This is a genomic window from Bradyrhizobium sp. Ai1a-2 (assembly GCF_000426245.1).
Classification (GTDB): Bacteria; Pseudomonadota; Alphaproteobacteria; order Rhizobiales; family Xanthobacteraceae; genus Bradyrhizobium.
In genome coordinates this window covers 1-115,343 of sequence record NZ_AUEZ01000014.1, presented here as the reverse complement: position 1 = coordinate 115,343, position 115,343 = coordinate 1, and the positions used below count along the sequence as shown (strand labels likewise).

General features: G+C 62.8%; 79 protein-coding genes and 2 riboswitches (1 of these 81 running past the window's edge). Of the genes, 52 read left to right on the top strand and 27 right to left on the bottom strand.

Annotated elements, in window-relative coordinates; translation table 11 throughout:
* From urtB to K288_RS45365, 11 genes are all read left to right on the top strand, one after another.
* On the top strand, positions 1-605 hold the 3' portion of the coding sequence (urtB, locus tag K288_RS0112540) for an urea ABC transporter permease subunit UrtB (protein WP_027579862.1). Its footprint begins 265 nt before the window's first position; only the last 605 of its 870 coding nucleotides appear in the window; its start codon lies beyond the left edge, outside the window; it ends in the stop codon at positions 603-605.
* Between the two features lie 17 nt (positions 606-622).
* Positions 623-1,762: an urea ABC transporter permease subunit UrtC gene (gene urtC, locus K288_RS0112535; protein WP_043159717.1), complete on the top strand. Its 1,140-nt coding sequence runs from the start codon at positions 623-625 to the stop codon at positions 1,760-1,762.
* A complete protein-coding gene (gene urtD / locus K288_RS0112530; RefSeq protein WP_027579860.1) occupies positions 1,759-2,511 on the top strand; it encodes an urea ABC transporter ATP-binding protein UrtD in 753 nt (250 codons plus the stop codon). Before urtC ends, urtD begins: the two co-directional genes overlap by 4 nt.
* Positions 2,504-3,196, top strand: a complete 693-nt coding sequence (gene urtE, locus K288_RS0112525; RefSeq protein ID WP_027579859.1) for an urea ABC transporter ATP-binding subunit UrtE — start codon at positions 2,504-2,506, stop codon at positions 3,194-3,196. Before urtD ends, urtE begins: the two co-directional genes overlap by 8 nt.
* A 39-nt stretch (positions 3,197-3,235) precedes the next feature.
* Positions 3,236-4,273 (top strand): aliphatic amidase, encoded by a 1,038-nt coding sequence (locus K288_RS0112520; protein ID WP_027579858.1) that lies wholly within the window; start codon positions 3,236-3,238, stop codon positions 4,271-4,273.
* 134 nt (positions 4,274-4,407) lie between these two features.
* Positions 4,408-5,205: a CbbQ/NirQ/NorQ/GpvN family protein gene (locus K288_RS0112515; RefSeq protein ID WP_201449674.1), complete on the top strand. Its 798-nt coding sequence runs from the start codon at positions 4,408-4,410 to the stop codon at positions 5,203-5,205.
* Positions 5,206-5,384: 179 nt separating this feature from the next.
* Complete coding sequence (locus K288_RS45375; RefSeq protein WP_160168966.1) at positions 5,385-7,517, top strand: VWA domain-containing protein; 2,133 nt, start codon at positions 5,385-5,387, stop codon at positions 7,515-7,517.
* Positions 7,518-8,048: 531 nt separating this feature from the next.
* Positions 8,049-8,630, top strand: a complete 582-nt coding sequence (locus tag K288_RS49545) for a secretin and TonB N-terminal domain-containing protein (RefSeq protein WP_051334505.1) — start codon at positions 8,049-8,051, stop codon at positions 8,628-8,630.
* Positions 8,627-9,139, top strand: a complete 513-nt coding sequence (locus tag K288_RS0112500) for a sigma-70 family RNA polymerase sigma factor (protein WP_027579856.1) — start codon at positions 8,627-8,629, stop codon at positions 9,137-9,139. Before K288_RS49545 ends, K288_RS0112500 begins: the two co-directional genes overlap by 4 nt.
* Before the next feature lie 100 nt (positions 9,140-9,239).
* Complete coding sequence (locus K288_RS0112495; RefSeq protein WP_051334504.1) at positions 9,240-10,241, top strand: FecR domain-containing protein; 1,002 nt, start codon at positions 9,240-9,242, stop codon at positions 10,239-10,241.
* A gap of 161 nt (positions 10,242-10,402) precedes the next feature.
* Positions 10,403-22,519: a filamentous haemagglutinin family protein gene (locus K288_RS45365; protein WP_152535493.1), complete on the top strand. Its 12,117-nt coding sequence runs from the start codon at positions 10,403-10,405 to the stop codon at positions 22,517-22,519.
* Positions 22,520-22,949: 430 nt separating this feature from the next.
* Here K288_RS45365 and K288_RS0112480 read toward each other — a convergent pair whose 3' ends face one another.
* Positions 22,950-23,411: a GNAT family N-acetyltransferase gene (locus tag K288_RS0112480; protein ID WP_152535492.1), complete on the bottom strand. Its 462-nt coding sequence runs from the start codon at positions 23,409-23,411 to the stop codon at positions 22,950-22,952.
* A 51-nt stretch (positions 23,412-23,462) separates the two neighbouring features.
* Positions 23,463-24,293 (bottom strand): rRNA adenine N-6-methyltransferase family protein, encoded by an 831-nt coding sequence (locus K288_RS0112475; RefSeq protein ID WP_027579852.1) that lies wholly within the window; start codon positions 24,291-24,293, stop codon positions 23,463-23,465.
* Between the two features lie 168 nt (positions 24,294-24,461).
* Here K288_RS0112475 and K288_RS0112470 point away from each other — a divergent pair, with 168 nt between their 5' ends.
* A complete protein-coding gene (locus K288_RS0112470; protein ID WP_027579851.1) occupies positions 24,462-26,102 on the top strand; it encodes a Na+/H+ antiporter in 1,641 nt (546 codons plus the stop codon).
* 71 nt (positions 26,103-26,173) lie between these two features.
* Here the strand turns inward: K288_RS0112470 and K288_RS0112465 are convergent, their stop codons facing one another.
* From K288_RS0112465 to K288_RS0112455, 3 genes are all read right to left on the bottom strand, one after another.
* Positions 26,174-31,003, bottom strand: coding sequence for an NAD-glutamate dehydrogenase (locus K288_RS0112465; protein ID WP_027579850.1), 4,830 nt, complete (start codon positions 31,001-31,003; stop codon positions 26,174-26,176).
* Between the two features lie 1,042 nt (positions 31,004-32,045).
* The gene (locus K288_RS45360) at positions 32,046-33,641 is read right to left on the bottom strand and encodes a hypothetical protein (protein WP_051334501.1); all 1,596 of its coding nucleotides are present in this window, start codon (positions 33,639-33,641) and stop codon (positions 32,046-32,048) included.
* Positions 33,642-33,797: 156 nt separating this feature from the next.
* On the bottom strand, positions 33,798-34,943 hold the full coding sequence (locus K288_RS0112455; protein ID WP_051334511.1) for a glycosyltransferase family 4 protein: 1,146 nt from the start codon (positions 34,941-34,943) through the stop codon (positions 33,798-33,800).
* 342 nt (positions 34,944-35,285) lie between these two features.
* On the opposite strand from K288_RS0112455, the gene K288_RS0112450 reads away from it, so the two are divergent.
* The gene (locus K288_RS0112450; protein WP_027579848.1) at positions 35,286-37,400 is read left to right on the top strand and encodes an exopolysaccharide transport family protein; all 2,115 of its coding nucleotides are present in this window, start codon (positions 35,286-35,288) and stop codon (positions 37,398-37,400) included.
* A 7-nt stretch (positions 37,401-37,407) separates the two neighbouring features.
* On the opposite strand, the gene K288_RS0112445 is transcribed toward K288_RS0112450, so the two are convergent.
* A complete protein-coding gene (locus tag K288_RS0112445) occupies positions 37,408-38,754 on the bottom strand; it encodes a polysaccharide biosynthesis C-terminal domain-containing protein (protein ID WP_027579847.1) in 1,347 nt (448 codons plus the stop codon).
* A 523-nt stretch (positions 38,755-39,277) separates the two neighbouring features.
* Here K288_RS0112445 and K288_RS0112440 point away from each other — a divergent pair.
* Positions 39,278-40,498 (top strand): NAD(P)/FAD-dependent oxidoreductase, encoded by a 1,221-nt coding sequence (locus K288_RS0112440; protein ID WP_027579846.1) that lies wholly within the window; start codon positions 39,278-39,280, stop codon positions 40,496-40,498.
* A gap of 13 nt (positions 40,499-40,511) precedes the next feature.
* Here the strand turns inward: K288_RS0112440 and K288_RS0112435 are convergent, their stop codons facing one another.
* Positions 40,512-41,636, bottom strand: a complete 1,125-nt coding sequence (locus K288_RS0112435; RefSeq protein ID WP_027579845.1) for a GNAT family N-acetyltransferase — start codon at positions 41,634-41,636, stop codon at positions 40,512-40,514.
* Positions 41,637-42,162: 526 nt separating this feature from the next.
* Here K288_RS0112435 and K288_RS45355 point away from each other — a divergent pair.
* Genes K288_RS45355 through K288_RS0112420 form a run of 3 tightly spaced genes read left to right on the top strand, consistent with a single transcriptional unit; the run spans position 42,163 to position 45,365 of the window.
* Complete coding sequence (locus tag K288_RS45355) at positions 42,163-43,005, top strand: WecB/TagA/CpsF family glycosyltransferase (protein ID WP_051334510.1); 843 nt, start codon at positions 42,163-42,165, stop codon at positions 43,003-43,005.
* A gap of 27 nt (positions 43,006-43,032) precedes the next feature.
* Positions 43,033-44,343 (top strand): O-antigen ligase family protein, encoded by a 1,311-nt coding sequence (locus K288_RS0112425; protein ID WP_027579844.1) that lies wholly within the window; start codon positions 43,033-43,035, stop codon positions 44,341-44,343.
* Positions 44,340-45,365, top strand: coding sequence for a cellulase family glycosylhydrolase (locus K288_RS0112420; RefSeq protein WP_027579843.1), 1,026 nt, complete (start codon positions 44,340-44,342; stop codon positions 45,363-45,365). The genes K288_RS0112425 and K288_RS0112420 overlap by 4 nt, the downstream gene beginning before the upstream one ends.
* A gap of 23 nt (positions 45,366-45,388) precedes the next feature.
* Here the strand turns inward: K288_RS0112420 and K288_RS0112415 are convergent, their stop codons facing one another.
* The 3 genes from K288_RS0112415 to K288_RS0112405 are packed head-to-tail and all read right to left on the bottom strand — an operon-like array spanning position 45,389 to position 48,362.
* Entirely contained in the window at positions 45,389-46,402 is a 1,014-nt protein-coding gene (locus K288_RS0112415) for an NADPH:quinone oxidoreductase family protein (protein WP_027579842.1), read from the bottom strand.
* 3 nt (positions 46,403-46,405) lie between these two features.
* On the bottom strand, positions 46,406-47,179 hold the full coding sequence (locus K288_RS0112410; protein WP_027579841.1) for a crotonase/enoyl-CoA hydratase family protein: 774 nt from the start codon (positions 47,177-47,179) through the stop codon (positions 46,406-46,408).
* Positions 47,180-47,198: 19 nt separating this feature from the next.
* Positions 47,199-48,362, bottom strand: a complete 1,164-nt coding sequence (locus K288_RS0112405; protein WP_051334500.1) for an ABC transporter substrate-binding protein — start codon at positions 48,360-48,362, stop codon at positions 47,199-47,201.
* A gap of 260 nt (positions 48,363-48,622) precedes the next feature.
* Here K288_RS0112405 and K288_RS0112400 point away from each other — a divergent pair, with 260 nt between their 5' ends.
* A complete protein-coding gene (locus K288_RS0112400; RefSeq protein WP_084799575.1) occupies positions 48,623-49,291 on the top strand; it encodes a TetR/AcrR family transcriptional regulator in 669 nt (222 codons plus the stop codon).
* On the top strand, positions 49,288-50,343 hold the full coding sequence (locus K288_RS0112395; protein WP_027579838.1) for a hypothetical protein: 1,056 nt from the start codon (positions 49,288-49,290) through the stop codon (positions 50,341-50,343). The genes K288_RS0112400 and K288_RS0112395 overlap by 4 nt, the downstream gene beginning before the upstream one ends.
* Positions 50,344-50,381: 38 nt before the next feature.
* Here the strand turns inward: K288_RS0112395 and K288_RS0112390 are convergent, their stop codons facing one another.
* Genes K288_RS0112390 through cobT form a run of 5 tightly spaced genes read right to left on the bottom strand, consistent with a single transcriptional unit; the run spans position 50,382 to position 53,461 of the window.
* On the bottom strand, positions 50,382-51,089 hold the full coding sequence (locus tag K288_RS0112390) for a CbtA family protein (RefSeq protein WP_027579837.1): 708 nt from the start codon (positions 51,087-51,089) through the stop codon (positions 50,382-50,384).
* A gap of 6 nt (positions 51,090-51,095) precedes the next feature.
* Entirely contained in the window at positions 51,096-51,278 is a 183-nt protein-coding gene (locus K288_RS0112385) for a CbtB domain-containing protein (RefSeq protein ID WP_027579836.1), read from the bottom strand.
* Positions 51,279-51,303: 25 nt separating this feature from the next.
* Positions 51,304-51,603, bottom strand: a complete 300-nt coding sequence (locus K288_RS0112380) for a hypothetical protein (protein ID WP_027579835.1) — start codon at positions 51,601-51,603, stop codon at positions 51,304-51,306.
* Positions 51,604-51,625: 22 nt separating this feature from the next.
* On the bottom strand, positions 51,626-52,405 hold the full coding sequence (gene cobS / locus K288_RS0112375; protein WP_027579834.1) for an adenosylcobinamide-GDP ribazoletransferase: 780 nt from the start codon (positions 52,403-52,405) through the stop codon (positions 51,626-51,628).
* Entirely contained in the window at positions 52,406-53,461 is a 1,056-nt protein-coding gene (cobT, locus tag K288_RS0112370; protein WP_027579833.1) for a nicotinate-nucleotide--dimethylbenzimidazole phosphoribosyltransferase, read from the bottom strand.
* A gap of 76 nt (positions 53,462-53,537) precedes the next feature.
* Positions 53,538-53,719: riboswitch (cobalamin riboswitch) on the top strand.
* A 124-nt stretch (positions 53,720-53,843) separates the two neighbouring features.
* On the opposite strand from cobT, the gene K288_RS45350 reads away from it, so the two are divergent.
* The 6 genes from K288_RS45350 to K288_RS0112340 are packed head-to-tail and all read left to right on the top strand — an operon-like array spanning position 53,844 to position 61,682.
* Complete coding sequence (locus K288_RS45350; RefSeq protein ID WP_084799574.1) at positions 53,844-54,293, top strand: DUF1636 domain-containing protein; 450 nt, start codon at positions 53,844-53,846, stop codon at positions 54,291-54,293.
* Entirely contained in the window at positions 54,290-54,814 is a 525-nt protein-coding gene (gene cobU, locus K288_RS0112360) for a bifunctional adenosylcobinamide kinase/adenosylcobinamide-phosphate guanylyltransferase (RefSeq protein ID WP_027579832.1), read from the top strand. Before K288_RS45350 ends, cobU begins: the two co-directional genes overlap by 4 nt.
* A 13-nt stretch (positions 54,815-54,827) precedes the next feature.
* A complete protein-coding gene (gene cobW / locus K288_RS0112355) occupies positions 54,828-55,841 on the top strand; it encodes a cobalamin biosynthesis protein CobW (protein WP_027579831.1) in 1,014 nt (337 codons plus the stop codon).
* Between the two features lie 17 nt (positions 55,842-55,858).
* Positions 55,859-59,569, top strand: a complete 3,711-nt coding sequence (cobN, locus tag K288_RS0112350; protein ID WP_027579830.1) for a cobaltochelatase subunit CobN — start codon at positions 55,859-55,861, stop codon at positions 59,567-59,569.
* On the top strand, positions 59,569-60,195 hold the full coding sequence (gene cobO, locus K288_RS0112345; protein ID WP_027579829.1) for a cob(I)yrinic acid a,c-diamide adenosyltransferase: 627 nt from the start codon (positions 59,569-59,571) through the stop codon (positions 60,193-60,195). The genes cobN and cobO overlap by 1 nt, the downstream gene beginning before the upstream one ends.
* The gene (locus K288_RS0112340; protein ID WP_027579828.1) at positions 60,195-61,682 is read left to right on the top strand and encodes a cobyric acid synthase; all 1,488 of its coding nucleotides are present in this window, start codon (positions 60,195-60,197) and stop codon (positions 61,680-61,682) included. Before cobO ends, K288_RS0112340 begins: the two co-directional genes overlap by 1 nt.
* Here the strand turns inward: K288_RS0112340 and cbiB are convergent.
* Entirely contained in the window at positions 61,655-62,626 is a 972-nt protein-coding gene (gene cbiB / locus K288_RS0112335; RefSeq protein ID WP_027579827.1) for an adenosylcobinamide-phosphate synthase CbiB, read from the bottom strand. The two genes, K288_RS0112340 and cbiB, sit on opposite strands and share 28 nt — an antisense overlap.
* Position 62,627: 1 nt before the next feature.
* A complete protein-coding gene (locus tag K288_RS0112330; RefSeq protein ID WP_084799573.1) occupies positions 62,628-63,509 on the bottom strand; it encodes an ABC transporter substrate-binding protein in 882 nt (293 codons plus the stop codon).
* Between the two features lie 9 nt (positions 63,510-63,518).
* Here K288_RS0112330 and cobD point away from each other — a divergent pair, with 9 nt between their 5' ends.
* Positions 63,519-64,508, top strand: a complete 990-nt coding sequence (cobD, locus tag K288_RS0112325; RefSeq protein ID WP_027579825.1) for a threonine-phosphate decarboxylase CobD — start codon at positions 63,519-63,521, stop codon at positions 64,506-64,508.
* Between the two features lie 28 nt (positions 64,509-64,536).
* Here the strand turns inward: cobD and K288_RS45345 are convergent, their stop codons facing one another.
* Entirely contained in the window at positions 64,537-66,540 is a 2,004-nt protein-coding gene (locus K288_RS45345; protein ID WP_256378825.1) for a TonB-dependent receptor, read from the bottom strand.
* A gap of 92 nt (positions 66,541-66,632) precedes the next feature.
* Positions 66,633-66,831: riboswitch (cobalamin riboswitch) on the bottom strand.
* Positions 66,832-67,150: 319 nt separating this feature from the next.
* On the opposite strand from K288_RS45345, the gene K288_RS0112315 reads away from it, so the two are divergent.
* Positions 67,151-67,675 carry a hypothetical protein gene (locus tag K288_RS0112315; RefSeq protein WP_027579824.1) on the top strand — a complete coding sequence of 175 codons (525 nt, stop codon included), beginning with the start codon at positions 67,151-67,153 and terminating at the stop codon, positions 67,673-67,675.
* 61 nt (positions 67,676-67,736) lie between these two features.
* On the opposite strand, the gene K288_RS0112310 is transcribed toward K288_RS0112315, so the two are convergent.
* Positions 67,737-68,741, bottom strand: a complete 1,005-nt coding sequence (locus K288_RS0112310; protein ID WP_084799571.1) for a helix-turn-helix domain-containing protein — start codon at positions 68,739-68,741, stop codon at positions 67,737-67,739.
* A gap of 399 nt (positions 68,742-69,140) precedes the next feature.
* On the opposite strand from K288_RS0112310, the gene K288_RS0112300 reads away from it, so the two are divergent.
* The 6 genes from K288_RS0112300 to K288_RS0112275 all read left to right on the top strand — a co-directional run bounded on the left by K288_RS0112300 (position 69,141) and on the right by K288_RS0112275 (position 77,962).
* Positions 69,141-70,658, top strand: coding sequence for a 4-hydroxyphenylacetate 3-hydroxylase N-terminal domain-containing protein (locus tag K288_RS0112300; RefSeq protein ID WP_051334507.1), 1,518 nt, complete (start codon positions 69,141-69,143; stop codon positions 70,656-70,658).
* Between the two features lie 45 nt (positions 70,659-70,703).
* Complete coding sequence (locus K288_RS45340; protein WP_051334498.1) at positions 70,704-71,519, top strand: hypothetical protein; 816 nt, start codon at positions 70,704-70,706, stop codon at positions 71,517-71,519.
* Between the two features lie 12 nt (positions 71,520-71,531).
* Positions 71,532-72,056, top strand: coding sequence for a flavin reductase family protein (locus K288_RS0112290; protein ID WP_084799569.1), 525 nt, complete (start codon positions 71,532-71,534; stop codon positions 72,054-72,056).
* A 225-nt stretch (positions 72,057-72,281) separates the two neighbouring features.
* Positions 72,282-73,349: a transporter substrate-binding domain-containing protein gene (locus K288_RS0112285; protein WP_043159711.1), complete on the top strand. Its 1,068-nt coding sequence runs from the start codon at positions 72,282-72,284 to the stop codon at positions 73,347-73,349.
* A 182-nt stretch (positions 73,350-73,531) separates the two neighbouring features.
* Complete coding sequence (locus K288_RS45335; RefSeq protein WP_051334496.1) at positions 73,532-74,302, top strand: Crp/Fnr family transcriptional regulator; 771 nt, start codon at positions 73,532-73,534, stop codon at positions 74,300-74,302.
* Between the two features lie 144 nt (positions 74,303-74,446).
* Entirely contained in the window at positions 74,447-77,962 is a 3,516-nt protein-coding gene (locus tag K288_RS0112275) for an autotransporter domain-containing protein (protein WP_027579819.1), read from the top strand.
* A 21-nt stretch (positions 77,963-77,983) separates the two neighbouring features.
* Here the strand turns inward: K288_RS0112275 and K288_RS0112270 are convergent, their stop codons facing one another.
* A complete protein-coding gene (locus tag K288_RS0112270) occupies positions 77,984-79,501 on the bottom strand; it encodes a DASS family sodium-coupled anion symporter (protein ID WP_027579818.1) in 1,518 nt (505 codons plus the stop codon).
* A 187-nt stretch (positions 79,502-79,688) separates the two neighbouring features.
* Between K288_RS0112270 and K288_RS0112265 the strand changes: the two genes are divergently transcribed.
* The gene (locus K288_RS0112265) at positions 79,689-80,300 is read left to right on the top strand and encodes a Spy/CpxP family protein refolding chaperone (RefSeq protein WP_027579817.1); all 612 of its coding nucleotides are present in this window, start codon (positions 79,689-79,691) and stop codon (positions 80,298-80,300) included.
* Positions 80,301-80,335: 35 nt separating this feature from the next.
* Here K288_RS0112265 and K288_RS0112260 read toward each other — a convergent pair whose 3' ends face one another.
* Complete coding sequence (locus K288_RS0112260; protein WP_027579816.1) at positions 80,336-81,139, bottom strand: methyltransferase domain-containing protein; 804 nt, start codon at positions 81,137-81,139, stop codon at positions 80,336-80,338.
* Positions 81,136-84,630: an AAA family ATPase gene (locus K288_RS0112255; RefSeq protein ID WP_027579815.1), complete on the bottom strand. Its 3,495-nt coding sequence runs from the start codon at positions 84,628-84,630 to the stop codon at positions 81,136-81,138. Before K288_RS0112255 ends, K288_RS0112260 begins: the two co-directional genes overlap by 4 nt.
* 143 nt (positions 84,631-84,773) lie before the next feature.
* On the opposite strand from K288_RS0112255, the gene K288_RS0112250 reads away from it, so the two are divergent.
* From K288_RS0112250 to K288_RS45330, 3 genes are all read left to right on the top strand, one after another.
* Positions 84,774-91,247, top strand: coding sequence for a non-ribosomal peptide synthetase (locus K288_RS0112250; RefSeq protein ID WP_027579814.1), 6,474 nt, complete (start codon positions 84,774-84,776; stop codon positions 91,245-91,247).
* A 125-nt stretch (positions 91,248-91,372) separates the two neighbouring features.
* The gene (locus K288_RS0112245; protein ID WP_027579813.1) at positions 91,373-91,561 is read left to right on the top strand and encodes a hypothetical protein; all 189 of its coding nucleotides are present in this window, start codon (positions 91,373-91,375) and stop codon (positions 91,559-91,561) included.
* Between the two features lie 191 nt (positions 91,562-91,752).
* Positions 91,753-92,787, top strand: coding sequence for an LLM class flavin-dependent oxidoreductase (locus tag K288_RS45330; RefSeq protein WP_051334495.1), 1,035 nt, complete (start codon positions 91,753-91,755; stop codon positions 92,785-92,787).
* Positions 92,788-92,907: 120 nt separating this feature from the next.
* Here K288_RS45330 and K288_RS0112235 read toward each other — a convergent pair whose 3' ends face one another.
* Entirely contained in the window at positions 92,908-93,135 is a 228-nt protein-coding gene (locus tag K288_RS0112235) for a hypothetical protein (protein ID WP_027579812.1), read from the bottom strand.
* 411 nt (positions 93,136-93,546) lie between these two features.
* Between K288_RS0112235 and K288_RS53605 the strand changes: the two genes are divergently transcribed.
* Together K288_RS53605 and K288_RS0112220 are read left to right on the top strand one after the other, a co-directional pair.
* On the top strand, positions 93,547-93,717 hold the full coding sequence (locus K288_RS53605; RefSeq protein ID WP_160168965.1) for a hypothetical protein: 171 nt from the start codon (positions 93,547-93,549) through the stop codon (positions 93,715-93,717).
* Positions 93,718-93,734: 17 nt separating this feature from the next.
* Positions 93,735-95,960: a patatin-like phospholipase family protein gene (locus K288_RS0112220; protein ID WP_027579810.1), complete on the top strand. Its 2,226-nt coding sequence runs from the start codon at positions 93,735-93,737 to the stop codon at positions 95,958-95,960.
* Positions 95,961-96,055: 95 nt separating this feature from the next.
* On the opposite strand, the gene K288_RS0112215 is transcribed toward K288_RS0112220, so the two are convergent.
* Together K288_RS0112215 and K288_RS45325 are read right to left on the bottom strand one after the other, a co-directional pair.
* On the bottom strand, positions 96,056-97,531 hold the full coding sequence (locus K288_RS0112215) for a GH1 family beta-glucosidase (protein ID WP_027579809.1): 1,476 nt from the start codon (positions 97,529-97,531) through the stop codon (positions 96,056-96,058).
* Positions 97,521-98,540 carry a glycoside hydrolase family 16 protein gene (locus K288_RS45325; RefSeq protein WP_051334494.1) on the bottom strand — a complete coding sequence of 340 codons (1,020 nt, stop codon included), beginning with the start codon at positions 98,538-98,540 and terminating at the stop codon, positions 97,521-97,523. The genes K288_RS0112215 and K288_RS45325 overlap by 11 nt, the downstream gene beginning before the upstream one ends.
* 211 nt (positions 98,541-98,751) lie before the next feature.
* Here K288_RS45325 and K288_RS0112205 point away from each other — a divergent pair, with 211 nt between their 5' ends.
* Genes K288_RS0112205 through K288_RS0112190 form a run of 4 tightly spaced genes read left to right on the top strand, consistent with a single transcriptional unit; the run spans position 98,752 to position 102,538 of the window.
* Entirely contained in the window at positions 98,752-99,015 is a 264-nt protein-coding gene (locus tag K288_RS0112205) for an EAL domain-containing protein (protein WP_027579808.1), read from the top strand.
* Between the two features lie 36 nt (positions 99,016-99,051).
* Positions 99,052-100,695 (top strand): phosphoglucomutase (alpha-D-glucose-1,6-bisphosphate-dependent), encoded by a 1,644-nt coding sequence (pgm, locus tag K288_RS0112200; RefSeq protein WP_027579807.1) that lies wholly within the window; start codon positions 99,052-99,054, stop codon positions 100,693-100,695.
* 18 nt (positions 100,696-100,713) lie between these two features.
* Positions 100,714-101,670 carry an NAD(P)-dependent oxidoreductase gene (locus K288_RS0112195; protein ID WP_027579806.1) on the top strand — a complete coding sequence of 319 codons (957 nt, stop codon included), beginning with the start codon at positions 100,714-100,716 and terminating at the stop codon, positions 101,668-101,670.
* Complete coding sequence (locus K288_RS0112190; RefSeq protein WP_027579805.1) at positions 101,663-102,538, top strand: dihydrodipicolinate synthase family protein; 876 nt, start codon at positions 101,663-101,665, stop codon at positions 102,536-102,538. The genes K288_RS0112195 and K288_RS0112190 overlap by 8 nt, the downstream gene beginning before the upstream one ends.
* 657 nt (positions 102,539-103,195) lie before the next feature.
* Here K288_RS0112190 and ftsH read toward each other — a convergent pair.
* Positions 103,196-105,037 (bottom strand): ATP-dependent zinc metalloprotease FtsH, encoded by a 1,842-nt coding sequence (gene ftsH, locus K288_RS0112185; protein WP_027579804.1) that lies wholly within the window; start codon positions 105,035-105,037, stop codon positions 103,196-103,198.
* A gap of 225 nt (positions 105,038-105,262) precedes the next feature.
* Here ftsH and K288_RS50505 point away from each other — a divergent pair, with 225 nt between their 5' ends.
* The 8 genes from K288_RS50505 (at position 105,263) to K288_RS54085 (ending at position 113,508) form a co-directional block, all read left to right on the top strand.
* Positions 105,263-105,400, top strand: a complete 138-nt coding sequence (locus K288_RS50505; protein ID WP_343207790.1) for a hypothetical protein — start codon at positions 105,263-105,265, stop codon at positions 105,398-105,400.
* A 206-nt stretch (positions 105,401-105,606) separates the two neighbouring features.
* Positions 105,607-107,934, top strand: a complete 2,328-nt coding sequence (locus K288_RS0112175; protein ID WP_027579803.1) for a xanthine dehydrogenase family protein molybdopterin-binding subunit — start codon at positions 105,607-105,609, stop codon at positions 107,932-107,934.
* Between the two features lie 249 nt (positions 107,935-108,183).
* Complete coding sequence (locus K288_RS0112170) at positions 108,184-108,792, top strand: LemA family protein (protein WP_027579802.1); 609 nt, start codon at positions 108,184-108,186, stop codon at positions 108,790-108,792.
* A gap of 21 nt (positions 108,793-108,813) precedes the next feature.
* A complete protein-coding gene (locus tag K288_RS0112165; RefSeq protein ID WP_027579801.1) occupies positions 108,814-109,716 on the top strand; it encodes a YgcG family protein in 903 nt (300 codons plus the stop codon).
* A gap of 1 nt (position 109,717) precedes the next feature.
* On the top strand, positions 109,718-110,215 hold the full coding sequence (locus tag K288_RS0112160) for a TPM domain-containing protein (RefSeq protein ID WP_027579800.1): 498 nt from the start codon (positions 109,718-109,720) through the stop codon (positions 110,213-110,215).
* A 231-nt stretch (positions 110,216-110,446) separates the two neighbouring features.
* A complete protein-coding gene (locus K288_RS0112155; protein ID WP_043159707.1) occupies positions 110,447-111,499 on the top strand; it encodes a hypothetical protein in 1,053 nt (350 codons plus the stop codon).
* Between the two features lie 189 nt (positions 111,500-111,688).
* On the top strand, positions 111,689-113,254 hold the full coding sequence (locus K288_RS0112150; RefSeq protein WP_027579798.1) for a hypothetical protein: 1,566 nt from the start codon (positions 111,689-111,691) through the stop codon (positions 113,252-113,254).
* Between the two features lie 92 nt (positions 113,255-113,346).
* Complete coding sequence (locus K288_RS54085) at positions 113,347-113,508, top strand: hypothetical protein (protein ID WP_201449670.1); 162 nt, start codon at positions 113,347-113,349, stop codon at positions 113,506-113,508.
* Positions 113,509-113,510: 2 nt separating this feature from the next.
* On the opposite strand, the gene K288_RS0112140 is transcribed toward K288_RS54085, so the two are convergent.
* Complete coding sequence (locus tag K288_RS0112140; RefSeq protein WP_027579797.1) at positions 113,511-114,155, bottom strand: glutathione S-transferase family protein; 645 nt, start codon at positions 114,153-114,155, stop codon at positions 113,511-113,513.
* A 114-nt stretch (positions 114,156-114,269) separates the two neighbouring features.
* Here K288_RS0112140 and K288_RS0112135 point away from each other — a divergent pair, with 114 nt between their 5' ends.
* Positions 114,270-114,866, top strand: a complete 597-nt coding sequence (locus K288_RS0112135; RefSeq protein WP_027579796.1) for a TetR/AcrR family transcriptional regulator — start codon at positions 114,270-114,272, stop codon at positions 114,864-114,866.
* Positions 114,867-115,343 lie beyond the last annotated feature (477 nt).

Below are 115,343 nucleotides of genomic sequence, written 5' to 3'. Positions count from 1 at the left end.
ATCGTCCGCTGGACACCATCCTCGCGACCTGGGGCGTCGGCATCATGCTGCAGCAGGCGGTCCGCCTGATGGTCGGGAGCGAACTCCGCTACGTGCAGTTACCGCCGTCGCTGTCCGGTAGCATGGATGTGTTCGGGCTATCGGTGTCATCCTATCGCGTGTTCCTGTTTGTCGTGGCGATCGCCCTGTCCGTGGCGACTTGGCTCCTGATGAACCGCACCACGGTCGGTATGAAGCTGCGCGCCATCATGCAGGACCGCTCAGTCTCCGCGTCATTCGGCATCAACGCCAAACGCGTGTATGGCCTGACTTTTGCCTATGGCGCCGGACTCGCCGGGCTTGCCGGTGCGCTGGTGTCGCCGCTCAAGAGCGTGTCGCCCGACATGGGCACAGGCTACGTGATCGACGCGTTCATGGTGGTGGTGTTAGGCGGCGTGCAAAGTCTCGCCGGCACGGTCGCGAGTGCGTTCATTCTCGGTGAGCTCTCCGGTGCCATCGCATTCCTGCAAAACGACACGGTAGCCAAGGCGCTGGTGCTGCTAGCCATCGTCGTGCTGATCCGCTTCCGCCCTGAAGGGCTATTCACAACGCGCGTGCGCGCCTGAGACCAGATCGCCGATCCATGTCATCGAAGACGTCAACCCAAACCGCACTGCCGCGCCTCGGAGCGCAACTCGCTCCAATCCTGATCGTCTGCGCCATCTTGTTCGCGCTGCCGCTGATCCTCAACAACGACTTCCTGCTCAACAAGGTCGCTCGCTATCTCGTGCTCGGCATCCTCACGGTGTCGCTCGCGCTGTCGTGGGGCTTCGGCGGCATCCTCAACCTCGGCCAAGCCATGAGTTTCGGTATCGGCTCCTACGCGATGGCGATGGCGCTCAAGCTGAAAACCGTCCCTGTGCACACCGGTTCGGGCGGACTCCCCGACTTCATGGTGTGGAACAACGTGGCGCGGCTGCCATGGTTCTGGGAGCCGTTCAAGTCACTCGGCTTTGCGCTCGCCGCCGGCATCATCGTGCCGGCACTGGTGGCCGCGGCGCTCGGCTGGTTCATCTTTCGCAGCCGCGTCACAGGCGTCTATGTCTCGATCATTACGCTTGCGACCATGGTCGTGCTGAACCTCGTGATCATCGACCAGCAGAGCTATACGGGCGGATTTAACGGCATCACCGATCTCGCGCAGCTCGAAATCTTCGGCATCGCCTTCGACGCTTATGGCCGCGCGACCTTCTATCTCGTAGCGAGCTGCGTAGCTCTGAGCTTGTTGGTCGCCTTCGCCTTCACCCGCAGTCGCGCCGGACTGGTCGTGCAGGCGATCCGCGATCATGAAAGCCGGGTGCGCTACTTCGGCTACGACGTCGCAACTTATCAGATCTTCGTCTTCGCGCTGTCGGCGGCAATCGCCGGACTTGCCGGCATGCTCTACACGATCGTCATGGAGTTTGCGTCGCCGACGTTTCTCGGCGTGCAACTCTCGTTGTCTGTGGTGGTGTGGTGTGCGGTCGGAGGTCGTCAAAGCCTCGTCGGCGCGTTTCTCGGTGCGGTTCTGGTTGCAGGTGTGCAGGGCGCGCTCTCCGAGTCCGCCGCCTTCCTGGAAACATGGACACTGGTGATGGGCGCGCTCTTCGTGCTGGTCGTGCTGTTCCTGCCGAAGGGACTTGCCGGTCTCGCTCAGGGCGCATGGCGCTGGATCGTGCAGCGTCGTCAATTGTCGCACGAGATTGCTCAGAGCGTGGGCCAGACCAAGGAGGGCAGCGCATGACCACTCATCTCGACCTGCGCGACGTCTCCGTCTCCTTCAACGGCTTCAGGGCGCTCAATGGGCTCAATATGAGCGTCCGTAAGGGCGAACTGCGCTGCCTGATCGGTCCAAACGGGGCCGGCAAGACCACAGCGCTCGACATTATCTGCGGCAAGGTCAAGCCTAGTGCGGGGACAGTGACTTTCGATGGCACCGCGCTGCAAGATCTGGAAGAGCATGAAATCGCGCGTGCTGGCGTCGGCCGCAAGTTCCAGGTGCCGAGCGTATTCCGCGATCTGACCGTGGCGGAGAACCTGGAGGTAGCGAGGGCGCGCCACCCCGGCGTGTGGGCCAATTTGCGCTGGGATATCGGCGGGGCCGGACGGGCGGACATCGAGCGTCTTGCCGCATTGGTCGGTCTCGCCGAACAGCTCGAACGGCCAGCGGCCTACCTCTCTCACGGACAGAGCCAATGGCTCGAGATCGGCATGCTGGTCGCTCAGGATGCCGAACTTATCCTGATGGATGAGCCGACTGCCGGCATGACTGTCCAGGAAACGCGCAAAACAGCCGACCTGTTCGCGCGATTGAAGGGCAAGCATACCCTTGTTGTCGTGGAACATGACATGAGCTTCGTCAAGGCCATCGGCGACATCATCTCGGTGATGCACATGGGGCAGTTGCTGGCGGAAGGGACCGCCGCCGAAGTGGAAGCGCATCCGGAAGTCCGTCGCGCCTATCTCGGATCTGGAGGCATCAGCAATGCTTGAGCTGACAGATATCGACGCGTTCTACGGCAACAGCCGTGCACTGCAGAATGTCAACCTCACCGTTGGTGCCGGCGAGTTCCTTTCCATTCTCGGTCGTAATGGCGTCGGCAAGACCACGCTGATGCGCAGTATCCTCGGTCTGATGGACCGAGTGACGGGGCGGCTAACACTCGACGGCACCGATATCTCGAAGCTGCGCACCTACCAGCGCGCAAAAGCCGGGATCGCCTATGTACCGCAAGGCAGGGGCATTCTGCCGCGCTTTACGGTACGGGAGAATCTAACGCTCGGTACGTTTGCGGCAAGGGACCCGAACGGCATCGAAGACTGGGTGATCGAGCTGTTTCCGGTGCTCAAGGAGTTCTTCAACCGGCACGGCGGAAATTTATCAGGTGGTCAGCAGCAGCAGCTCGCCATTGCCCGTGCCCTGCTGGCCCAACCGAAGCTCATCCTGCTGGACGAGCCCACGGAGGGAATCCAGCCCAACATTGTCGAGCAGATCGAAGCGGTGATCGTGCGGCTCAACCGCGAGCGCGGCATCACCGTGATCCTCGTCGAACAGAACGTCGCCTTTGCGCGACGCGCCTCTGATCGATTTGCGTTTCTGGAGAAGGGAAGAGTGGTTGCCAAGGGCGCAATCGGCGAGCTGTCGGATGAGCTCATCCAAAGGCATATGGCGGTCTAACGGAACGATACGTCGTTAACTTGAAAGGGAGTCGGAAACATGTTGCATGGAGACATATCGAGCAGCAAGGACACGGTTGGCGTCGCCGTGGTCAACTACAAGATGCCGCGTTTGCACACCAAGGCAGAAGTCCTCGACAACGCGCGCAACATCGCAAAGATGCTCGAGGGCATGAAGCTCGGTTTGCCGGGAATGGATCTGGTGATCTTTCCCGAATACTCCACGCACGGCATCATGTACGACTCCAAGGAGATGTACGAGACGGCATCGAGCGTGCCAGGCGAGGAGACGAAGATTTTTGCTGATGCCTGCCGAAAGGCGAAAGTCTGGGGCGTGTTCTCGCTGACCGGAGAACGCCACGAGGAGCACCCGAACAAGGCGCCCTACAACACGCTGATCCTGATGAACGACAAGGGCGAAATCGTCCAGAAGTACCGGAAGATAATGCCCTGGGTGCCGATCGAGGGCTGGTACCCCGGAGACTGCACCTACGTGTCGGAAGGACCGAAGGGCCTCAAGATCAGCTTGATCATCTGCGACGACGGCAACTATCCTGAAATCTGGCGGGACTGCGCCATGCGAGGCGCCGAACTGATCATTCGTTGCCAGGGCTACATGTATCCCGCGAAGGAGCAGCAGATCCAGATCTCGAAGTCGATGGCATGGGCGAACAATTGCTATGTGGCGGTTGCCAACGCGTCGGGCTTCGACGGTGTCTACTCGTATTTCGGGCATTCCGCGATCATCGGCTTTGATGGTCGGACGCTCGGCGAGTGCGGGACCGAGGAGAACGGCATCCAATATGCCCAGCTATCGGTGTCGCTGATCCGCGACGCACGGCGCAACATGCAGTCGCAAAACCATCTCTTCAAGCTGATGCATCGTGGTTACACCGGTCTCATCAACTCCGGGGACGGTGATCGCGGCCATGCCGTCTGTCCCTACACTTTCTACAAGAACTGGATCACTGACCCGGAGGGCACACGCGAGATGGTGGAGGCCATGACGCGACCCGTCGTAGGCACGGAGGAATGTCCGATCGAAGGCATCCCGAACAAGAAAGTCGCGCATCGCTAGACGGTGCGACTGGTCTCTCGCCGGCGCGTCGATCGAACGCGCCGGCATCCCTGGCGCCTCGATCTGTTGCAGGATAAGTCCGGCGCCGCGGCCACAGGCACATTCAAAGAGGCGTGGAATTGTCAGACGTCCCATTGCTGCTTGATCAATACCGCATCCGAGACGAACCATATTATCGGGCTTTGAACGACGAAATCAGGCTATTCACGGCGGCCTATGCCAGCCGAATGCCGGTCATGCTGAAAGGGCCGACAGGGTGCGGGAAGACCCGCTTCATCGAATACATGGCCTGGCGGCTGGGCCGGCCGCTCATCACGGTAGCCTGTCACGAGGACATGACTGCGGCGGACCTGGTCGGACGGTGGCTGCTCGATGCCGAGGGGACCGTGTGGAACGACGGCCCGCTGACCACCGCCGTCCGGCATGGCGCGATCTGTTATCTCGACGAGATCGTTGAGGCGCGCCAGGACACGACCGTCGTGATTCACCCGTTGACCGACGATCGCCGAGTCCTGCCGCTGGAGAAGAGAGCGGAGTTGATCCATGCGCATTCCGATTTCCAACTGGTGATCTCCTACAATCCCGGCTACCAGAGCGCGATCAAGGATCTCAAGGAGTCCACAAAGCAGCGCTTCGCGGCACTGGATTTTGGCTACCCGGAGCATCGGGTGGAGGTGGACGTCGTCTCGAGAGAGGCAGGCATCGATCCGAGGATCGCCGATCTCCTCGTGAAGGTCGGCTCGCATAGCCGCAACCTGAAAGGTCAGGGGCTGGACGAGGGTGCGTCAACCCGCATGCTTGTCAACGCCGGCCGGCTGATTGGATGCGGCATCGACTTGAAGGAAGCTTGCGAGACCACGATCGTAGTTCCGCTGACCGACGACCTCGACACAAGGAATACCCTGCGGGACGTGATCCTGGCCTGTGCCTAGGTTGGATGAAGGTAGTTGAGGTCGTGGACACCAGCCCGCTCGATCACTTTCGGTCAGAACGCCGACTTACAGAGCGGCTACGCGGACATGACACCGTTCGCGGGGCCGTTGAGGCTGCGCAGAAGTCACTGGAGGAGCGGCGGGATCCGATCGGGCCAGTGTCGGCTTGGAACGACATCGTGCGTGAGCTGTTCGAGGCCAATCTCGGCGAAGCCGTTGTCCTCAGCTTCTTGCGCCTGTCGGGGCAATGGCCCGCTCAACGGTCGATCGAGGACGTAATCGCGATTGGCCAGGGGGTAAGGGATATCGGTCGGGTCAGCGGAAGCCGGGTTGCGCACGCGTTACTCGCAGAATTGCCGAAGGTTCTCGAGAGGGGCGCCACGACCGATGAACTGACGGCCGTCTTTGATGCCCTTGAGCAGTTGGCTGATGACGGACCTGAATCCATTGCCCTTGTTGTGAGTCGGCTGGAACAGCTTCTGCTGTATGCAACCGCGGAGGAGTTTTCCGTTTGGGTCTCGGGCGGACTACGCGCTGCAGGTGGCAACGCGGCGCGTCGACGAGCCTTCTTTGGCCTCGACGATGCGCTCTCGACGCGCCTGCTGTATGGCGGGAGCGCATCGGGGGACGACTTCACGTGCCTGGAGAAGCGGCTCGGCGCAACCATGCTCGCGCTCTGGAACAAAAAGCCGAGGCTGCGCAAGCTTGCGGCGGCAGCGATGCCCGCGGTGCCACGGCGGGCATCGCTCGCTGGCGGCATGCTGGGATTGCCTGCGACCTATCCCGGTTTCGCGGGTGAGCGCGCGGAGGACATCTATCTTGCCGCTTCGGCACATGCAGGCGCCCATCTGGCGCATTCGAGCGTGAGGTTTCCCGTAGGGCGACTGAAGCCGCTCCAGATTGCATTGACATCGCTCATGGAAGATGCCCGGGTCGAGGCGCTGGCGCTGCGCGATATGCCCGGCTTGCGCAGGCTTTGGCTGCCGTTTCACACGGCGGCGCCATCTCCGCAGGCAACGGCCGCAGGCCTGATGGTGCGCCTGGCGCGGGCTTTGATCGATCCTGATTATGCGGATCCCGATGCGTGGATTGGGAAGGGGTGCACCCTGTTCGAGGCGGCGGCCGATCGCTGGGGCGATCCAGCGATCAGTCGTGAGATTGGTGGACTATTGGGTAATGACTTGGGACAGATGCGGCTGCAGTTCAATGCCAAGAGCTACGTTGTCGAACCCGCCTATCGTGACGACAATCTGGCGCTATGGGATTTTGGCGAACAGCCAGACGGCCAAGTCGAAGAAATAGAGCATCCGGTCGATTCCGTCCGCATCGAACGCCGCCACGATGCCGGGGGCGACAGATCGGATGAAACGGCGCCGCCCGAGGAATCCCTGCGCGCGCGAGCCAGCGCCATCGCTATGCTCGACGGGCTCCCCGTCGCGACCTATCCGGAATGGGACTACGTCGCTCGCATCGAGCGTCCGGACTGGACGACGATCCTGGAGGCCGATGCGGCGATTTCATCGATGACCGACGAGCTGCAATTTGACGAGGATGCGACACGTCGTGTCACGACGGTCACGCGTGATGCATCGATAGGCCGGCAACAGAGATACAAGGGTCAGCGCGACGGCGATACCCTGGATATCGATGCGGCCATTGCTCTGATGACTGAGCGGCGTGCGGGACGTGTTATCGAGCCTCGGATCTATCTGCGGGATGCGCCGGGGCCGCGCGACCTTGCCATCCTTCTTCTACTGGATCTCTCCCAATCCACTGCCGACCATGATTCCTTCGGTCGAACGGTTCTTGACGTCGAACGGAAGGCGGCCGCCATTATCACGACAGCAGTGGAAGCCGCCGATGATGCCATCGCCGTGCACGGCTTCAACTCCGACGGGCGCGAGCGGGTGCGATATCTCCGCATAAAGAGTTTTGAAGAAAAAATGGACGCAATTGTGCGTTCGCGACTTGCCGGTCTGAAAAGCAGCCATTCGACCCGATTGGGAGCTGCGCTCCGGCACGCAGGCAGCTATCTTTCGCAACAGCGAGCATTCCGCAAGGTTCTCTTGGTGCTGACCGATGGCGAGCCGTCCGACGTCGACGTGCCAGAAGCCCAATATCTTGCAGAGGATGCACGGCGCGCGATGCATCAACTCCGGCGACACGGGGTTGACATCTTTGGTTTCGGTGTCGGTCACGGCCCGTTTGTTCAACTCGATCGAATATTCGGAGAGCGGCGCGTACTACGCGTGGCCCGCATCGATGTGCTGCCGCGGCGTGTGGTGCAGCTCTATGCGGAATTGAAAAAGTAGGTAGGTGCTGAAAGTGAGTGCATGCAAATCCGCGTGTGGTCCAACTGGACTTTGCTGCATCTCCGCGAGCGCGATTGCGATCGAACCGACTGGAATGGCGCGTCCGCCTTGTCAGCTCGGCATGTGCGAGCTGACCGCCGTTCCGTAGCAGTCCAGCAGGACAAACTTGCGGTTACGCTTCTAAGATGCGTTTGGCGACACCGATGCGCACGCTTTTCCAGAAATAATTGGTTGAGTCCCCTGGTACTCCAGGAAATGGTCGGCCCGACACAAAGGTGTCAATTATGCACCTTACGATTGGCTGCTGCGTAATTGTCAGAACGGCTTGCTTGGGCAGGGACTTCTCGGTTGTTGAGTACGGATTTCTTGTGCTGCCTTCCTCTCGGGACAGGCGCTCGATCATCGACTCGACCCTTTCGTTTCCTGCATGGCGTACTGCGCTTCGTTCTTGCGATCGCCGCATGTGCGATAACTGACCGAGCGATAGCCGACCAGGTGCGAGCTGCGGCAACGCGGGCAGACGGACCCCTGGTGTTTGATCTGGCGCCTCAGCCCCTGGCTGCAGCTCTCAATCGCTATGGCGACCTCACCGGCCGCGAAGTGCTCTACAACACCGCGCTCGTGCAGGGCCTTGTCTCGGCGCCGGCACAGGGCGTGTTGACGCCGGAAACGGCGCTTTGGCGTCTGCTGGATGGGACAGGCCTTTCGGCGCAGTTCATGCCAGACGGGTCTTTCGTCTTGAACCCCAAATCGGCGAACCAGCAACTGCCTGTTCAAGCGGCGTCGGGGCCGGTGCAAGACTACTACTATGGACGCATCCAGGCGAGCCTCAGGCGCGCGTTGTGTGCGAACGTCAACGGATATCATGGCCAGTACCGGGTCGCGGCTTTGTTCTGGATCGGCTCTTCAGGCAGGGTTGCGCGATACGAGCGGCTCGGCACGGCCGGCAACTCCGATCTCGATCGGGTCATTGATCAAACGTTGCGGGACCTGCAGATCGGGGCCCCGCCGCCCGACGGATTCCAACAACCCGTCCTGACAATGGTGGTGCCCAAGTCTCTGGGCGTAACAATGGATTGCGATCGCACGCGCGCCGTCGAGGCCAAGCCATGAGCGAGACGACGCTCGGCGCGCTCCGCCAATTGCTGGTGGACCGCTACGACGAGATCAAGGCTAAGTTGGCGCAGCGTGTCGGCTCGACGGATCTGGCTGCCGACGCGTTGCAGGATACCTGGTTGCGGCTGACGTTGGCCGAAACGCTCGGCCCGGTACGCAGTCTTGAAAGCTATCTCTTTCGCACCGTCTTCAATATGGCGCAGGAGCGCCGCCGGTCGGAGCGTCGGCTGCTGTCGGCCGTTGAGATCCAAAAATTGCTGTTCCTGATCGATGAGGCGCCAGATCCGGCCCAGGCCGCCGAAGCGCGTTCGGAGCTGGAGGCGCTGGAAACGATCCTCTCGGAGCTGCCTCCCCGGCGACGCCTTATCTTGCTGATGGCCCGCATGGATGGAATGCCACGACAGGAAATAGCCGACCGTCTCGCAATATCGCTGCGGCTGGTGTCCAAGGAATTGAACCTCGCGCACGAATACTGCGTGCTGCGGCGCAGCCAGATGAAGGACTAGCTGTGCGCATTCGAGCCGCGAAAATCATCTTGAGGGTAAGGCGCATTGAGAATGACCGCGCCTCGGCGAATCCTTCGCTAAGGATGTATGCGAGGGCATCATGAGTGACGCAAGCCATCGTCAGGCAGATCGTTCTGTGATCGAGCCTGAGCTCGTACGGCGCGAAGCTGTGGCCTGGGTGCAGCGGCTGCTGTCCGGCGAGGCGACGTCGGACGATGCCGAAGAACTGAAGCGCTGGCGCGCGCGTAGCCCGGCGCATGCTGCGGCATTGGCGGAAGCGAGCCGGGTGTGGGGTGCCATCGGCACGGTCGGTGGGCGGTTCTATCACCGCGAGGACATCGCGGCCGTTCTGAAAGGTCAGTCGCGCCGCACCATGGCGCGCCGGGCGGTCCTGAGTGGCGCGATTGCCGCGGCGGCGGCGTCCTATGTCGTGATCCGTCCTCCCCTTGGAATGTGGCCGTCGTGGGCCGAATTGGAGGGAGATTACCGCACCTCGCGCGGCGAGCAGCGTCAGATCACATTGCCTGGTCAAGTCTCGGTCAAGCTTAATACGCAGACAAGCATAGCCCTGGGTGGGGCGGCCGCGTTGGACCGCGTGGAATTGATCAGCGGCGAGGCTGCGTTCGCGACGCCGCCGGGTGCAAATCGAACGCTTGTGGTGCAGGCGGCCCGTGTCACCGCGACGGCGAACAACGCGAGGTTCGATGTGCGGCACCTTGCGGAGGTATCCCTGGTCCGCGTTACCTGTCTCGAAGGCGAGGTGCGGATCGAGCGGAATGACGAGACGAGGAAACTTAGACGTGGACAGCAGGTGCGTTGCAACTCGGAGGGTTTCGGAACGACAGTTACGGTCGATCCGGACGTCGAAGCGGCCTGGCAAAGTGGAATCGTGGTCTTCCAGGCAACTCCGCTCGAGAAAGTCGTCGAGGAGATCAATCGCTATCGACCAGGCAGGATCGTTCTGATCAATCCGGCTTTGGCGCAAAAGCCGGTCAGCGGACGCTTCCGGATGGATCAGCTCGACGACATCCTGCCCCGGCTGAAGCAGGCCTTTGATGCACGTGTGCGTCTCCTGCCTGGTGGAATCGCACTGTTGAGCTGACGCATATCGGCGGCACTTCACTACCGACGATTTTCTATTCGCGTGCCGTGCGCATTTCGTCTCGAGCTTTCATCTTGGGGTAGGGCTTCCGCGATCTCGGTGGCTGGCCCGGCGATCGGCTTTCCACTGGTCGCGGTCGTTCTGCCCAAAGGAGTCTTGCTGTGCCCGTGCGCAAATTCGGAAATCGCCGCGTCACCCTGTCGCCACGTCGCGATCGCACCGGCCTTCTCGCGGGCGCCAGCGCCCTTGCGCTGGCGCTTGCCTCCCCGGGCGCTTACGCGCGATCGTTGGGTAGCGCGGCGCCGACGCCGTCAGCGGCGGCGATGGCGGCGGCGCAATCGGCTCAACAGGAAGCCGCCCGCGCCGCAAGCCAGTCCTCGGATGCGCTCAAGCGGGCGACGCTTGCGATCCAGGCGCAGCAGGCCAGCCAGCAGGTGGCCCGTGATGCCGCGCGCGCCACGGCTAATGCGTCTTCGATCCCGAACGGCCTGGGCGTGGGTGGACTGCAGAGGGCGCCCGGCGCCGTTCCGGGATCCGATCTGTGGCAGGGGGCCGAGCTGCCGACCCAGTTCGCAGACGGCGATCGGGTCAGGGTCAATATCGGGCAGACCCGGCAGAAGGCGATCCTCACCTGGGACACCTTCAATGTCGGGAGCCGCACCGATCTTAGCTTCGACCAGCGAGGCAACCGCGACTGGGTGGCGCTCAACCGCGTGCTCGGCACCGATGCGAGGCCGAGCCAGATCCTCGGCACTCTCAAGGCCGACGGCCAAGTCTATGTCATCAACCAGAACGGCATCATCTTCGGCGGCGGCAGCCAGATCAATGTCGGCGCGCTGATTGCTTCCACCGCCAAGATCAGCAACGACCAGTTCCTGAGCGGCATCTATTCGGCCCAGACCGGCTCGACCTGGACCCCAAGCTTCACCGATGCGGCCGCGCTGCTCGGCAACGGCACCGGTGGCGGTGTCGTCAAGGTCGAGGCCGGGGCGCAGATCCAGACCCATGCACCGGCCTCCGTCACCGCAGGCGGCGGCTTTGTGCTCTTGATGGGCGGCCAGGTCGTCAATGCCGGCGCGATCGCGACGTCCAACGGCCAGACCCAACTCGCGGCGGGTGATGACTTCGTGCTGCGGCCGGGCTACGGCACCGACCAGAACATCGCCTCGACCACCCGCGGCAATGAGATCGCGCCGGTGTTGCGCAGCGGCAGCCTTGCCGGACTGGTGCGCAATGACGGCATGGTGTTCAGCGCGCAGGGCGACATCACGCTGGCCGGCCGCACGGTCGAGCAGAACGGCATCCTGGTCGCCTCGACCTCGGTCAACACCCGCGGCACCATCCATCTGCTCAACTCGGCGACCGACACGCTGGGCAGCGTCACGCTCGGCGCCGGCAGCCTCACCACCGTCATCCCCGAGCTCGAGAGCGAGGAGACTGCACTCGACAGCCAGCGCGGCGCGCTGATCGCAGCCTCTGCGACCGCGAACCAGCAGCGCAGCCAACAGGCGAGCGGCGCCTTCAACAATCTGTCGCTGCTTGCGGATCGCCTCGACCAGTCGCGGATCGAGATTGTCACCGGCGGCACTGTGGTCTTCAAGGGCGGTACGTCGCAAGGTTCGCTGACCATCGCGCAGGGCGGCCAGGTGGCGGTCTCCGCCGGCGGGCGCATCTTCACCGAGAACGGCGCCACCATCGACGTCTCCGGCGTCCGCAACGTGTCGCTGGCGATGGCGGCCAACAACATCATGATCAATATCCAAGGCAACGAGCTGCGCGACTCGCCGCAGAACCGCGACAGCAATGCCTTGAAGAACGCCGACGTCTGGATCGACATCTGCGACCTGATCTACGTGCCGTCGGGCACCGGCGGCTACGAGGGCGACCGCTACTACACGCCGGGCGGCCTGCTCGAGGTTGGCGGCTATCTCGCCAACACCGCGCACAGGATCGGCGAATGGAGCGCGGTCGGCGGCACCATCACGCTGTCGGCGCCGGAGGTGATCGCGCAGAAGGGCTCGGTGTTCGACATCTCCGGCGGCTCGGTCCATTACGAGGCCGGCTACATCCGCACCACCAACTTCCTCGGGCCGGACGGCCGGCTCTACAACATCAACGATGCCCGCGCCGACATGACCTTCTACGGCCTCGGCCAGGGCTTCATCCGCGAGCACGAGCGCTGGAACGTCACCGAGGTCTGGACCAGCCCGTTCGGCAAGGGCCGCGAGAGCGTGCGCTGGGAGGAGGGCTACACCGTCGGCCGCGACGCCGGCAGGCTGATCCTGTCGACGCCGACCGCGATCTTCGAGGGCGACATCCTGGCCGATGTCGTCAAGGGCGAGCGGCAGTCGACCTCGCGGCCGGATGGCATCACCGATGGCTACAAGGCAGCGCAGAACGTGGTGGCGCAGGCCGGCACGCTCGCGCTCGGGCAGTACAATGCGCTCGGTCTGACCAACGCTTACATCACCGACGTGAAGATCGGCGATGTGGCCTCCGTCACCGACGGCATGAATGCCACCGACGCCCTCGCGTCCGATCGCAGCAACACGGCCTATCTCGATGCCGGGTTGCTCAATGACGCCCATCTCGGCGGTCTCAATATTGCCACCAAGGACAAGGTCAGCGTGGATGCGCCGGTCAAGCTTGCCGATGGCGGCAACATGTTCCTGGTCGCTCCGACTGTCGACATCAATGCCGACATCACCGCCCACAGCGGTCGCGTGACCGTCACCAATATCCTGCAGCGGGATGTTGTCGGTTCAACCCCGATTTTCCTAGCGCCGCCGAGTGGACTGCCTCAGTTCACACTTGCGGCCGGCGCGACTATCGATGTCAGCGGCGTGTGGACCAACGGCGTTCTCGCTTCGGATGATCTCTCCCGCCTGGCCTATCTCGATGGCGGCGATGTGACCCTGAAGTCCAGTTACGGTGTGACCATCGAAGGCGGCAGCACCATCGACGTGTCGTCCGGCGCGGCCATCATGCAGAACGGCAAGGCCCGCGGCGGCAAGGGCGGCAACGTCGCGCTGTTCGCTTACGACGAACTCGGCATCCCGAGCATCGGCGGCAGACTGGTTCTCGATGGCGACATTCGCGGCTATGGCGTGAACGGCGGCGGCACACTGGCCATCGATGGCGCATCGATCGTGATCGGCGCGAGCGAGACGCCGCACGACGCGACCGATCTGCTGCTGACACCGGACCTGTTCCGCAAGGGCTTCTCAAAGTACGACATCAACGGGCACGAGAAGCTCGCCGTCGCCGACGGCACGGCGATCGACGTCGAGGTGCCGGTGTATCGCTTCAACAGCGCGAGCTTTGCGGTCCCGACCGGTGCCGATCCCGCGGCCGCCTTCGAACTCTGGACGCCGCCGCAATATCAGGAAGACCCGCTGCACGGCGTGCTGACCCAGCGCGCCGGCGCGGACCTCGTGCTGGAATCAAGCAATAATTTCCAGGGCGGGCAGATCGCCATCGGCCAGGGTGCGGCGATCACGGTCGATCCGGGCCGCACCATCACGGTGCAGAGCGCGGGCCAGGTCACCGTTGACGGCACGCTGCGTGCGCCGGGCGGCACCGTCGAGGTGCTGCAGGTGAACGGCGCGGCCCTGGGGAATGCCTCGGCCGACCCGACGCCGGGGCAGCGCTCGGTCTGGATCGGCGACCATGCGGTGATCGATGTCGCGGCGCGGGCGGTCACGGCACTCGACACCAACGGCCGCACCTACGGCGTGGTGCCGGACGGCGGCACGATCACGATCGGCGACCGGACCAGGCGCGAGGACGGTACCGTCTCGGGGGCGGGGGCCAGGATCGCGCAGGCGGCGGAAGCCTTCGTCGTGGTGCGCCCGGGCGCCGTGCTCGATGCCTCGGGCACCAGCGCGGTTATCGACTTCGCGGCGGGATTGAAGGCCGACAGCCAGCCTGTGACCGTCGCCAGCAATGGCGGCACCATCGCGCTCAATTCGTTCAACGGGCTTTATCTCGACGGCACGATGCGCGCCTTTGCGGGCGGCGCCGGGGCGTCGGGCGGCACGCTGGTCCTGACGCTCGAGACGCCGCGCTATGTGACCCCGTTCGGCGCCCCTCCGACTCCGGACGACGTCCGCTATGTCCGCGAGCTGGTCATCGGCCAGGACTATCAAGCGAGCGGCTCGGACGGCCCGCTGCGGATCGGCACCGGCCGCATCAGCGTCGCGCAGATCAAGGCCGGCGGCTTTGATACGTTCTCAGCGTATGGCGATGTCGTTCGCTTCGACGGCAACGTCAATCTCTCGGTCGGCCGCGAGATCGAGCTCTATCAGGCCGTGTTCGCCAGCGATGGATCGGCGATGCAGGTGCGGCTCGCGGCGCCGCATGTCGCATTCCGTGCAGTCGCAGACTCACCGATCACTTCCGCGATCTATCCGAAGGCGGGCAGCGGGGTTCTAGCCGGCGTAGTACCGACGACGAGTGCCAAGCTGGTCGTCGACGCCGATCTGATCGATCTCGAAGCTCTGGGCCTCAGCGGCGTAGCGAACGCTTTACAACTGCTCAGTGGCACGCGGCCATTCTCCTTTGCCGGCTTCGACACCGCCACCTTTAACAGTCGGGGCGACATCCGGCTGGTGGCTGGCGTCAACGGAAGCCGTGTGCTGGAGTTCAATGCCGCGCAGATCTATCCTGCGACCGGCACCAACGTGACGATCTCGGCGACCGATCTCGTCCGGTTTGGCCGGACGACGACAGAGATACCCGATCTGCCATATTCCGTATTCGGCAAGCTTACCGTTTATGGCCAGACGATCGAGCAGGGCGGCATTCTGCGCGCACCACTCGGTACGATCACCCTCGGTTCGGCGACGCAGACGTTCACCACGCCACCGCTGCCGATCACCGAGACGGTCAAATTGTTGCCGGGCAGCATCACGTCGGCCAGCGCCAACGGGCTGGTGCTTCCGTATGGCGGCACCGTTGACGGCATCACCTATTCCTACAATGGCGCGGCGGTCAGCGTGCCAACCGATTCGATATTCGGGACCATCGGTACCGGCGTGACGCTTGCGGGCAAGTCCTTCAGCGTCGCCCAAGGTGCGCTGATTGATCTCTCCGGTGGTGGCGAGCTACGCGGGGCGGGATTCATCTCAGGACGCGGCGGTTCGGTCGACGTCCTGGCGACAGCGCTGGCTAACGCAAATCCCGCCTATAGCTACAGTGCCAAGGGCAATCAGGTCTATGCCATCGTGCCGGGTGTGCACTCGGGTTATGCGCCGATCGACGCAGGCAGCGGATCTGTGCCGGGTGTCGGACGGCAGATCACTATTCCGGCAGGCGTTCCCGGTCTTCCTGCCGGAACGTATACGCTGATGCCGGCGAGCTACGCGCTGCTGCCGGGGGCCTATCGCGTCGAGATCGGCAATACGACGACACGTCCTTATGGCACCGTTGCCACAGGTAACGGCTCCTGGCTCATCAATGGCTATCAGGGCGTCGCCAACACCAGCATAAGGGACGCGCTGCCGACGCGGATGATCGTGACGCCTGGCGACACCGTGCGCACTCACTCGCAATATAACGAGACCGGCTATGCCGACTTCCTGGTTGCCAATGCAGCCCGCCTCGGAGCAGTGCGTCCAATCCTGCCGGTCGACGGCAAGACGCTCTACCTCGACTTTGCGGATCAGCCATCGACGATGGCGCAGGCATTGACCTTCGACGGCAAGGCCTTGTTCATGCCGGCCGCGGGCGGCTATGGCGGCATTCTGCGCGTCGAAGGCGACTACTATGGTGGCGGACTCAACCTTGAGATCATTCCAGAGGGTGGTGCGCGTACCGCGGGCTTCGTTTCGATCGAGGCAGACGAGCTGAATGCGATTGGCGCCGCGCGGATGTCGCTCGGTAGCTACCAGGTCTTCGACAGCGGCCTGAACTATGTCCGGGTGAGCAGCAAGACCAACACGCTGACGGTGCGCGCGGGCGTGGTTTTGCAGGCGCCGGAGATATTCCTCGGCGCCGCCGCGGGCGGCGTCACCATTGAAGACGGTGCGAAGATCACCACGCTCGGCCAAGGCGGCACCACGCCGTTCTCGGCGGCCGACGGCTACACTTATAGCGTCGACGCAGCGGTCAATCTCCTGGCCCTGTCGAACGGTCTGCTCGACGTCCTCAGCACGAACGCCGGCAGCGGCAGCAATGCCGGGATCAAGGTGGGTAAGGCCGAACTCTACACGGAGGGCTCACTCGTCTTCGCGACGAGCAGCGCCGGCCGCCTCGCGCTTGACCGAGGCACCAGCTATGGCGCGAAGTACATGACGCTCTCGGTGCCGAGCATCAATGTCGGCGAGAACGCTGCGCTCGATGCGGCCATCGCCGCGGGCGTCTTGCCGGACGGCCTGATCCTCAACCAGCAGGTGCTGGCTTCGCTGCTGCAAGGCAATAGCGGGATCGGCGTACCCAAGGTCGAGACGTTGATCCTTTCTGCCGGCAACTCGATCAATTTCTTCGGTTCTGCCACCCTCGACACCATCGATCCAGCCACCGGCAAATCGAGCCTGGCTGAACTGGTCCTCAACACGCCTGCGATCTACGGCCTCGGCGATGCTGGCGACACCGCCCGCATCACCACCGGCACGCTGATCTGGAACGGCATCAGCAATGGCGTCGCGCGCAGCTCCAACAACGCTCCTGGAAGCAACCCGCCGCCGCCTGTTGTTCCCGGCGGCCCGGGCACCGGCAGCGGCGCGCTCGAGGTCCTCGCAGACCAGATCGTGTTCGGTTACCGCAAGTTCACCAAGCCAGATACGCAATTGACGCTCGACCATCTCGCGCTTGGCTTCTCCACGGTGAACCTGACCGCGAGCGAACGCGTCACCGCCAACAACAGGAACACCTTCTCCGTCTACAAGAGCGGGACCAGCGCCGACACGTACACAGGCGGCAATCTGAACCTGATCACGCCGCTGCTGACCGGCGAGGGCGCCTCGATCAACCGCATGACCGCGGGCGGTGCGCTCAGCTTGTCCGGAACCGGAGCGGCTGCGGCCAAGACCGACGTGACCGGTGCGGAAATCGGCCTCAAGGGCCAGACCGTCTCGATCGCCAGCACCATCGCGCTGCCGAGCGGCAAGCTGACGGTTGAAGCTGATGGCGACGTGACCCTGGCCGGCAACGCCGTGATCGACATGGCGGGGCGCGCGATCGCCATGGTGGACGTCAAGAAGTATAGCTGGGGCGGCGATGTGATCCTCACCAGCAACCATGGCGACGTCGTGCAGGCGGCGGGCTCGGTGATCGATCTCTCGGCCAGGAGCAACAACGGCGGCACGCTCAAGGTCACGGCGGTCGATGCGGACGCGGGCACCGTCACGCTCAATGGCGCGATCCTCGGCTCGGCGACCGGCCAGTACGATGCCGGCGGCACCATCGTCTCCTACCTCGGTGCCGAGATCGATGTCCGCGCCCAGACCATTGCCGATTTTGCAGGCCTCAACCGGCGCTTGACGGACGGCGAAGTGTTCGGCGCCCGCAGCTTCCAGATCAAGAAGGAAGGCACCCATCTCGTCGTCGGCGACGAGCTCAAGGCCAACAGCATCTCGGTCTCGGTCGATGGCGGCAGCCTCACCGTCAATGGCCGCGTCGATGCCGGCGGCGAGCAGGTCGGCAGCATCCGCCTGGCGGCCCGCGACGGGCTGACGCTCGGCGCGCGCGCGGCGCTCGACGCCCACGGCACGCAGCTGCGCGTCGACAGCTACGGCCAGCCGATCGATGCGGCGAACCGCGCCATCATCGAGCTGACGAGCGGCACCGGCGATCTCACGCTGTCGTCCGGCGCCACCATCGACGTGCGTTCGGCCGACGATATCATGCGCGGCACGATTGACCTCAACGCGCCGCGCCGCGGCGGCAACGACATCGGCATCAACGCCGGAGGTCCGCTCGCCATTCTCGGCGCCAAGAGTATCGCCGTGAACGGCATGCGCACCTATACCGACGCATCGGCCGGTACGCCCGATGCCGACGGCACGCCGACCCAGGTCATCAACCAGGCCTATCTCGACGGCGTCCATGCCCAGAGCACGGCCTTCATCGATGCAGCCATGGCAAACGGCAATCTCCTGGGCCGGCTCGCCGGGTTGAGAGCCTACGATACGGCTGACAACGCGGTGTTCCATTTGCGTCCGGGTGTCGTGATCGCCAGCGCTACGGCCGACGGCAATCTCGTAGTCGACGGCGACATCGATCTCTCGCGCTACCGCTACAACGGCCTCCATCCTGAGACTCAGCGGACCTCCGTCTACGGCTCGGGCGAAGTCGGAACGCTGACCATGCGCGCAGGCGGTGACCTGACCATCAAGGGCAGCATTACCGACGGGTTTGTCCCGCCGCCGGCCGTCACCGCCACGGAGAACAACGGCTGGCGTGTCACGGGCACGTTGATCTCGGACGCGATCGCTTATTCCGGGACGCTGGCAGGCAGCGCCTCGGGGACGACGACGACGATTCCTGCCGGCGCAACCAGAAACAACATCCTTAGCTTCGACATCACCGTGAGGCAGGGCGTAACATTACGCCGTGGCGTCCCAGTGCCGTTCGAGTTCGTGGCAAATGGGGCGATTCCGGTACCGGCATGGGCTGCAACAGGTTGGGTCGCGACGGCGAATATCTATCGACCCACGGGCGAGCTTCAGTTCCGCGCCGGCGAGACGGTCAACGTCCAGCTCGATGCGGGAACGCGATTTGCCGCCGGCACGGTTCTGCCGTCCGTCAATGCGGGGGCGCCAAATGGCACCGTGGCGATCCGCGCCACGCTGGTCCCCAAGGGCACGACGCTCAGCGTCTTCAGCGCCAACATTACACTCAACGCACCGGTCGTCCTGAGGCCCGGCGACGTGCTGCCGGCTGGCACTATCCTGGCTTCAGGTACGACGGTTCAGTTACGGCCGGCCGGCTCCGACGGAACGCAGGGCAAGATCTGGGCGATCGCGCCGATGCTCGCGGCCGGCTCGCAATCCTGGTCGATGCGGTTCACGAGCGGCGCCGACACCACGGCGGCCGACAGCCGAAGGCTGAATGTCGACGGCACCGGCGACATGGTGCTCAACGACCTGCATTACAGCAGTCCGAGCAGCAACGTGCTGGGCCTGAGTGTCCTCCGCACCGGCACCGGAGATCTCGATCTCAACGCCGGCGGCGATTTCAGGATGAACTCGCTGTTCGGCGTCTATACCGCCGGCACGCAGTCGAAAGATGTCGGCGCGAACGGCAGCGATCCGTTCAACCTGGTGCGCGGCTTCATGACAACATCGAGCCTTAGCGCAATACTCGGCACCAGCGTCCTCGGCTCAACATACGCGGCCTATGAAGGGCTCGTGCGGGGGCCATCCAGTATCTATCAGGCCTGGTATCCCGAGAACGGCGGCAACCTGACCCTTAACGTGGGAGGGAATGCCACGGGCCTCGCGAACGGTAGCTCCAACGAAGTCGGCAGTTGGCTCTGGCGCCAGGGCGGTGATATATCCGGCCAGTCCACCGCATGGTGGATCAACTTCGGCACCTACACCATCAACGGCATCAAGGGCTTTACCGGTCTCGGCACGCTGGGCGGCGGCAACGTCGACGTCAGCATCGGCGGCGATGCGGGTATCATGAGGACCTTTGGTGCAACGGGCACGAATGTTGCCAGCGAGGCGCTGAACATCGCTATTGGCAGCAGTGGCCGTGTCATGGGTGATGGTCTGCTGCAGACCGGCGGCGGCGACCTCAGGCTCCGTATCGGCGGTGCACTCAATCCGCTCGATCCCAATCTCAACATCAATCTGAGCGGCACCGTCTCCGGCTTTACCTACAAGACCGGTGTCATCGCCAATGTTCGCGGCACCATCGATATTGACGCTGGCTCCATCGGCCGCATCGATCTGGCCTACGGCTTTGTCAACGGCCTCACCGTCGATCCGCGCCCTGTCGACTCGCGGACGGCCGGCTATGGCGTTGCATTCGGCGGGCCGGCGCTGGTCCTGGGTGACGCGGCGACGTCGTTCTCCGCCCGTGGTGATCTCGTGCTGGGCCAGGCCGACAATGCGGGTCTCGCCGGAGCCCGCGGAATTGGAGCGGGGGCGCAGAACATGACGCCTTACACCATCACCAACGCCGGCGGGACGACGTTCTTTGCCGGTGGCGGCAATACCTGGTTCTCGCTGTGGACCGACCACACCGCCATTGATCTGTTCGCGGCCGGCGGCAATTTGACCCCCGTCACGGCAGTCTCTCCCGACTATCCCGGCACGCTGCGTGCCGCGGCGCCGGAGGGCAGCATCTATTACGGCTCGCCGCGCCTGGACGGTTCGGCGGTCAGGTCGCTCATCCTGGCGCCGTCATCGCGCGGCCAGCTCGAGATCCTCGCCGGCAATTCGATTTATGCGGGCGGCATGGTGATCGCCATGTCGGGCGCGGATCCGTCGGCGGTGCCGACACCGTTCCGGCCGGCCTTCTACGGGCTCACGACGATTTCTACTCAATCGAACAACAATCTTAGTCCTGACGGCGACGGCATCGGGAAGCTCTTTACATTCGGCGGCGACACGATCACCACCAATCTCCATGCCGGCGATGATGAGCCGCAGCGCTTCTATGCGGTCGAGGGCGATATCGTGGGGCTCCGCACTGGCGAGATCGTCGATTTTACGAGGGACGGTAAGCAAGCTTCTCCCAAGTCGGTCAACAAATTCTACATCGCCGCAAAGCCGGTGCGCATTATCGCCGGCCGCGACATCGTCGGTACGGGAGAATTCAATTCCGCAAGTGCCAATCGCTACAGTGCGACGACGCACGGCAATATCGTCTATCACGCCGACGCAGACGACGTGTCGGTCGTGCGGGCCGGACGCGACATCATCTACGCCAATTTCGATATCGCGGGTCCAGGCACGTTTGAGATGTCCGCCGGACGTAACATCTACCAGGCCGACAAGGGCTCGATCACCTCGATCGGACCGCTGGTGGCTGGCGACAATCGTCCCGGCGCCTCGATCCTGATGCAGGCTGGTGTCGGCGCGGCCGGGCCGGACTATGCGGCGCTCGCTGCGCGCTATCTCGATCCCGCCAATCTGGCAACGATCGGCGTGCCGCTTGCCGATCAGCCGGGCAAGGTGGCGAAGACCTACGAGGTCGAGCTCGCCGACTGGCTCAAGCAGCGCTATGCCTTCAGCGGCACTACCGCGGCAGCCCGCGCCTTCTTCGCCAAGCTTGCGCCCGAACAGCAGAATGTCTTCCTGCGGCAGATCTATTTCGCCGAGCTGAAAGCCGGCGGCCGCGAATACAATGATCCCGACAGCACGCGCTTCCAGTCCTATCTCCGTGGCCGCGAGGCCATTGCCACGCTGTTTCCGGACACGGGCGCCGAAGCTCGCGCCGGCGATATCATCATGTTCGGCGGCGCAGGGGTACGCAGCCTCGTCGGTGGCGACATCCAGATGTTCGCACCCAGTGGCCAGATCGTGGTCGGCGTCGAGGGGCAGGTGCCGCCGGGCTCGGCGGGTGTCATCACCCAGGGCTCCGGCAACATCCAGATGTACTCGCACGGCTCGATCCTGCTCGGCCTGTCGCGCATCATGACGACCTATGGTGGCGACATCCTGGCCTGGTCGGCCGAGGGCGACATCAACGCCGGCCGCGGCGCCAAGACCACGATCGTCTACACGCCGCCGCGCCGCGTCTATGATGATTACGGCAACGTCGTGCTGTCGCCGAATGTGCCATCTTCGGGCGCGGGCATTGCAACCCTCAATCCGATCCCGGCTATCCCAAGAGGCGACGTCGATCTGATCGCGCCGCTCGGCACCATCGATGCCGGGGAAGCCGGCATCCGTTCTTCGGGTGATGTCAACCTCGCGGCGCTGCAGATCGTCAACGCCGCCAACATCCAGGCGCAGGGCAATGTCACCGGCGTTCCCACCGTGCAGCCGCCGCCGGTCGCGGCCCTGTCCACCAGCAACAACCTGACGGCTGCGACGCAACAGGCTCAGCCAACCCCGCCCAGCACCAACGACCGGCCCTCGATCATCATGGTCGAGTTCCTGGGCTTCGGTGGCGGAGGAGGTCGCGACGACAGCCAGCCGCAGGACCAACAACAGAATGACAGGCGACGCGGAAATGGCGAGCGTACGGAAAATGAATCACGCTACGATCGCAGTGGCATGTTCCGCGTGCTTGGCAATGGCGAATTCACAAGCGAGCAGATGAAAGACTTAACCGAGGACGAGCGGAGCAAGTTGATCCACGCAGTTCAGAACCAGCATTGACGCGAATTGGCTGCCGGTAGCCGGAAGCCGCATCATCATCTCATCTCCATTGAGTGGGTGGCAACAGAGCCGGAGTGGCCGCCCTCCGTTCGATGCCTCCAATGATTGGATTGGGGCGTCGATTTCGATGGAATGCAGCTATCTCGCCTTGTGTCCTCAAGGGCGGCCCTGTTGCCGCCGCTTCGTGGTGAAACCCTTGACAAGGGCGGAAGCTGGATGGGCCGGTTCGGTGAAGCTGCTTGCTCCGATCGCCTGCTGGCTTTCGCCCTTGACAGGGGTGATTGGCCAACCGGGCAGCTTGCCGAGATAGCAGGATCCATTGCCAGCAATCTCGGCGCCAAGCAATGACCGGAAGCGCAATCGGAATATCTGAATGGCGCGCCATGACTTGGTGAAGCTCGCGATGCAGGTGCCCTCACGGATTGACGCCTCACCGCGGGATATCGAAGATCAGTCTCGGCAGCATCCTGCCTGGTATTGAACCCGACGGCGCTGTTCCGGCGTCGCGGGCTCCCAATCCGCGATAGAACGGCGCAGCATCGGGATCAGCCTCAATAATCATTCGTCGCGCGCCCATCTTCCGTGAGACGTTGGTTGCCCAAGCAAAAAGTGCCTTCCCTGTCCCTTTGCCGAGCATCTCGGGTTCGACGAACAGCTTGAGTAATTCAGCATCATCAGCACGGATTTTCACCTGCACGACACCGAGTAGCTTGCCATCATCTTCCGCGACCGCGACATGCGTCAGTTCAAGCTCCTGCGGACTTAATGACAACTCCAGGCGACAACCCTCCATAAATTTCGCGTCATAGCCCCACACGGCCTTGGATCTGAAACAGAGATCGGAGAGGCAGGGCAGTTCATCAACCTTCGGGCTTCGGATTATCAGTGCCAAGCACCCGCTCCTTGGATGAGGAAAGCAGCCGCGCTCCCTGAAGGGAGACCGTCATGTCGGCTCGGTCGTCGAGAGCCACCAGCCGTCGCCGGCAAACCAGCAAGTGTCGTCGGTTCGATCATCAAACCGCAATGATCGCACGCGATCCCAAGCTCCAGCGAAGGCGTCGATGAGACGCTCACAGTCCTGTGCATCGCCCTGCAATCCCGTACAGCCGACGAATCGAGCGCGCGACACGAACGTTGCGGGCCACCGGTCACCAGCCTGGGGCCGCGTCACGCGCAGCATACCGCCCAGCCCGAACTCCGGTGCCAGCGGAAACATCAGCCTGCCGCCGGGAAGCAGGGCATCGATCCACGCCCAGCTCGGAGCGGTTGCCGCTGCACAGACGTAGATGGCGTTGGCCTTGGGCAATTCGCGGCCTATTCCGGACCCAGTGTGCACCAACACTTGGCTGTTGTCCTTCAGATTCTGTCGCGCACGCGCAGCCAGATCCTCATCGATCTCGAAGGCGGTGACAGTGCCGGAAGCTCCAACGATCTCGGCAATGACTGCCGTGTAGTATCCCGTTCCAGCCCCCACCTGGATGACCCGATCGCCTCCTCTTAGATCCATTGTGTCCAGCCATGCGGCATGGGCGCTGGGCATTCCGATATTGATGCCACGATCGAGATCGAGCCCGATCAAGACGTCCTGGTAGATGAAGGCGAGATCGTCGTCGGGCGTACGGATGTAACCGTCGCCGCAACGGATCGACCACGGGCCTGCACCCGCGAACCGTTCGCGTAGGACGAGTGCAAATGCGCCAGCGATTCTTGGGCTGGCGTTTCCGGCAACAAACTTGGCGAAGAACTCGCGATATTTCGACGACCGATCGCTCATCAGGAAGTTCATCCAGAACCTGAGGGCCGAGATCGTGCGTTGTCATACCTGCAATTGGAACGCGCGTACAGACCTACGGGAAGGCGTGAGATCGATGGTGGATTGAATCGGGTGGCGTCGCTATGATGCCCGGCAAAATCCCTGGACACTACGCATGCGAGAGAGGGCGTGGAGACCATTACCGTTGCTTTGATTCTGCTGCTGGCTGTGGTCGTCAGCGGCGGAGTTTCCCGCGCGTCGCCGATATCTGTTCCCCTGCCGCTCGTTCAGATCGCCATCGGCGCGCTCATTGCTGCGGTGGCCGACCTCGGCGTCCAGTTGAAGCCGGAGATTTTCTTCCTGCTGTTCCTGCCTCCACTGCTGTTTCTGGACGGCTGGCGCATCCCCAAGGAGGGCCTGTTTCGCGACAAGGGGACGATCCTGGAACTGGCGTTCGGCCTCGTCGTGTTCACGGTTGTTGGTGTCGGATATTTCGTCAATTGGATCATTCCGGCGATGCCGCTCGCCATAGCTTTCGCGCTCGCCGCAGTCTTGTCTCCCACCGATCCGATCGCGGTCTCGGCGATTGCGGCGCGCATACCAATTCCCCGCCGGCTGATGCATATCCTCGAGGGGGAATCGTTGCTCAACGACGCATCGGGCCTGGTCTGCATGCGGTTCGCCGTTGCTGCAGCTCTGACCGGTTCGTTTTCGGCTTTCGCCGCGTTCGGAACGTTCCTTTGGCTTGCTACCGGTGGCATCGTCATCGGCGTCGTTGTGACATGGACCGTGACCGTCACGAAGAACTGGGTCTCGCGCCATATTGGCGAAGAGGCAGGTTCGCAGATCCTGATCAGTTTGTTGATTCCGTTCGGCGCCTATCTCCTGGCAGAATATGTGCATTGTTCCGGCATTCTTGCAGCCGTCGCCGCCGGGATCACCATGAGCTACGTCGAGCAGAGCGGCCGGGCATTGCCCGCGACCCGCATTCGTCGCAGTGCCGTCTGGGACCTGGTGCAGTTCACCGCGAACGGCGTGATCTTCGTCCTGCTTGGCGAACAGCTCCCGCAGCTCTTCGATGGTGCGGCGAGAGTGGTCCAAGAGACGGGGCATCATGCGCCAGTCTGGCTCCTGGTCTATGTGGTCGCGATCAATCTCGCTTTGGCAGCATTGCGGTTCGTCTGGGTCTGGACGTCACTGCGATTTACACTGTTTCGCGCGCATCTGAAGGGCGAGAAGCCATATGTTCCAAGCTGGCGTCTGATCGCGGCGACCTCAATTGCCGGTGTGCGCGGCGCCATCACGCTTGCAGGCGTACTGACACTTCCGTTGACGCTGAACGATGGTTCGCCGTTTCCGGCACGCGATCTCGCGATCTTTCTCGCCGGCGGCGTCATCATCGTATCCTTGATCGCCGCCAGCATAACGCTGCCGTTCTTGCTCAAGGATCTGGAGCTTCCACCCGAGCCATCGCATCAGGCCGAAGAAGATCGAGCGCGCATCGCCGCGGCGGAAGCCGCGATCCGCGCGATCGAGCAGGCCCAGCACGACATGGGTGAAGGGCAAATTGACGCCGATCTCTATACCGATGCCGGCGTCCGCATCATGGCGCTGTATCGGCAGCGTATCGACGGGCGTTCCAAGATCGGTCAGGAAGGCGAACTTGCGCGGAAAATCGACGACATCGAACGCCGCCTTCGCCTTGTCGGACTTCGCGCCGAGCGGGCCGAACTGTATCGCATCGCGCGCAGCCGGCAGCTCTCGGACGAGATCGCCCGCAGGCTGGTCAGGGAAGTCGATCTCCTGGAATCGCGCTTCCCGACAGCCTGAGAAATGCCGGAGCGAGGCGGCAGCCAGCGCCGATGATTCTCGGGTTAATCGAGGCAATCTTCTGAGCTCACTCAGCTCTTCACCATATCTCCCAGCATGTTTGCCGCCACTGTCAGCTTGGCGAGCGTCAGGCCGCTGGCTGCGATCTCCTCGACCGAGCGGCGGATTCGCGTTGCTTCGGGATGAGCAGCGAGCCAGTCGCCTGCGGCCTGCTGGCCGCATTGGCCGGTCGCCAGCATGTCGGCAGCCAGCCTTCTTTCGGCGGCGGCGATCTGGTCGACGGCGCGATCGATGGCGAGACGTTCGTAATTGTCGTTTGCCGTCACGCTGCGTGCGGCTGCGATGAGGCGATCGAGGCGGAAATTGGCCTCGGCGGCGAAGAAGGTTGTGGCGGCGTCGCCGATGGTCCGGCTGGTGCGCTCCGCGACGGTTACGATGTCCGGTGCCGAGACCAGGGCGTCGAGATCAGCGAGGTCGCCTGCGAGGTCGGCTGGGACGCCGGCATCGATCAGGTCCTGCCGCCGCTTGCTGCGCCCGGCCTGCACGTCCTCCGGCAGGGTCTTGTCGAGTCCGGCGGCGATTTCGCGGATGCTCGGGCCGAAGCGTGCGATGACCGAGTCCAGGCCTTGCTTGAAATCAACATTGCGCACGTACCAGAGCATACGTGAGAGCAGCAGATCTTGAATCGCTGCGTAGAGGCGAAGTTGCACTTGCCCGTCGATGCGGGCGTCCAACTCGTCGATAGCGTCATTCAGCCGCTTCAGTCCGTAGGACTCGTCCACCGCCACGAAGGCCATGACAATGGTCGACACGTCGGCATCCGTCTCGTCGATCAGCCGCACGATACACGTCGGGCCGCCGCGATTGACAACGGCATTGGCGAGATTGGTCGCGATAATCTCCCGCCGAAGGCGATGGTGCTCCACAGCAGCCGGGAATTTGTCCTGCACCTCGCGCGGGAAGTACTCGGACAGTTCGCGGGCGAGATATGGATCGTCCGGCACGCTGCTGTCCAGCAGATCGTCGTAAAGCGTCAGCTTGGCATAAGCGAGCAGCACGGCAAGCTCCGGCCGAGTGAGGGATTGGCCGCGCCGGGCGCGTTCGGCGATAGCCGCATCGTCGGGCAGGAATTCCACCGCGCGGCTAAGGAGGCCGCGCTGCTCGAGCGATTGCATCAGACGGGTGAGGAAGCCGGTCTCGGCCAGACCTCTGCGTTCGGCCAGCGAAAGCACCAGCGTCTGCAGATAATTGTTGCGCAACACCAGCGCGCCGACCTCGTCGGTCATCGCGGCAAGCAGCATGTTGCGGTCGTTCGGACTGAGGCGTCCCTCGCGTTCGGGGCGCGCCAGCGCAATCTTGATATTGACCTCGACGTCGGAGGTGTTGACCCCGGCGGAATTGTCGATGGCATCGGTGTTGAGCTTGACGCCTTTCTGCGCGGCCTCGATGCGGCCACGTTGCGTGACGCCGAGATTGGCCCCTTCGCCGATCACCCGCGCGCGGATATCAGCGCCGGTGACACGGATCGGATCGTTGGCGCGATCGCCGACCTGATCGTCGCTTTCTCCGGAGGCGCGGATATAGGTGCCGATGCCGCCAAACCAGAGAAGATCGACGCGTGCCTTGAGGATCGCCGTGATCACCTCGAAGGGCGTGGCCTGCGGCTTGTCGAGATCAAGCAAGGCCCGCACCTCCGGCGACAGCGGGATTGCCTTGAGCGACCGTGAGAATACCCCGCCGCCCGGCGAGATCAGCGACTTGTCGTAGTCCTGCCAACTCGACCGCGGCAGGTCGAACAGGCGTTGGCGCTCGGCGTGGCTGACGGACGGATCGGGCGAGGGGTCGATGAAAATATCGCGGTGATCGAAAGCCGCAACGAGCCTGGTTGCAGGCGAGAGCAGCATGCCATTGCCGAAGACATCCCCGGACATGTCGCCCACGCCGACAGCGGTGAAGGGCATGGTCTGGATATCAGTGCCGAATTCACGGAAATGACGCTTCACTGCTTCCCACGCGCCGCGCGCGGTGATGCCCATTTTCTTGTGATCATAGCCCTGGCTGCCGCCGGAGGCGAAAGCATCGCCGAGCCAATGTCCCTTCTCCGTCGAGATCGCGTTGGCGATGTCGGAAAAGGTCGCGGTGCCCTTGTCGGCGGCGACAACGAGATAGGGGTCGTCACCATCGTGCCGCACGGTTTCGTCGGGCGGCACGATCGCATCGCCGTCGATGTTGTCGGTGAGTTCAAGCAGCGAGCGAACGAAGATGCGGTAGGCTTCAGTGCCTTCTGCCATCCAGGCCTCGCGATTGGAAGGTGGTGGCAGACGTTTGGGCACGAAGCCACCCTTGGCGCCGACCGGCACGATGACGGCGTTCTTGACCTGCTGCGCCTTGACCAGGCCGAGGATCTCGGTGCGGAAATCCTGCGGCCGGTCGGACCAGCGCAGGCCGCCGCGCGCGACCTTGCCAAAGCGCAGATGAATACCTTCGACGCGCGGCGAATAGACGAAGATCTCGTAGAGCGGCCGAGGTGCGGGCAGATCCTCAATCTTGCGCGCGTCGAACTTGAAGGAGATCACCGGCCGCGGATACCCGTCCAAGCCGATTTGCCATAGATTGGTGCGGATGGCGGCCTGCACCAGATTGGTGAATCGGCGCAGAATGCGGTCTTCATCCAGTGACGCGACGGATTTGAGCTGCTCCTCGATCTCGGCAAGGAGGGCCGTCTCGCGTGCCGAGCGCTCGCCATCGGTGGCGGCAAGGCGCGGGTCAAAGCGAGCCTGGAACAGCGCGACGATGCTGGTGGTGATCGCGGTGTTCTTGCGCAGACTCTCCCACATGTAGTCCTGAGTGAACGGCGCGCGGATCTGATGCAGGTAGCGGGAGAGAGCGCGGATGGCCGAAACTTCGCGCCAGCCCAGGCCCGTGCGCAAGATAAGCGCATTGTATCCATCGGATTCGGCACGATCGGCCACCACCGCCATGATCGAGGCTTCCAGGCGACGGGCGAATTCTGCGGTGATGACGATCGGCTTGCCGTCACTGGCCTCGATCGTCATGTCGTGCAGCCAAACCGGCGTGGGTGCGGGCGTAGCGGTGGGCCTGATCTCATAGGTGCGCTCGTTGACGACGCGCAGGCCGTGATTCTCGATCACCGGCACCCGGTAGGAGAGCGACAGGGGGACGCCGAGCGAAAAGACCTTGAGGCCGAAGCGCGTCGGATCATCGCCGTCGATGCGGTGAACCGACAGCGCCACGGAACGAGCGGCAGTGAGCTTTTCGATGATGGCGATATCGGCAATCGCCTGTGAGGTGTCGAAGACCTCGGTGTAGCCGCCGGTAAAGGCTCGTGCGTAACGGTTGGCGATCAGGCGCGCGCGCATGCCGTCAACGGTGGTCGCAAGCGCAGCCTTCAGCTTGTCAGCCCATGTCGCGGCGATGGCGCTGATTCCGGCTTCAAGCGTGGCGCGCTCGATGACAGGCGTGTCGCCTTCAAAGCGCGCGATGATGTAGTGGACGCGGGCAAGCGCCCCCTCAGGGAAAGCTGCGTAGGAGGCTGCGAGTTGCCCCTTATAGGCCTTTTCCAGGAAGCCTGCGACGCGTGTACGCACGTCGGTGTCATATTTTTCACGCGGAATGAAGACCAGGATGGAGACGAAACGGTCGAATTTGTCGGCTCGTGCCAGCGCCCGCACGCGCGGGCGCTCATTGAGCATCAGGATTTCCATGACGAAATTGTAGAGGGTCTCGACGTCGACCTGGACGAGCTCGTCGCGCGGATATTCCTCAAGAATATGCAGGAGCGCCTTGCCCGAATGGCTGTCCGGTTCGAAGCCGGCGCGCTCGAGCACCTGCGCCACCTTGTGGCGGACATAGGGAATCTGCCGCACCGAGCGGGTATAAGCGGCCGAGGTGAACAGGCCGATGAGGCGCAATTCGCCCTCAAGCCGGCCGTCGGGGCTAAAGAGCTTGATGCCCACATAGTCCATCCGGACGCGGCGATGAACGCGGCTGCTCACATTGGCCTTGATGACGATGAGCAGGGTAGGCTCCCGCATGAACGCGCGGATCTCCGACGTCATCACCACCATTTCGGCGCCGCGGCGCAGCACCTTCACATCGGGATCGCGCAGGATGCCGAGGCCTTCACCGGTCGTGATGTCGTCCGATGCATCGCCGTCTGGCGCGAAGCGGTATTCGCGCAGGCCAAGAAAAGTGAAATTGTCGGCGCACAGCCATTGCAGGAACTGGGTGGCTTCGGCGACCTCGTCGATCGGCATCGGTGGCGGGTTGGAGCTGAAGGTCTTGATCGCCTGTTCCACGCGGGCGCGCATGGCGCGCCAGTCGGTGACGCAGGCTCGCACGTCGCTCAGCGTCTTGGCGAGGCCGTCAATCAGCTTCTGGCGGTCGGCCTCGGCGTCCAGGCGGGCGATGTGAAAGTGTATCAGGCTTTCGCGCTCGCCCTTTACGTCCTCCGGAATCGTTTCGCCGTAGAAATGCAGCAGCTTGCCCTGCTCGCTGCGCTCCACGGCAATGATCGGGTGGGCGACCAGCGTGACCTCGATGCCCTGCTCGGCGAGCTCCGCCATGGTGGAATCGAACAGGAACGGCATGTTGTCGTTGAGAACTTCGAGCACGGAAATCTCGCGTCCATCCGGCATCGTCGGATTGATGACGCGGATGTCGGCGCCACCGGCTGTCCGCCGCTGCACATGTTCCCAGGCTTGCTCTGCCAGGAAGGCCAGCGACGCTGCGTCGTACTTGGCGAGGTCCTCGATATTGCTGTGGCCAAACAGAAGCTCAGCAAACTCCCGGGGCGCCTTGCCCGGCTGCACGCTCCCACCGGCCTCGTGGATCAGGGTTGCTCGGGCCTTGTCGTCTCGCCACGCCATAATGTCCTCCACTTGCCGCGCCGGCTGACCGCAGTCACGATCGCCTGCCTGATTTCGGAGTGCATCTCTTCGAGCGCTGTCGTCTTGATCGCAGTTGATTGCGTAAGCGAAACTCTCGGTCCCGAAGCTTCGGTCGCTCCTGATATCCCATGTTATATCACCTTGGCGCGACCGAGGGGTGAGCTGTCGTCAGTGCACCGAAAGGCATTGCGGTGCAGCGCAAAACCGAAATCGGCCCATCGATGTTCGTGAGCAAGCTGGAAAACACAGGAATTTCAATTCCGTATGGGTTCACAGGCGAGGTTCTGAGTTAAATGTCAGCCAGCTCTCCGCTGTCATCGTCCGCGAAGGCGGACGATCCAGTATTCCAGCAGTGCTTGAACCGAGAAGTCGCCGGTTACTGGATGCCCCGCCTTCGCGGGGCATGACGGTGGAGTTGGGAGAGGACACGAGTCTGCATTCTCGCGGCATACTCCGCCCGAGCTTTGTTTTTTCTTCCACCCTCGCATTGAGCAGAGGGCGCAGGGAAAGCCGGGTGCTGGTTGCACCCGTGGGTCCCGTGCAACAAAAAGCACGGGGGTAGGACCACAGGTTCAACCGAAGCATTCCGGCTTTCCCTGCGCGATGGTTTTACGGCTTACTTCGTGCTCTCCCCGGTGACCGGGCTTTCTTGCCACCGTCACCTCAAGCGCGAACAAAGTTCGCGCGAAAGGCTTAGCGCCAGCGTCGGGGCGCCAGGACCACACGACTTCGCCGTCCGTGATGCGCGTGCTCGTCAATCACACCCATCGCGTCCACCGCATCTCACCGCAACGTTCGTGACGATCGCGAGCCGCCCCTCATTCGGGTGAGACGCGCGGAGTCATAGTGCTGATTTGCCCGTCGGCGATAGCGGAATATTTTTCGCTGCAAGTCTGGACAGACTTTCGGGTGATTTGCCCGTCGGGTTGATTTGTCGCACCCAAAGTAACCACATCGTCATTGCGGGTCGATGCGACGGCATCTCGTCTGGAATCTATTTCTTTGCTTCGGCACAATGGAGTCGGGCACGAAACTAATCAGCAGCCAGAACACTGTTGGGGGCGTTTCGCGATCCGGCCGGCTTCCGCGGAGCCGCGCCGCTTCCGGAGGATGCGGGAACGGTTGATACAGGTCCGTTCACGAAAGCGGCTGTCTTCGGCTGAAGACGCGATCCGTCGATGACCTCGAGCCGGCCGCAGCGATTCAGTGTATGCAACTTCCGGCCCGGCCAGGCAGGCCCTGGATTGAGAGAGTGCCGGACCACTTGTCTGAATGCGGTCGGCGACAGTTCAAGAACTTCGGCAAGACCGAGCGCTGCGCCATATCCGTTGGAGCAATCCTGGACTGGCCGCCACAGGCTTCCATTGATGGTCACAAAGTTGCCTGCCGGCCGCGTACTTGCGCGATCCATCAGGACCGGATTGCTCGCATGCGGCAACCAGGGTCCAAAGAGCTGCTCGGCATAAAAGATCGCCAATGTGTCGGAATAGCCTCCGGTACCGTCGCGCCAGGCTCCGAACAGATAGTACATGCCGTTGTGCCGCGTGATGGTCACGTCGGCCAGTTCAAGCCCGGAAAGCAGCGTGCAGTGACGCTCCCACTTGTCGGGAAACCGAATGCATTTGTAAACCGCGACGTCCCGATGCTCTGAGCTCTCCGGGATCATCCATAGTTCACCATTGTCCTCAATCAGGAATGGATAGGACAGATGCCATGGCTCTTCCAGCACGGGGACGACGTTTTCGACCGGACCGGTGCGGTCGAACTCGACGGCGGAAATGATACCCTTGCCAACCCTGTGATCGAGATCTTCGAAGAAGACGAATGTCCTTCCCTTCCATTTGACCGGAAAGGGGTCGGCGTAGAAGTGATCTCCGGGATCACCGAGCACTTTCCAGTCCGGCCCGGATAGATCTCCCGTTCTCCACACGTCGGCGCTTTCGCTATGGCGCCACCCGATGTGCCAATGAGGCGCATAACAGCAAAGGCGGTATATTTCCTTCGCGATCGACAACGCCAGGCCGCGCAGAACATAGGTGGTTGCCGGTTGCGGAGTGCTTTCGCCGGCCGATGAAGTCAGCTCCGGAACTATCCTTGGCGCTCCCGACAGAATCGCCGCAAGCATGGTCAGCGTTCGCGCCATGACTGTTTCGAGCGCACCGCTCAAGCCGGCTGCAATTTCTCCGGAAGGATGGCCGCGATCGAGGACCCTGCCGTCGAGTTCATTGACGATTTCGAGAACCGGCAGGTCGCCCGCCAGTATGGCTGATAGCGCGGCGTTTTCCCCTGGTACTCCATTAAACAGCGGACGGAGATATAGCTGGGCGGAGCAGTCCGGATCGCGTGCGGCGCGTGTGAAGTCGACGATCACGTCGGGCTCGCCGGCGGCGGCGTATCTTTGGGCCTGCGATCGTTCCGGGATGATTTTCAGTTTGTCGGCACCACCGCGTTGGCCCCTGCGCAATACCATCCGTTCAAGTTCGAACAGCGCTTCCAGGCCGGCAGGCCGAGGTTCCGCAGTCGCTGTCCATGCGATTTGAACCGGGACATCCCGGCCGTTGACTGACAGTGTCTCGCGGCACATCCAGTGCCGTGCATGCTCGCGTTCGCAGCGAAATTCGATAATCATGTCTGGCCTATCTACGGAGATCATGATCCGATTGGACCAAATCGGATCATGATCCCGTTTCCTTGTTTGAGCATGATCTCCGCACAAACGCTTTGCGTTTGTCGCGAGGGAAAACCGGTTTTCACTTTTCCGGATCATGCTCCAATGCGTGCTCGATCAAACAGCCTGGCTGAGAATTTGGACGTATTCCTCCACCATCGTGTCTACTGAATAGCGCGACCTCAGGCCTTTGGCGTTTTGCCGCAGCTCGTCGCTCAACGTTCTATTCGTTAAGATTGTGGAAACGGCGGCCGATAGCTTCGCGTCGTCCGAAGCATCGACGAAGAGCGCCGTAGGCTTTCCTTCGAAAGACAATACCTCGCGCAAAACGGGGAGATCATTCACGACGGAAGGAACACCTGCGTTCGCGGCTTCAACGGCGGCCAGGCCGAAGGTTTCAGCTTGCGTGGGGAACACGAACACGTCGAGGCAGGCGAGAAAGTCAGCCATCCGTCGCGGTGGAATCTCACCGATAAAATGCACCCGGTCGGACACCTTCAACTCATCTGCCAACAGCCTCAGCCGTGTTTCGTCGGCGCCTTGCCCGGCCAGCGCAAGATGCCAGGACGGTTCGCCGGCCAGGAGACGTATCGCCGCGTCGAGCCGCTTGTGAGGGTGCAGTCTTGCTGCACAACCGAGTAATGCGCGATCCGGCGGCAGCTTGAACTGTTGGCGCGCAATATCCTTCGGCAGATCGAGCGATTTGTTGTCGAAACCGTGTGGGACATGCTTCATGCGCGATCGATAGGGCGCGGGATACCGCGCATACTCGCGCTCCATCTCCTGCGAGTTCAGCGTGATGCATTGGTAGAAGCCAACGCTGCCCATGACGATGTCGGCGGCGCGGACCGGCCAGCTCATCGACATCGCGGATGAAACCTGGTTGGCAATCACCGGAGCGCGACTGACGAGGCGCGATACGCCTCCGCCGATCACATTGCCAAAATGCTGGAACGTGAGGACGACATCGGGCCTGATGGTTCTGACATGGCCACCGAGCGTCCACAGCATCCGCAGCAGCGCCAGCGGATTTCCTGGCCGGTCCTGCGCGCAATAAAACGTATTCGGCGGCTCGTCGAAGGAATCCGATTTGCGGAAGAAAAACAGATTGAAGACCTCATAGCCGCGCGCGGCGAGGCCAGCCCCGAGCAGCCTTGTGATCTCCTGCGCACCGGCGTTCTCCGCCTGGGTCTGCACCAGAACGACGCGTCGCCTTGGCTTTATGCTGTTTGATCGATCACGTGACGCTGCCGAAGGTCGTATCGGTGCCTCGCGCAATTCTGTGCTTGGCTGGTAACGGAACACGGATTCCTCACCCGTTAAGGGAGTGGGGAGTCTTCCCCCATTTTCGCCATCGTGCCTATCACGCGATGCTCGATCGTACACCGGCTAGCGCGCAATGGGGTTAATGTTGCGCACCGCATATCGTTCGATCACGCGTCGCCTACAAGGGAGATGTCGTTGCATCGCGCGGAGCGTAGAGCGCGTTCGTTAACCAATTGGTCACGGCGTTGCCGAGAAAGGGTAACCGCCGATTAACCATAGATATTTACGTTGGGGCAGGCCACTGAACAGTGTCTGCCAGTTGAATTCGAGTCAAAACCCATGATGTTCGGTAGCCGCGCAGGCCCGAGAAGTTCCGGTCTGACGGAGCCCACGGCAGCATCGTGGGACACTCGCGAGCGGCCGTCTGGCACCGCCTCTGCCGAACGCATTAAGGGATTGCTAACTGTTTCAGGCATGCTTTCCTTTCTGCGGGAAAACGGCCGACGCATTTTGATGCTCGCGCTGGCCATCTTCGCCATTGGTGTCGTCGCTCTGCTGGTGATTCCGGTTCGGTATGCGGCAACCGCGCTGGTCGTTGTCGATCCTCGAGAGCAGCGCGTGACCGCGGATCAGGACGTGCTGCCAGGTATCGGCCAGGATGCCGCCGCGCTTCAGAGCCTGGTTGAAATCGCCAAGTCCGATGGCTTCCTCCGGCCGCTTATCGAGCAGCTTAAGATTCAAGACGACGAGGACATCGCCGGCGGCCAAACCGACAGCACGCGTCTGCTCGAACGATTCCGCAACCGGCTCGATATTTCCCGCCGCGGGCTGACCTATGTTATCGCAATAAAGTTCACCTCGAACCGTCCGGAGCGGGCAGCTTACTACGCCAATGCGATCGCCGAGGCGTTCGTCGCCAACCAGGGCCGTGTCCGCACCGAGGCGACCGACGAAGCCGCCGACTGGCTCAGTAGCCGGCTCAAGACATTGAACGATCGGTTGAGGGCATCAGAGGACGCCGTTGCCGCGTTCAAGCTCGAGCACCGGATCGTCAATGCCGGCAAGGATGCGACGACCCAGCAATTGCGCGTCACCGATCTGACGCAGCAAGTTTCCGCCGCTCGCGCCCGCACCGAAGAAGCAAGAGCGCGCTACGAGCAGGCGCAGCGCGACCTCAAGGCGAATGTTGATGGCCCGGTCAGACAGGACCTGCTGAGTGCCCTGCGAGCGCAGCGGTCGGCGCTCAATGACCAGATCGCGCAGAAACGTGCGGTGTTCGGCGATCGTCATCCCGACCTCGTCATATCCTACAGCCAGTTGAACGATCTCAACAGGCAGATCGAGATCGAGCGGAAGAAGAACATCGAAACCGCGAAGTCTGAATATGAAGCGCAACGCGAGCAGCAGAAATCGCTGGAAGACCAGTTAAAGGCGGTGGAATCGCAGATACTGATCGACGGTCAGGCACTCGTCAGACTGCAGGAGCTGCAGCGCGACGCGGAGGCCAACAGGAATATCTACGAACAGTTTCTGTCGCGGTTCAAGACCACCAATGAGCAGCGCCTGCTGCAGAGTTCGCAAACCAAGATCGCTTCGCTTGCCATTCCGCCTCTTCGTCCGACCCGGCCGCCGCTCCCGTTGCTCCTCGCCGCACTCGCGATTGCCTCGATATTGATATCGACGGCGATAGTTGCCGTACCGAACATCAAGAGCGTTCTAGATAAGCCCGCTGTGAAGATTCGCCAGGCGAATTCAGTTTCGCTCCAGCCTGAATTGCCGGCCCAGCCCGAATCGCCGCCGAAACTGCCGGTCTGGGTCCGGATTCCCGACCTTCCGGCACAGGAACTCACCAGAAGCGTCTGGCAAAAGCCGATTGCGGCGACCGAACTTGATCTGGGTGCCTATCTGCGCCCGCTGATCGAGAAGATCGATAAGTTGCCGGGAGCTGGCGGGAAGGTAGCGCTCGTGATGTCGATCGCGAACGGCGCAGGAGGCAGCACCGTGGCGCGATCGCTGAATCGGTCCGCCGTGAACAAGGGGATGCTCAGCGTTCTGATCGAGCTGCAATCGGATCTCCTTGCTGTACAGCCCACCGCGGCCAGCCGGCAGGAGCGGGGCGTCACCAGGTCGGATCTTCGCTCGGTCAATGTGCTCCTGAGCGCCAGCGCGCAAACAGGCGCGCTTCCTGCCGACGACATTCGCAAAGAGTTCGACCTGATCGTCGTCGATGCGTCAACCGTTGCAGCCCACTCCGACGTGAGGACGCTCGCAGCCCATGCCGACCTGATCGTCGTGGTCGTTCGCGACGGAGCCGCCGTTCCGGCGGCAATTCAACGGGCGACGGCGGGCCTGTTGAGGTCCGATGCCGTGCCGACAGGACTCGTCGTCAATCGCGTATCCATCAGTTCCGTCATTGCGCAGTCTCAGCGCGAGACCTTGGGGCTGGCGAGCTGAACGGATTCTAGTCCTTCGTGTCTGCGACACGGACCGCATAAGGCCCTGCTTTCGAGGACAAGCGGCGAGAGAGCACAAGGATCGAAGGATCAACGCCGGTTCGGCGACGGCACAGCACGTTGAGGGCGATGGTGGCGACTGCCAGCGAAACAGTGGCCGAGATGGCGGCGCCGAGCACACCGAGCCAGGGAATTAGCACGAGGAATCCGATCAGCCGCAGCACGACGTTCGCGGCTATGACGGGAACATAGTCGCCCTCATGGCCGGTCACCTGCAGTATGGCCGCGGACGGACCGCCGGCCGCCTGAAAGGCCGTTCCGAGCGCGAGCACGATCAATACCCATTGCTGCGCCACGAAATGAGGTCCGAACAGGCCGAGAAGATGGGGCGCGCCGATCCAGACAAGGACGAGCCCGGCGATAACGCAAAGCGCGGTCACCTCCGCCATGAGTTGCAGCGTGTGGCCGAATTCCTGGTGATTTCTGCTGAAGTAGAGCGAGGGCAGGCGACGCGCGCCGAAACTGTAAAGTGCGGCCGAAAGCATGGCGAAGATGTTCGCCAGACGGGAGGCCGCAAAATAGACGCCGGCCGTGGCCGAATCCAGCATCCAGTAAATCAGGATCACATCGAAGTACTGATTGGCAGCTTCAAGAATGGAAGAGACCCAGAAGTGAAGCGCGCTCGATCTCCAGCGTGAGCTCTCCGAGCGCGCCGGCACATTGCGCAAATTCGGCAGAGCGCGTGCAATCGAAACGATTTGAACGACGAGCCCAATAGCCATGGCGATCGCCATCACGGTGAGCAGTTGTGCGGGATCGAGCCGCCCATGGCCGAACAACGTCGCGAGCAGAACCAGCACGACGGCGACCCGCCAGAAAAACTCCCGGTTGCCTTCCCCCATCAGAATGCTGATGAGCGATCGTGCGATCTGGCTGCCGAGCATCAGCCCCGCATTCACCGCCGTAAAGGCGGATACGGCCAGGATCAGCAGCCACCCGTCACCGCGCACGCTCGCGCCTGCCGCGATGGCAGCAATGACGATGAGCATCCCGATGGCGGAGATCTTCAGGCTCGATAGCAGTACACCTTTGGCGAGATCGGCCTGTTCTCGCACCTGATATTCATTCAAGAACCGAACCAGCAGCAGTTCCTGGCCGAAAAGCCCCACGACCGATGCGATCTGGGCGACAGAAAGCCACATCGCAAAAGCGCCAAATGCATCCGGCGACATGGTTCGCGCTGCCAGCGAAAAGAGCGCGAACGCAAGGCCGCCGCCGCCAACCTTGAGAAGGATGGTCCCGGCAACACCGCGCGTCACGTCGCGCCGTATCAATTGGAGAATGGTATCTATCATGCGAAGTACAGGGCATCTATCCTTTCAAGATGCTCGTAGCTGGCTCGCGGCCGAGCCTAGCACGCGCGCAAGCCGAGAGTGTTAATGTTCGGCTCCTGAGATTTCGTTCTGCTCGTAGGGCTAATGCTCCGGCTTGCGACGTCCAGCGATTCTGAGGCCTTGCCTCAATCTGGAACGCCGCTGTCCCGTCTGTCTCCAGACAGGGCAAACGATGATGTCCAGGAACGGCCGCTGCCGCGGCACGAAGATGTTGACGGAAGCCAAATCCGCGCAACCAGTGGGCGTCTGGGTAGAAATGGCTTCCAGGCCTGACGGTAAACAATGGTCCATCCTGCCGCTGAGCAATCGGGGAATAGATTTCACGATGTTTGTTGAGCAAAGCTCGTGCCGAGAGATTTTCTGATTTGGACCCAGCACGCCGGCGTTAACCGCGATCCTGAAAAGTAATCAAGCCGGCTCGGCGAAGTGGAGATCCGGCGAGAAAATTGCAGTTCGGCGGCCATCAATCGTCGGAGCCGACAACATGATGGTGAACAAGGTGACACAGCCGACCGCGGAAGAGGGATGTGAAGCCATCACCACAGACGTCGCGATTGTCGGCGGTGGGTTGGCGGGATCGCTCGCGGCGGCAGTGCTCGCCAGGGCGGGATACCGCGTCGTCCTGATCGACAAGCGCGCGGTCTATCCGGAAGAATTCCGCGTCGAAAAAATCGCCGGACGACAAGTCGATGTCTTTCGCAGGCTGGGTTTCATCCGCGAACTCGAGGCGGTCGCGTGTGCGTACGACCGGGTCCTCAATATCAGGGAAGGAAGGGTCGTCGACGTCAGCGCCGGCCAAACCTACGGCCTTCCCTATGCCGATCTCGTTGCCCTGGCACGAGGTCTGATGCCGGCTCATTCCGGCTTCATTGTCGATCAGGTCACCGCTGCGAGCTGCAGCGATGACGTTCAACATCTCGTTTTGGCCTCCGGAAAGCGCGTCACTGCACGTCTCGTTGTCCTGGCGACGGGGATGGCCGGGGCTCTTGGATACAGCCTCGGAATCACGCGACGCATTCTCGCCGAGCGTCATTCGGTTTCGTTCGGCTTCACGATTGCACGTCCCGACAATTCGCCGTTCGAATTCGAGGCGCTGACCTGTTATGGCGTACGGGCCGCCGACGGCGTCGATTATCTCAGCCTGTTTCCGGTGCGCGGCGGCATGCGGGCAAACCTGTTCATGTTTCGCGATCCGACGGATCCGATCATGCGCGAGCTCAGACGGGACACAAAATCAACGCTGCTTCGCCTTATGCCGGGATTGCAATCCTATCTCGGAGCTTTCAGCGTTATCGGTCCGGTGCAGAATTGGGTGATGGACCTGTCTGCTGCCGAAGGACATCTGCAGCCGGGCGTCGTGCTGATCGGCGACGCGTTTCAAACCAACTGTCCAGCAGCCGGCACCGGAGTGAGCCGTCTTCTGGTGGATGTCGAGCGTCTTTGCACGGAATATGTGCCACGCTGGCTCGAAACCAGCGGCATGGGCAAGGACAAGATATCTGAGTTCTATTCCGATCCGGAAAAGATTGCAGCCGACCAACACTCTCTGCAAATGGCGCGCTTTCGGCAGGCGCTGACGTCGAGCAGCGACATAAGATGGAATGTACGCCGCCGGGTACATTTTCTTCGACGCAATATCACCCATCGGGTCGACGGTATCAGGCCGGGATGGATCGCGCGCGTGCGTGGCGCGCTTCGTGCCTAGAGCATTTTCAAGGTCAGGTACGGGCCGGCAGCAGCTTGAATTCGGCCATCCTCTTGGCGGCCGATTTGATCCAGGGGGCCTGTCGTAACGCGAACAGAGCAAGCGAGCCGGCGACACTGCCCGCCTGGGTCACGCTCCACAACGGCGAGGGCTGGCCGCCGAACATCTTCTTGTACGGCTCGTCGCCAATGGTGAAGTCGAGGATTTGATCGCCGCGCTCGATACAATCCCTGGCGACTTGTTCGAACATCAGCGCGCCAATGGACTGGCTCTTGTATCCCGCGATGTCGAAGGCGCTCATGATGATGAGGAAGCTGCCGCGGTGGCACAATGCCAGCACTGCCGCAATCAGGTCTCCGTCCATTTTCATGGTGTAAAGCCTAACGAAGGCACCTAGTCCGTGGAGCGCCACCGAAGAATAGAAGTCGAAATATTCGGGACGTTGCAACAGGTCGCCGTCGCCATGGGCTCGAAACCGCGGGCCACGAAAGTTCTTCATCATTTCCATCGCGGCCATGATGGATGCACTGTCGTCGCAGCATGAAAAGCTCAACGCGCCCTTCTTCTGGAGCTGGCGCAGCTTCTTTGCGAGTTCCTTCTGATAGGAGCGGCTCAGTGCGCTCGCTCGCCATTGCTCGAACGGGGCGACAAGGACTGTCGCGTACGCGTTCATCTCCATGATGATGCGGCGAGGCGCTGCCAGGAGATTTTCGAGCGGCATTCTTCCATCACGAAGTTTGGACATCCGCAAGAGATCGAAGGGTTTGACGAGCCGCCGGAGCGTCAGGCAGGCCTCCTGGTCCTGGAGCAGCTCAGAAAACACCTCGGCCGTGCAGACAGGGGCCAGATAGTCGGACACACGGAGATCAGCGAATTCAACCGTCTGCATCGGTCCGCGCGGCACCCGCACCATGGGCAACACCATGGCCAGCCGTCCGGTTGCGCGACGGCGGATCGCGACGACCAGAGGCTTGGCTGCTGCAGCGGGCGCGAGCTTGCGATAGAGCGTGTCCAGCCACACCGGATGCTGGAAGGCCGTTGCGTCCGACCCATCAAACAGTTCGGCGTATTCTTGGGACAAAAAATCGAATGTGTCGTCGATGCAGACGTCGAACGTGTCGTTATTATTCTTGTTCATACGGGCGATGGATAAGCCGGACTTTTCACGGCGCCGGTTGAGCCGGAGCTGCGACCTTCTAGCACGGGCAGACCGGCGGAGACACCGGCAGAGTGCGGTCTGTATTAATGTATTGTGGTTGTTGCCCGGTGCCGGCGCTTTGCCAAGCGCTTGAGGATGACTGACCTTGCGCTCACAGCGCAGCGTGTAACACTTCGTTATGGTTAGCGCGCTCGCACGCGTCGTAGCAGACGGTTAACCAGTTCAGGCATCGTCGTATTGCTGCACGCGGTGCGCGCTGACGATGGACCGCGTATTGCAGTTGGCGTGGACAACAATAGGAAACTTCAACTGAAGTGCTTGAATCATGATGCAAGAGCAGATTTCCGGCCCGATTTCGATGTCACGGGACGAAGACGAACGCAGTTGGCGTGTCGGTTTCGGTCGGACTGTCTCAACCGTCCGGATTCGTGACACTTCGCGCGGAGGGCCGACACGGTCGTCAAAGGGCGCAACTTCACACCGTCAGCCGTCGGAAGCAGATGATCTGCGTGAACGTCGCGCGAACCTCATCGGAAGAGCTGCTACCGCCGAGATCCCCCGCGTCACCGTCGGAGGGCTCCGGCTCGCGGTGCTTGATCTCGAGCAGACCGCGGATTTCATGATCGAACAGGTTTCGCCAAAGCGCCGTGCGAACCGTCCGCTGTATCTGACCTCGGCCAATGGCGAGGTGGTGGCACGCTGCTCGACCGAGCCTTTGACGGACCGCCTGTTCCGCGCCGCCGACCTCATCAATGGCGACGGACAGCCGCTGGTCACGGTGTCGCGGATCAAGTCATCGCGGCCGCTGCCGGAGCGGGTCGCGACCACTGACCTGTTCCACGTCGTCGCGCGCAAGGCCGAGGCGGCCGGGCTTTCCTTCTACATGCTGGGCGCCGACGAGGCGGAGAATGCAGCCGCCGTCGCCAATGTCCGCCGAATGTATCCGAAGCTGAAGATCGTCGGCCATTCGCATGGCTATCTGCGCGGCGACGCGCTGCGCGCCAAGGTCGACGAGGTCAATGCGCTGGCGCCCGACTATCTCTGGGTTGCGCTCGGCGTGCCCCACGAGCAGGCCTTTGTCGAGGAGTTCACGCCGCGGCTCTCCAAAGTCGGTGTCATCAAGACCTCGGGCGGGCTGTTCAACTTCCTTTCCGGCAGCCGCCGCCGCGCGCCGCGATGGATGCAGAATGTGGGGCTTGAATGGGCCTGGCGGGTCTGGCTCGAGCCGCGCCGCCTGCTCTGGCGCTACCTGAGCACCAACCCGCGTGCGCTCTATCTGCTATTCAACAGGAGCCATTCCATGCCACGCAAGCGCGACCAACGCGCGACGGGCGGCGATAGCAAATAATTAACCGTGCTTCACGAAGCTCGTCCCATGACCGGAGCACAAATTCAGATGGATGCGAGCGCGCTCGACGGCGCGATCCGGCAAACGCGCGGTGTCGACATCGAGCGGGCCGCCAAGGCCATCATGAGTTGGTCCATCACCATCAACGTGGTGGCATCGATGGGGACCTTCAACACTGCGCTGCTGGCGGTGGAACAGACTTATCTGCAGCAGTTCGCGGCGCTGTCGATGTGGATTCTGCTGATTTATGCAAGCGCGTTCGTGCGCCCCAATCTGCGGCTGGGGGGCAATCCCGACCTGATCGCGATCGTCTCATTTTACGTCCTTGCCGCCATTTCGGTGCTTTGGACAAATCTGGGCGTTGCGGCCATCATGAAAAGCGCCGCTCTTGCAATAACAACCTTCGGCGCATTCTGCCTTATCACGCGACTTGACGTCGACGATATCGTCAAATCGATCACTCGGGGCTTCTTTGTACTGGTTGCGGCATCTGCTTTTTTCGCGGCGTTCGTGCCGGATATCGGAATTGACCGCAGTTGGATGCACAACGGTCAATGGCAAGGTGTCTATGAATCAAAGCAGACGCTCGGCTTCGTGGGCGCCTATCTCATGTTCTTTGCCTATTATCGAAAGATAACAGGGCAGAAATGGCTGCCCTTCCTCGTTACATTCCTGCTCGCTTCAACGTGCGTCCTCGCTTCGGGATCGCGAGGCGCCGGCGCCGTGGCGTTGGCGGCTTGCGGCTTGCTGTTCACCTCCCTGCGGTCGGTGAATTGCATGAAAGTCTTTGCGGTGTTGCCCTTTGTCATGTGCATCATGGCGGGCGTCTTGATCCTGTACTTTTACCTGACCGGATACGACGCCATCCATGTCCTTGATTGGAGGATCGACTTCACCGAGAGAACCTTCATCTGGCAGTACGCGATAAGCCACTTCGACGATGCGCCCTTGCTCGGTTTTGGAATAAACGGATTTTGGACGACCCAGTCAATTTACGACTATTTCGAGCAGAACCACGGTTGGGTGCTCGACAACTATCACAGCGGCTACCTCGCCATTCTCATGGAAACGGGATTTCTGGGTTACCTGCTTTTTGCCGCAAGCGTCTTCCTGTTTTCGAACAAGGTGCTCTATCTGATTTCAACTCGATCGATCGATCGGTTTCATTGTGCCCTGATCATAGGGTTTTCCGTCCTCAGTTTTCAGACCAATTTCACGGAGACGATATTTCTTCGTTCCACGATGTTTACGTCGGTGCTTTTGCTGGCGTTCTTCCTCGCAACTTGCCGGCCGGCGATGCCGGAAGATCACGGCTATCGCGAGCTGGCGCAGAAATGATCGCTTTACTTGCTCGTTGGCTGAAAGCGTTCAGACCGCCACTGCTGGCATTTGTTCTTGCTGTGTGGATCCTACCGGCTTACGGGTCCGAACAGATCGCGTCCCACGACGTGGCGGCGTTGGGACGCGGCATCAATATTCTGGGATATGACGGCATCTGGGAAGGCGCCGAGAATGCGCCATTCCGTTTGGAGAACCTGACTGCAATTCAACAGGCCGGCTTCTCGCACGTCAGAATCAATTTCTTCGGCTTCAAGCACATGGACTCGGATAGCATCCTTGATGAAGCTGTCTTGAAACGCCTCGATGCAGTTATCGAGGAGGTCCTGGCGAGGAAGCTCATTCCGATTCTTGATGAGCATGACACCGATTTCTGCCAGCGTTATATCGCGGGATGCGTCGAGAAGCTCAAATCGTTCTGGAAGCAGATCGCGTCGCGTTATGCAGGGAAATATCCCGAGCTCGTATTCGAAATCTTGAACGAGCCCGGGGGACATATGACCTCGGCCGAATGGAACTCACTGCTCAATGAATGTCTTGGCATCGTCCGGGTCACGAACCCGGAGCGAACCGTAATTGTCGCTGTTCTTAACACCGACGAGGCGCCCATTGACGAATTGGTTCTGCCGGCCGGCGACAGAAAACTCATTGTGACGTTTCACTATTACGCGCCGATCAGGTTTACGCATCAGGGTGCGCCATGGTCGCGAATATTTTCGACGATCGGGCCTCTCGATTGGGGTGCCCCTGAGGATGAGGCAAGAGTTGTCGCTGATTTCACCAGGATCAATCTCTGGTCACAGCGAGAAAAACGTCCGATCTATCTTGGCGAGTTCGGGGTTTATGAGCGCGCTCCAACGGGAAGCCGCCTGAGATACTTGTCGTCCGTGGCGAGGAACGCCGACCGATTTGGCTGGGCGTGGGCCTACTGGCAGTTCGATCACGATTTCGCTGCGTTCGATAGCGCCCGTCAGACCTGGAATTGGGACGTCTTGCGCGCCCTCATTCCGTCCGCACATTGAAGTCGGGTGCAGCGGTCGGTCTGTCATTCCCGATCTGTCGGCGCGAGAACGATCTTGCCGATGACTTCACGGCGCTCGACCCGTCGAAGGGCGTCTGCGAATTGTGGCAAGGGGAGCGTCCGATCGACAGGCGCGCGAAGCTTGCCTGCTTCGTGAAGTGCGAACAGTTCCTCGAACAGGGTTTTCACTTTCGCACGCAAGACTGCGTCCGCCTTCGACTTGCCCCACGCCATGTAGAAACCCCAATAAAGGCCGATCACGGTGAGGTTCTTGACCAGGATGATGTTTGCAGGGATTTGGGGAATGCGGCCGGATGCGAAGCCGATCGGCAGCAGGCGGCCGAGCGGAGCGATGCAGCGCAAGGAGTTGTCGAAGACGTCGCCACCGACCGGATCGAATACGACATCGGCGCCGCGGCCGTCGGTGATCTCGAGCACGGACTTGCGAAAATCGTCGCGCTTGTAATCGATCACGTGATGCGCGCCATAGTCCGCGGCCACAGCGGTCTTGCGTTCTCCGCCCGCGGTCGCGATCACGCGCGCGCCGAGCGCTCGGCCGATCTCGACGGCGGCGAGCCCGCTCGCGCCCGCAGCGCCATGGACCAGGAGGGTTTCCCCGGGCTTGAGATTTGCCCGCCATGCCAGGCCTGCAAAGGCAGTGGCGTAGATCGTCGGGAATAGCGTGGCGCCGGCGAAGCTCAGCGAGTCCGGAATCTTGAAGACGTTCGCGGCATCGACGATCGCCTCCTCGGCAAATCCTCCCGAAGGCAGTCCGGCGCAGACCCGATCGCCGATCCGCAGCGTCGTCGCGGCATCCGGCGCGATTTCGGTTACGGTGCCGGCGACTTCCGTTCCCGGAATGAACGGCAGCGATGGACGGTTTTGGTGCTGGCCTGCAATGAACAGAAGATTGGCGAAGCTTACTCCGGCGGCGCGCACCGAAATCCGAACTGTTCCGGCTTCGAGAGTAGGACTCGGAACATCTTCGAGGGATAAATCGTCGATGCCGCCGAATTGACGCCCGATCACCGCCCGCATGCGCTAGTCCTTCTCGATCGCGCCATGACGTCCCGCGCCGGACGCGAAACGCGTGGCACCACCGCGCGCCTCCTTCCGACGAGCCTCCACGGAGAGGCTCGTCTCCAGCGCGAGAGCTTCCTCCTCGGACAGATTCCACTGGCGGATCGCCGACATCCGGTCCGAGCGCATCGCGATCTGCGGGAAGGCCGCGATCTCGTGCGCGAGCGCGACGGCAGCGGGGAGGGCTTGTCCAGTCGGCACCAGCCGGTCGGCAAGCCCCATCGCGACTGCTTCGGCGCCCGATACCTTCTTCGCCGTCAGCAGCATATCGAGGGCGCGCCCGGCACCAATGAGGCGAGGCAGCCGTACGGTCGTGCCGTCGCTCATGGGAACGCCCCATCGCCGCGACAGCACGGCGAAGGTCGCACTTTCCTCGGCGACGCGCAGGTCGCATCGCAAGGCGATACCGAGCCCGCCGGCGCACGCATAACCCGCCACGGCAGCGATGACCGGCTTTCCGAGCAGGTCGTGACACGGACCGTCGGGATCACCCGCCCAAGGCTTATATTCGCGGCCGGCCGCGAGTTCCTTCAGGTCGGCGCCAGCGCAGAAGTGTCCTCCGGCGCCTGTCAGCACCGCGACCGCCTGATCGGAGGCGCTGTCGAACGCGCGCAGCGCCTTGGTCAACTCAGCCGCGGTCTCGTTGTCGATGGCATTGCGGACTTCCGGACGATTGATGGTGATGATCGTCACCGGGCCGTCGTTCTCGACCAGCAGCTTGCGGCTCTCCGTCATACCCGACGCGCTCCTCGCCTCAGTGGGTCAAGAGTGGACACTCGCTTTCGTCGACGGGGCGCCAGGCTTTCTCGCCCGGAATCGTCGCGACGATCTTCCAGTAGTCCCAGGGGCCCTTCGACTCCTCCGGCTTCTTGACCTCGGTCACGTAGAGATCGCGCAGCAAGCGGCCATCCGCGCGGATCTTCGCACCATGGGTGAACGCGTCCTCGACGGGCATCTCGCGCATCTTGGCGGCCACCTTGGTCCCATCGTCGGTTCCGGTCGCGGCGACCGCTTTCAGATAATGGACCACGGAGCTGTAGACGCCAGCCTGCACGATCGATGGCGGCCGGCCCATCTTGTCCCAGAAGCGCTTGGCGAAGGCGCGGCTGCCGTCGTCGAGGTCGTGATAGTAGGTCGTCGAGGAGACCAGACCCTGTCCGTTCTTCAGGCCCATGGCGTCGACGTCGTTGATGAACATCAGGAAGGTCACGACCTGCGTGTTGGGGCCGATCACATTGTATTCCTGCGCCTGCTTGATCGCGTTGCTGGTGTCGCTGCCGGCGGTGGCGAGCGCAAGCACCTTGGCTCCGGAGCCCTGCGCCTGAAGCAGGAACGAGGAGAAGTCGGGCGTGTCGAGCGGTGCACGGACGCCGCCGATGACCTTGCCTCCGCTGGCCACGACGCGCTTGGTCGCCTCGCTCTCCATCGACTTGCCGAACGCATAGTCAGCGGTGATGAAGAACCAGGTGTCACCGCCGCGCTTCAAGACCCCTTCCGGGGGAGCGGCGGCGAGCGCGTAGGTGTCGTACATCCAGTGAAAGCTGTAGGGCGAACAGGCCTTTCCGGTGATCTCGGCGGTCGCAGGACCTGACATCAGGATGATCTTCTTGCGCTCGCGCGAAACGTTCTGCATCGCGAGCGCCGCCGCCGACGATCCGCCATCGGCGATGACGTCGACGCCCTGCGCGTCATATTCCTGGCGCGCCAGATTGGCGGCGATATCGGGCTTGTTGGCGTGGTCGGCCGAGATGACCTCGATCGGCGCGCCGGCGACCTTGTCGCCGAAATCCTCGGCCGCGAGTTGCGCCGCGAGGATCGAGCCCTTTCCGCCCGCGTCGGCATAGATCCCGGTCATGTCGTTGAGGATGCCGATGCGCACGACATTGTCGGACACCTGTGCGACCGCGGAGGATGCCATCAGGCTGGCGAAAAGCCCGGCCACAATGGCACTCGTTGTTGCTCTTGCTTTCATTTTCTTACCTCCCTTTAGTCTGCGTCGATCACCGTTCCGTCTTCGACAGGCGGTCGATCACAATTTGCGATCAGCCATGTTCGATAAGGATCTCGCGCTGTCCGGCCCTGGGCGACGCGGGCGCGAATGCATGGGGCGCCGCGGTGTTATTCTTAGATACTGAGTAGTATGTTTTCAGCCTACCGAGTAGTATGTTTGGATGTCAAATGCGCGTGGCGCAGGAGGGGCATCTCTTGAGCAAACTTGGCAGGATAGAGACCGGCGAGGCGTTGGCCGATCGTAGGATCGACATTCTCGACGCTGCCGCGCGCGCTTTCATGCGCCAGGGCTTCGCTGCCACGTCGCTGGACCGGGTGAGCGACGAGATCGGCTCGACCAAAGGGGCGATCTATTATTATTACCGAAGCAAGTCCGAGTTGTTCTTCGCCGTGCACCGCCGCGGCATGGAACTGACACAGGCGGCGATCCGGCCATCTTTCGAGACGGCGGCTTCCGCGCGCGACCGCCTGCACGGCATGGCGGTTGCCCATACTGTCCTGGTCATCGATCACCTGCCTTATCTGCGCGTGATCGCGCAGGGGCTGGAACTGCATCTTCTGGAGCGCACGAACGAGAGCGAGAGGGCAGAGCTTGCCGACGTCGCTGCGCTGCGCGAGGCCAACGAGAACCTCTATATCCGGGTGATCAGGGATGGCGTAGCTTCGGGCCAATTCCGATCTGTCGACGCCAAGCTCGCCGCGAAGCCGCTGCTTGGCGCCCTGAACTGGACCTCGCGCTGGTACCAGCCACGTCCCGGCGAAACGCAAGCCGCCAAGAAACGCCTGGCGGAATCGATCGCGGATTTCGTGGTCGCTGGTTTGGAGAAGAAGAATTGAGCGAACGCGCGGAGAGCCGAGCCAAGGATGACGTGGCCGCCTATCGGGCCGTCGAACTGATCTACCATTCCTATCTGACGGGCCTCATCCTGATGCTGGCGTCCCGCGCCGGCACCGCGCGCGCGGCGGAGGTGGTGTTCCGCACCTTCCGGCGTCAGCAACTCGCTCGCTTCGTTCCCGGGTTGAAAAAGCTCGGGCTCGACAAGCTTCCGCACGCGGTGGCCTGCGCGCAGTACCATTATCTTTCGAACCAGGTCGGCGGCGTGAAGGTCGAGTATGTCTATGAGAGCGACCAGAAGGCCTGGGTACGATATCCGCCGCCGCGGTGGATCTGGTCGGGCACCGCGATTTGCGGCATCCCATCGGAGGTGTCGCGCGCGATGCTGCGAGGATGGCATGCCAATAACGGCGTCGTCCTCGGCAATCCGCGGCTGGGCTTCGTCTGCACAGGCCAGACGGTCGACGGACAGCCCGGGCTGGAGGGATACTACAAGGAGTGGGATCACGACCTCACCCCCGATGAGCGGCTGCAGTTCTCGCCCGGCGAGCAATGTCCGCCATTTCGTACTGATCTTGCGCCGCGGCTTCCGGAAAACACCTGGCCTGAAGAGCGCCTTCAGAAAGTCCTGCGCAACTACGCGATGGAATACATCACCTCGATCGTGCCCGAGACCATCGCTGTGCTCGGTCCCGAGGAGGGCGGTCACCTTGCCGGCGCTGCAGCGCGCCTGGTGGGGATGCATACTTTTGACGACGTCGCTTCGCTGCTCGGCGGTGTCGATCCCGGCGCTGAGGGCTTCGCCGGCGCGTTCGCTCGCATTGCCCGTGGGCAGGGCGATGACGCCGAGTTGCGTGTGCAGGGCGCGACCGCGACGGTACGGCAGACCTCATGGCGCCTGATGGCAGAACGCGGGCCGCTGTCCCCAGTGGTGTTCGACGCCTGGAATGAACTCTGGGTCGGTGCGGCGCTCGCGCACGATCGTTTTATGCGTGTCGACGTGGCGGAGCGCCGTGATCGCGGCGATCCATCCTGGTGCTGGCAATTCCGGTGAGGAGCGTCGCTGCGCCACGCTGCAGAACGACCGGCCGCCTAACTTCGTTGTCTTGATACTCTCTCGAACGCGAGGCTCGTTGCGACGCCGAGCAGACTCCAGAACAGAAGGCCGGTGAGCACGACGGTCACCACGAACTGGTGCGAGAGGGTGGCCGGCACTCCGGTATGGGACTCGGGCGCAACAGGCGCGCCGACAAGATGCGGCACGATAATGAGTATCAGCCCGAGGACCGCAGCCCATGGCTCCGAGCGCAGGATCAGGAGGTAGAGCGCTGATGCCGTCAGGGCCGCAGTTGCGATCCACCAGGTCTGCCGCGCGGTGAGGTCGGCGACAGGCAGACCCGGCAGTTCCGGAGGCAGGCCGAGACCGGGGGCCGCAACAAAAACGGCGAACCCGGCAAGGCCCCAAAACAGACCATCACGCCAATGGACCGGTCGTTGCCGAAGTGCGTAGATGCCGGTGAGCAGGAGGCCAAAGCCGATTGCGGTCAGGATGTTGGCGGCGACGGTCAGGGCGTTGCGCTGGAAGCCCTCTTCGGGCTCCCATTCCGCATCGTGATGGTGATCCGCTTCACCACCGCTGGAATGGGAGGCCTTGTGTTCCGCACTGGCCGCGGCTTTCTCGTAGACCTCGCTCTTCTGGATCAGCGGCACCGTTCCGAAGAACTGGACGACCGATATCAGCGCGCCAACGATCAGTCCGGCAAGTGATGCCGCAAACACGATCGATCTGAAGACGTGCATCTGTCGTTAGTGACAGGGGAAAGCGTTGGCGTGGCGCACATCGTGGGCGGCGTTATGGACGGCGCTGATATGCGAAAAGCCGACCATGCCGACGACGAACAGACCAAGGGCCATCGCCAGAACGGCCTGAACGACGACATTCGTTCCGGTTGCAACGGTTGTAAGATTGGCTGACTGCGTCTGCTGCATGATGATCCTCGTTCGGTCACTCATTCTAGCCCACGGTATCGCCCGATGCGACCGAATTTTTCAAGTGGCGGCGGACGTCGCGGCTGGTGAGATGAAAGTTCTCCGTGTCCCGGATGTCTTTGGCGGCCAGCTTGGCGCGGGCCGCGGCTTCGAACGAATCCCGGTGCATCAGGTAGAAGTCGATGCTCTGCTGCGGCGAAGGGCTGCGACCCAGCAGCGTCCGGAACGCGCGCCGGTGGATGACGCAGATGCCGCCATGTCCGGAGGGGCGGAACGCGAGCGAATCAATGTCGTTCCGCCAGATCGGTTCGCCTTCGTCAGACATCGAACCTCCCGTTGTTCGTCGCTCAGATCGCGGACCGGATGACGGCGGCGACACCGAGCAGGAAGCCGATCTCGAACACCTGCTCGATGGCCCCCAGCACATCGCCGGTATAGCCTCCGATCAACCGTCGCGACCATAATGCGATCACGACTGCGAGGACGATGCCGCAGCAGATGCCGACAAGGGCTTCGAACGGAAAACGCGTGGAGGTCGCCGCCAGCGGTGCCAGCGCGAGCAGCACCACGATCGCCGCAAAGGCGATTTCGCGCGCCCGGAGCGGAGAGGGCGCATAGGCGACCTTCATCGCCGACGTGTTGCCCGCGTATTTCATCCAGCCGACGACCGGCAGCACCACGGCTCGGCCGGCGGCTCCGCTCGCAATCAGCGCCGCTGCAGCAATCCATGTCGGCATCTCGGCGATCGCCGCCACGCGCAATGCAATCGCGAAAATCAGTGCGAGCGTGCCATAGGTCCCGATCCTGCTGTCCTTCATGATGGTGAGGCGCTGTTCGACGGTCCAGCCGCCGCCAAAGCCGTCAGCGGTATCGGCCAGCCCGTCCTCGTGGAAGCCGCTGGTGATGAGGATGCTTGCCAGCATCGCGATCAGCGCCGCGATCACGGGCCCCAATACGAGGGATGCGAGCAGTAGTGCCGCCGCCGAAACGAGACCAACGATCGCGCCGACCAGCGGGAAGAATTGTGCCGAGCGGACCAGCCACTCGGAATCGGTCGCATCGTTCGAAGCCCCGACAGGGATGATCGTGAGGAATCGGACCGCGTCGCGAAAACGATCCAGGCTCATCTAGATCCTTCCCTCCAGCACATCGCTTAAGTCGGCGACGTCGGTCAGCAGGCGGGATGCCGCCCGCACCAGCGGGACCGCCAGCAACGCGCCGGTGCCCTCGCCAAGTCTCATGTCGAGAGCAAGCAACGGCCGCGCCTGAAGCGCCGCCAGCACAATGTCGTGACCCTTTTCGGCCGATCGATGTGCGAAAACGCAATAGTCGCGCGTCGCCGGCGCCAGCCTGACGGCGACAAGGGCGGCGGCAGACGAAATGAAGCCGTCGATGACGACCGGACGGCGATGTGCCGCTGCGCCAAGCGCTGCGCCCGCCATCATCGCGATCTCGAGGCCGCCGAATTCTCTGAGCACCTCGAACGGCGCCGTTGCATCGCTGCGATTGGCTGCCTTGTGGATGGCAGCGCGCTTGCGCGCGATACCCGGTTCGTCCTGGCCGGCGCCGACGCCGATGCAATCGTCCAGCGGAGCGGGCGCCAGCCGATGCACCAGAAGTGCGGAAGAGGCCGTGTTGCCTATTCCCATCTCGCCGAGCGCGATGATGTCGGCGCCTGCCTCGATTTCGCTGGAAGCTATGGCAAAGCCGGCCGCGAGCGCCTTGTGCGCTTCCTGGGCCGACATGGCCGCCTCGCGCGCAGAATTCGCAGTGCCGGCCCGAATCTTGATGCTGAGGAGGTCGGGATGGGACGGCAGCTCGCTGGCGACGCCGGCATCCACGACGCGGATCCTGACGTCTGAGGCGGCCGCAAAAGCGTTGGCGCTGGCGCGACCTGCGAGATAGGTCCTCACCATCGCGGCCGTCACGGCGGACGGATATTGCGAAACGCCTTCTTCCGTCAGCCCGTGATCACCCGCGAACACGAGCAGAACGGCGTTCTGCAGGGCAGTGGCGGATGGATGGGCGATCACACCGAGCTGCACGGCCAGGTCTTCGATTCGTCCGAGCGAGCCCGGCGGCTTGGCTTTGCCGTCGATTCGCGCGCGCATCCTTGCGGCAAGCGTCGGATCGAGCGGAGTGATCGCCGGGATTTGCCAGTCGGATGGGATTTGGAAGGTCATGGGCTCCTCGTGCGCGCGCCCTAAGTGGCCGAAGGAAACGGGCAGGTCAACTGCAGTTGACCGCCGTCGCGGGGACCGTTAGCGTGGCGCCGATGGTCCTTCTTTCGGGAAGGTGAAAAAGGGAAGTCGGTGCAATGCCGACGCTGCCCCCGCAACTGTAAGCGGCGAGCCGAAGCCGAGGCCACTGGGATGACCGGGAAGGCGGCGAGAGGCGACGACCCGCGAGCCAGGAGACCTGCCATCGTGTATTGTGCTTTGGAGGTTCGTCGGGCGGGGTGCACTGGACGAAATGAGTTCGATGGTCGTTCCACCGTCGAACGCGATCCAACAAAGCTCGCGGCCGTCATGGCTTTGACGTCATGGCCCTGACTTGAGCATCGTGATGGATCGCAACGACGTCGATCAGCAACATCCTGATCCCTGCCCGGATGAATCTTTGCCGGCGACTGCGCCGGATGGTCCTGTCATCGTCAGCGTATGCGTCACCTGCAAGACGTCAGAGGGCGTCTTGGCCGGCCCCGCGATGTTCGACGCGATCCGGGACGCAACAGCCGAGCGCGATGCAGCCGTTCAGGTCCGGCGCGTGCAGTGCCTGAGTGTGTGCAAGCGGCCGACCACGGTCGCGGTTTCGAGTTCGGACGGTTACACCTTCCTGTTCGGCGACCTCCAGCCCGAGGGGGCCGAGGCCGTCGTCTCTTTCGTCGATTCCTATCGCAAGTCGACGTATGGCCTGGTGCCGTGGCGCGAGCGCGCCGAAATCCTGCGCAAGGGGATGGTGGCGCGGCTGCCGCCCGTTCGCTGGTCTCCCGAAGATGGTAGCGCCCCGAAATGAATTCCCTCTCGACCACGCTGGTGCTGGGAGGCGCGCGTTCGGGCAAATCCGCCTTCGCCGAGCGGATGATTGCCGAAAGCGGCCTTGCTCGCGTGTATCTGGCGACGGCGACTGCAGGCGATGGAGAGATGCAGGACAGGATTGCGCATCATCGCAGCCGGCGCGGCTCGGATTGGACGACCGTGGAGGAGCCGCTGGCGCTCATCGATGCCTTGACACAGGCATCGCGGCCCGGACGCGCGGTCCTGGTCGATTGCCTGACGCTCTGGCTCTCCAACCTGATGCTTGCCGGGCGCGATCCCGATGTCGAGGCGAAACGGCTTGCGCAATTCATTGGCGCCGCCGCAAATCCCGTTGTCCTGGTGTCGAACGAGGTCGGTCTCGGCATCGTGCCTGAAACCAGGCTCGGCCGCGATTTCCGTGATGCGCAGGGCCGTCTCAACCAAATGGTCGCCTCAACCGTTCCCAATGTCGTGTTCGTCGCGGCAGGTCTTCCGCTGTGGCTCAAACGTTCCTCTTAAGGAGTCCTGAAAAATGTCCCGTGTTCCAGTCACCGTGCTCACCGGTTTCCTCGGTGCCGGCAAGACCACGCTGCTGCGCTCGCTTCTGACGCAAGCCGACGGCCGCCGCATCGCCGTCATCGTCAACGAGTTCGGCGATGCCGGTTTCGATGGCGGCCTTGTCGAGGAATGCGCGGCCAAGGCCTGTGCGCCCGGTGACATCGTCGAACTGACCAATGGCTGCATCTGCTGCACTGTCGCCGACGATTTCATTCCGACCATGGACAAGCTGCTGACACGCGACGAGCCGCTGGATGCGATCGTGATCGAGACGTCCGGGCTGGCGCTGCCGCAGCCACTCTTGAAGGCGTTCGCGTGGCCCGCGGTCCGCACCCGCGCGACCGTCGACGGCGTCGTGACGGTCGTCGATGCGTTGGCGCTGTCCGAGGGACGCGTCGTGCTCGACGAACAGGCGGTCGCGGCTCAGCGTGCCGCGGACGAGGAGATCGATCACGACGACCCGATCGAAGAAGTGTTCGAGGATCAGCTCGCCTGTGCCGACCTCGTGGTCCTTTCCAAGAGCGATCTGGTGCCGTCAGACGTGCTTGCCGGGATCGAAGACCGGCTGGGCGCGCAATTGAGGCTAGGCGTCCGTGTCGTCCGCTCCCATGGTGCGCTTGCTCCCGATGTCCTGATCGGAATGAAGGCCGATGCCGAGAACGATCTCGCCGCGCGGGCCGGTCACCACGGCGAGGAGGAAGAACACGATCACGACGATTTCGACAGCATCGTCGTGACGCCCGCTGCGGCCGAGAGCGTCGAGGCGATGCGCGCAAGGGTCAGCGACGTCCTGAGTCTGGCAGGTGTGCTGCGCGTCAAGGGCCATGCAAGGATATCCGAAAAGCCTGCGCCGATCGTGGTGCAGGCCGTCGGCAGCCGTGTTGAACTGGCGTTCGCGCGGCCCGACGTCAGGCAGGCCGAGCATCTGGTCGTGATCGGCCTCAAAGGCTTCGACGCCGATGCGGCGCGCCGCGCGCTTGCGGGATAGCCTATCGAAAGGCGATCATGCACCTGAAACTCGACAGCGGCGGCAGCATCGACGACGGCGATGTCGCGCGCGACCTCGGGCAGGAAACCGCCGAGATCGTCATCCTGTCCGCTGCGGACAGTGATCTGGCGGCCTTCGGCGCCGCGCATGCGGCATTGCCTGCAGGCTTCCCAAGCGTCCGCCTGACCAATCTGCTGGCTCTTGGTCATCCCGCCTCGGTCGATCTCTATGTCGAACGCACGCTCAGCGAAGCAAAGATCGTCGTGCTTCGGATGCTCGGCGGCGAAAGCTACTGGCCGCACGGTGTCGAAAGCCTTCGGCGCGACGCGATCCAGCGCCGGAGGTTGTTCGCCTGCATTCCCGGAGAAACCGACTGGAACGCAGCATTGGCCGCGCGCGGTACGCTCGGCGCCGACGAGACGTTTGAGCTGTGGCGCTATTGCACCGAAGGTGGGGTCGACAACGCGCAATTGGCGCTTCGCTTCGCCGCGCACCTGATCGGTCACGGCAACAGGCCGCCGTCGGCGCGGCCAATGCCGGCCGCCGGCTTCTGGAGCGGAGGACCTGCCGCGGACAAGCGGCCCAACGCTGTCGTGATCTTCTACCGCGCCCTGGTCGCCGGCGGCGATACGGCCGCGATCGATGCACTCTGCTCCGCGCTGAGGGCGCGCGGGCTCAATGCAGTCGGACTTTATGTGACGAGCCTCAAGGATGAACGCTCGATCGCATTTCTCCGCACCGCGCTTGCCGCGCACCCGCCCGATATCATCGTGAACGCGACGGCCTTTGCGACGGCGACCGCGCGCGAAAACGCCGGGATATTGTCGGAGACCGATTGCCCGGTGCTGCAGGTCGCGCAAGCCGGCATTTCCCGCAAGAGTTGGGAAGGCTCGACCCGCGGTCTCAATCCGCGGGACCTTGCCATGCATGTGGTCCTGCCCGAGGTCGACGGGCGCATCTTCGCCAATGCCATCGCGTTCAAGGAATCCGGACAGCGCCTGGGCGCCTTCACGCCGACAGCTTTCCGGCCGGTCGAGGATCGCGTCGCGGCGACAACCGATCTCGCCGCGGCGTGGGTGCGGCTGCGCCGTACGCCTCCGAGCCAGCGACGGGTTGGCATTATCCTCGCCAACTATCCCAATCGCGACGGCCGTCTCGCCAACGGCGTGGGCTTGGATACGCCGCAAAGCCTGATCGGAATCCTCGGCGCGATGAGGAACGAAGGCTACGAGATTTCCGGCGCCCCTGATGATGCGGCCGTCATGATGCGGCTGTTGCAGGAAGGACCGACCAATGCCCTCGACGCCCGCGCCTTGCGGCGTGGCGGTGCGTCGTGGCCGCTTGCCGAGTACGAGGCGGCGTTTGGCGCGCTTCCCTCCAGCATCCAGCGCACGATCATCGGACGCTGGGGCGATCCGGCCCATGATCCGCACGTCACCAATGGTGCGTTCCGTTTCGGCCTGCATCGCTTCGGCAGCGTCGTTGTCGGCGTGCAGCCGGCGCGAGGCTACAATATCGATCCCAAGAGCACCTATCACGATCCGGACCTTGTTCCGCCCCATCACTATCTGGCGTTTTATCTTTGGCTGCGCCGCGCCTTCGACGTTCACGCGGTCATGCATCTCGGCAAGCACGGCAATCTGGAATGGCTGCCGGGCAAGAGCACCGGGCTTTCCGCCGAATGCCTGCCGGACGCGGTGCTCGGCCCGTTGCCGCATCTCTATCCATTCATCGTGAACGATCCCGGCGAAGGCATCCAGGCCAAGCGCCGGACCTCCGCGGTCATCGTCGATCATCTGACGCCGCCCGTGACCCGCGCCGGATTGCATGACGATCTGGCGCGGCTGGAATCGATGGTGGATGAATATTCAGTTGCGACCGACCTCGATCCGAAGCGCGCCGCTGTCATCGCAGAGGACATCCTTTCGACGGCCCGGGCCAGGCAGCTCGATGCCGATGTCAACCTGACGCGGGACATGCCGGTCGGCGAGGCGCTGCGCGCGCTTGATGCGCATTTGTGCGACATCAAGGAGATGCAGATCCGCGACGGCCTCCACGTCTTTGGCCGCGCGCCCGATCCAAGACAGTGTGCCGATCTGCTCGTGTCGATCGCGCGCGTGCCGCGATCGGACCGCAAGCCGGAAGACGCCTCGCTGCATCGCGCACTGGCGCTTGATCTCGGTCTTGCCGATTTCGACCCGCTGACCCGTGATCTCGCCGACACATTCACAGGGCCACGGCCCGCGGTCCTGGCTGGACTCGGCTCGGGCGTGTGGCGGACGACGGGAGACACCGTCGAGCGGATCGAACAATTGGCGTTGCGGCTGGTGTCGGGTGAGATGGAGTCCGACCCGTCATGGGTGCGCACCGCAGCCGTGCTGGACTGGATCGAGACGAGATTGCGGCCGGCCATCGACGCGAGCCCTCCGCAGGAGATGGCGGCATTGCTGCGCGGCCTCGACGGCCGTTTCGTGCGTCCCGGTCCGTCGGGAGCGCCGACGCGTGGCAGGCCCGACGTGCTGCCGACTGGCCGCAACTTCTTCGCCGTCGATGTGCGCGCGGTGCCGACTCCCTCGGCCTGGCGGATCGGGCAATTGGCGGCCGAACGGCTCGTCGAATCCTTCTGGCAGGAAACCGGCGAATGGCCACGAACGATCGCGCTGTCGGCCTGGGGGACCGCCAACATGCGCACCGGCGGCGATGATGTTGCGCAGGCGCTCGCCTTGATCGGGGTCCGGCCGACGTGGGAGGAGACCTCGGGGCGGGTGACCGGTTTTGCGATCACGCCCCTGTCTGAATTGAAGCGTCCACGCATCGATGTCACGTTTCGTGTCTCGGGCCTGTTTCGGGATGCGTTTCCGACCCAGATGGACATCATCGCGAGCGCGGTGGCGGCGGTCGCAGCGCTCGACGAGCCTGATGATGCGAATCCCATCGCCGCGAATGTCCGCCGACGACGGCAGGCACTGGAAGCAAGCGGCATCAGCCGCGACATCGCCGAGCGCCGTGCCAACAATCGCGTGTTCGGCTCGAAGCCGGGGGCCTATGGCGCGGGACTGCAAGCCTTGATCGACGAGGGCGGCTGGGACGATCGCGCCGATCTGGCTGACGTCTATCTGGATTGGGGCGGCTATTCCTATGGCGCAGGGGCCGAGGGCAGCGCTGCCCGCGACGATCTTGTCGCGCGGCTCGCCGATGTCGACCTGATCGCGCAGGCCCAGGACAACCGCGAACACGATATCCTGGATTCCGACGACTACTATCAGTTCATGGGCGGACTGGCGGCGACCGTGTCGACCTTGCGCGGGCAGGCGCCGCGCATTGCGCATATCGATACGTCGCGGCCCGAGATGCCGGCGGTGCGATCGCTGGCGCATGAGATATCCCGCGTGGTGCGGGGCCGCGCCGCCAACCCGAAATGGATCGCCGGCGTGATGCGGCACGGCTACAAGGGCGCGTTCGAGATGGCTGCGACCGTGGACTATCTGTTCGGTTTTGCCGCCTCGACCGATGCGGTCTCAAATCATCACTTCGATCAGTTGTTCGCGGCCTATCTCGAAGACGACCGGGTACGAGATTTCATCGAGCAGTCCAATCCCGCCGCGCTCCGCGAGATGGCCGCCCGGTTCGCGGAAGCCATCAGGCGCGGATTATGGACGCCGCGCTCCAACCGCGCCGTGGATCTGATTGCCGAAAGTTTGCACGAAGCCAAAAGAGAGATCGCATGATGAATCCATCTCACGAAGCCGACGACGAGAATGCCCGTCATCGCGAGAAGGCCCGGAAGCACAAGGCGGCGCGTGACAAGATCATGGCGACCAAGACCGGCGAGAAAGGTCTGCTGATCGTCCATACCGGCACCGGCAAGGGCAAGACGTCAGCCGCGCTCGGCATGGTGTTTCGGCATATCGGTCACGGCTATCCCGTCGCCGTCGTTCAATTCACGAAGTCGCCGAAGTGGGATACGGGAGAGGCGCGGGTGTTGGCGAGGTTTCCGGACCTCGTGACCTTGCACGTGATGGGGGAGGGGTTCACCTGGGAAACGCAGGATCGCGAGCGCGACATTGCGGCCGCCCGGAAAGGTTGGGAGGCCGCCAAGGAGCTGATCCGCGACGATCGCCATCGTATGGTCCTGCTGGATGAGCTCAACATCGTCCTCCGTTACGACTATCTTCCGATCGATGAAGTGCTCGCCTTTCTCCGTGACGAGAAGCCGGCCGACAAGCACGTCGTCATCACCGGCCGCAATGCGCATGCGTCGCTGATCGAGATGGCCGATCTGGTCACCGAGATGACGCTGGTCAAGCATCCGTTCCGTGCGGGTGTGAAGGCGCAGAAGGGAGTCGAATTCTGATGGCGCGGCCGACGCCGGCGCTGATGATCCAGGCCACTGGTTCCAATGCCGGGAAGTCGACGATTGTCGCGGGCCTGGCGCGGGCACTGGTCAGGCGCGGCCTCAAGGTCGCGCCGTTCAAGCCGCAGAACATGTCGAACAATGCCGCGGTGGCAGTCGATGGCGGCGAGATCGGCCGCGCGCAGGCGGTGCAGGCGCGCGCCGCGCGGATGCAGCCCAGCGTCCATATGAACCCCGTGCTCCTGAAGCCCGAGACCGACACCGGCGCGCAGGTGATCGTGCAGGGCCAGCGGCGCAGCACCCTTCGCGCGGCCGACTATCTCGGAAAGAAGGCGGCGCTGTTGCCTGCCGTGCTCGACAGTTTCGCGCATCTTGCCCGCGCCGCCGATATCGTGCTGGTCGAAGGTGCGGGCAGTCCGGCCGAGATCAATCTGCGGGCCGGCGATATCGCCAATATGGGCTTTGCCACGGCGGCCGATATTCCTGTCGTGCTGGTCGGCGATATCGACCGCGGCGGTGTCATCGCGAGCCTTGTGGGGACCCATCTCGTGCTGGAGACCGAGGAGCGCGCGCGCATTCGCGGCTTCCTGATCAACAAGTTCCGCGGCGACCCCAGGCTGTTCGATCAGGGACTCGAAGCCGTGACGCGCATGACCGGCTGGCCGTCGCTCGGCGTGGTGCCGTGGCTGCCTCAGGCCGCCTGGCTGCCTGCCGAGGACGCCATCGATCTCGATCGCGTGCAGGCATCGTCCGCCCGGAAGGTCATCGCCGTTCCCGTGCTTGCGCGCATCGCCAATTTCGACGATCTGGACCCGCTGGGCATGGAGCCTGGCGTGAGGCTGGTGTTCGTGCGGCCGGGCGAGCCGATCCCGGCTGACGCCGATGTCGTGATCCTGCCCGGCAGCAAATCGACGATCGGCGATCTCGCCTTCCTGCGCGCGCAGGGCTGGGATATCGACATCAAGGCGCATGCGAGGCGCGGCGGTCAGGTGCTCGGACTGTGCGGCGGCTACCAGATGCTCGGCAGGACGATCGCTGACCCCTATGGCATCGATGGCCCGGCCGGCACGGTCGAGGGGCTCGGGCTGCTCAATATCGCCACGACGATGGATGCCCATAAATCGACGACGCGCGTGCGGGGTATTCATTGCGCGACAGGCAGCCCGATCGAGGGTTATGAGATCCATCTCGGCCGCACCAGTGGTGCGGATTGCGGGCGCCCGGTGGTCCGGATTGCCGGCCGTCCCGACGGCGCCTGCTCAACCGATGGTCGGGTGCAGGGGACGTATCTGCACGGGCTGTTCGTCAATGACAGCTTCCGGAGGGCGTGGCTTGCCAATCTCGGCATCGCATCGTCTGTCGCTTATGAATCGCGGATCGAATCGGCGCTCGAGGCGCTGGCCGACCATCTGGAAGCGCATCTCGGCATCGACCGCATGCTCGAGATCGCAAGGAGCCGTCAAACCACCAACGCTAGCGCCGCATAGATCGCTGCTTCCAGCGAGCAGGCGGCAATCAGCAGCTTGAGCGCGCGGCGGATGTCGGCAGGACCGGCATCCATCCGGGCGCCGCCGTTGAGGAAGGGGTCATCGACGAGACGGTCGCCATAACGGCGAGGCCCGGCCAGCGCGAGACCGAGCGCACCTGCCATGGTGCTTTCCGGCCAGCCCGCATTCGGAGATCTGTGCTTTGAAGCGTCGCGCCACATCACCTTGAAAGCCTGCGCTGTGGAGCCACCCGCGAATGGCGCGACCAGAGCGATCAGCACTGCGGCCAATCTTGCGGGCACGAGGTTGAGCAGATCGTCAAGCCGCGCCGCGGCCCAACCGAAGGATTCATAGCGGGAACTGCGATGGCCGATCATCGAATCCGCCGTGTTGACGACCTTGTAGATCAGCAATCCCGGCAGCCCGAGCAGCGCCAGCCAGAACACTGGGGCGACAACGCCGTCGGAAAAATTCTCCGCGCAGGATTCGATCGCCGCGCGCGAGACGCCGCTGGTGTCGAGCTGTTCCGGATCGCGGCCGACGATCATGGATACCGCGCGTCTTGCCTCGGCAAGTCCACCGCCGGTGAAGGCGGAGACGACCCGGCCGACGTGTTGATAGAGGCTCCGTTGCGCGATCAGGACGGAAGCCACAAGCCCCTGGGCTACCTGTCCGAGCAGTGTCCATCCCAGCGCGGCTTCCAGCAGCAGGCCAAGGCCCCCGCAGGTCGCGACCAGCATGCCTATCGTCATGCATCCCGCGGCCTTGCGCTGTGCGGCCGACCATTGCTCGCGGTTCAGCGCGCGATCGAGCAGGTTGATCGCCGAGCCCATCAGCGCCGCCGGATGAGGGAAGCGGCGCCACAGCAAATCCGGATCGCCGATGAGCCCATCGAATGCGATCGCCAGCACCACGATCAAGAGCGTCTCGCTTCCCACCAGCATATCATCGCGCCACGCGGCTTAGTTCGGAGACGAGGCGTTCCAGCGCCTCCGAAAGCATCGGCCCGCCGCAGACCGTCAGTTTCTCGGGGATCACCAGGCGTTTCGACGGCGGATAGAAACGTTCAAGCGCGGGATGCCGCAGGAAGGCTTCACCTTCGTCCTCCGCGAAGTCGCCGCCGTCAGACACGAGGAGGAGATCGGGTTTGAGGTTCAAGATCGTCTCCAGTGACGCAAAGCCTCCAAGCTTGTAGCCGAGGTCATTGGCCGCGTTCTTCAGGCCGATCGTAGCCAGCATGGAACTGATCAGGCCGCCGCCGCCCGAAACCCAGCCGCGCCGCGACAACGCCAGCACGCGATAAGGTCGCTGCGAGACCGCCTCCTTGGCGTGCCGGATTGCCGTGTCCAGTCGCTGCATCTCGGATGCGGCGCGATCCGTCTGGTGTAGGAGTTCGCCCATTTGCCGAATATGGCTCTTGACGTCATCAAGCGAACGCGCCACGTCGAATTCGACCACGCGGACGCCCTTGTCCTTCAGCAATTCTCGTGTTGCACGCTTGGTAAATTTGCCGGCGACTACGGCGGCCGGCCGCAGTATCAGGACATCTTCGGCTTCGCCCGACAATCGAGGGTAGGCCGCAGCCTTCTCCGCGTTCCAAGAGCGGGCGGGGTCGCGCGAATAGGGACTGAGGCCGAGAATCTGGCTTGGATCGGCCAGCGCCAAGAGAAGCTGGTCCGTGCAGACATTGATGGACGCGACGCGCGGCAGGTCGGCTGCGTGAGCGGCATGCGCCGCGAACAGCGGTGCCAGCAACGCGAACGTTGCGCCGATCGCCGGCCGCAATATGCCAACAAGGGTCTCGCGCCTGGTCCCGATTGATGGCATGAAGCGATCATGAAGCACGGCGGTGATCTGACGGAAGCCATTGCGCGCCATGGAGGCGAGCCTGCGGACTGGCTCGACCTGTCGACCGGAATCAATCCCTGGCCGTGGACGATTCCGCATCCCGTTCCAGGCAGTGCATGGACGCGCCTGCCATCCCGGGCCGACGAGCAGGCTTTGCTCGCCGCTGCGCGCGAAGCCTACGATGTGCCCGACGACGCTGATATCGCGGCCGCCGCCGGCACGCAGGCCCTTATTCAATGGATCCCGTATCTCGCCGGCGCAGGAGCGGTTGCGATCGCTGCTCCGACCTATGGCGAGCATTCGGCCGCGTGGAGCAGCGGGGGCCGGGAGATCATCGCAGTGGACGATCTCTCCGCGCTGCCTGAACGCGCCATTCACGCTGTGATCGTCAACCCCAACAATCCGGATGGACGCATCGCGGATCGCGGGGCGCTCCGGCACGTTGCTGAACGGCTCGACCGTCGCGGAGGCTGGCTGGTTATCGATGAGGCCTTTGCCGATGTCGATCCCGCCATCAGTGCGGCCGGGATGAGCGCCGACCTTCCGATCCTCGTGCTGCGTTCCTTCGGCAAATTCTACGGGCTCGCGGGACTTCGCCTTGGCTTCGTGATCGGCCGACGCGACATCGTCGAGCGTATCACCGCGGCGCTTGGTCCATGGCCGGTCTCCGGCCCGGCGCTCCACCTGGGTACGGCCGCCTTGCGGGATCGATCCTGGGCCAATGCGACACGTGTGAGGCTCGCTCGGGAGGCTGGGAAGCTGGATCAGGTCCTGACAGCGGCCGGTCTGCATGTCGTCGGAGGGACCACGCTGTTTCGTCTCGCCTCCCATCCCGACGCCCCGGCCTTGCACGCCGAACTGGCCCGACGCCACATCTGGTGCCGGAGCTTCGACTGGGCGCGCGAATGGCTGCGATTTGGCCTTGCGTCGGACGATGGTCTCGATCGCCTGGCCAGCGCGCTTCATTCGGTTAGATAGCGCATTCCGCGCGTCCATCACATCCGCTCTACCAGTGGGCGTTGAACCCGGCATAAGCCGCGGGACCGGTGGTGCCATAGTTGAACACTTCCTGATAGTACTCGTTGAAAATGTTCTCACCGCGCAAATACACCTTCCAGGTCTGGTCGATCCTGTATTCGGTGTAGAGGTCGACGCGGACGTAGGGGTCCAGCGGCAGCGTCTCGTTCGAGCCGCTGTAGCGCGTGGACACCGCGAGCACGCGTGGCTCGATCAGCCAATCCGGGATCGGGGTGATCGAGAACGACAATCTCGCCAGGTTTTCTGGCCGGCGCGCCAGCGTCAAGCCGGTCGAAAGGTCCCTGGCCTGCAGATAGGTGTAGGCTGCGTTGAATTTCAGGTAGCCCGGCAGGACATCGACATTGACCCCGAGCTCCAACCCGTCGGTTTCGGCACGCGAGACGTTGACGTAGTGCCCGAGCGGATGCGCCGTATCGGTCTCGAAGTCGATCAGGTTGCTGAACCTGTTGCCGAAGCCTGTCAGCGACACCACGACGCGGCCGCCGAACAGGCTTTGGTCGATGCCGGCATCGTAACCGAAGCTTTCCTCGGGACTGAGCGCGGAATTGCCATAGGTCGGCGCATAGAGCTGATAGAGCGTCGGCGCCTTGGCGCCTGTCCCGGCGCTCGCATGCAGCTTGGTGCCGGTCTCCGCGATACTGTAGGCCGCGGTGGCTCGCCATGTCTCGAACCGTGCGACGTCGACGACATCGTCGACCCGGCCGCCTATCGTGACGTTGAGTCGCTCGCCGATCGGCACTTGCCAGAGCGCGAACACCGAATTCGTGTCCTGCGTGCCCGCGAGTTGTGGCGTCGAAGCGCCGGGAATCGGCAGCAGGTTGGTGGTGGAGGTGCTCGCCGTTTCGTGCTGCACGCGCGATCCGACGATAAGCGATCCGAGCAGACCGACCTTGAGGTTGCCCTGATATTCCAGGCCCGTGCTGTCGCCGACGAAATTGGAGAGGATGGACGTCGTGTTCCGCGGCAGCTTGTTGGTCCTGTAGGTGACGTCGTCGAACGAGCGGTCGATGTGCGTCTCAAACGCACTCACGCTGTGGGTGAGGACGCCGCCGAACGTGTCGAATGAGGCGCGTCCCCAGACTTGTTCGAGAAGACGCGTCGCGCTCGACGGCGTGTCCGGGAACGCTCCGCTGGCCTGATCGTAGGCGGACCGCGTGAACGAGGTCAGCATGCCCGTCTCCAGGCGTACGCTTTCGCCGGCGTCGTAGCCGATGCGAGCCGAGCCGCCGACGCGGTCGAAGTCGTCGCGCTCGAGGGGACCATACTTCGCCTCGAGCGCGGGGATGCGATAGCCGTAGCGTGAAAAGCCGTTGCTATGCTGACCGCTTCCCGTGAACGCGTAGGACCAGGGTCCCGAGGTTCCGGTCAGCGCTGCGCTGCTGCTCGCTGTGCCGTAGCTTCCTCCCTCGGTGCTGACGTCGAGCTGTGCCGGACCGGCGGCTTTCCTGGTGATGATGTTGACCACGCCGCCCATCGCGTCCGATCCGTAGAGCGCGCTCTGTGGTCCTTTCAGCACCTCGATCCGCTCGATCGCGCTCGGTGCGAACATCGCGAAATCGAAATCGCCGCTGGCGGCGGTCGGATCGTTCACCCTGATGCCATCGATCATGACCAGCGTCTGGCCGGTATTCGCGCCGCGCAAGCGTACGTTGGTTGTTGCACCGGGGCCGCCGCTTTCGGTGATATCGAGCCCCGGCACCGTCCGCAACGCATCGACGAGCGAGGCCGGATTGCTGGTCGCGAGCACCTCGTGCGTGACGACGCTGACCGAGCTTCCGGTACGGCTCGCGGGCTGCGGCGTCCGGTCGGGGGTGACAACGACTTCGGGAGTTGCCGGAGGGGCCTCGATACTGGGCGCTGGGCGCGCAGGACGAGTCGTTGAAGACGTTTGCCTGTTCCTCGCGGGAGGCTTGGACCGGACGTTCGGATTGATGACAACAGCAGGAAGCTGTTCGGGACCCGATTGGGCCATCGCGCCGGTGTGACCGCATGCGACAACGGCCGCACACCCGGCAAGAAAACGCCGCAAGCTCATAAATGCCTTCCGCCGACCCACCGTCGAACGAGTTGATACAAATCAACGGCCGGTCTCCTGGCTCGCAGTCGTCTCCCGATCCGCCTTCCCAAACCTGCCTGGCAGGTCCAGTGGCATCCGGATCGCGAATAACCGCTTACAGTTGCGGGGGCAGCCGCGGCGTTGGGAAGATTCCCGCACCGCGTTCCCGTTTCACCCTAGAAGGGCACCGATGACGCGCGCAAACAAGCACAAGGCGGAGCAAAACTCAAATCGATCCTCCAGACCCCAACAGCATTTTCCAGATCGCTGATAGCGACGAACTGAATGACGAACATAGAAAGTTGCTGACAGGCGAAAGGGTGAAAACGGCTCGTTGATTCGCAGCGCTGAACACACCACACTATTCGCGCGACTGGCCTCAGGCAGCTCAGATAAATACCTCAGGTTGCCAATACTGGCCTGGAGCGGTAGCCTGTTCATCGACTGGCAGGCACCCACGCAACGACGCTGGACCTGGATGATTTTTCTCACGTGAGCATCGAAAGATTCAACGGAGGAACAGAAGATGTCGGTCCCATGCAAGTTCGAACGCAGCCTGCTCGACCACGACGAATACGAGACGATCCGCCTCACGCATCATCCCGCCATCTATGACGTCGAGCCGACCGATCTTGCCGATATGCGATCCCGCTTGCGCAAGATGCGCGATAAGGAGCGAACGCTCGGCCGACAAAAGCGGCGAGAGACGCGCGGAAAGGGCCAGGCTCGCGGCGCGAACTTCCCTGGAACCGCTGACCGTCCATTACAACGCAAGCAGGTGTTTGCCGCAGCACTGAAGCGGGTGAACAGCGAGCTCAGGCGTCTTCACAATCTGGCAGCTCGGACCGACAATGTCGAAGCGGCTCGAAAGGCTCTCGCGCTGCGGTCCGCGAGCTTCGTTCCCTATCCCTCCGCCGGATCTACCGCCAACGAAGGCATGGTGCCGCGTTTGAGCACGCGCCGAAGAAAGATCGTCACGGGCGCGCGAATCGGACGGGTGTCGCAGGCGACGAAAGTCGCTCAGGCAATACGCGATGCGCGAGGTGCATGAGCCCGCGCCGCGGGCGGCTTCATCCCGTTTGACTCGAGCGAGAGACAAAGGTGGTGCGGGTTTACGACGAGCTTTCGCCGGCACCAGCGCGCTTTGTTTCCTCGCCAGTGGCTTGCAAAGCGGGTTCTTCGGGGCGAGCGCCTGGGGCGCGACCGAAGCGACGGCGGAATCGTCGTGCGAAATGAGTGTAATCGACAAAGCCGCTGCTGTAGGCAATCTCATTGATGGGCTGGTTCGTGTTCAGGAGCACCCGCCGGTGCAACAGACGCGCAGCATGATCCAACCGGACCGATTGTATGAAGTGACTACAGGTCGAGTTGTGTGCAGTGAAGAGCTTCTGAAGATAGCGCAGCGAGATTCCTGCTTCGGCCGCCACCTCGCAGGGACCGAAGTCGGGATCCGCAAAGCGGGCTTTGATAATGTTGCAGATGCGCTTGAACAGCTTGTCCGCATGGCGCGAAAGGAGTTCATGGTCGGATGGCGCAAAGAGTGCACCGACGAGATCATAGGCCGCCAATTGCATGTAGGCATCGGCCGGTGAGAAGGTTGATCCGTCGCTGGCTTGGGCATCGCTGATAATGTCCAGGAGCAGACGCCCGGCGGACGTCCCGCCGCGTCTGAAAATTCCACCCTGCGGCTCAAACCCAAGATGGGACGCCAGTGACTGGCGCGGCAAACCAAGAGTCACGCAGTTCCACGGCGCCGCCCCGTTGCTGGGCAAATATGCCAGGGGCAGGGTCGTATCGACGAGCACAACATCGCTCGCAGCGAGTTGTACGGCCTGATCGTTGTGGATCATGGCCGATTGCCCGGCGAGGTGAAACACAACGAAGTAGTGATCGATGCCATCGACGCGAACGTCCCGCTGCGTCCGTTCGACGCGGACAGCATTGGACCCAATATTCAATGCCGTGAGCCCACTTATACTGACCTTGCTCACCCATCCAGCGAAAGTGCCGGATGGGATTCCTGTGGGTCTAAATCCGCCACACATCGAGCGGAGCGATTCTCTCCAGGTCTCGAAGTCTGGTTCTGTCGCGCGGCCGGTGTCATCACTCCGATGCATGATCGACTCTGTTCTCGTGACGCCTGGATTCAAGGTTCGACATGACCTGACGACGGCGAAAATACCTATTGGTGAAGTTCAAACGCCAGTCTCGCTGTCAAATTTTGAGCACGACGCTGTCGCGCCACAACACAGATTTCATCGAGATGTGGATCACGACTTCTCACGCCTTCGCGAGTGATGATCTGGACGCATCCGTGCTGGCGAAAGTGCGCCCACGGCTCACGACGTCCTGCCTCGAGCCGATCTAATTTCCTTTTGCACGACGGCAGTCAAATCCGAATTCGTTCGAAGGAGGTTGAAATGAAGGCGAAACTCGATGTGGCCTCGCAAGCAGCATCGGCGGATGCGCGAGCCGCCTCTTCGTCGGAAGCCCCAATCGGCAGACCGGCACGTCCCATGACCGGCGAAGAATATGTGGAGAGCATTCGGGACGGACGAGAGGTCTATCTCTACGGCGATCGCGTGAAGGATGTAACGACCCACCCCGCCTTTCGTAACTCGGTGCGGATGACGGCGCGCCTGTACGATGCGCTTCACGATCCCAGGACTCGCGACGTCCTGACTTGCCCCACGGACACCGGCAGTGGCGGCTATACGATGCGTTTTTTCCGGGCTGCCCATTCGGCAAAGGATCTGGTCGCCGATCGCGACGCAATCGCGGTCTGGGCGCGGCTTACCTACGGCTGGATGGGCCGCAGCCCGGACTACAAGGCATCATTTCTCGGAACGCTCGGAGCCAACGCCGACTTCTACGCGCCCTTTCAGGACAATGCCCGGCGCTGGTACCGCGAGTCGCAGGAAAAGGTCTTGTATTGGAATCACGCGATCATCCATCCACCGGTCGATCGAAACCGCCCGCCGGACGAAGTTGCCGATGTATTCGTTCATGTCGAAGAGGAGCGGGACGATGGCCTGATCATCAGTGGCGCCAAGGTCGTTGCCACAGGTTCGGCGATCACCAATATGAATTTCATCGCGCATTACGGCATCCCGCTCAAGAAGAAGGAGTACGCACTCATCTGCACAATTCCGATGGGGGCACCGGGAATGAAGCTCATCTGCCGACCATCCTATTCAATGACGGCCGCTGTGATGGGTAGTCCGTTCGATTATCCGCTGTCGAGCAGGCTCGACGAAAACGACACGATCTTTGTGCTCGATCGTGTTCTGATCCCCTGGGAAAATGTCTTTGTCTATGGAGATCTCGAAAAAGCCAGCACGTTTTTCCCGCAATCGGGCTTTCTGCCTCGCTTCACGTTTCAGGGATGCACGCGATTGGCGGTCAAGCTCGATTTCATTGCCGGACTGCTGCTCAAGGCGGTGGACATCACGGGCTCCAAGAACTTCAGAGGTGTGCAATCTCGCCTCGGAGAAGTGCTCGCCTGGCGCAACATGATGTGGGCGCTCACCGACTCGATGGCACATAACCCGGATGCCTGGGTCGGCAATACCGTTCTGCCTAACACCAACGCAGGTCTTGCCTATCGATGGTTCATGACGGTGGGTTATCCGCGGGTCAGGGAGATCATCCAGCAAGACCTCGGAAGTGGGCTCATCTACCTCAACTCGCATGCGGCCGATTTCAGGAATCCCGATATTCGTCCGTATCTCGACAAATATGTTCGCGGCTCGGATGGCTACGATGCGGTCAACCGGGTCAAGGTGATGAAGCTGCTGTGGGATGCGATCGGCTCCGAGTTTGGCGGCCGCCACGAACTCTATGAGCGCAACTACGGGGGCAACCACGAGTCCGTCCGAACGGAAATTCTCGCCGCACAGGATGCCATGGGGCTCACCCGCTTTTATCGCGAACTCGCGGACCAATGCCTCGCCGAATACGACCTCGATGGCTGGACTGTGCCGGATCTGATCAACCCTGACGAGGTCAACATGATCGGCAAGTTCAACTTCTAGCCATTCCCTCGGACAATCTGCGTCTCTGTCGGAGATGAGAGCCACATGAACATTGAACGCACCAGAATCATTCTCGAAGATCTCGAGCGGACTTTGCTGCAATTCATGCGCAAGCACGGGATCACCCATGATGAGTATCGTTGCGCCACGGACATCCTGGTGGATTCCGTCAAGGCAGGAGAAGAAACGCTGCTCTACGATGTGTTTCTCGAAGCTGAAGCGACGGATAACGCCAATATCGATAGGCGAAGCAGTATCGAGGCCATCGAGGGTCCGTTCTACTTGCCGAACTCTCCCCTGCTGAAGGCACCCTATGTGCTGCCCCAGCGCTGCGATGAAGCCGGCGACGTGCTCTTCTTTCGCGGTATCGTCGCGTCGCCCGATGGGATGCCGTTGGCGGCCGCCGAAATAGACATGTGGCAAGCGGATGCCGAGGGTCGCTACTCCAATTTTCATCCTGGCGTCCCGGAATGGAATCTGCGCGGGCGCTTCCGAACAGATCATGACGGCGCCTTCGAGGTCCGGACGATCGTTCCGCCACCTTACGAGATCCCGAAGAATGGGCCGACTGGTGTTGTGCTCAAGACGCTGGGCCGGCATTTCTTTCGTCCCGCCCATTTGCATCTGAAGGTCAGGCATCCCCGATACAAAGAATTGACGTCCCAACTTTATTTCGATGGCGGGGCTTACCTCGATAGCGACGTCGCGAATGCGGTACGTGAGGATCTGGTGGTGCAGCTTGTGCGTCGGGACGCACCGCGTGATCAGTCTGTCCGAGGACTACACAAGTCAGTTTTCGAGGTTCGGTACTTTTTTGTTCTCGAGCCGCGGCCGGCCACGCACATTCGCCATAGAGTCTGAGGGAGCAGGCAAATGTCTATGCCACGGACGACCTCAGCTTCTCAAATCCCCGATTTGGCATCCAGTTTTCGCAATGCGATGCGCCGCCTCGCAGCGACAGTCAGCGTCGTGACTTGCGTTGATGGGGACGGGTGGCACGGCATGACGGCAACCGCCATTACCTCGGTCAGTATCGATCCGCCGGCCATACTCGTGTGCGTTAACACGGCTGCAGCGTTCTACCGCCGCCTGTCATTATCGAAGAATTTCTGCGTCAACCTGCTCGGATCGCCGCATGTGCAGGTTTCGCAGGGTTTCGGCGGTCAATTGAGAGGCGCCGAGCGGTTTGCGAGCGGCAACTGGACGCTTACGCGCGAGTTGCCTTGCCTCATTGACGCCCAAGCCAATTTATTCTGCAAGACGGAAACGCAGACGCATTTTGGAACGCACGGCATCTTCATCGGCAGTGTCGAGGAAGCGAGGTTCTCCGCGGTGGCTGCTCCCCTTGTCTACCAGGACGGCCACTATGTGACGACATCTCCGCTGGTCGTCGCATGACGACATTTGCCATGCTGGCATCCTCAAATCTCCAAAAATTGCGCATAATTTCAATGGTATACGACATCGCCATTTTGTTCTGAGTGGCGCGACAAATTGCCATCATTCTAGTAAGAATTGCGTGCTCCGACTCGTGCGCGGATCTTCTCAGGTTCCGGTAGTCAACGGCGGCGAGATCGGCATCCTCAGGTCAAACCAGTGATTTTGTCGCTTCGATCGGTCCTGATGTATTTTTTGCTGGCGATGCTTGCGCTCGGTGGCAGCGCCCTGCGCGCGCAAGGCATAGCGCTCGATAAAGAGTTGGTGGTGGCAACAAAGGAAGCCCCGCCCTTCGCGATGAAGCAGCCGGATGGGAACTGGGGCGGTATCAGCATTGAGCTCTGGAAGAGGATCGCTGATCGAGCGCATCTGAAGTTTCGCCTGGTTGAGACCGAGAGCGTGCAGGACCTGCTTGATGGCGTCGCGAAAGGCGCCTTCGACGCCGGCGTGGCAGCGGTAACCGTGACCGCTGCGCGTGCACGCAATGTCGATTTCACTCAACCTTTCTATAACACCGGCCTCGGGATTGCGGTGCCGCTCAATGAGAGCCCCTGGGTTTCGATCGGGCGGGCGCTTCTCTCTTTCGGCTTCTTCCAGGCTGTCGGTCTGCTGCTTTGTCTTGCGATGGCGGTAGGCTTCCTCATTTGGCTGCTGGAGCGGCGGAATACGGAACATTTCGGCGGAGGCGCCAAGGGGCTCGGCTCCAGCTTCTGGTGGTCGACCATTGCCATGACGCAGGCGGGGGCCGCCGCGAACGCACCGGCAACGCTCCCCGGGCGCATCGTCGCGACCGGATGGATGATCGCTTCCGTCATCGCGATAGCCGTGTTCACCGCCGGCATCACCTCCACCCTGACGCGCAGGGAACTCCAAGGCGCCGTCCACAGCTTCAACGACCTGCGATCCGTTCGCGTCGGCGCCGTCGCGAACTCTCCGACAAGCGACTACTTCACCCGCCAGCAGCTCTCCTTCCGGGGATTCCCGGACGCCCAAAGCGGCCTATCCGCATTGAGCCGAGGTCAGATCGATGCCTTCGTGCATGACAAGCCGCTCCTGGCCTGGATCGTTCGTAACGACTTCTCAGGCTCGCTTCGGGTCGTCGACACCAGCTTCAGCAGCGAGCGATATGCGATCGTGCTGCCGAAAGGCAGCGCCTTGCGGCCGATGCTCGATCTCGCCGTGCTCGATCAAATCGAAAGCGATCGGTGGCAACAGACGCTGTTCCTTGCCCTTGGAAACGCACGATCGCCCTGACGGCCCCATCGGCTTTCGACGAATCTCAAATCCCGCATGGCGTCAATTGTCGGTACTCTCGTAAGGTTGTTCGCACGCATGGGTGGTATGCGGGCGTGCCTCGGAACAGAACTCCGAGTGATGGCGTTCGCAACGTCAGGGCTGGGTACTTTGGCCGAAGGTGGCGGAAAGACCCGGGCGGCATGGAAGACGAACTTGGGGGAGCCTATCCTGGCAACCGGTTGTTGCAGGCGCTCATGGTCGCGCGCCTCGAATCCATTTTGCCGCATCTCGAGCCGGTGAACTTGCGACAGCACCAGGTGCTTTTTCGCGCCGGCGCGCCGATCGACCATCTCTACTTCATAGATCGAGGCCTGGTTTCACGCGTCAAGACCATGGAGGATGGTCGAGTTGTCGAGATCGGAGCCGTCGGCAACGAAGGCATCGTCGGACTTTTCGCCATCCATGGAATCCGCGGCGCGATGTGGGAATATGCCGTCCGGATTCCGGGAATGGCGCTTCGCATCGATCGCGACACGTTCGAGCGGAAGATCACGCAAACGGATGAAGCTTCGGCCCTTCTGCGCCGATACACTAGCCTGGTTGTCGATGCGTTCTCGCAGATTGCCGCATGCAACCGCCTGCACTCGCTTCGGCAGCGCTGCTGCCACTGGCTTCTGGTCGCGCACGACAGCGCTGGCTCGGACAGTTTTCCTCTCACCCACGAGTTGCTCGCCCTCACGCTTGGGGTTCAGCGCTCCGGCGTATCGATTGCGGCCAATTCCTTGCAGAAGGCCGGCTTGATTCACTATAAGCACGGTCGAGTGAATATCCTCGACCGTGTGCGCCTCGAAACAGAGGCCTGCGAATGCTACGCGGCGACGCGCAGACAATTCGATGCGCTATTTACGGATACTGGGTGCAGGAGACGGACAGCGCGACAATTTGCTGCAGCTTCCGTGCGCATCGGTTGATTAACCAAGTCCCACGGAAGCATTTCTGCGTTGCTCCTTTGAGCAGAAGTCTGTTCGAAATCGAACAGACTTCACGAGTCCCACGGTGTCAGGCTTCGAATCGCAGGCTTGGGGATTCGAATGCTTGCTTCATCACGACGAGAGATGCCTCTGGTCAGGCATCTGCGACACTGGGTGGCACTGTCCACGACGTCAGCGCTGATGCTGTATGCGTCCGACGCGCGAGCCGTCGACGTCAGCACACAGGGCGAACTCGATGCCGCGATCAGCGCGGGCGCCACTGCGATCAATATCGTGGCAGGCAATCTGGCATTGTCTTCGGCGCAGTCGTTCGCGGCCGGCACGGACTTGACGGTTGCATCAGGCGCTAGCCTGTCGCTTTCCAGTGCCAGCCAGGTCGTGGGTTCCATCGGTGGCGGCGGCATCGTGACGCTCGGGACTCAAGCTCTCGCGGTTGGAGGCAACAACACCAATAGCGCTTTCTCCGGGACGATCGACATGACCAAGCAAGGGTACGATCCTCCCCCTTATGGAATCTTCGCCAAGGTCGGCTCCGGCACGCTGACCATCGATAGCGCCACGCTCACACTCGGTGAAAGCTATGTCTTCCAGGGTGCGCTGGCGCAGACCAGTGGAACCACGACTGTCACCTATCTCGCGGTGGGCGAGGGCGTGACTGGAAGCACGCCCAATGTCGGCGCGCTGAACGTTTCGGGAGGCGCCATCACCTTCGGCACCAGCCTGCAAGTCGGCGACTTCGGTGGACAGGGTACGGTTAATCAGACGGGCGGTACGGTCAGGGTAACCCCCACCTGCGGCGACGTCAGTCGCTGCGCGTCGATGAACATCGGCAATCAGGGTGGTGTCGGCACATACAACATCAACGGCGGCGAACTTTATCTCGACGGCGGCATCAACACTCTCGGGCGCAACACCGGCACGGGCCGGCCGGGAAGCAGCGGCACGATCAACCTCAGCGGCGGCGTCATTGATCTGTCCGGCGTCAACAGTCGTCTCATCCTCGGCTACGGCAACGCGGTTGCGACCGAGCCGCAAGCGCAGGGAACCATCAATCAGAGCGGCGGCATCCTGCGCGTCCACAATGGCTCGACGCTCCATCTCTCCGGCCTCAACACCAGCACGGGCGTGTACAACCTCAACGGCGGCGCGCTGGAGATCGGCGGCAACAGCCTGCTGCCTTCCTACAACAACAACACCCCGAACTATCAGTTCAATATCGGCAGCGGCACGATCAGGGTGATCGAGGCCCCGCTCGTGACAAGCGTGAACGCGACTTTGACCGGAGGTGTTGCAACGATCGACACCAATGGACTGGGTGCAACATGGAGCGGCGTGTTGTCGGGGCCCGGCAGCCTAGCCAAGATCGGAGATGGAACGCTGGCGCTCACCGGCAGCAACACCTACGCAGGCGGAACGTTCCTGAACGGCGGCACGTTGCAAGCGACCGCGGACAACAATCTCGGCGCGGCGACGGGTGGACTGAGCTTCGATGGCGGCACGCTCCAACTCGGCGCGGGCCTTACGACGGCGCGCAGTGTGATGTTGAACGGAAATGGCGGCACAATCGATACCAATGGTTTCAATTCCACCTTCTCGGGGACGATCGGCGGCGCGAGCAGCCTCACCAAGGCTGGCGCGGGATCGCTGACGCTGGCGGGCCCCGGATCCTATGGGGGAGCCACCCTTGTCAACGCCGGCACGCTGCAAGCGGGCGCTACGAATGTGTTCTCCCCGAACAGCGCCTATACGGTCGCAGGCGGGGCCACGCTCGACCTCAACAGTTTCAACCAGACCATCGGATCGCTCGCGGGCGCAGGTCAAGTCGCGCTGGGCTCGGCAGCGCTCACGGCCGGCAACGATAACTCGAGCACGGTGTTCTCCGGCGCCATCAGCGGGCCGGGCGGGCTCGTCAAGAGCGGGTCGGGTACGTTCTCGTTGACGGGTTCGAGCACGTACACGGGGCCGACGAACGTCAATGCCGGCATTCTGAGCGTAGACGGCTCGCTGATCTCGCCGGTGTCGGTCGGTGCGGGCGGCATGTTGCTTGGCAACGGCACGATCGGCGGCCTGAACGCGGCAAGCGGCAGCGTTGTAGCGCCGGGGCATTCGATCGGCACGATGAATGTCGCCGGCAATGTGAGCTTCGCACCCGGCTCCACCTATCTTGCGGAGTTCAGTCCCACGGGCCAGGCCGATTTGATCGCAGCCGCTGGACACGCGAGCCTGACAGGCGGGACTGTGCAGGCGCTCGGCGCTTTCACGCCCGATCTCGCCTACACGATCCTGACCGCGCAAGGTGGCGTGAGCGGCGGCTTCTCCGCTGTGTCGACTGCGACCGATTTTGCGTTCCTTAGTCCGATCCTGAGCTACACACCGACGTCCGTGCTGTTGACGCTCGAGCAGGTCCGCAGCTTCGCCAGCGCCGCCATCACGCCGAACCAGGCCAGTGTTGCCGAGGCGGCTGGCGCGCTGCCTGCGAGCAGCCCTCTCTTCCAGGCGTTGCTCATCCAGCCCTCGGTTGCGGGAGCCAGGCAGGCCTTCGATGCGCTCTCCGGCGAGATACACGGCAGCGTGCAGACCACCATGCTCGATGACAGCCGCTACTTGCGCCAGGCGGTGCTCGGGCGCCTGCGCCAGGCATCCTTTGCTGACCAACTGGGACCGTTCGCTGCCCTCACGGCTGGCGGGCCGCTGGTGGCGCATGCCGATTTCACCGTTGGCAATACCGATGCTGCACTTGCCTATGCCGATACACGAAGACCGGCCTTTCCCACGAAAAGTCCGCTGGTTCCGGCAACGCCGCGCGGCACCGATGTTGCCTGGTGGGCGCAGGGCGTCGGCGCCTGGGGCAAGATAGGCAGCGACGGCAATGCTGCCGACGTAAGCCGCAACCTCGGCGGCTTCTTCTCCGGCGTCGACAGCAGCTTCGGCGCCAACTGGCGTGCCGGCATCGCCGGCGGCTATACCAATTCGAACGTGCGGGTGAATGCGCAGGCAAGTGCCGCCAATGTCGACACGGCGCATCTGGCGGCCTATGCCGGCGCCGCATACGGTCCCTGGAATCTGCGTTCGGGCGTGGCCGCAAGCTGGAGCACGATCGACACCAGCCGAGCTATCCTGTTTCCTGGCTTCGCCGACCAGGCAACGGCACGTTACAACGCCACTACCGCCCAGGTGTTCGGCGAGGTCGGCCACAGCATTCGCTTTGGCAATATCGCCGCCGAGCCGTTCGCCGGTCTGGCGTGGGTGCATCTGGATACGGATGGCTTCAACGAGCGCGGAGGCCTTGCCGCGCTCATTGGATCGACGGCCCGCGACGATATCGGCTATTCCACCCTCGGAGCACGCATCGCCACCGGCGTCCAGCTCGAGAACGGCATGATGCTGACGCCGCGCGCTTCGTTTGCGTGGCAACATGCTTTTGGCGATGTGACGCCGGGCGCGGCACTCGCGTTCCAGAGTTTGGGTAGCGCCTTTAGCATTTCCGGCGTGCCTCTGGCGCGCGATGCCGCGCTGGTCGAAAGCGGCGTCGATCTGAACATCAATCCGAGCGTGACGATCGGCGTGTCGTATGTGGGGCAGCTCTCCGACAGAGTGAATGATCACTCGGTCAAGGGTAACATGAGCTGGCGCTTCTGAGCGGCGCCCCGCCGTTGCCGCTCAGACGTATCCGAGCCAATGCCAATAGGTGGTACCGAGCAACATCACCAGCGCAAGCGCGATGATGGTCAGCACAAGGCCGGTGCGAACGAAGTCCTTGGCGTCGAAGGTCTCGGTCCCATAGGCGACCATGTTCTGCGGAGCGTTCACCACGAGAATGAAGCCGAAGCTTACGACGAACTGCAGCAACATGGTCATGCCGACCATATTGATCCCGGGTGTCGCCACGTGCTGAAGCACGGCAATGACGATCGGGATCATCGCCGAAGCGAGAGCAGTCGCGCTGGCGAAGCCGAGATGGATCACTGTCAAGAACAGGCTCATCACGCCGAGGATGAACAGAGGGCTGGCGTTCTGAAGTCCAAACTTGGTTACGACCAGATTGGCTAGCCAGACGGCGCCGCCGGTCTGCAGCAGCGCGGTACCAAGGCTGATGCCGACGCCGAACAGCACGACGGTGCCCCACGGAATCCTCGGCTGCGCCTCCTTCCACGTCATGATTCCGATGCCTGGCATGAACAGCAATGCAACCGCTGCGATGGTGGTCGATGACGTATCGAAGCGGTGCAGCACGCCCTCGGTCGCCCAGAACCCGAGCAATGTCAGCGAAATCGCAAGCAGCTTCTTCTCGGATGCTTTCATTGCGCCCAATTCGGCGAGCGACTTGCGGATTGCGTCGCGACCGCCGGGCACTTCCTTGACTTCCGGCGGCATCATGCGCGTCATCACGAAATAGAGCACGATCGACATGATGATCCCGAACGGCGCCGCCGCGACGAACCATTCAACCCAGGTGATGGTCTGGTTCAGCGTCTTCTCGATGAAGCCTACTGCGACCATGTTCTGCGCCGCCGCGGTCTTGATGCCGACGTTCCAGATGCTGGCCGTCTGCGTCGCGGTGATCATCAGCATGCCGGCAAAAGCGCCTTTCCTGTTGACGCCGAACGCGGCGATGATACCGAGCATGATAGGCACGATGCACGCGACTCGCGCTGTCGTCGAAGGCACCAGAAACGACATGATGAAACCGACAAGAATCGAACCAATCACGACGTTGCGGGTTTCGGTGCCGACGCGGGAGAGAATGAAGAGGGCGATGCGTCTGTCGAGCTTCGTGGCTGTCATGGCGGCGGCGATAAAGAGCGCGGACGCCACCAGTGCCAATGCGGTGTTGGCGAAGCCGCTGAAAGCAAGGCCCAGACCTGCGCTGGTGCCCATTGCCACGGCTGGATTGGTGGGGCTCGGTGCCGTGCCGAGCAGAAAGGCCATCAGCGCGGCGATGACCACTCCGGACACCGCGTAGTCGAGCGTCTCCGTCATCCAGACGATCACGGCGAAGGCGAGCACGGCCAACATGCGATGACCCGACACTGACAATCCCTGTGGTGTCGGTAACACGAGCACAATGACCAGCACGGCAATGGCGAGCAGAAGCCCCCAATTGGAGCGGAGCCAAGACCGTTGAGCGGGATCACCAGCGCGTGCGCCGGCGGATACCGATGAACCTGCAGTCGACATGGCGTGCTCCTCTCGTCAGCACTTTGCGTGATGATTGCTGCGCTGCTTTGAGGAAAATCAAGAAACAGGTCTTCTCGCCAAGCCGCCGAACGGCAATCGCATGCGATGCAATCCTTGACCTGGGTCAACCCGATATCTGATCGGGAAGAGTATCTTCCAAACCAAACGTCAACGAGAGGAGAGGTTCATGCGACATATGACGCTTGCTGCAGCTCTGCTGCTTCTCGGCCTCAATTCTGTCGCACTCGCGCAATCGTCGGGCGATCATCAGGCTCATCATTCCGATGAGAAGGAAGCGCCTGCGGCCAAGCCGGCCGCTTCGCCGGATGGACGGCGCGGCATGAGGCATGGCGGAATGATGGGCGGCAATATGCCCATGATGGACATGATGCGACGATCCGGAGACGGAATAGGTGGCATCGAGCCCATCGATCACGTTGAAGGACGGATCGCCTTCCTGCGTGCCGAACTCAAGATCACCGATGCGCAAACTGCCGCTTGGAACGCATTCGCCGAAGCGTTGCGTGCGAACGCGAAGGCCCTGGGCGAGCTGCGTGCCGCGATGATGCAGGACTCGACGCAGCTGGGCTTGGTCGACCGTCTCACGCAACAGGAGAAGTGGCTTTCGGCGCGGCTCGAAGGCACGCGGGCGATCAGGTCGGCGTTGGTCAATCTCGTCGGTACGTTCTCGGACGAGCAGCAAAAGGCTGCCGACGAACTTCTCACGCCCCACACAGGCATGATGCCGATGATGTCAGCCATGCGAGGTGGCCGGCCGAGCATGCAGTGCGAGAGGTGACAGTCTTCACTGCTGCACGCAGGCCAATTCCAGGCTCATCGCGGCTTGCGATCTGACGGCAGCCCTTGCTCGATGCTTTGAAACCGCAGCGGTGCGAGGGCGACGGCGCGTTCCCACCAGTCCGTCACACGTTCGTCGAGCGGGGTTCTGCCTCGGCCCTTGCCGGGGATGATCCTGATGCCCCTGACGGCTTCGGCCTGATAGCAGCGGGCGAGGCGGGTGATCTTGATGACGATGCCGGCCCGGCCGCGCTTGGTCAGCGCGACCAGCAGGCGGCCGTTGCGGCGCAGCGATTCGATCCACAGCGGATGCGGATGATTGAAGCCGGCATGGACGATGATCACATCGGCCGCGCCGCCCACGTCGTTGCAGCCGTCGCCGTGGATTACCTCGATATTCTTGTATCGGCGGAGATTGGCGGCGGCACGGCCGGCCAGCGCCTTGTTACAGTCGATGGCAAGCACCGTGCCTTGCGCGCCGACGATCCTGGACAGGATCGCCGAATAATACCCAAGCCCGCAGCCGATCTGGACGACGCGCTCTTTTTCCTTGACGTCGAGCGCATCGAAGAAATGCGCCCACAGGCTCGGAAGCCCGGTGTCGAGCTTGCGCCGTTCATCGATTGCCACCAGCACGTCGTCATAGAGGTGAACGGGATCCGCATCCGCGGTGGAGCTGTAGCCGCGTCCGGCCTCGCGACGGATGCGCCAGGGGCCATCGCCGGCAAAGTGCTCGCGCGGTACAGTGGCGAAAGCCCGCAGCACCCGCGCCGACGAAATCTGTTCGCGTTGCCCGATCGCTTTCGCGTAGCGTCGTCTTGCGGCCGCCAGATCACTCATCCCGCCCGGTGAAACCCCGTCTGGTCGGCCCACGGATGCTGCCTTGATGGGTTCGCGCCGAGTTCCTCCATCAAATTCCACGCCTCCTTCAGGTCCGGCGTGCGGAAGCCTTCGGCGAACTGCGCCGTGACCGGCACAAGCAGTTCGACGGCCTGCTCGCGCTTGCCGGCATCGCGCCAAAGGCGCGCCAGGCTGACGACCGATCGCAATTCCCACGCAAGCGCGCTCTGCTGGCGGGCCAGCTCGATCGAACGGCGGAACAGCTCCTCGACGTCGTCGGCCACAGCTAACCCGCCTTGGGCAAAGGTCGTTTCACCCTGCAGGCGATAGACCTCGGCGAGGAAGAAATGGTCGCCGGTGCGCCTCGCAACCGCCAGGGCGCCGTCCAGCGTCCGCAGCGCCGCTTCCAGCTGGCCGGCTTTCGCATAGGCAGTCGCGAGCAGGCTCCTGAACCAGCAGCTCGCCAGCCAGGCGTCCATGGCTTCATAGCCCTCCAGTCCCACCCGCATCTGCTTCAGCCCTTCGTCGATCTCGCCGAGTTCGGCCATCGCCCATGCGCGCAGGATGCCTGCCTGCTGCTTCCAATGCTGGAAGCCATGATCCGACGAGACCACCATGGCGCGGTCGGCATAATTCATCGTCCCTTCGACGTCGCGCAGGTGCTGGCAAAGATAGGCGCCGAACTCGAGGGCGAAGGCGAGCGTGAACGGATGACGCAGCTGTTCCGCGTTGACGATCGCATCCTCGCTGTGCTGGCGCGCCGCATCCGGACGGCCGAGAAACCACTGAAGATATCCGAGGTAAGACAGCGAGACGACGCCGGGATCGATACCGTGCCGTTCGGTCAGTTCACCGTGCAGTTCGGGCGTGTAGAGCCCGATGCAGCGCTGCAGATGATAGTGCGAAGCCGCAAATCGCCCGCGATAGAGCATGGTCATGGCGATCGACCTGTGGGCCTCGATCAGATATCCGGCCTGCTGCTGCATCGATTGCGCGGCTGCGTTCGGGCGTACCCGCTTTGCGAACTGCAGGAGCTCGACGCTGAGATCATGGGCGCGCTTCAGATCGGCGCGGATGAAATGGTACACCCAAAGCCCGCGGGTCGCCGCGAACACATTTGCCTCATCGTCGAGCTGGCGGCCGAGCTCGAGCGCCTGAGCGTAGTTTTCCTCGACCTCCTGCGCGGCGTAGCCCTTGGCGGCGATCAAGGCGTTGCCCAAAGCGGTGCGAAGCTCCAGCTCCATTTCATCGCGTCGCATCATCTTGGGATGGCTTTGGGTGACGCCGAGGCCACGCCGGAGATGGCTGATCGCTTCCAGATTGGCGCCCGCTTTTGCGGCCTGCTTGCCCGCTTTCAGCCAGAAACCAACGGCCGGTTCGGCCTGGCCGGATTCGGTCAGGTGATAGGCGAAAAGCTCGGGTTCGCGCTCGGTGCGTTCCGGATAGATCTCCGCGATCACCTCCGCGATCCGCGAATGCAGCCTTCGTCTTTCGCTGTGCAGGAGGCTCGAATGCGCCGCGTCCTGGATCATCACGTGCCTGAAAGCATAGATCGCATCCGGTGGATGACCGCGGCGAACGATCAGCCCCGCTTGCTCGAGATGATCAAGCGCCGCCTCGATCTGCTCCGCCGGCGCTTCGGCGACCGCGCGAAGGATCTCGTAGGAGAATTCCCGGCCGATCGTGGCCCCAATCTGGGCGATCTTCTTGAACGGCCCCATGCGATCGAGGCGCGCCATCAGCGAGTCGGTGAGGGTGGCCGGGATCGAGAGTTGGCGCCATGGTCCGGTGAAGACGTAGCGGCCATGCCGCTCTGTGAGCAGGTCGGATTCGATGACGGCCTTGGTCAGCTCTTCCAGGAACAGCGGCACGCCGTCGGTTCTGACGATGATCTCCTCGACGACTTCCCTCGGCAGCTCCCGCCGGCCTGCGACCCGCTCGACCAATGTCGTCCGCAGTTGCCGGCTGAGCCGGTTGAGCGTCAATGCCGTGATGTGACGATGCGCATTCCAGCTGGGCTTGAATTCCGGGCGGCAGGTGACGATCACGAGGATGGCCGCGTTCTGAGCCCGCGCCACCAACAGATCGAGCACTTCCCGCGAGGTAGGATCGATCCAGTGGGCGTCTTCCAGCGCGATCATCAATGGCCGGTCGCGCGCAAGCCCGACCAGATGGTTCACCAGCGCGGCGACCGTCACATCCTTGTGCTGCTGCGGCGAAAGCTCCGGCAGCGCATGGCGATCGCCGGTCGAGATTGACAACAATGCCGCAAAGATCGGCACGACCTGCTGCACATTGCCCTTTGCGGCGGTCACGGCCGCCTCGAGGCTTGAAAGCGCCAGCACCGAGGAGCCTTCGCGGTCCAGTCCGATCGCGAATTTGAATTGCTCGATAAACGGATAGAACGCAGTGCCGGTGTAATAGGGAGAACACTGGAACGACAACTGCCCGTGATGCTCGCCGGCGACGCGCTCGTGAATCTCCTGGAAGATACGCGACTTGCCGATTCCAGGCTCGCCCGACAGCAGCACGACCTGGCCATGACCCTGCTTGGCCTGTTGCCAGCGTCGCATGAGCAGGGCGATTTCTTCCTGCCGGTTGACGAGCGGCGTCAATCTTGCGCCCATCGCCGCGGCGAAGCGCGTTTCCGTGCGCGCGCGCCGGACCACGCGCCAGGCCTGGACTTTTTCGGATATCCCCTTGAGCGCGTGAATGCCGAGGTTCTGGTAATCGAACTTTCCCCTCAACAGGGATTGCGTCGAGGATGCGATGACCACCCCATTGACGGGGGCCAGTGGCTGCAGCCGGGCGGCGAGGTTCAGCGTTTCGCCGATGGCGGAGTCGCGCTCCTCGGTGCCCTGTCCGATCAGGTCTCCAACGACGGCAAGGCCGGTCGCAATTCCGATACGAACCGCGGGCCTGTAGCCGGACGTCCCTCGCTGCTCGCCGGCTTGCGCCAATGACAGCGCCTCCACGATCTCAAGCCCGGCGCGCACGGCACGCTCGGCGTCGTCCTCATGCGCATGCGGATAGCCGAAATAGATCAGGATGGCGTCGCCGATATAGCGCGCGGCGAAACCGTCATAATGCTTCACGATCCGGACGCAGGTCTCCCTGAAGCGGGAGATGATGTCGCGCACGTCCTCGGGATCGAACTGCTCGGAAAGCGAGGTGGAGCCCACCATGTCGCAGAACATGGCGGTGAGCTGACGCCGCTCGGCGGCATTCCCCGTTCTCGGCAGGACGCTGCGACCCGCCACCGGATTGTTCGCCCGTGCGATCGGGACGAGCGAACCGATCGCACGCTGCAGGCGCCTGCGATCGCCCATCGGCAGGCCAAGCTTCGCCAGATCCTCTTCGGTCAGATCGGGGATGACATCGAGGCCGATGCGGTGCTGGATGAAAAGATCGCCGTATTGGCCGAGGCCTATCTCCTCAAGCCAGTGCTTCAAGCCATCTGTCGTTTCAGAACTCGGCTTATTCTCCGGCATCATTATTCGTCGGGCTGCATCTCAGCAGAAAGGACGTGTCTCCGTCCGGTTACGTACATTTTGGGGACTTTTGCCCGACCTTGGTCTGGACGGATTTGCGAAGTTCGAGAACAATAGCGCAACTCGAGCAAAAAGGCACGAGCTTGTCGGACACCGCAGCCACACCGTCGCAGGGATCGGCCGGCAGCAGCACCGGAGGCCAGGCCCTTTCGTGCATTCATGCCTTTTCGTGCATCGGCGAAATCCTTGATTTCTATTCCCGCGACGCGCCCGATCGGCCCGCGGTGCTTGCTCCCGGGCGCGGCGCGGTGACCTATGCCGAGCTTGCCACGCGCACCAGTGATACTGTCCGTCAATTGCGTGGGTTCGGCATCGCCCAGGGCGATCGCGTGGCGCTCGTATTGCCGCGGGGCGTCGATAACGCACTGGCCCTGATTGCGGTAGCAACGGCAGCCGTCTGCATCCCGGTCAATCCGGACCTGACCGGGGATGAATTGCAGCGCTATTTCAGCGAACTGGAGCTTGCCGCCCTCGTCACGTCGGCGGAAACGGGCCCCGCAAGCCGGGCCGCCGCGCACGCGTTGGGGGTTGCTGTGATCGATCTGTCGCCCCGGGCCGGCCAGGGTCTTGGCGCCTTCGAATTGGCAGGCTCGTCGGTTGGGCCTGCCATTGTGGGCGGGGCCGCGCGCGGAGAGGATGATGCCTTTATCCTGCTGACCTCGGGCACGGCCTCCCGCCCTAAAATGGTACCGCTGACCCATGCGAGCGTGTGTCTTTCGGCCTACAATGCCGCGGTCGTCTTCGGGCTCGGTCCGCAGGATCGCCTGCTCAACATGCTGCCGCTGTTTCATGCGCATGCCCTGATATCGGGCCTGCTCACCGCGCTCGCGGCCGGATCGAGCGTGATCTGCACCGCGGGCTTCGACCCCGTGTCCTTCTTCACCTGCCTGAAGGACTTGAAGCCGACCTGGTATACTGCGGTGCCGACCATCCACCGCGCGCTGCTGTCGGCTTCAGAGCATGACACAGAGATGACGCGGGGGTCTTCGCTGCGCATGATCCGCTCGGCATCGGCGTCACTCCCCCCCGCCATCCTGCAGGGACTGGAAGCGCGGTTCGGCGTGCCCGTGATCGAGATCTACGGCATGACGGAAGGCGCATCCCAGATCGCCGCCAACCCTCGTCACCGGCGCAAGCCGGGTTCGGTCGGCCTGCCCGCCGGTCCCGAGATCGCGATCATGGACAATGAAGGCCGCCGGCTGCCGGCCGGCGAGCGCGGCGAGATCGTGCTGCGTGGCCCGACCATCTGCCGGGGCTATTACAACGATCCCGAGGCGACCAGATCTGCCTTCCGGGATGGCTGGTTCAGGACCGGCGACCTCGGCTATCTCGACGCCGACGGCTATCTCTTCATCGTCGGCCGCATCAAGGACGTCATCAACCGCGGCGGGCAGAAGATCTCGCCGCTGGAAGTGGAAGAGGCGTTGCTGAGCCATCCCGATGTGCGCGAGGCCGGCGTCTTCGGAATTCCGCACCAGAAGCTCGGCGAGACCGTCGGCGCAGCGATTGTGCTGCGGCCGCGGTCCGGCGCGACGGCGCATCAGCTTCGGCAGTTCGCGCGGCAACGGCTCGCCGCCTACAAGGTGCCGAGCCTGATCCGCATGGTTCAGGCGTTGCCGAAAGGGGCGAGCGGCAAGCTCCAGCGAAGCGCGCTTGTCGAACTGGTGTCGGCCGGACCGGCGAGCGAGGACAGCGAACACAAGCGTTTGCCTCGCTCCGAGTTGGAGCGGCAATTGGCCGAGATCTGGGCGAGGCTTTTGGAAGTGGAGCAGGTCGGCGTCGATCAGGACGTCTTCGCGCTGGGCGCGGATTCGCTTGCGGTGACGCAAATGCTGTCGCGCCTGCGTGAACAATTCGGCACCGATCTGTCGTTCAAGGACATTTTCGACGCGCCGACGGTCGCTGAGCTTGCCGGGCGGCTGCAATCGCGCGCGGCGGGACGCGACGTCGCGCTGCCGCACTGGCGCAAGACCGTGGCGGAGTCAGGCCGCGCGACGCTCTCTTTCCAGCAGCAGCGGATGTACGTCCTCACGCGGCTGGATCGGACTAAATACAATTACAATGTCGTCGAAGTGGCGCGCCTGTCTGGCAGGCTCGACCTCGCCGCGTTCGAGGCGAGCATCGCAGTGCTTTGTGAGCGGCATGAGGTCTTGCGTTCGACCTTCTCCGAATGGCTGGGCGAGCCGGTGCAACGCGTGGAGGCTGCAGGGCCACGGGTCGAACATGTGGACCTGAAGGGATACGCAAAGGGTGAGCGCCAAGCGGCGATCCGGCGCGAAACACTGAAACTGGCGCACTACCAATTCGATCTCGAACATGAACCTCCACTGAAAGCCAGGCTGTTGCACTTCAGCGCGACCGATCATGCGCTGCTGATCAACATCCATCACCTCGTCACCGATGGCTGGTCCCAGCGGTTGTTTTGGCAGGAGCTTCAAGCGCATTATGCAGCGAGCCGGGAGAGACGCGCGGCCGCTCTATCTCCGCTTGCTTTCCAGTATCGCGATTTTGCTGCATGGCAGCAGGATTGGGCGGCGACGCCGGCGGCGAAGGAGCAGTTGAGCTATTGGCGCAGGCAGCTCGACGGCGTCACCACGCTGCCGCTGCGGACCGATCGCCCACGCCCACAGATCTGGAGCGGTCGCGGCGCCCGGCATTACATCGAACTGCCGCAAGGCCTGTCGGCGCCGTTGAGATCGCTGAGCCAGGCGAAAGGCGTCACGCCGTTCATGACGCTGCTCGCGGCGTTTCAATGCCTGCTCCATCGCTACACCGGGCACGAGGATGTCGCGATCGGCTCGCTGATCGCGAATCGCAACCAGATCCAGACCGAACGGCTGATCGGGCTGTTCGCCAATACCGTGATCATGCGCACCGACTGCGCCGGCGATCCGACCTTCGGCGAACTGCTGCGGCGGGTGCGGCAGGTCACGCTCGATGCTTATCGCAACCAGGATCTGCCGATCGAGGAGGTGCTGCGGGCGCTGCAGGTGTCGCGCAGCCGCGACGGCAATCCGCTGTTTCCGGTGATGTTCATCCTGCAGAGCGCTTCGATCGAGGCGGCGACGTTTCCGGGATTGTCGACCCAGCGCCTCGAGATCGATCCGCAGATTTCGCGCTTCGACATCACGCTCGAGCTGGTCGAGACCGACGGCCGTTTTTCAGGCTTCTTCGAATACAGCACCGATCTGTTCGATGCTTCGACCATTGCGGGAATGGCGATGCATTTCGATCGGCTCCTGAAAGCAATCATTGCCGATCCCGGGGAGCGGATTTCGCGGTTCCCGCTGCTGTCGCCGGTGGAGCGGCGTCAGGCGCTGGCGGATTGCGGTGGGGGCGAAACCGATTTCAGTGCCTTCGATCTCTGCGAACGGTTTGACCAGCAGGTCGCGCGTGCGCCGGAGGCGATCGCAGTCTCCGCAGGTGAGGTGCGTCTCAGCTACCGTGAGCTTGCCGATCGCAGCGCGGCGATCGCTACGCGGCTCGCGCACGAGGGAATCGGCGACGAGACGGTGGTGGCACTATTCGCCGAGCGAAGCCCGGATTTGCTGGCTGCGATCCTCGCGGTCCAGCGCGTCGGGGCGGCTTTCCTCTGCCTGGACCCGGCCCAGCCCGCCGCGCGGCTGGCCGAGATTCTGGCATCCAGCGGCGCGGCTTTGCTCTTGGTCGGAGCAAGCTGCTCCTCGTCGCTGCAGGACGTGCTTTCCCGCTCGCCCATTCCGCTGCGCATGCCGATCATCCACCTTGAAGGCCTGGGCAGCGCGGCCGCCCATCCGGCAAAGCCGGCGCGACGCCCGCCGTCGAGTCTCGCCTATGTTATCTACACCTCGGGCTCCTCGGGGACGCCGAAGGGCGTGATGATCGAGCAGCGGGGATTGTCCAATCATCTCGCGTCCCTGATCTCCGAGCTTGGCCTGTCGTCCGCAGATGTCATCGCGCAGACCGCGCCGCAGAGTTTTGTGATCTCGGTCTGGCAGTTTCTCGCCGGTCCCGTGGCTGGCGCGTGCGTTCACATTTGCGCCGACGAGATCGTGCGCGATCCCGAACTGCTGGCGCAAGAGATCGAGCGGGCGGGCGTGACGGTCCTGCAGATCGTGCCGTCGCTGCTGCGGGCTATCCTTGAACAAGCCGATGAAGCGCCGGCGATGCGCGTCTTCTCCCGCCTGCGCCTTCTGATCTCGACCGGCGAGCCGCTCGCCGTCGATCTCTGCCGCGCCTGGTTCGGGCGGTTTCCCGAGGTGCCCCTGGTGGACGCCTACGGCGCGTCGGAGTGCTCCGATGACGTCGCGCTCCATCGCCTTACCAAGCCGCCGGCGCTCGCGACCAGCGTTCCGATCGGCCGCCCGCTACCCAATGCACGCCTCTATGTCCTCGATCCGCATCTGCAGCTGGTGCCGGCCGGGATCGTGGGTGAGCTCTGCGTCGGCGGCGCCGGGGTCGGACGCGGCTACATCAATGATCCCGGCCAGACAAATGCGCGTTTCCTCCGCGATCCGTTTTCGCAAGATGCGGACGCACGTTTGTATCGGACCGGCGATCTCGCCCGGCGCCGCGCCGACGGCACGATCGAGTGCCTCGGTCGCATCGACGATCAGGTGAAGATCCGCGGCTATCGGATCGAGCTGAAGGAAATCGAGCATGTTCTGCTCGATCATCCGGATATCCGCGCCGCCATCGTCGAGCCGCGCGGTGAAGCCGGTGGCGAGACCCGGCTGGTCGCGCACATCGTTGCGGCCCCGGACAGCCGCCCGGATGCCGGTGCGCTGCGCGATTTCCTCAAGGGCAGGCTGCCGGGCTACATGGTGCCCGCGGCCTTCCTGTTCCTCGAACGCATTCCGCTGAACAGCCACGGCAAGGTCGACCGTGTCGCGCTGAGGGGAGCGTACCATTCCGAACCGAAGAGCGCCGGCGTGACGGCGCCGGCGCGGCGCGGCACCGAAAAAGCGCTGACCGATATCTGGATCGAGCTGCTGAAAGTCCCCAGCATCGGCGTCGCCGACAATTTCTTCGACCTTGGCGGCCATTCATTGTTGGCGGGTCAGGTGATGGCGCGCGTTGCGCGGGCCTTCGGCGTGTCGTTGCCGATCAAGACGATCTTCGAAGCGCCGACGGTGGAAGAACTTGCGCGGCGCATCGACGATGCCTTGGCAACGAAACCGCAGCATATTCTGCCTGTTATTGCGGATGTTGCTGACATCGGTCCGCGCCTGCCGTCGATCGCGCAAGTCCAGATGCTCGGCGTCGAGCGCGAACTCTCGGGGCTCCCCCTGTTCAACCTGCCCTTTGCGCTGCGGCTGCAGGGGCCGCTCGATCTTGCCGCACTGAAGAAGAGCCTTGGTGAGGTCATGCGTCGCCACGAGTCGCTGCGCACCGCGTTTGGCTGGGATGGCGACGAACCCGCGGTCGTGATCACGCCTCCCGGCAAGCGTGCCGCGCCATTGACCGTCGAAGATCTGACCGCTCGCGGGCCGTCGAGCGACAAGCGCGCCAGCCAACTGCAATTGAGGAAGGCCAAGCTCCGCGCCGAGCAGGAAGCCCGGACGTCGTTTGACCTGACGCGCGCGCCGCTATGGCGGGCGCACCTGTTGCGACTGGGACCGGACGACCATGCGCTGCTGCTCACAATCCACCACGCCATCGCCGACGGCTGGTCGATCGGAATCCTCTTTGACGAGATCTCGCAGCGCTATGCGGCGCTCGTGGATCGACGATCGGCACCGGCGCTGGAACCGGCCTTGCCGTTCTCCGATGCGGCGCGCCGGCAGCGCGGATGGTGTGGCACGGATACGGCGGCGCGGCAGGCCGGCTATTGGAAAGAGAATTTGCGCGGCGTTGCGCCGGTCTTTCGCAATGCTGCCGACGTCGCGCCGGCCCCACCGAGCGATCATCAGCCGGTGCGCTTGTCGGGCGATCTGGTCGCAGCGCTGACCGCCTTCGCGAGCCGGGAGAGCGGCACGCTGTTCATGGCGTTGTTGACCGGTCTGAAGACCCTGCTGGCGATGAAAACCAGCCGCGATGACATTTGCGTTGCCACCGCGATGGCCAATCGCTCACGGCCCGAGACCGAGCGTGTGATCGGACCGTTCGAGAACACCGCAATCATCCGCACCCGCATCGACCCGGGACTTTCGTTCCGGCAGGCTTTCGCCCGCGTGCGCGACAGCGTTCTCGAAGCCCATGCCAGACAGGAATTGCCCTTCAGCATCCTCGCCGCGCGGCTCGCGGAAGCGGGCATCGATCCGGCCTCCCTGATCCAGGTTTACTTCACCTTGCAGAATCCGTTGCGCCAGCCGCTGAAGTTACCGGACGTGAAGATACGCGCGCTCGGAAGCGCCTACCGCGAAGGGCAGCCCGTGCTGCCGGTCAATCAGACCTGGCTCTCGCTGATGCTGAAGGAGCGGCCGACCGGCATCACCGGTTCGTGCAGCTACAAGCGCGAGCTGTTCGGGCACCACGTGATTCCGCAATGGATGGAAGATCTTGTTGTGATCCTCACGCGTGCTGCAGCGCAGCCCAATGCACCGCTGCAACGTTTGCTCCGTCGCCGCGCCGCATGAGACGCGCGGGCGTCGATTACTTCAGGCTGCAACGACTGAGAAAACTACCTTGATTATTTTCCGCTTCGCGAGCAACATTGTTCTCGCGCCTGACAAGGGGTCGCGGGAAACCCGGGGTATTTACTATGGGATTTGTTCCGTATCTTGATTTCGATAAGCTGACGCCCGAGGAAAAGAAGGACCTGAAGGATCTGCTCAAGCGCGAGCGGGCTGAGCTCGAAAAGGCATTGGCCTTGACCGAGAAAGGCTTGGCGAAGTTGGGCAAGGCGGCCAAAGCCAAAGCCAAGAAGAAAAAGAAGAAAAAGTCCAGGTAGACCTGGCAAGGTCTCCAAGCCATGCGCGGCTCGGACGCGTATCTCGCCGGGATATCTGTTCGAAACGCCGATGTAGAACTCGCAGCGTGCGCTTCCGGCGGCGCACGCCGGCGGGTTGCTTGTTGCCGTGGGGCGCGGTGAGCCGAGATGGGTCACCGCGCTTTACCACTTGAGCCAATCGCTTCCCCGGCATGACCGCGAGCAAGCGCAGAACCCGATCGGGTGAACCATCGGAGCCATCGGCGACGAAAACCAGGCTTCGTGTATTTCCCGCCGTTTCGCGCAACCGCGATCCTGCAAACTACGCCGGCGAGCTGATGCGGATCGCGCATTTCGCCGACCGCAACGGCTTCGAAGGAATCCTGCTGTTTGCCGGCAATGATGTGTTCATCGAGCCGTGGTCGATGGCCCAGCATATCCTCGCGCACACGCAACGTTGCGCGCCGCTGATCGCGGTCAATCCGGTCTACCTGCATCCGTTCACGGCGGCGAAACTGATCTCTTCATTTGCGCTGCTCTACGGACGGAAAGTCTACCTGAACATGATCACCGGGACTGCGCTGAGCGATCTGCACGGCTTGGGCGACGAGCAGTCCCACGCCGAGCGATATGCCAGGCTCGGCGAGTTCATCGCTGTGGTGCGCCAATTGTTCACGAGCACGCGGCCCCTTAGTTTCCGAGGCAGGTTCTACACCACGAACAATCTGCAAATCTGGCCGCGGTTGCCGGCGGAATTGATGCCGGAATTCCTGATCGCCGGCCAATCGGATGATGCCCGCCGCGTGGCGGCGGAGATGCAATGCCTGATGATGCAGATGCTCCCGCCCGACCTCGAACAGGGAATAAAGGCTCCCGGTTTGAATTTCGGGATCTTTGCCAGGAAGGGTCGCGAGGAGGCGAGGCGGGCCGCAAAGCTTCGATTTCAGGACAGCGACGACAATCGCGAATTGTTCAAGCTGACCACGGAGAACACGGATTCCGTCTGGAAGCGGCGGCTTGGCGACGATGAGCAGGACGGGGCGATCCACGATAACGGCTATTGGCTGCTTCCATTCCTGACCTTCCAGGCGGATTGCCCCTACCTTGTCGGCAGCTATGCCGAGATCGGCGCGAAGCTGCGCAGCTTCGCCGAGCTGGGCGTCGGCAATATCATCCTCGACGTGGTCGCGGACGAACAGGAACTCGAGCACGTCCGCAAGGCACTCGCCTGCAGCGGCGTGTTCTAGAGCTTCGGTTCTAAAGGGATCAGAACCGAAGCTCTGGATCCCTGTTTTGACGCGCTTTCTTTCACGCGAACCGGTGTCCCACTTCGCTCGAAAACGCTCTGATGGCGCATTGATTGCCGCCTACTTGGTCGGTCGGCGGCCTGTGCGCGGATTGAGCGGATCGGTCGGCGGTCGCCGCAGCGCTTCGGGCAGGAACGGCTCGTCCGGCGCGGGTGAGGGGGCGGCGCGGACGTCGGCCGCAGTCTGCGCCCGTTCATGCGGGCTTTGATTGTCATTGAACTTGCGCTTCACGTCGACGCCGCTGACGGGATCGTTGACGCCATGTTGGATGTCTCTGGTGTCCGTCATGATGTACCTCCCGAATGGTTCGGCGTACTCATTCGGAAACGTCGATGGCCGCCTGGTGTTCCGTTCGGTTCCCGCGCCAACAGAGGAACCCCGATGCTGCAGGCTGTGAATAGTCCGGGACGATACATTCTCGCTTATCGAGCCGACGTCGTCCTTCGCGATAGGTCTTTCGATTGAACGGGACCAATAAGCCTCTCGATCGAATTTTGGGGTTTCATCTGTAGTCAATCTTTCTCGTTCCGACATCACGCTGTGATCCGCGAACAGGACATTCAATCGGAGAAGGTCTCGATGCCAATCGAGCTCGTCACGCTGAAGCCGACACCTGGAATTGGTCAGCTGTGCGAAGATTGAGCGATCCACTTCGGTATGGTCCGAGAGCCGCTTCTGGTCGTTTTGGAACGCACGAGCATGCCATTGCGCGACGAGTTGCCGACTGAACCAAAAAAGGGACGAACATTCACTTTTGAGGACGTCTATCGGGACGAACTGGAACAGTTGAATGCGCGTCGTCGTGCGCTCAAGCGTGACACAGTCAAGGAGTCGGTTGGTGGCATGACCAGGCCGCGTCTGGAAGACTAGCCGATGGAGTTCTGCCGTTGACGACCGGCCTTGCACTGTCGGGCGGCGGCATCAGATCCGCTGCATTTTCGCTGGGAGTTTTGCAGGCGCTTGAAGTCGGCGGCAAGTTCGACAATCTCGACTATATCTCGTCGGTTTCCGGCGGCGGCTATATCGCATCCTCACTGGCCGCGAACCTTTATCTCGGGCAGGGTGAATTTCCCTTCGTCATGCGGAATCGCAACAATCTGAGGGATAGCCCCGCGATCGCGCATATCCGCGACAACGCCTCCTATTTGATTCCGAAAGGCGTCGGTGACCTCTTTGCTTCTCTGGTGGTCGTTATGAGAGGTTTGGTCACCTCGCTTTCGTTGGTCGTCGGCCCCCTGTTGTTGGCGGCCGCCTTTACGGTCTTTTGCAATCCCCGCTATGCCGATCTCTCGAATCCAGTTCTGTTCGGCATATCGCTATCGGATTTGGGATTGATTCCCGGCGCCGGCTTGACAACGCTGATGCTTCTCATCGGGGTCGTCTTCTTCTTTTGCTGGGCGATGGCGAGATCGGTCAAGGAACGTCGCGACGGCGATGGCGGTCGCGAATTCGTCGGACCGTTCCCACGAATTGGTCGCCTGCTTGTCATTGCCACGCTCTTGGCCGCCTTCGCCGAGTTCCAGCCACCGTGTATTGCCGGACTTTTCAAGCTTGCGCGACTGGTACAGGACGATGGAATCGGCATCGTCATTGTCCACTGGATGAAATGGTCGACGGCGATCTTTTCGCCGTTGGGTGCGGTAGCGGCATTTCTGTCCCGTCAACTCGGTGCCCTGTCGAACGCTGATCCATCGAACACCAAGGAGACAGAACGACGATGGTCGGTGTGGATCGTCAAGATCAGCGCTCAAATCGCGCTTTTGATCGCGGCGTTGTCGGTTCCGCTTCTGCTCTGGGCGATATATCTCTACCTGTGTTATTGGGGAATCGAGGTGCCGGGTTCGAGCCCATTTCCACAGACGCCGCAATGGCTGCTTGTCAGCGCTTCACTCTTCGGCCCTCCGAGCGGCCACACGTTCGCGCTGCTGTATCTTGCAGCGGGTCTTTTCTTTGTGACCATCACAAGCTTTCTGACGCCGAATGCGAATTCACTGCACAGGCTCTACCGCGACCGGTTGAGCAGCGCCTTCCTCTTTGGGCCGAAGAATTCGCGGAATGCGGCGCAGGGCGATTCGCTTCCGAGCGATGACGACGAAGTCAAGATCGCTAAACGGATTGAACTTTCCAGCCTCGCCAACACCTATGCACCCTATCCGATTGTCAACGTCGCGCTGAACATCCAGGGCTCGCGCTACGTCAACAAGCGCGGACGAAATGCAGAATTCTTTGTTCTAAGTCCCCTTTACATCGGGAGCGAGGCGACCGGATATGCTGAAACGACCAAGGCGCAGATCGCGGAGCCAGATCTGGATTTTGGAGCAGCTATGGCTATCTCGGCCGCGGCATATTCGCCCAGCATGGGTTCAAAAACCGTCCGTCTGCTCACACCGACGCTTGCGCTGCTGAACATCCGCCTTGGATATTGGATACGAAACCCGGCATTGATCCAAGCCGAAGACCGTCGTGCTGCCCCGGCCTCGAAACCGTTCTATCTGTTCCAGGAGATGTTCGGATTGCTCGATGAGACCAGCCGACAAATCTATCTCACGGATGGCGCTCATATCGAAGCATTAGGCATCTATGAGCTGTTGCGACGACGTTGCGGCACCATTATCGCGGTGGACTGCAATGACGATCCCGAAATGACGTTCTTCGACTTTGTGGTTCTGCAACGTTATGCGCGCATCGATCTCGGCATTCGCATCGAACTGCCATGGCAATCGATCAGGGAGCGTGCGCTGGCCACCTCGGCCGAGATGGCGGCTGCTGTTGTGAACGGGACCGATCCGGCTCGCCACTCGGGTCCGCACGCTGCATGGGGCCGGATTTTTTATCCCGGCGGAGCCGAGGGGCGGCTTCTCTATATCAAGACGTCGCTAACCGGCGACGAGAACGACTACATTCTCAATTACAAGCGCCGCTATCCCATTTTTCCCCATGAGCCCACCTCCGACCAGTTCTTTTCGGAAGAGCAATTCGAGGTCTATCGAGCGCTTGGATTTCACGAGGCGTTCAAGGCGATCGAAGATCTTGATGTGGTTGCGTCGGCGGATCAATCCCAAAGCGTCACGCCGGAACAGGAGCGCTCGGGCTCAGTAGTTGCTTCGGGATAAGCACGGACGCGTACCAACAGCAAACTGCTCCCTCAACGAGGAATGCTTGTTGCACGCCGCGCCATCCGACACACGATCCTGCTCCGAGGCTCGCCTCACACCCCGATCGCGTTCTTCGCCACCACGTCGCGATAGAACGTGGCGCTCAGTTTCGGCACGCGCGCCTGTGTCTCGAAATCCACGCGATAGAGGCCGAAACGCTTCTCATAACCGAAGATCCACTCGAAATTGTCCATCAGGCTCCAGAGGAAATAGCCGCGCACCGGAACGCCCTCCGATGTCGCGCGCTGGAGCTGCGTCAAATAGTTGCGCAGGTACATGATGCGGTCGAGATCGTAGACTTTGCCATCGGCCGTAAGCTTGTCCTCTGACGAGGTGCCGTTCTCACTGATATAGATATTCTCGACATTCCAGATCTTCGCCGCCAGCCGAGGTACCCAATAGATCGTTTCCGGACCGATCCGCAGCCATTCCGAGTTCATGTGCGGGAACGAGGTCGGAAACGGCAGCACGTTGAAATGTGGCTTGCGGTCCGACGCCGTGATGTAGAATTGCGGTGCATAGATATTGAGCCCGACGAAATCGGTCGCCGAAGCGATGATCTTCAATTCCTCGGGCGTGAATTTGGGCGCGTCGGCGCCGGCATATTCGAGGAAGCCCTCGGTGTATTTGCCCTCCAGGATCACGCCGAGGAAGCCCGCGTTCAATTCGCGCGTGGCGATTTCGGCGGCGCGGATGTTGTCCGGCGTCGCGATCGCGGGCACGCAGGCCGCGATATTCTCGGCGACGCCGACCCTGGTGCCGGAGCGTCCCTTGGCGCGGATCGCCTGCACCGCAAGCCCATGGCCGAGCGCGACGTGATGGCGCACCTGGTTCAACTGCGCCGTCGGCAGTTTGAGCCCGGGGGCGTCGATGCCCCAGCCATAGCCGAAATTGACGAACCTGCCGGCCTCGTTGACGGTGAAGATGTTCTTCACCCGGTCCGTGATGTGCTCCGCGATATAGGCCGCGTAGTCGCCGAACGCCTTTGAGGTCTCGCTCGATTGCCAGCCGCCGATGCGGTCCTGCAGCGCCTGCGGCAGGTCCCAGTGATAGAGCGTGGCATAGGGCTCGATGCCGTTCGCGAGCAATTCGTCGATCAGGCGGTTGTAGAAGTCGAGCCCCTTCGGGTTCGGCGCACCTGCACCTTCCGGGAACACCCGCGGCCAGGCGATGGAGAATCGATAGGCCTTGACGCCGAGGTCCCTGATCAGCGCCACGTCTTCCTTGTAGCGGTGATAGTGCTCATTGGCGCGGTCGCCATTGCTCTTGTCCTCGATCTTGCCGGGCGTGTGGCTGAAAGTGTCCCAGATCGAGCGGCCGCGGCCGTCCTCGTTCACCGCGCCCTCGATCTGGTAGGATGACGTTGCGGTGCCCCAGACAAAGCCGGCGGGAAACGGGCCGGGCGCGTGTGGGTCGGCGGCCGCGGCCGGCGTCACGTTGCTCTCCGCGGCAGCGGCCGGCGCCGCCATGCCGAGCGCGGAAATGCCCGCAAGCTTGGCGAAGTGCCGGCGCGAAAATCTACCGAACATCAGTCATCACTCCGGTCGGGTTGGCATCGATCTGGTAGACCGAGATCCGGTCGATCTCGAAGGCGACGCTTTCGGGCGAACTGGCATCGACGAAACCGACGCCGAGAAAGAACTTCGACCCCATCGCAAGATTGACGATCATGTACATGGGATCATCGTATCCTATGGGCACCCTGATGTCGGAGACCGGCTTGCGGTCGATGAAATAGATCAGCCGATCTTCTTCCCACAGCACACCATAATTATGGAATTCGGATTCCGCGCCGGGCAGGTTGAAATCAAATCCGCAGGACTGGATGCGTTGTGTCGACGGAATTCGCCAGTGCGTCGTCATCACGACGTCGCCGGGCCGCTCGCCCCGTCCTTCCACGACGTCGACTTCCGGGGGCCAGCCGCCGTCGTCGGCGAGCATCCAGAACGCCGGCCACACGCCGCGGCCCAGCGGCATCTTCGCGCGGATTTCGAAATAGCCGTATTTCTGCGAGAACTTGCCCTGCGTCGTCAGGATGCCCGAGATGTACTCATTGTCGAACAGCGCCGGCTTCAGATCGGGCGGCGTGCGGCTGGCGACGATCGACAGCACGCCATTGTGGACCCTGAACGGGTCAAGCCCCAGCGGGGTGTTCATCCGGCCGCCATAGCGGGGATCGACATAGATCTGCTGCTCGCCATTGGCGCTGGTCTTGCGTTTGAAATCGGAGCCGTCGCCGCCCCAATAGCGGGCCTCCGGCCACGCCGCGCCGCCGGCATAGTGCGGCACCCACCTCCCGCCCGCCAATGGATGTTCGTCAAAATCGTCGCTGAAGGTCCGGTGCAGCGATCGGAAGGCAAGTGATGTGGGCGGCTGATCCTCAACGCGGCGGCACGCAGTGGTCGTTGGATCAGTGGTCACCTGCAGGGTGAGCGCGGCCGACGCCGCTTCGAGATCGTCGTGGGCGGCCAGGGCCGGCGCCGTCACGGCGACATAACCAATCACGAGCAGAATTCTCGGGGTCAATTCGCCGATCATCTCCAGCCTGCAGCGGGTAGGTTAATCTACGTTAACCTTTCGCGCCGCTGCCGGGCAAGTCGCGTGTGGGTGTGCATACGCGTCATCGTGCTGGAATGTAACGCCGCGGTGATCGCGGCAGAGGTTCCGTTAATCGGGTTCGCCTTCGGCCTATTGTTGACGCGGGGCGGTCGCGCGCCTGGAAGGGCCGATCGCCGATATCGACCGCGGATTGGCGAAGCACGAATTCAGGCCATACTTCCAGCCAACCTTCGACCTGCGCACCGGCGCGATCACCGGATGCGAGGTGCACGGTTTCAAGGTCGCGATGGGTGTCGGCCACAGTGGTCTGTCCCAGATCAAGCGGCTCGGCGTCAACACCATGAAGATCGACAAGTTCTTCGTCGATACCATCGTGCAGGATGGCTCCGCCGCGACCATCGTCGAGATGTTGGCGCCGCATAACGCTTTGCCTGCAACCGGCTCACCCCTATAGTGGTGTCTCAAGACAGCATTGGTCCTGAGAGGTCACGTGACTGCACAAAATCCTGCAGCAGGCAAGCCGGTCGATCCCGCTTCGCTTGCGAACATCCCGCGGCTCGTCACGGCGTATTTTGCATCGAAGCCCGATCCCGCTGACGCCACGCAACGGGTTTCCTTCGGAACCTCCGGCCATCGCGGTTCCTCGCTGCGAAATTCGTTCAACGAGGATCATATCCTCGCAACCACGCAGGCGATCTGCGACTATCGCCGCGAAGCCGGACTGACCGGGCCGCTTTTCATCGGCATCGACACCCACGCGCTGGCCGAACCGGCGCTGGCGAGCGCGGTCGAGGTGTTCGCCGCCAACGGCGTCGAGATCATGATCGACGAGCACGGCGGCTATACGCCGACGCCGGTCATCTCGCACGCGATCCTGACCCACAACAGGGGCAAGACCTCCGGCCTTGCGGATGGTGTTGTCATCACGCCGTCACACAATCCGCCGGAAGACGGTGGCTACAAATACAACCCGCCGCATGGCGGCCCCGCCGACACCGACGTCACCGGCACTATCGAAAAGAACGCCAACCGCTATCTCGAAGCCGGGTTGAAGGGCGTTACGCGGATGGCCTACGACCGTGCGAGCAAGGCGCCGACGACACATCTTTACGATTACATCACGCCCTATGTCGCCGATCTCGACAACACGGTCGACCTGGCGCTGGTCAAATCCGCCGGCGTCAGGATCGGCATCGATCCGCTCGGCGGCGCGGCGGTGCATTTCTGGCAGCCGATCATCGAGCGCTACGGGATCAATGCGACCGTGGTGAATGATGCGGTCGATCCGACCTTCCGCTTCATGACCGCAGATTGGGACGGCAAGATCCGCATGGATTGCTCCTCGCCTTACGCGATGGCGAGCCTGATCCAGATGCGCGAGAAGTTCGATGTCGCGTTCGCCAACGACACCGATGCCGACAGGCACGGCATCGTGACGCGCTCGGCCGGTCTGATGAACCCCAACCACTTCCTTGCGGTGTCGATCGCCTATCTGTTCGGCCAGCGCCCGCAATGGAGCGCGAACGCCGCGATCGGCAAGACCATCGTCTCCTCCTCGATCATCGACCGCGTCGCGAAGAAGCTGAATCGCAAGCTGGTGGAAACGCCGGTCGGCTTCAAATGGTTCGTCGAAGGGCTCGGCACCGGCGCGTTCGGCTTCGCGGGCGAGGAGAGCGCCGGCGCGTCGTTCCTGAAGCGCGACGGCTCGGTCTGGACCACCGACAAGGACGGCATCATCCTGGGCCTGCTTGCCGCGGAAATGATCGCCAAAACCGGACGCGACCCGAGCCAGCTGTTCGCCGATCTCACTGCCGAGCTCGGCGTGCCCTTCTATGAGCGCATCGATGTCGCGGCGACGCCGAAGCAGAAGAGCGCGCTCAAGGCCGTGGGTCCGGAGCAGCTCAACATGAAGGAGCTCGCCGGCGAGCCGGTGCGCGCGGTCAGGACCAAGGCGCCGGGCAACGACCAGTCGTTCGGCGGCATCAAGGTCGAGACCGAGTCCGGGTGGTTCGCGGCGCGGCCGTCGGGCACCGAGGACGTCTACAAGATCTACGCCGAAAGCTTCCGCGGCGAGGATCACCTGAAGCGGATCCAGAGCGATGCGCAGGCAGCGATCGCGAAAGTTTTCGGATAGGGACCTGCCGGCATCGCCATGCGTATTCTGCTCACCGGTTCCTCCGGCTGGCTGGGGCGCTTCCTCGCGCCGAGACTCCGGCAAGCCGGCCATCATGTGATCGGCCTCGATATCGTCGCGGGCGAAGCGACTGATGTGATCGCCTCGGTCGCCGATCGCGCGGTCGTCGAGCGAGTGTTCGCGGATTACGGCATCGAGGCCGTGATTCATGCGGGCGCCCTGCACAAGCCCGATATCGCGCGCTTTTCGCCGCAGGCCTTTGTCGACGTCAACGTATCAGGCACGCTCAATTTGCTACAGGCGGCGGTGGCCGCACGTCATGACCGCTTCATCTTCACCTCGACGACGTCGCTGATGATCTCGCAGGCGATCCGGGAAGGCGAGGGACATGCTGCGGTGTGGCTTGACGAGACGGCTGGGCCGCTCGAACCGCGCAACATCTATGGCGTGACCAAGCTTGCCGCCGAGGGGCTCTGCCGCATCTATAGCCGGGAGCACGGGCTGAACTGCGCCGTGCTGCGCACCAGCCGGTTCTTTCCGGAGGAGGACGACACCGAGCGGGGAATCTCCGGCGAGAATCTCAAAGCGAACGAATTTTTGCATCGCCGCCTCACCGTCGAGGACGCCGCGGACGCGCATCTGGCTGCGCTGGACAGGGCCAGAGGTTTCGAGATCTTCATCGTCAGCGCACCGCCGCCTTTCGCGCCGGCCGAGGTCGAAGCCCTGAAATCGGACGCCGCGGGCGTGATCGCGCGCCATTTCCCTGAGGCGCCCGCGCTCTACGCCAGGCGGAATTGGCGCTTGCCCCGCAGCATCGGCCGCATTTACGATCCCGCCAAGGCCGAGCGCTTGCTCGGCTTCCGTGCCCGGACCGATTTTGCCGAAGTGCTCGGCGCACTGCGCCGCGGCACGGCGCTCCCCTTCGCGCACGATCCCGACTACGTCTCGCCGTCCACGAGGTTGCAGCATGGCTGATTTCCACGGCGTCTTTCCCTACCTGGTCTCGCCGCTCGATCCCGCGGGCCATATCCGCAGCGAGGTGCTGGGCCGGCTGTGCGATGATCTGATCAAGGCGGGCGTGCACGGACTGACGCCGCTCGGCTCGACCGGCGAATTCGCCTATCTCAACAATGCGCAACGCGCGCACGTGGTGCAGACGACCATCGAGGCCGCCAATGGACGCGTGCCGGTCGTTGCCGGCGTCGCCTCGACCTCGACGGCGGATGCGGTCGCGCAGGCGAGGGCCTATCAGAAGCGCGGAGCGGCCGGCATTCTCGCGATCCTCGAAGCGTATTTTCCGCTGCCGGATGCACAGGTCGAATCCTACTTCCGCGCCATCGCTGATGCCGTGGACATTCCCGTGGTGATCTACACCAACCCGCAATTCCAGCGTTCGGACCTGACGCTCGACGTCATCGAGCGCCTCGCCGCCCATCCGCGCATCGGCTACATCAAGGACGCCTCGACCAACACCGGCCGGCTGCTCTCGATCATGAACCGCTGCGGCGACAACATCAAAGTGTTCTCGGCCTCCGCCCATATTCCCGCCGCGGTGATGCTGATCGGCGGGCTTGGCTGGATGGCCGGTCCCGCCTGCATCATCCCTAGGCAGAGCGTCGAGCTCTATAATCTCTGCCGCCGCGAGCGCTGGGACGAGGCGATGACGCTGCAACGGAATCTCTGGCGCATCAACGAGGCCTTCGCCCGCTTCAACCTCGCCGCCTGCATCAAGGCCGGCCTCTCGATCCAGGGCTATGACGTCGGCGACCCCATCCCGCCCCAGGCGCCCCTGACGGAAGAGCAGCGCAAGGCGGTGGAAGCCGCGCTGCAGGAGTTAAGCTGAACCAGCGCTTCCCGATCGCGCCGGATTGAAAGAAGGTAACGCAAACGTTCGTTTTAAGCAGCTAATTGGCTTCCCACATCTAGTGCGAGATACAACTAGAAAGGAACCAGCCATGAAAATCGCAGCAATCATGCTGGCAACTGCACTTGCTCTTTCGAGCGGGGCGGCGCTGGCGCAGACGGCGGGACAGACAGCCGGAACTGCTGGCTACGGGTCGGTCGTCGGGCCGTCAGTGGGATCGTACAATTGGCCGTCGGTGGGCTCGACAACCGCAGTTCCCACCTGGAGCAACACGACAAACGCGGCGCCTCTGCCCGGTCGCCTGCAGTCAGGCAACGCGCCGTTCGGTACTTCCACGGTTCGCAGGTAGCCACCGTAAGGTGGGCAAAGGCGCACTTGCGCCGTGCCCACCACTTCTTGCTCAGCTCGTGATGGTGGGCACGCTGCGCTTTGCCCATTCCACCTCTCAGACGTCGTTGCGATGCAAGTTATTGCGCCCTCTCCCCTTGTGGGAGAGGGCTGCGCCGGCGGGAGCCACGAACTCATTTGGGTGAGGGGGGTCTCTCCACGCGCACAGTCGCCCGCGGAGACAACCCCTCATCCGGCGCACATTGCATGCGCGCCACCTTCTCCCACAATGGGAGAAGGTAAGGGCGTCTACACCGCCCGCAGTCTCTCTGGCGGTGTCTCGCGGATCAACGCTTCCAAATCGCGTTGCTCCAGCGTCTCCTTCTCCAAGAGCTTCTTCGCCGCGCGGTCGAGGACGGCGCGCCGTGCGCTCAGGATGCCCTGGGTGCGCTGGAATACGCGCTCGACGATGTCGCGCACCTCGTGGTCGACTACGGCCGCGGTCTCGTCCGCATAGTCGCGTTCCGGCATGGAGTAGGGCCGGTCGGCGCCCGCGAGGAAATTGCCGGGCTCGCGGTCATAAGCGATGCTGCCGAGCTTTTCCGACATGCCGTAGCGCGTCACCATGCTGCGGGCGATATCGGTCACCCGGCGCAAATCGTCGGCCGCACCTGTGGAAAGATGGTTGAACACGATCAGCTCGGCGACGCGCCCGCCGAGCAGCACCGCCATCTTGTTCTCCAGTTCTTCCTTCGTCATCAGGAAGCGGTCCTCGATCGGACGCTGGATGGTATAGCCGAGCGCGCCGACGCCGCGCGGAATGATCGAGACCTTGTGCACGGGATCGACGCCCGGCAGCGACAGCGCCACCAGCGCGTGACCCATCTCGTGATAGGCGACGATCTCGCGCTCCTTCGGATTGAGCAGCCGGTTGCGTTTTTCGAGCCCGGCCACCATGCGCTCGATCGCATTGGTGAAGTCGCTCATGGTGACGGCGTCGCCGCCGCGGCGCGTCGCCAGCAGCGCGGCCTCGTTGACGAGGTTGGCGAGATCGGCGCCGGTGAATCCCGGCGTCAGCGCTGCGACCGCCTCGGGATCGACGCCGGGCGCAAGCTTCACCTTCTTGATGTGAACCTTGAGGATGTCGATGCGTCCCTTCTTGTCGGGACGGTCGACCAGCACCTGACGGTCGAAGCGGCCGGCGCGGAGCAGTGCCGGATCGAGGATTTCCGGCCGGTTGGTGGCGGCGAGGATCACGAGTCCGGAACGGGAGTCGAAGCCGTCGAGCTCGACCAGGAGCTGGTTCAGCGTCTGCTCCTTTTCGTCATGGCCACCGGCGAACGGGCCGATGCCGCGGGCGCGGCCGAGCGCATCGAGCTCGTCGATGAAGATGATCGCGGGCGCCTTCTGGTGCGCCTGCTGGAACAGGTCGCGCACGCGCGCGGCACCGACGCCGACGAACATCTCGACGAATTCGGAGCCGGAGATCGAGAAGAACGGCACCTTGGCCTCGCCGGCAACCGCCTTGGCGAGCAGCGTCTTGCCGGTGCCGGGCGGGCCGACCAGCAGCACGCCTTTGGGCATGCGCCCGCCGAGCCGGCCATACTCGGTCGGGTTCTTCAGGAAGTCGACCACCTCGCGCAGCTCGTCCTTGGCCTCGTCGACACCGGCGACATCGCTGAAATTCACGCCGGTATCGGCCTCGACATAGATCTTGGCCTTGCTCTTGCCGATCGCCATCAGCCCGCCGCCGAAGCCTCCGCCTTGCGCGGCGCGCTTGGCGATGAACCACCACAGGCCGAAGAACAACAGCACCGGCATGATCCACGAGAGCAGATCGCGCAGCAACGTGCTCTCGATCTGCCCGGTGAAGCGGACGTTATATTTCTCGAGCTCTTGCGCGACCTCCGGATCGACGCGCGTGGTGATGAACTGCTTCTGTCCGCCGGGCAGCGGCTCTTTCAGGGTGCCTTGCAGCGTGCGGTCGGAGATGCCGACGCTCTCGATCTTCCCCTGCTTCAGAAATTGCTGATATTCGCTGTAGGGGATCGCGGCGATCTTGCTCGCGCTGACATAGACGTATTGAACGAGCAGGATGCCGAATATCGCCGCAACCGCATAGCCGATATTGAAACGCAGCTTGTTGTTCATGACCGCCCTCCGATCAACCCCGATACGGGCCGCTCCAAGCGTCGGTCCGATGGCCTTGGACGTACCCCCGAGCGGGCCGCCGACACTTTGCCATTATGGAACAACTAGCGCGCCTCCGCCCGGTTTCAACCCTTAAGCGCGGCAAAAGGCGCCGGGGCGCCGACGCCTTGCATCGGCATTGTCGCCGCAAACGAGGCAGTTGCCACGCGGTTGGGCACCGAGGGCGTGATCATTATGCGCACCGCGCCCGGTTCTCCGGCAGAGCGTGCCGGAATTCGCGGCGTCGATTCCGCGTCAGGCAATCTCGGCGACATCATCACGGCGGCAGACGGCAAGCCGGTCCACCGGTGCGGCTTGGCCTGAAGCGTGGCTCGAAGACGCGATGTCAATGTCGACATCGTCGATATCGGCCGCACGCAATAAAATTCCCGTCATTGCTCTGCGATTAGTCGTCCATCCTTCTTATGCGCGGGCGGGATGGCGTGTCTGCTCTCGTCCGCCGTCGGTTGTCTCGCGGCAAAAATCCGCTAAAACGCGCACCATCTCAAGAAGACTTGAAGGACGGACTGATGAACATTCTTCCCGGCAATTTGCGTTTCGGTGCGGGCCAGCCGGTCAAGCGTTTGGAAGACCAGCGACTGCTCACCGGGAGGGGACAGTTCATCGACGACAAGCCGGAAGACGGCGCGTTGTGGCTGCATGTGCTGCGCTCCCCGCATGCCCACGCCCGGATCGTTTCGATCGATGCCAAGGCGGCCGCCGAGATGCCGGGTGTAGAGGCGGTCTATACCGGCGCCGATCTCCTGGCCGACAATATCGGCACCATTCCGACGCTTGCGATCTTCAAGCGGCCCGATGGCTCGCCGATGACGGTGCCGCCGCGCCGGCTGCTCGCGCATGAAATGGTGCGCTTTGCCGGCGAGCCGGTGGCGGTCGTGGTCGCGACCTCGCGCGTGCTGGCGCAGACCGCATCCGAAGCGATCGTGGTCGATTATGACGTGCTGCCCTCGGTGGTCGATCCGGTCGAGGCGATCAAGCCCGGCGCGCCGGCGGTGTGGCCGGAAGCGCCCGACAACATCGTCGCCGCGATGAGCTATGGCGATGCCGCCAAGGTCGAGGAAGCCTTTGCGAACGCGGACCATGTGGTCTCGCTCGACCTCGTCAGCCAGCGCCTGGTACCGTCGGCGATGGAGCCGCGCTCGACGATTGCCGAGATCGAGAAGAAGACCGGCCGCCTGATCCTGCATGTGCAGTCTCAGACTCCGGGTTCGACCCGCGACGTGCTGGCGGAGGCGATCCTGAAGCGGCCGAAGGAAAGCGTGCGCGTGCTGGTCGGCGATATCGGCGGCGGCTTCGGCCAGAAGACCAATCTTTATCCGGAAGACGGCATCGTCGCCTATGCCGCCACCAAGCTGAACAAAAAGGTCCGCTGGCGTGGCGACCGCACCGACGATTTCGTCGGCGGCACCCATGGCCGCGACCTTACCTCGACCGGCGAGTTCGCGCTCGACGCCAAGGGCCGCGTGCTCGCCTATCGCGTGCGCTCGATCGGCGGCACCGGCGCCTATTCTTCCGGCGCCGGCAACATCATTCCACTTGTGCTTGGGCCGTTCGTGCAGACCGGCGTCTACGATCTGCCGCTGGTGCATTTCGAGGTGAAGTCGGTGATGACCCACACCGCGCCAGTCGGTGCCTATCGCGGCGCGGGTCGGCCGGAAGCGGTGTTCATCGTCGAGCGCCTGTTCGACGCCGCGGCGCGTCAGATCGGCATGGACCCGCGCACGATCCGCAAAGTCAACTACATCAAGCCGGTGCAACTGCCGTACACCAATGCGGTCGGCCAGGTCTATGATTCCGGAGCCTTCGCGCACATGCTGGAGCGCGCCTCCGATCTCGCCGATTGGAACGGCTTTACCGCACGCAAGAAGGCCGCGAAGAAGAAGGGCCTGCTCTACGGCCGCGGATTGACCAGCTACATCGAGTGGACCGGCGGCCGCGCGCACACCGAAAAGGTCAGCCTGCATGCGACCGCGGAGGGCCGCATCATCCTGCATTCCGGCACCATGGCGATGGGGCAGGGCCTGCAGACCACTTACACCCAGATGATCTCGGATACGCTCGGCATTCCCCTTGATAAGATCGATGTCGTGCAGGGCGACACGGATTTGGCCACCGGCTTCGGCAGCGTCGGCTCGCGCTCGCTGTTCGTCGGCGGCACCGCCGTGGCGGTTTCGTCCAACGACATGATCAACAAGGCGCGCGAAAAGGCCTCCAACCTGCTGGAAGCTTCTGCCGACGACATCGAGTATCGCGACGGGTTCCTAACCGTGGTCGGCACCGACAAGCGCGTCAGCCTGTTCGAGATCGCCAAGAAGGAAGACGGCGCGCGGCTATCGGTCGACAGTCAGGGCGAGGTCGACGGCCCGAGCTGGCCGAACGGCACGCATATTTGCGAGGTCGAGATCGATCCGGAGACCGGCGTCACACGCGTGGTGCGCTACACCACGGTCGACGACGTCGGCGTCGCCGTCAACCCGATGCTGGTGACGGGCCAGATTCACGGCGGCGTCGCGCAAGGCATCGGGCAGGCGCTCTATGAGGGCGTCGCCTATAGCGAGGAAGGCCAGCTCTTGACTGCGACCTATCAGGATTATTGCGTGCCGCGCGCGGCCGATGTGCCGCCGATCGTGGTCACGCTCGATCCGTCCGCGCCGTGCAAGACCAATCCGCTGGGCGCCAAGGGCTGCGGCGAGTCCGGAGCGATCGGCGGCCCGCCCTGCATCACCAACGGCGTGATGGACGCGCTCAGCGAGCTCGGCATCACCAGGCTCAACACCCCGCTGACGCCGATAAAGATCTGGAAAGCGATCCAGGACGCGAAGGCCGCGCAGGATTAAGCTCCGTTCTCTCCGCGTGATTGCGAGGCGCGTAGCGACGAAGCAATCCATGTCTCCGCAAGTGGCGCCATGGATTGCTTCGCTTGCGCTCGCAATGACGTGTGGGGCCGCTGTGGCCTGAACCAATTTGAACTAAAAGCGCCCGTCATCCTCTCGTCATTCCGGAATGCGCCCCGGAATGACGAAAAAACTGCAGTTTGCTGTCTCCGATCTGCTACTCTGGCGCGAAGGCAGACCGGGAGGATTGCGATGCGGAAAATTTGGAGCGTGCTGGCGGCGCTGGCGACGTTGAGCCTCACCAATTGCGGCTACAACGCCATCCAGTCCAATGACGAGCAGGTCAAGTCGAGCTGGTCGGAAGTGGTCAACCAGTATCAGCGTCGCGCCGATCTCGTGCCGAACATCGTCAATAGCGTGAAGGGTTTTGCGCAGCAGGAGAAGGATGTGCTGCTCGGCGTCACCAATGCGCGCGCCAAGGTCGGCAGCATCCAGGCCACGCCGGAAGTGCTGAACGATCCTGCCGCGTTCCAGAAATTCACGCAGGCGCAGGGCGAGCTCACGGGCGCACTGTCACGGCTTCTGGTCGTGACCGAGAACTATCCACAGCTCAAGTCTGACGCGCTGTTCCGCGATCTGATGTCACAGCTCGAAGGCACCGAGAACCGCATCACGGTGGCGCGCAACCGCTACATCAAGGCGGTGCAGGAATACAACGTCGGCATCCGCACCTTCCCGAACAACCTCACCGCGATGCTGTTCGGCTACAAGGAGAAGCCGAACTTTACAGTCGAGAACGAGAGGGAGATTTCGGTGGCGCCGAAGGTCGACTTCAACCCGTCGCCGTCGCCCGCGAAATAATTCAACGCGCGAACTTGTCCGATGAATGCCGCACGCGCCATCCTGCTTGCGCTGCTGCTGGGCTGGATTTTTCCAGCCTTCGCCGAAGTCGCGGTGCCGCCGCTCACCGGCCGTGTCGTCGACACGACCGGAACGCTGTCGCCGGGCGACATCGCCTCGCTAACGCAGACGCTCGAGGACCTGGAGAAACGCAAGGGCAGCCAGATCGCGGTGCTGATCGTGCCGACCACGGGCGAAGAGACCATCGAGCAGTTCTCGATCCGCGTCGCGGAAGCCTGGAAGATCGGCCGCAGGAAGATCGACGACGGCGCGTTGCTCGTCATCGCCAAGAATGATCGCCATTTGCGCATCGAGGTCGGCTATGGCCTCGAAGGCGTGCTTACGGATGCCACGACAAGGCGCATCATCGACGAGGTCATCACGCCGAAATTCAAGACCGGCGATTTCGCTGATGGTGTCGCTGCCAGCATCAACCGGATGATCGGCCTGGTCGACGGCGAACAGCTGCCGGCGCCGGAGCCCGAACATTGGCAGGCGCCTAACCTCTTCGACCAGATCGATCCATTCAATCCTTTCGTCATTGTCGGCATCTTCGTGCTGGGCTCTTTTCTGCGCACGATGCTCGGGCGGCTGCTCGGCGCCGCCGCCACCGGCGGCATCGTCGGCTTCTTCGCCTGGATGCTTGCGGGTTCACTTGGCGCCGCGGTGCTGCTTGCGATCATCGCTGTTGTCGTCACCTTGCTCGCCGGCAGTTGGGGTTGGGGCGGTCCGGGCGGTTATCGCCGCGGCGGCTGGCCGGGCGGCGGTTATGGCGGCGGCTATGGCGGCTCCTGGCCCGGCGGCGGCCGCGGCTCCCGCGATGACGGCGGCTTCAGCGGCAGGGGCGGCGGCTTCGGCGGCGGCGGCGCATCGGGGAGTTGGTAGCATGGACATCCGGCGCATCGGCAGGCACCTCGTCGAGCACCGCTGGCGGGTGCAGCGCCTGTTTTCGCCGCGCGTGCTCGGCGCAATCGAACAGGCGATCAAGTCGGGCGAGACCACCCATTCCGGCCAGATCCGCTTCGTCGTTGAAGGCGCGCTCGACGGCGCGCCGCTGTTGCGCAACCAGTTGGCGCGCGAGCGGGCGCTCGACGTGTTCGCGCATTTGCGCATCTGGGATACCGCGCACAACAATGGCGTCCTGATCTACCTCCTGCTCGCCGATCGCGACGTCGAGATCGTTGCGGATCGCGGTATCCACGCCAAGGTGGGAGCGGAAGGCTGGGAGGCTATTTGTCGCATCATGGAAGAGGATTTCCGTGCCGGCGATTTCGAGCATGGGTCGATCAAGGGCATCGAGGCCGTCTCACGCGAACTCGCCAGGCATTTCCCTACGCAGGGCCGCGGTCCCAACGAACTGCCGGATGCGCCGGTGGTGATATAGCGGGGCGCGAAGCGAACCCGGAATGACAAAGCGTATCGGCGTCTCGATACCGCCGCCGTCCGGTCATGTTCGGTTCATCCGGCCTTCCTCAAAATTGACGTCATCTGCTTCACAGTCTGTGACCCACGTCGTGATGGCCCGGAAAGTTCCTTAAATTTCGGTAAGACCTCGTGCCAGTAACGATTTCGCAAGCAATAAAAGTTACCAAATGGTCAACCAAATCTGGAGACTTTGCACGTGAGTGAGCAAGAGCGCGCCCCGATCCAAGCTGAAGCCGGGGCCAACGGCGCCGGGCCGGCCGCTCCGTCCGCCGCAAGCGAACCGGTGTCGGCGTCCGCGTCTTCGGCCGACATCAAGGCGCCGGAGATCGCAGCAAGCCCGGAAGAGACGGCGCCCAAAGCGGACGCTCCCAAGTTGGAGGCACCGAACTTTGAGGCGCCGAAATCCGATACTCCCAGGTTCGAAGCGATCAAGGCCGAGCCGCCCAAGGCCGAGCCGACCCGGATCGAACCGGCTGCGCCGGAAGCGCCGCGCGCCCCTGGCAAGCTCATGATCATGTCGCCCGGCGATCGCATCTGGGACGACGAAGGCGTGGCCGCAAAGCCCGTCAATGATGAGAAGCCGGCATCGTCGGGCAAGCGCCGCTTCTCCGCGATGGCAGCGGTCGTCGTGCTCGCGACCGCGGCAGGCGCCATCGGCGGCGCACTCGCCACTGCAGGTCTCGGCTATTACGCGAAGCCCGCTACGGCGGCAGCAGCAATGGTTCCGCCGAAGGACACCGCGCTCGAAGCCTCGATCGCGCGCATCGATGCCGATGTCGCGGCGCTGAAGGCCGGGACCGAGCACGCCTCCAAGACCGGAACGAGCCAGTCCAACAGGACCAATGATCGCCTCGACAGGCTCGAGAAGGCGCAGGCCGAGCCGGCCGCGAAACTCGCCAAGCTCAGCGAGACTGTCGAGAAGCTGAAGGCTGCTTCAGTCGCGCCGGCCCCGGTCGCCGCGGCTCAGCCCGCCGCGGCCAAGGATGTGACCGGCAGCGTGACGCCGCCGGCGACCACGGCGGCTGCTGCGGCTCCGAAGCCCGAAATCGGCCGCATGCCGACGGTGGAAGGCTGGGTGCTGCGCGACGTCAGCAACGGCGGCGCGCTGATCGAAGGCCGCCGCGGTCTCTACGAGGTCTATGCCGGCGATCCCGTTCCCGGCCTCGGCCGCGTCGATGCGATCCGCCGCCAGGACGGCCGCTGGGTCGTCATCACCAGCAAGGGCCTGATCGTCGCGCGCTAGATTCGAAAGCGTCGTAGCCCGGGTGGAGCGTCAGCGTAACCCGGGGCCGCTCGCGAATAGGGACGCAGATGTCCCGGGTTGCGCGTTCGCTCCACCCGGGCTACGGGGTCCCCGAGAGGTGAAACTTCTCACCGCGATGTGAAACGGCTTTTGACTTGAATACGTCCCGCTGCGCGGTGTTAGTGGGGCATGAGCCGTGCGCTGCGCTTCCTCACGATCCTGCTCGCCGTGTTGTGCGGCGCCTTGGCGGCGCGTGCCGCGCAGGACAAGGCGCTGGAGCGCGGCACGGCGATTACTGACCCATCAGTGCTCCGTGATCTCGATCGCGGCAGGTTCGGCCTCGGCCGCATGCTGTCGCCGCAGCGATCGACGGATCTTCCACTCGATAATGCCGAACTGTTCGCGCTGCCGTCGATGGCGCTGATCCGTGCGGCGCTCGATCGAGAGTTCGATCGTTACATCTCAAAGCATGAGCGAGATCTTCCGAACGAAACCATCGGCGTCGGCGATGGCTTCGCCTTCCAGCTGTTCGATCGCGCGCAGCTTTACTCCGCGGCAACGCGCTTTGTGCTGGCCGGCATCGTCAACCGCATGGACCGCGCTTACGTCTCGCCCGAAAGCTGCGGCGAAATCCGCCTGATCTATCGATTGACGCGCGTGGATGCACCCGTGATCGGCGAGAACGCGGTCTCGCAGCGCCTGCCGATGACGCTCAATCTGGTGTTGAAGGCGAAGGGCGAGGGCGCGCGCGATCGAAACGGTGCCACGATCAGTTGCCGAGAGATCGCGCGCCGCTGGCTTGCCATCAGTGACGTTTCGTCAGCGGGCGAGGGCGGACTTGAAAAGCTCACCGGCAAGGACGGCCCGCTCGACCTGATCGGCTATCAGAATATCGAGCAGATCGAAACCAACCTGCAGATCGCGCATGCGCCGAAATCGCCCACGCGCGATTTCCGCACCGACTATCTCTTGAAAGTGTTCAACTACATCAGCGACACCGGGCGCTTCGAGGAAGCGCCGCTGGAGAACCAGATCGACCGCGATCGCATCCTTGCCGATGAGAGCCTGAAGCGCGAGTTCAAGAGCTGGCTGCTCGATCCCAGGCATTTCGCCGAGCTCGACCGCGGCACGATCCTGGTCCCGGAGAAATTCCTCGCCAAGGCCGCGATCGCGCCGACACCGGTCGGGTTCGACTTTTCGGAACTGCAACCCGAATATGGCATGATGCACGGTGAAGGCAGCGCGGCTGCATTCGATGACAATGATGTCGTCGGCGCGCTCAAGAAGGCGGCGGAAGACGGCACCAGGCTGCAGAACATCCGCTCGGTCGCGGGCTTCGAGCGCCGGCTCAACGATATCACCTGTGCCGGGTGTCACCAGACCCGTGGCATCGGCGGCTTCCATTTTCCCGGCGTCGACTGGATGGCGGCCAAGCCGTCGAATACGACGGTGGTGCCGGCCTCGCCGCATTTCTTCGGCGACCAGGTCCGCCGCCGCGACATCCTCGCTGCGTTCGCCCACGGCAGCCAGCCGAATTTCTCCCGCGGCTTCTCCAACCGTCCGCAGCTACGCGGCAGCACCGAGCTTGCCGGCACCGAATATGAGGACGGCTGGGGCGCCCATTGCTATCAGCAGAGTGCGAAAGCCGCCGACAGCGATCCGAGTTTTCGCAACTGGACCTGCGCCGAAGGGCTGACGTGCCAGGCTGCCGGCAAGACCTCGCGCATCGGCATGTGCTTCATCAAGAGCCCGTAAAGCTGCGCTCACCTCTCCCCAGGGCGAGGCGAGCGGCAGCCTGAATTACTCTCGTCACGCGTTGTGTGCTATCCTGCGCGCGGAGGCCGCCCATGAGCGCATCCGACGACAAGCAGCGCGACCGCAAGATCGCCGAGAACGAGGCCGAACGGCAGATGATCGGCGCCGTCCGCGTCAGCACCTGGGCGATCGCCATCACCATTATTGTCGTCGCGATCGCAGCCGGCATCGTCTGGGCGTGGCTGAGCCGCTGACCTCACGCGTAATGCTTCAGCCGTTTTCCCGGCAACAGATCGTAGGCCGACTTCCAACCCGGCAGCGCCGCGATGCGGCCGAGCCAGGCATGAACGGCCGGATGGCTCTTGGCGAACTCATAGCCGGTCTCGTCGCTCGGATAATGCAGGTAGGCCATCATCGAGAAATCGGTCACCGTGGGCCGCGCGCCGATAACGAAGGCCTTGTCTTGCAGATGCCGTTCGAGGATGCCGAGATAGTCATCGATCCGGCCGCGCAGAAACTTCAGCACGTCTGGGTTTGATGATGGCATGAAGGTCCGCTGGAAGCGGTAGGTCGCCATGTAGCCGGTGAGCTTGTGATTGTCCCAGAACAGCCAGCGCAGCAGCTCGAACTGCTCCTGCGCATTGCCGGCGCCGAACCGGCCATATTGCTCGGCCAGTTTCAACAGGATCGGCGCGGTCTGGGTCAGCCGCACGCCGTCCTCCTCCAGCACCGGGATCTCGCCCATCGGGTTGACGTTGGCGCGCCATTCGGCGGTCCGCGTCACGCCGCCGCCGAAGTCGGTCCACACGCCCTCGAACGTCTCGCCGCACAACGTCAGCATCAGCGCGAGCTTGTAGCTGTTCCCCGACTCCGGGAAGTAATGTAGCCGGTAGGCAGGCATATTGCGCTCCTGTTCGGTGTCCGACTTGCCAGTGCAGGTTACGATACGTAATATCCGAAAAACAGAACATTTGTTCTGTTGGCGGCGCAATGCAGCAATGCAACGGGAGTCAAATTGGCGAAGCAGGCCGACCACGAGATAACTGCACGCGAGCGTCCGCTGATGGAAGCGACCCTTCGCATCATTGGCCGTTCCGGGATCGATCGCGTGACCCATCGCGCGGTCGCGACCGAAGCCGGCATGTCGCTCGGCGCCGTAACACATCATTTTGCCACGCGCGATATCCTGGTCGACGCTGCGCTGCGCTTCGCATTGACGCGCGAGGTCGGACGGCTGCAGGCGCTATCGCTCAGCCTGCAAAGCAAGGCGTTCGATGTCGAAGCCTGGATCGAGGAACTCGTCGGCTGGTACGGGCAGGAATTGAAGACCCAGCCCGACATTCACATTGCCTGCTATGAGGTGTTCCTCGCCGCCGCGCGTAGCGAGCGCTACCGGCCCATCGTGGCCGAATGGTTCGACACCTGGCGGCAAAGCTCCGAGCTCGCGCTCCGCGCAGCCGGCTCGATGAGCCCGCGCGCGCATGCCGAGCTATTCGTGTCCACGCTGATCGGAATCCTGTTGCAGCAACTCGCCATCCCGCGCCGCAGCTTCCGGCAGGAGACCAGGGCAACGCTGCTGGACTTGGTCGAGGGGTTGATCGGGAAGAAGTGAGCCTGCGAGCTTACTTCGACGGCGCCAATTATTGCGCCCTCTCCCCTTGTGGGAGAGGGCAGCTCAGCCATTGGCCGCAAGTTCGTTTGGGTGAGGGGTTCTCTCCACAGGCACCGTCGCCCGCGGAGACAACCCCTTGTATCTGCACGGGCACGATTTGTGCGATGGAAGCGACTTAGCGCCTTGGCCGGTGGCCACCGGCCAAGGCGCGTGGCGAAGTCGCCCGTTACCCCTCCGGCCACAACCGTGGATGAGCTCTGGGATCTTTGCCATGTCACGTACGACCGAACAGTCGCTTGAGTTCCAATCGCATGGACAAGGCAGGTTACCGTGAAGAAGACGATTTGTGGAGTGGACGTTTCGAAAGCCCGGCTCGATGTCTGCATCGAACCCGGGCATCGGTTTGCGAGCTTCAATAACGATACGGCAGGCTTTGCAGAACTGGCCGCGTTCTGCCGTGACCAGGCGGTCGACCTG

Coding starts and splice junctions, on each gene's coding strand:
- K288_RS45345 (WP_256378825.1), bottom strand. CDS start 66,540: ATGGCCCAATCGGGTCCCGAACAGCTTCCTGCTGTTGTCATCAATCCG.
- cobS (WP_027579834.1), bottom strand. CDS start 52,405: ATGAGCCTGGATCGTTTTCGCGACGCGGTCCGATTCCTCACGATCATC.
- K288_RS0112445 (WP_027579847.1), bottom strand. CDS start 38,754: ATGATAGATACCATTCTCCAATTGATACGGCGCGACGTGACGCGCGGT.
- K288_RS0112215 (WP_027579809.1), bottom strand. CDS start 97,531: ATGTTCGGTAGATTTTCGCGCCGGCACTTCGCCAAGCTTGCGGGCATT.
- K288_RS0112390 (WP_027579837.1), bottom strand. CDS start 51,089: ATGCACGTCTTCAGATCGATCGTGTTTGCGGCATCACTTGCCGGACTG.
- K288_RS0112165 (WP_027579801.1), top strand. CDS start 108,814: ATGAATGCCGCACGCGCCATCCTGCTTGCGCTGCTGCTGGGCTGGATT.
- ftsH (WP_027579804.1), bottom strand. CDS start 105,037: ATGAACAACAAGCTGCGTTTCAATATCGGCTATGCGGTTGCGGCGATA.
- K288_RS54085 (WP_201449670.1), top strand. CDS start 113,347: ATGAGCGCATCCGACGACAAGCAGCGCGACCGCAAGATCGCCGAGAAC.
- K288_RS0112300 (WP_051334507.1), top strand. CDS start 69,141: ATGACCGGCGAAGAATATGTGGAGAGCATTCGGGACGGACGAGAGGTC.
- K288_RS0112475 (WP_027579852.1), bottom strand. CDS start 24,293: ATGAGCGATCGGTCGTCGAAATATCGCGAGTTCTTCGCCAAGTTTGTT.
- urtC (WP_043159717.1), top strand. CDS start 623: ATGTCATCGAAGACGTCAACCCAAACCGCACTGCCGCGCCTCGGAGCG.
- K288_RS0112310 (WP_084799571.1), bottom strand. CDS start 68,741: ATGCATCGGAGTGATGACACCGGCCGCGCGACAGAACCAGACTTCGAG.
- K288_RS0112425 (WP_027579844.1), top strand. CDS start 43,033: ATGACCGGAGCACAAATTCAGATGGATGCGAGCGCGCTCGACGGCGCG.
- K288_RS0112170 (WP_027579802.1), top strand. CDS start 108,184: ATGCGGAAAATTTGGAGCGTGCTGGCGGCGCTGGCGACGTTGAGCCTC.
- K288_RS0112260 (WP_027579816.1), bottom strand. CDS start 81,139: ATGAGTGATCTGGCGGCCGCAAGACGACGCTACGCGAAAGCGATCGGG.
- K288_RS0112265 (WP_027579817.1), top strand. CDS start 79,689: ATGCGACATATGACGCTTGCTGCAGCTCTGCTGCTTCTCGGCCTCAAT.
- cobW (WP_027579831.1), top strand. CDS start 54,828: ATGTCCCGTGTTCCAGTCACCGTGCTCACCGGTTTCCTCGGTGCCGGC.
- K288_RS0112150 (WP_027579798.1), top strand. CDS start 111,689: ATGAGCCGTGCGCTGCGCTTCCTCACGATCCTGCTCGCCGTGTTGTGC.
- cobN (WP_027579830.1), top strand. CDS start 55,859: ATGCACCTGAAACTCGACAGCGGCGGCAGCATCGACGACGGCGATGTC.
- K288_RS45360 (WP_051334501.1), bottom strand. CDS start 33,641: ATGATTATCGAATTTCGCTGCGAACGCGAGCATGCACGGCACTGGATG.
- urtE (WP_027579859.1), top strand. CDS start 2,504: ATGCTTGAGCTGACAGATATCGACGCGTTCTACGGCAACAGCCGTGCA.
- K288_RS45340 (WP_051334498.1), top strand. CDS start 70,704: ATGAACATTGAACGCACCAGAATCATTCTCGAAGATCTCGAGCGGACT.
- K288_RS0112330 (WP_084799573.1), bottom strand. CDS start 63,509: ATGCCATCAATCGGGACCAGGCGCGAGACCCTTGTTGGCATATTGCGG.
- K288_RS0112495 (WP_051334504.1), top strand. CDS start 9,240: ATGAGTGACGCAAGCCATCGTCAGGCAGATCGTTCTGTGATCGAGCCT.
- cobU (WP_027579832.1), top strand. CDS start 54,290: ATGAATTCCCTCTCGACCACGCTGGTGCTGGGAGGCGCGCGTTCGGGC.
- cobO (WP_027579829.1), top strand. CDS start 59,569: ATGAATCCATCTCACGAAGCCGACGACGAGAATGCCCGTCATCGCGAG.
- K288_RS0112290 (WP_084799569.1), top strand. CDS start 71,532: ATGTCTATGCCACGGACGACCTCAGCTTCTCAAATCCCCGATTTGGCA.
- K288_RS53605 (WP_160168965.1), top strand. CDS start 93,547: ATGCCATTGCGCGACGAGTTGCCGACTGAACCAAAAAAGGGACGAACA.
- K288_RS0112385 (WP_027579836.1), bottom strand. CDS start 51,278: ATGCAGCAGACGCAGTCAGCCAATCTTACAACCGTTGCAACCGGAACG.
- urtD (WP_027579860.1), top strand. CDS start 1,759: ATGACCACTCATCTCGACCTGCGCGACGTCTCCGTCTCCTTCAACGGC.
- K288_RS0112255 (WP_027579815.1), bottom strand. CDS start 84,630: ATGCCGGAGAATAAGCCGAGTTCTGAAACGACAGATGGCTTGAAGCAC.
- K288_RS0112520 (WP_027579858.1), top strand. CDS start 3,236: ATGTTGCATGGAGACATATCGAGCAGCAAGGACACGGTTGGCGTCGCC.
- K288_RS0112415 (WP_027579842.1), bottom strand. CDS start 46,402: ATGCGGGCGGTGATCGGGCGTCAATTCGGCGGCATCGACGATTTATCC.
- K288_RS0112140 (WP_027579797.1), bottom strand. CDS start 114,155: ATGCCTGCCTACCGGCTACATTACTTCCCGGAGTCGGGGAACAGCTAC.
- K288_RS0112275 (WP_027579819.1), top strand. CDS start 74,447: ATGCCTCTGGTCAGGCATCTGCGACACTGGGTGGCACTGTCCACGACG.
- K288_RS0112410 (WP_027579841.1), bottom strand. CDS start 47,179: ATGACGGAGAGCCGCAAGCTGCTGGTCGAGAACGACGGCCCGGTGACG.
- cobD (WP_027579825.1), top strand. CDS start 63,519: ATGAAGCACGGCGGTGATCTGACGGAAGCCATTGCGCGCCATGGAGGC.
- cbiB (WP_027579827.1), bottom strand. CDS start 62,626: ATGCTGGTGGGAAGCGAGACGCTCTTGATCGTGGTGCTGGCGATCGCA.
- K288_RS45335 (WP_051334496.1), top strand. CDS start 73,532: ATGGAAGACGAACTTGGGGGAGCCTATCCTGGCAACCGGTTGTTGCAG.
- K288_RS0112190 (WP_027579805.1), top strand. CDS start 101,663: ATGGCTGATTTCCACGGCGTCTTTCCCTACCTGGTCTCGCCGCTCGAT.
- K288_RS0112380 (WP_027579835.1), bottom strand. CDS start 51,603: ATGTCTGACGAAGGCGAACCGATCTGGCGGAACGACATTGATTCGCTC.
- K288_RS0112195 (WP_027579806.1), top strand. CDS start 100,714: ATGCGTATTCTGCTCACCGGTTCCTCCGGCTGGCTGGGGCGCTTCCTC.
- K288_RS0112270 (WP_027579818.1), bottom strand. CDS start 79,501: ATGTCGACTGCAGGTTCATCGGTATCCGCCGGCGCACGCGCTGGTGAT.
- K288_RS0112175 (WP_027579803.1), top strand. CDS start 105,607: ATGAACATTCTTCCCGGCAATTTGCGTTTCGGTGCGGGCCAGCCGGTC.
- cobT (WP_027579833.1), bottom strand. CDS start 53,461: ATGACCTTCCAAATCCCATCCGACTGGCAAATCCCGGCGATCACTCCG.
- K288_RS0112450 (WP_027579848.1), top strand. CDS start 35,286: ATGATGTTCGGTAGCCGCGCAGGCCCGAGAAGTTCCGGTCTGACGGAG.
- K288_RS0112340 (WP_027579828.1), top strand. CDS start 60,195: ATGGCGCGGCCGACGCCGGCGCTGATGATCCAGGCCACTGGTTCCAAT.
- K288_RS0112315 (WP_027579824.1), top strand. CDS start 67,151: ATGTCGGTCCCATGCAAGTTCGAACGCAGCCTGCTCGACCACGACGAA.
- K288_RS0112235 (WP_027579812.1), bottom strand. CDS start 93,135: ATGACGGACACCAGAGACATCCAACATGGCGTCAACGATCCCGTCAGC.
- K288_RS0112285 (WP_043159711.1), top strand. CDS start 72,282: ATGTATTTTTTGCTGGCGATGCTTGCGCTCGGTGGCAGCGCCCTGCGC.
- K288_RS0112440 (WP_027579846.1), top strand. CDS start 39,278: ATGATGGTGAACAAGGTGACACAGCCGACCGCGGAAGAGGGATGTGAA.
- K288_RS0112435 (WP_027579845.1), bottom strand. CDS start 41,636: ATGAACAAGAATAATAACGACACGTTCGACGTCTGCATCGACGACACA.
- K288_RS45330 (WP_051334495.1), top strand. CDS start 91,753: ATGACCGCGAGCAAGCGCAGAACCCGATCGGGTGAACCATCGGAGCCA.
- K288_RS0112245 (WP_027579813.1), top strand. CDS start 91,373: ATGGGATTTGTTCCGTATCTTGATTTCGATAAGCTGACGCCCGAGGAA.
- K288_RS45350 (WP_084799574.1), top strand. CDS start 53,844: ATGGATCGCAACGACGTCGATCAGCAACATCCTGATCCCTGCCCGGAT.
- K288_RS0112420 (WP_027579843.1), top strand. CDS start 44,340: ATGATCGCTTTACTTGCTCGTTGGCTGAAAGCGTTCAGACCGCCACTG.
- K288_RS0112405 (WP_051334500.1), bottom strand. CDS start 48,362: ATGGCATCCTCCGCGGTCGCACAGGTGTCCGACAATGTCGTGCGCATC.
- K288_RS0112160 (WP_027579800.1), top strand. CDS start 109,718: ATGGACATCCGGCGCATCGGCAGGCACCTCGTCGAGCACCGCTGGCGG.
- K288_RS0112400 (WP_084799575.1), top strand. CDS start 48,623: ATGCGCGTGGCGCAGGAGGGGCATCTCTTGAGCAAACTTGGCAGGATA.
- K288_RS0112500 (WP_027579856.1), top strand. CDS start 8,627: ATGAGCGAGACGACGCTCGGCGCGCTCCGCCAATTGCTGGTGGACCGC.
- K288_RS45325 (WP_051334494.1), bottom strand. CDS start 98,540: ATGATCGGCGAATTGACCCCGAGAATTCTGCTCGTGATTGGTTATGTC.